Genomic DNA, 103,342 nt, shown 5'->3' with positions numbered 1-103,342 from the left:
CCTATCCCCTGTGTGCCTTGGCAGTCCTGCCGGTTTACCCGCTCCTCAATCCCTGCGTTCGGCCTCGGGCTTATTGGGGCAGTCAGAGCCAGATCAAGATCAAAATCTACAGCACAGCGGCCTACAGGCCGGCTTGAGTGGTAGAAGCCAGATCAAAAGCGAAAGCCAAAGCGAAAACCAAATCTGAAACTGCTGCGGCTCTGCTTTTCTGTAGGAGCTGGCTTGCCTGCGATGCAGACAACTTGGTCTCTCAGGTACACCGAGGCGAGGCCATCGCAGGCAAGCCAGCTCCCACATTTGACCGTGCTCGCTCTGGCTTTAGATTTTGATTTTGCCTTTGCTTCACACCACTCAAGCCGGCCTGTAGGCCGCTGTGTTCTTGATCTGCTTTTGATCTTGATCTTAGGCGCCCCGTTAAACCACGCTGGCCGAACGCAGGTAGTACGGAGCGGGTAAACCGGCAGGACGCCGGTTTAGCCGCGACGGGGCAGGGACGCCCCGTCGCGGCGGCCCGCGGAGTAATGCCGGAGTGAGGGCACACCGAGCCTAGGCGAGGTGCCGAGTGGTGGGGCAAGAGCGTTTTGCTTACTTTTGCGCTTTTCAAAAGTGAGCCGCTGTAAGAGCGGAACCCTAAGTGGCCGTTACCTAAATAACGGATATACACGCTAAGGCGCGCTCAGTTCTGTGATGGCTTTGATCAACACGTGGATGTCCGCCGCTGACGTCAGAAAGCCCGGCGTCACCCGAATACAACTGCCGAACGACGCGCCGCTGCGGGTCGTGGTAAACAGGTCATATTCCTTGAGCAACCGATCCGCCATCACCTGTTGATCCGGCTGATCAGTGAACTTGAACGAGGTGATCGCGCAATACAGCCGTGGATCGTCCGGCGTCAGCACTTCAATTCCCGGCAACTGCCGCACCTCGCTCACCCATAAATCCCGCAGGTAGTTGAGCCGGGCGCCTTTGGCCTTCGAGCCGCCCAATGCCCGATGCTCTTCGAACACCAGCGGCAACGTCATCAGTGCCGGGAAATTCGGCGTGCTGTACGGCGTACGCGCACGTACATCGGTGACCGGGTAGTGAAACTCGCCCATGTCGGGATCAATATCCGCCAGCCGCTGCGGGTCGATATAGATAAAGCCCAGGGTCAGCGGCGCGCCAATCCACTTGTGCAGGTTGAAGCCGGCAAACGCGATGCCCAACTGCGCCAGGTTGAACTCGATCTGCCCCAACGCATGGGCGCCATCCAGGATTACATCAATCCCGTGTTCTTTGGCGGCAGTGGCAATCGCCTCCACCGGCATTACCAGTCCGGTGCGGTGGGTCACGTAAGTCAGTGCAAGCAATTTCAGACGCGGGTAGCGCATGAACGCATCGCGATACGTCTGCACCAGGCTGTCGAAACTGGCCGGGTGTTCGTGGGCAATCTCGATGACCTCCACCCCACGGTTCTGCGCCAACCAGCGCATGGCGCCCTTGACGGTGTCGTATTCCAGGTCGCTGATCAGCACCTGGTCGCCCGGCTGCAGGCGGTTGTAGTTGCGGATCAGCGACTGCAAGGCATCCGAGGCGCAGCGGGTGAGGGCGACGGCTTCAGGGGCGGCGTCCATTAACTGCGCCAACTGGTTACGAATCTCGAGGTTTTCGCCCTGCTCGAAACGCTGGCGCACATGGATCGAATTGCTGCGATTGATGAAGGCTACGTGGTCCTGATACTGCTGCAGCACTGCGCGGCTCATGCGCCCGAAGTACCCGTTTTCGAGGTTGATCGGGCCGGGCTCAAGGTCGTAGCGCTGGGCGATTTGGTGCCAGTGTTGTTCGTCGCGGGTACTGTCCATGTGCGTGCTCTATTAATGACGAGGGGCTGGCTTGCCGTGTTTGGCGCGCAGCGGTTCCAGCAGTTCGGACAAGCCGTTGTGGTCGATTTCCTGCATCAGTGCCAGTAACCCCCCCAACTCGCCGTGAGGGAAACCTTCACGGGCAAACCAGTTCAGGTAGGGCCCAGGCAGGTCGGCAATGATCCGGCCCTTGTACTTGCCGAAGGGCATTTCGCGGGTGATCAGCAGTTCAAGTTTTTCAGGGTTCATTGGGGCTTCAAGTGTTTGAGTCGATGCGTTGGAAAATACAGGCATTCTGCATGGAGGCCAAATGACAGATCATGCAAATAAAGCGGATACAGATTTTTGGTTAATATTTAACTTGTTGAAATGTAAGGATTAATTTGTTTTTCAAAAGCTGGCACGGGCGCTGCAATTACTAAAGCACGTTACTTAACCCGCGAAGGAATTGAAAAATGACTGATATCAACAAAGAATCGATCTCCGTACTCAATGACCTGATCGAGACCAGCAAGGACGGCCAGGAAGGCTTCAAGACCTGCGCAGAAGACATCAAGCATCCAGAACTCAAAGCCCTGTTTGCCAAACGTTCCGTTGATTGCGCCACCGCCGCTGCCGAACTGCAGACCGCCGTTAAAGCACTGGGTGGCGATCCGGAAAAATCCGGCAGCGTCGCTGGCGCCCTGCACCGTGGCTGGGTCGACGTGAAGTCGCTGGTCACCGGTAAAGATGAAGAGGCTGTGCTGAACGAAGCCGAGCGCGGTGAAGACCACGCGTTGAAGGCTTACAAAGAAGCGATCGAGAAGATCAACAAGCACAACCTGCTGGGTATCCGGGACCTGGTGGAGCGTCAGTTCCACGGCGCGCAACGCAACCACGACCAGGTGAAAGCCCTGCGTAACCAGGCACGCGCTCAGTCTTGAGCCCGGCCTGAATAGAAAAAGCCCCGCAGATGCGGGGCTTTTTTATGCGTGGTGGTTTAACCGATGCTGATGGCCGGCAGCTCGGTCAGGGTCACGGTCTGCTGCTTGCGCGGCGCGAGGATCTCGGCTTCACCATCCACCACCAGCTCATCGCGCTGGTTGAATACGCGGGTGGCGATGCGCACGCGAAACTTCGGCAGCTTCTCCAGGATTTCCAGACGCACGGTCAGGGTGTCGCCGATTTTTACCGGCTTCTGGAAAGTCATTTGCTGGCCGATGTAGATGGTGCCGGGCCCAGGCAACTCACACGCGACTGCCGCGCTGATCAGGGCGCCGCTGAACATACCGTGGGCAATGCGTTCCTTGAATATGGTCGCCTTGGCGAATTCGGCGTCCAGGTGCACCGGGTTGTGGTCGCCGGACATCGCCGCGAACAGCTGGATATCGCGCTCTTCGACGGTCTTGCTGTAGCTGGCGGTCTGGCCGACTTCGAGGGCTTCGTAAGGCGTGTTGGTAACCTGGGTCATCAGATGGTGCATCCTGTGGCTAATCGATAATCTTAATGTATTGATTTTAAACGAAATATCATTCGCAGCGAGCGGGGCGGCGCAGTATTGCAGCCTGGTCCAGCCACGTCAGCACATCGGCTGTGACCGCATCACGGTTGGTTTCGTTGAATAATTCGTGGCGCGCCTGCGGGTAAATGCTCAGCTCCAGGTTCTGGCAGCCGGCTTCACGCAAAGCGTTGGCCAGACTTTTGAGACGCTTGCCTTCACTGACCGGATCACATTCTCCGCCCATTATCAGGATCGGCAGGCCCGGATCGATCTGAGCGAGATTGGACGCTTTGCTGATTTGCTGCAAGCCGCTCAGCAGGTCGATCCACAGCTGGTTGGTGCAGCGAAAGCCGCAGAGCGGGTCGCTGACGTACTTGTCGACCTCGGCCGGGTCGCGGCTGAGCCAGTCGAAAGCGGTGCGATTGGGTTTAAATGCCTTGTTGAACGATCCAAATGACAGGAAATCAATCAGCGCACTGCGCCCGCGCAAGCCCTGGCGCAAGCGCTCGATGTGGGCGATCACCTTGGCTGCGCCGTACAGCGCCACCGGCTGGAAATTCGAGCCGCTGAGAATCGCCCCGTTGAGGCTCGCGCTGTGGTGCAGCAGATACGCCTGGGCAATGTAGCTGCCCATGCTGTGGCCCAGCAGAATGATCGGCACCCCCGGCGCCTGCTGGCCGATGTGCTGATTGAGGCTCGCCAGGTCGCCCACCACTTTGTTCCAGCCATCTTTCTCGGCAAACAGCCCCAGGGTGCCTTCGTCGGCGGTGCGCCCGTGGCCGCGCTGGTCAGGGGCGTACAGGCCGTAACCGGCGTCACACAACGCCTGGGCCAGGCGCCCATAGCGGCCACTGTGCTCGGCCATGCCGTGGGCCAGCATGATCAACGCCTTGGGCGGCCCGTCCGGCAGCCATTGGTTGACGTACACCCGACTGCGGTCATTCGCGGTCAGCCAGAAAGTGGTGTGGTTCATGGCGCTTCCTTTGCTCAGGGTCGTTGCAGTGTATAGCTCATCTGCCCGCGGCTGCTGGATCAGCGCTGGCCTTGGCAGGGAGATTCACACAATCAATGACGCATCTTGTTGTATTTGCCTGATTGACCATAGCTGCTAACGTCCCCAAAGCTCCGCTTTCATCGCAGCATCAAAAGCGGCCGGACCACTCAGGTAAGAGGACAAGAATAATGCAACCTGATTTCTGGAATGACAAACGCGCGGCCGGGGTTCCCAACGAGATCGACCTCACGGCCTACAAGTCGGTGATCGAAGTCTTCGAGCGGTCCTGCAAGACCTTTGCCGATCGTCCGGCGTTCAGCAACATGGGGATCACCCTGACCTACGCCGAGCTGGATCGCCGCAGTGCAGCGTTCGCCGGTTACCTGCAATGGCACACCGACCTCAAGCCGGGTGACCGCATTGCGGTGCAGATGCCCAACGTCCTGCATTATCCGATTGCCGTGTTCGGCGCCCTGCGCGCGGGGCTGATCGTGGTCAACACCAACCCGCTGTACACCCCGCGGGAAATGCGCCACCAGTTCAAGGACGCCGGCATTCGGGCGCTGGTGTACCTGAACCTGTTTGGCTCGCGGGTAGAAGAAGTCAGTAAAGACACCGAGATCGAATACCTGATCGAAGCGAAGATGGGCGACTTCATGCCCGCCGCCAAGGGCTGGCTGATCAACACCGTAGTCGACAAGGTCAAGAAGATGGTCCCGGCGTACAACCTGCCGCAGGCCATTTCCTTCAAGCGCGCCCTGAGCATGGGCGCGGGCCAGGCGCTCAACCGCCACCCGGTGACCCTCGATGACATCGCGGTGCTGCAATACACCGGGGGCACCACCGGGCTGGCCAAGGGCGCCATGCTCACCCATGGCAACCTGGTGGCCAACATGCAGCAGGTGCGGGCGTGCATGTCGCAACTGGGCGACGACGGCCATCCGCTGATCAAGGAAGGGCAGGAGGTGATGGTCGCGCCGCTGCCGCTGTACCACATCTATGCCTTCACCGCGAATTGCATGTGCATGATGGTGTCGGGCAACCACAACGTGCTGATCACCAATCCCCGGGACATTGGCGGCTTTATCAAGGAGCTGAAAAAGTGGCGCTTTACCGGGCTGCTGGGGCTCAACACGCTGTTTGTGGCGTTAATGGACCACCCGGATTTCAAGACCCTGGATTTCTCCCACCTCAAGCTCACCAATTCCGGCGGCACTGCGCTGGTCAAGGCGACGGCCGAGCGCTGGCAGCAACTGACCGGCTGCGCGATTGGCGAAGGCTACGGCCTGACCGAAACCTCACCGGTGGCCAGCACCAACCCGTATGGCGGCAAATCGAAGCTGGGCACCGTGGGCATTCCGGTGCCGGGCACGGCAATGAAGGTCGTCGACGACAGCGGCGTGGAGTTGCCGCTGGGCGAGCGGGGCGAGCTGTGCATCAAGGGCCCGCAAGTGATGAAGGGCTACTGGCAGCAACCGGTGGCGACCGCCGAGACCCTGGACGCCGAAGGCTGGCTCAAGACCGGCGATATCGCCGTGATCGACCCGGACGGCTTTGTGCGCATCGTGGACCGCAAGAAGGATCTGATCATCGTCTCGGGCTTCAACGTGTACCCCAACGAGATCGAAGACGTGGTGATGGCGCACCCGGCAGTGGCCAGTTGCGCGGTGATCGGCGTGCCCGACGAGCGCACCGGCGAGGCGGTGAAGCTGTTTGTGGTGGCCCGTGCGCAGGGCGTGAGCCTTGAAGAGCTGAAGACCTACTGCAAGGCCAACTTCACCGGCTACAAGGTGCCCAAGCACATTGTGTTGCGTGAGTCGTTGCCGATGACGCCGGTGGGCAAGATCCTGCGCAGGGAATTGCGCGACATAGCCTGATTTGAAATAAGGTCAAAAATGTGGGAGCGGGCGGGCTTGCTGTGGTGAGCGGGCTTGCCCCGCGCTGGGCTGCGAAGCAGCCCCATCAATCTGTAGTGAACCCGATGGGGGGGCAAGCCCCCTCACCACAGCAAGCCCGCTCCCACATCTGGTTTTATTCATTCAGTTTAATCGTGCTAAAGCCCATGCCAGAGCCTTTTCTCGGCTTATAGAATCTTTGCTCTAAAAATGACTATTAGATATTCTTGAGTCATGTTTATGACCGTAGGGGCCTCTTTTGGCTCTAGGCGGCCCTTGGCAAAGCTGCTACTCTCGGCGCGCTTTGTGACCTCTTGGCCTGCTTTTAACCGCCAGACTCACCCAAAAACAAACAAATAATAATCGCATCAAATGCGATGAATGAATTCGCGTCGCTGAGGAGTGGGCTTCCATGATCGAAGACTTTTGGAAGGATAAGTACCCCGCCGGGATTGCTGCAGAAATCAATCCAGACGAGTATCCGAATATTCAGGCGGTACTGAAGCAGTCCTGCCAACGCTTCGCCAACAAACCGGCTTTCAGCAACCTGGGCAAGACAATCACCTACGGTGAACTGTACGAACTGTCCGGCGCCTTTGCCGCGTACCTGCAACAGCATACCGACTTGCAGCCCGGTGATCGAATCGCCGTGCAACTGCCCAACGTCCTGCAATACCCGGTCGCCGTGTTCGGCGCCATCCGTGCTGGCCTGATCGTGGTCAACACCAACCCGCTGTACACCGCGCGGGAAATGGAACACCAATTCAACGACTCCGGTGCCAAGGCCCTGGTCTGCCTGGCCAACATGGCGCACCTGGCTGAAAAAGTCGTGCCCAAGACCTCCGTCAAGCACGTGATCGTCACCGAAGTCGCCGACCTGTTGCCGCCGCTCAAGCGCCTGCTGATCAACAGCGTCATCAAGTACGTGAAGAAGATGGTCCCGGCGTACCACTTGCCCAAGGCGATCAAGTTCAACGACGTATTGGCCAAGGGCCACGGCCAGCCGATCAACGAAGTCAGCCCCGCCAGTGACGAAGTCGCCGTGTTGCAATACACCGGCGGCACCACCGGCGTGGCCAAGGGCGCGATGCTGACCCACCGCAACCTCGTCGCCAACATGCTGCAGTGCAAGGCGCTGATGGGCTCCAACCTCAATGAAGGCTGCGAGATCCTCATCACCCCGCTGCCGCTGTACCACATCTATGCCTTCACCTTTCATTGCATGGCGATGATGCTGATCGGCAACCACAACATCCTGATCAGCAACCCTCGCGACCTGTCGGCGATGGTCAAGGAACTGTCGAAGTGGAAGTTCAGCGGCTTTGTCGGCCTGAACACCCTGTTTGTTGCCCTGTGCAACAACGACGCCTTCCGCAAGCTGGATTTTTCGGCGCTGAAAGTCACCCTGTCCGGCGGCATGGCCCTGCAATTGGCGGCGGCCGAGCGTTGGAAAGCGGTCACCGGTTGTTCCATCTGCGAAGGTTACGGCATGACCGAGACCAGCCCGGTGGCCACCGTGAACCCGATCCAGCACATCCAGATCGGCACCATCGGCATTCCGGTGCCGTCGACCCTGTGCAAGGTCATCACCGATGACGGCGTGGAGCTGGCGCTGGGTGAAGTGGGCGAGCTGTGCGTCAAGGGCCCGCAAGTGATGAAGGGCTACTGGCAGCGCGAAGAAGCCACTGCCGAGATCCTCGACAGCGAAGGCTGGCTGAAGACCGGTGACATCGCGATCATCCAGCCGGATGGCTACATGCGCATTGTCGACCGCAAGAAGGACATGATTCTGGTCTCCGGTTTCAACGTGTACCCCAACGAGCTGGAGGACGTGCTGGCGGGCTTGCCAGGCGTGCTGCAATGCGCAGCCATTGGCGTGCCGGACGAGAAGTCCGGGGAACACATCAAGATCTTCATCGTGGTCAAGCCGGGTGCCACCCTGACCAAAGACCAGGTGATGGAGCACATGCGTGCCAACGTCACCGGCTACAAGGTGCCCAAGGCCGTGGAATTCCGCGACGCACTGCCGACCACCAACGTGGGCAAGATCTTGCGCCGTGAACTGCGGGATGAAGAGCTGAAGAAGGCCGGCTTGAAGAAGTAACCGGTCTAAAACAAAAAGCCCCGCAGATGCGGGGCTTTTTATTGAACGCTGATCCCGCCACTTGAAATGCAATCCAAATGTGGGAGCTGGCTTGCCTGCGATAGCGGTGGGCCAGTCAAAGCAGTGTTAGCTGACCCACCGCTATAGCTCCCACAGGTTACAGTGCGAACTGCGCAAAGCTCACACCAGCACCCGCCGGGCGTACATCCTTGAGGAACGAATCCTTGTCGGCGCTCAGCTCCAGGGTAATCTCCGGCTTGCGCTTGCCGGCATTGCGCACCACCAGGCCTTCAAGCTTCTCGCGCAAAAACACGGTCGGCACTTTCAAGTGCAGCAACTGGTCGCTTTCGGCGTTGTGCATCAACAAGTGAATCCACTCGTACTGGCCTACGGCAATCCGGCCCACCGGCAGGTCGAACCACCAGATGTTGCGTTTGCGGTCCAGGTCGGTGAAGTGGCAGTTGTTGACGCCGAGTACGGCACCGCCCAGTTCCTGGTTTCTGCGGGCAATGGCCTGTGCTTTATTGAGTTTCATAACCTTCCTACGGGATCTGTTATCCAGCGCTTGCGCCTGGATGTGCCCGGCATTCTCGTGGGTTGGCCGCAAAACATAAAGCCCAACCTGCTGCCGATGAGCAAATGCGCGATGAAATGCCCGCAAAAAATAATTGAAACTCTCTGGAAAGGCCAAGGGTCAACGATTACGTAGTGACCAAAATCCTTGATTGTTCCCAGGAGAAATACCATGAGTAGCACATCGGATAAGGCAAAAGGTTTGGCGAACGAAGCCGTCGGCAACATCAAGCAAGGTGTTGGCAAAGTCACCGGCAACGACAAGTTGCGGGCTGAAGGCGTGGTTCAGGAAAAGAAAGGCGAAGTGCAAAAAGCAGTCGGCGACACCAAGGACGCGGTAAAGAAAGCGGTCAAATAGTCCCGACCTGGCTGCGTGCATTCCAGCAGCCCGACGGCCATCCACGGATGGCCGTTTTTGTGTCACCTGCAGTGATTAAAGTTTGGAAATTGTTTCAAGGTCGCCAAATGGGCTACCTTGATGTAGAAAACGGCCCCTGAGTCGCCCACGAACTCAACCTTTTTGCGGCGAAAGGAGACGCTATGATTTTTCCGGTATTACAAGGCTTGCCCTTGCACAAAGTGCTGGTGCGCACCGTCACAGAGTTCCTCGATGACGAAATGCCTACGTACGCCTCGGCACTGGCCTACCAGATGCTGTTCTCACTGTTTCCCTTCCTGCTGTTCCTGATTGCCCTGATCGGTTTCCTGCACCTGCCGGACTTCTTCACCTGGCTGCGCATGCAGTCGGAACTGGTGTTGCCGCCCCAGGCCCTGGAGCAGGTCAACCCGGTAATCGACCAGTTGCAGCAATCCAAAGGCGGCCTGTTGTCGGTGGGTATCGTGATTGCGCTGTACACCGCCTCGGCGGGTGTGCGTCTGATGATGAGCGCGATGAACGCCGCCTACGACGTGGTGGAAGGCCGGCCGATCTGGAAACGTTTCCCGCTGTCGATTTTCTACACCGTTGGCATCGCCGGCATGTTGTTGGCCGCCGCAGCGTTGATGGTGCTCGGGCCGCAGGTGATGGAATGGCTGGCGGGGCAGATCGGCATGCAGGAATTCGTGGTCACGCTGTGGACCATCCTGCGTTGGCCACTGATCGTGATCCTGCTGATGTTCGCCGTGGCCTTGATGTACTACTTGATGCCTGACGTGAAGCAGAAATTTCGCTTTATCACCCCGGGTTCGGTCCTGGCGGTGGTGGTGTGGATCATCGCTTCCCTGGGTTTTGGCTACTACGTCAAAACCTTTGCCGACTACAACGCCATGTATGGCAGTATCGGCGCGATTATTGTGTTGCTGCTGTACTTCTACATTTCCGCCGCTGTGCTGTTGCTGGGGGCGGAGATGAACGCGGTGATCGAGCACATGTCGGCCGAAGGCAAGGACCCTGGTGAAAAGGACTTTGGCGAGCACGACGACAAACAACATGTCTCAGGCCTTGGCCGGGACCACTCACTCAAGCCCACTACCGACGAAGTCTGATCGATGATCCGTGAAATCCTGAAAATGGGCGATGAGCGCCTGCTGCGTATTGCCCCGCCGGTTCCGCCGGAGATGTTCGACAGCCCCGAGTTGTGGCAGTTGATTGATGACATGTTCCAGACCATGGAGCACGTGGGGGGTGTTGGCTTGGCCGCGCCGCAGATCGGAGTGGACCTGCAACTGGTGATCTTCGGTTTCGAGAGCAGCGAACGCTACCCGGACGCGCCCGCCGTGCCCCAGACCATCCTGATCAACCCGTTGATCACGCCCCTCAGCCCGGTGCTGGAAGAGGGCTATGAAGGTTGCCTGTCGGTGCCGGGCTTGCGCGGGGCGGTGGACCGTTATCAGCAGATTCGCTACGAAGGGTTTGACCCCAAGGGCGAGCCGATTGTGCGGATTGCCGAAGGCTTCCACGCGCGGGTGGTACAGCACGAATGCGATCACCTGATCGGTCGGCTGTACCCGTCGCGGATTACCGATTTCAGCAAGTTCGGGTTTATCGAAGTGATGTTCCCGGACATGGATCCCACAGCAGACGAGTGACCTTCAGGTAAAACACAAATCAAAATGTGGGAGCTGGCTTGCCTGCGATAGCATCACCGCGGTGTAACTGATACACCGAGGTGCCTGCATCGCAGGCAAGCCAGCTCCCACATTTAGGCCATGTTCATTCAGCTTATTTAGCCGGCTTCACAAACCGCAACGTCATCCGGTCCGACTCACCAATCGCCACATACTTCGCCTTGTCCTTCTCCCCCAACGTCAACGCCGGCGGCAAGGTCCAGACCCCGTCCGGGTAGTCCTTGGTGTCTTTCGGGTTGGCATTCACCTCGCTCTGCCCCTCAAGCTTGAACCCCGCGTCGGTCGCCAGTTTCACCACATAGGCCGTGGTCAGGTAACCGCTGTGCTTGATGTCTTCCAGCGAAGCCCCGTCCTTGGCCCGGTGATCCACCACACCCAGCACGCCGCCCGGTTTCAACACCTTGAAGAATGCGTCGAACATCGCCGGCGCGGTATCCGCCATCACCCAGTTATGCACGTTGCGAAAGGTCAGCACCGTGTCCGCCGAGCCAGGCTTGCCCAGCACCGGTGCCTTGGGATCGAACTCGGTAAAGCCGGCCTTTGAGTAATGCACCGGGTCTGCGGCGAATTTCTTTTTCAGGTTTTCTTCTGAGGTACGCGCATAAGCACTGCTGCTTGGCGCCTGCACCGCAGCGATGTAATGGCCGTTGTCCTTGAGCAGCGGGGCCAGCACTTCGCTGTACCAGCCGCCACCCGGGGTGATTTCGATCAGGGTCTGGTTGGCCCGCAGGCCAAAGAATTCGAGGGTCTGTTGCGGGTGACGATACACATCCCGTGCGCTGTTGGCCGGTACCCGCCAACTGCCGGCAAGCACGGTTGCATACTGCTCGGCGGAAACCGGGGCTTCGGCTGCCTGGCTCAAGGCCGGGGCGAGGAGGGCTGCAAGGGATAAAGCTGCAAGGGTCGCTTTCATGATCATCCTGGTAATGGGCCGCTAGTGCAGCCGAGGCTAGCATGGTGCCCAAGACCGCTGATCACACTTTATTGAAGGTCGACCTCACCAACGGTTCTAAGCCCATGGCGATCATGGGCTTGTTGCGTTTGTAGCGCACCAGGCGTTCGGACAGGGACTGCGGCAGCAACGTGTCCTGGGTAAAACCGAGGCGCTGGTAAAAGCCTTCCAGCTCCGGATGGCACAGCAGCCACACCGTGCCGTCGACGCGGGTGACCGATGCCCGAATCAGCCGCGCCGCCAGCCCCTGGCCACGCAACGCCGGGTCCACAAACAGCCCGGTCAGCCATTGCCCGCCCACCACCGGCGTCAGGCACAGGCCCGCGACAATCTCGCTGCCCTTGGCCACCCATAACTGGCCGCCCTTGAGGGCTTTCATCGGTGAGTGGTGGCTGCGGTAAAACTTGTTCAGCAGCGGCCACAAAGGCTCTGCCAGTCGATCGATGTGCAACTCGGGCATGGTTTTCAAACACACAGGTTCCGGGGCTGCGGATTATAAGTCGGGCAAAGCGCCTTCTGCTGGGCAATAGGTGTTATACCCAGTGTTACATCCCCTGTAAGTGGAGCACGCATCATGGCCAAAGGTCTGAATTCCAAGAAAGCTGACAAGAAGAAACCGGCAAAGACCGCCGACGAAAAACGCGCCGACAAAAAGGCCAAGAAAACCGACAGCAATCTGTTCGGTCATTAAGTTCTAAGCTAAGCACCAAACGATCTGCAAGATTTTCCCGCCTCATTGCACAGAGCAGGATGAAGCCGACTTTTTCGTCGGCCACGCCTGCCCTGAGCTGCCGATGTCCAACTACCTTGATGAAACCCAGCGCCGGGAAATCGAAGCCCTGGCGAATTCCTTTACCGTCCGCACCGAGTGGCCGACCTGGCTGCTGCTGATGGGCGTGTACGCCGGCTGGTTTGCCGTGATCCTTGGCAGCCATTGGCTCGGCCTGTGGCTGAGTACCGCGCTGCTGATCCCGATCGTGGCGTTGTGGATGTCCCTGCAACACGAACTCCTGCACGGCCATCCCACCCGTTTCACGGCCCTGAACAAAGTCCTCGGCTACGCCCCTTTTGCCGTCTGGTATCCCTACACCCTGTACCGCAACTGCCACCTTGTGCACCACAACGATGAAGACCTGACGGTGCCCGGCGTCGACCCGGAAAGCCGCTACCTGAATCAGCGGCAGTGGGACGCCAGTTCACTGTTCGAGCGCACCCTGCATTGGCTGACCAAAACCGTCCTCGGGCGCTTCCTGCTGGGTTCGCCCCTGGCGCTGTGGAAGCTGGCGCGCAACGAGTTCAGGCGCCTGCGCCAGGGCCAGCGCCAGGCATGGTTGATGTGGCTGAGCCATGGCACCGTGACCGTGCTGATGCTGACCTTCATCGCCCACTACAGCGCACTGCCGGTGTGGCACTACGTGGTGCTGGTCAGCGTGCCGGCCTTGTCGGTGGCGGCGATCCGTTCCTACTATGAGCATCGCCCGCACCCGCAACCGGAACAGCGCACGGTGCTTAACGAAGCCGCCTGGCCGTGGACCTGGCTGTTCCTCAACAACAACCTGCACCTGGTGCACCACGATTTGCCGAAGCTGCCGTGGTACCTGCTGCCCACTGTCTACCGCGCGCGCCGCGAACAATGGGTGGCGCGCAGCGGCGGGTTCCTGGTGCAGGGTTACGGCCAGTTGATCGGCCGTCACGGGCTCAAGGCCATCGACAGCCCACGGCACCCCTTTGCTTGAGAGACAACCATGAGTGATCGCTACGCCGAATTGCAGATGTACGTGGCGCCGCAGCCCGTACAACAGGCCAACGAGCGTTGGCTGTCGCGCATCCTGGAGCACCTGGGCGCGACTCGCCGCAACGCCGACCACCTCGACCTGCGCAGCCTGTGGCGCGCCCCCGAATTGCTGCTGACGCAAACCTGCGGCTACCCGCTGATGACCGAGTTGCGCGGGCAAGTCCAAGTGATCGGCCGCCCGCGCTACGAGCTGGCCCACAGCAGCGGCGGCGTCCATTGCAGCCTGCTGCTGACCCGCGACGACAATCCACGCGTTGCCTTGGCCGACTTTTATGACAGTCGCGGCGTGATCAACGGCCATGACTCCAACAGCGGCATGAACCTGCTGCGCGAACGCCTGGCGCCGTTGCAGCAGGGCGGTCGGTTCTTTGCCGACGTCGGCATCAGTGGCGCCCATCGCGAAAGCCTGCGCTGGCTGCGGGAAGACCGGGCGGACCTGGCCGCCATCGACAGCGTGACCTTCGACTACCTTGCACGCTTTGCGCCGGATGAAGTGGCCGGGCTGCGAATCGTCAGCCGCAGTGCGCCCAGCCCGACGTTGCCTTACATCAGCGCGTTGGGCGCCAGTGAAGCCCTGCGTGAAGCCATGAACCTGGCCTTGCAGGATCTGCCCGAGGTGGTGCAAACCCTCGGCGTACACGAAGTGCTGCCCGCCACTGAAGCCGATTACCAGGTGTTGCTGGATTACCGGCAACAGGCCGAAGCCTTGGGTTATCCAAAGCTCCAATGATCGTTCCCACGCTGAGCGTGGGAACGATCTGTTACGTAGAGGATAGGAACTATAGGTTATATAAAAATACCTTTTAAATATTATTAAAGAATAAGCAGCCTTGCTAGGATCGCTCCACCGGAACACCGGACATAACGCGCAACCTACTCAGATGGAGCCACTATGTCCGGCGCCGACACTTCTCACAGCGACTACGTGGGCGGATTATTCCGCAGTCATTACGACTGGCTGTGCAGCCGTTTGCACCGTCATCTCGATTCCCGTGCCCACGCCGAAGACATTGCCGCCGACACCTTCGTCCAGCTCTTGAGTTCCCCGGGCGTGGCGCCGATTCGCCAGCCTCGCGCCTTGCTCACCACCATCGCCCAGCGCCTGATGTACCAGCTGTGGCGCCGCCGTGACCTGGAGCGCGCTTATCTCGACGCCCTCGACCAGGACGAAACCTCGCCCGCGCCATCCCCTGAGGACCTGGCGCAAATGCTCGAAGCCCTGCAGGCCATCGACGAGTTGCTCGACGGCTTGCCGGCCAAGGTCAAGGCGACCTTTCTGCTGTCGCAACTCAATGGCCTGACCTACCCGGAAATCGCGGCGGAGCTGGGCATCTCCCAACGCTCGGTCAGCGACTACATGACCCGCGCCGTCAACCGCTGCCTGCGGCTGTGCCTGGAATGACCGACGAACTGATCGACAGCGCCACCCGCTGGGTGGTGTTGCTACGCTCCGGCGAGGCGAGTGCCGCCGACTGGCAGCGCTACCACCAATGGCGCGCCGAAGACCCGCGCCACGAAGCGTTGTGCCAACAACTGGAAACCCGCCTCGGCGTGTTTCAAATTCCGCAGGCCCAAGGCGTCAGCGGCAAGGTATTGCAGCAGGCACTGGACGCGCCCTCCAGCCGCCGCAGCGTGTTGCGTGGCGCCCTGGTCGGCGCTGGCCTGATGCTGGGCGCCGGTTGGCTGGCCCGGCCAATGGTGGAGGATTTGACCGCCGACATTCGCACCGGCACCGGCGAGCGGCGCACCGTGGAGTTGGCCGATGGCAGTGAGTTACTGCTCAACGCTCGCAGTGCCGCCGACATCCAATTCGACCCGCAACGCCGCGTGGTGCGCCTGCGCGACGGCGAGCTGCTGGCGAAGATTGCCAAGGACAGCAACCGACCGTTTTTCATCCAGACCGACCAGGCCCGGCTGCGAGCCTATGGCAACCGCCTGTTGCTGCGCGAGCGTGAAGGGCAGGGCCACGTGGTGGCGCTCAACGGCGCGCTGGAGATCGACGGCCAGAACGGTGAGCGCCTGCAACTGGAGGCCGGGCACGAGGTCACTTACGACCGCTTCGGCTTCGGCCCGGTGCTGGCCAGTTCTTCAGGGGCGACCGCGTGGGTCGACGGCTTCCTGCAAGTGCGCGACCGCCCGCTGGTGGAGGTGATCGATGCCCTGCGGCCGTACCACAACGGTGTACTGCGCCTTGATCCGGCGGTGGCGGGTTTGCGGGTCAGCGGCTTGTACCGTCTCGACAATCCCGACCAGATTCTCGACACCCTGGCCCGCACGCTGCCGATCCATATCACCCGCCGGACCGGGTTGTGGGTGACAGTCAGTGCCACATAAAAACGGTTCGCCCCGGTCAATGTGGGAGCTGGCTTGCCTGCGATGCAGACACCTCGGTGCCGCAGTTGCACCGAGTCGATCCCATCGCAGCCTCGCTAAAGCTCGACAGCTCCCACATTTGATCGAGTCGCGTCCCAAGGTCGGTTCTAACGACATAACCAAACGATCTGCAAGTTTTGCCCCGGCCATCCCACATCACTCCCGTAAGCGCTGCGGGGAGCAGCGCTCAGGAGTTTCCTTGGGGGGAGCCAACATGAACCCATTCAACCGTACACCGCTTCGAACCTTTGCCCTGGTGCCGCTGGCCAGTCTGTTCCTGTCGTTCGCAGCCAGCGCTGAAGACGCGCGGCAGGTCTACCACATCGCGCCTGGCCCGCTGGATGAGGTGCTGCTGAACATCAGCCGCCAGAGCGGCCAGGTGATTTCGTTCACGCCGCAGTTGGGTAACTATTCCTCGGCCCGTGTCGACGGTTCGCTGTCGGCGCAACAGGCGGTAGACGCCGCGCTCAAGGGCACCGGCCTGCAAGTCCAGGTCAGCCCGGACGGTGCATTCATCATCAAGGAAGGCGCCAAAGCGCTGCCTGCCAGCAACAGCATCAAGGCGCAAACCGCCGAGGCCCAGGCGCCGACCCTCGACCGCGTGGTCGCCATCGGCACCCGTCGCAGCGACGCCACGGCCCTGACCAGCAGCGCCCCGGTAGATGTGATCAACGCCGAAGAACTCAAGCAAACCGGCGCCACCAGCCTTAACCAGGCGCTGTTCCAACTGCTGCCCTCATTCAACTTTCCACAGAACAACAGTGCGACCCGCGGGCAAGACCCCAAAGGCGCCTCCCTGCGCGGCCTGTCGCCTGACCAGACCCTGGTGCTGATCAACGGCAAGCGCCGGCATACCTCGGCGGTGGTGAATATTTCCGGCGGCGTGCCGTTCATTGGCGCGCAGCCGGTGGACCTGGACATGATCCCCATCAGCGCCATCGACCATGTCGAAGTGCTGCGCGATGGTGCCTCGGCGCAGTACGGGTCTGACGCGGTGGCCGGTGTGGTCAACATCGTGCTCAAGGAGCGCGATAGCGGTGGCGGCATCAACACTCAACTGGGCAAGTACGCCCAGGGCGACGGTTTCAGCAAAACCACCGACGGCTGGTACGGCATCGGCTTGCCGGGGGACGGTTTCCTGACCCTGAGCTTCAACACCCTGAACAACAAACCCGATGACATCGGCGACAAATACGTCGCCGACGGCCAGGTACAAGACCCGCGCTGGGGCGGTGCCGGGCGTGACAAATACAACCTGGCGGCCAACGCCGAAATCGGCCTGAACGACCAGTGGCGCCTCTACAGTTTCGCCACGTTCGGCCAGGACACTTCGGTGAACAACACGCCGCCACTGCTGGCCAGCAGTCCGAACAACGTTGCCGGGATTTACCCCAACGGCACCATCCCGAAATACCGCTATCGCTATGAGGACGGCGCAATCACCGTCGGCACCCGCTACGAAGACGAGAGCATCGGCCGCTTCGATTTGAGCGCCACCTATGGCCGCGACGAGCACGATGAGCTGGCCTTCAACACCGTCAACCCGAGCTATGGCCTGAACAGCCCGACCAAGTTCAACGTCGCCACCCTGGTCAACGACCAGACCAACATCACCCTGGATTACGCCAAGGATCTGGACGTCGACTGGTCGAGCCATCCGCTCACCGTGTCGGCGGGCGTGGCCTACCGGCATGAACAATATCGGCTGGAGGCGGGCGACTACGACTCCTACTCCTATGGCGGCATCGATGGTGTGCAGGTGGGCGCCGTGCAGGCTTCGGGCCTGACCCCGGACGACGCCGGTACCTTCAAGCGTGACGTGGGCGGCGTGTACTTCGGCCTGGAAAACCAGGTGACCGACAAGCTCCAGGTCGGTATTGCCGGGCGTACCGAGCACTACTCGGACTTCGGGTCGGCCACCACCGGCAAGCTCTCGGCGCGCTATGACTTCACCCCGAAAGTCGGCTTGCGGGCCACGGTCAACAACGCCTACCACGCCCCAAGCCTGGGCCAGATCGGCACCTCCTGGACCACCACCACCAACCTCGACGCCAACGGCAACCCGGTGCTGACCCGTATGCTGCCGGCCGACAACCCGGCTGCCCGCGCCCTGGGTGCCCAGCCGCTGAAGCCCGAGAAGTCCACCAACTACTCCCTGGGCCTGGTGCTGCGCCCAACCGACCAGGCCTCGCTGACCATCGACGCCTATCAGATTTCGATTCGTGACCGCCTGCTGTTCAGCGGCGGCATTTCCGGGCCGCTGGCCGAGCAGATCCTCAAGGATGCCGGCTACGGCCAATACTCCTGGGCGCAGTTCATGACCAACGCCGCCGACACCCGCACCCGTGGCGTCGACATCGTGGGCAAGTACAACCTGGACCTTGAGCAGTTCGGCAACCTGAACCTGTCGGCGGGCTACACCAAGGCCCGCACCACCATCGAAAAAGTTCACGAAAACCCCAACGGTTTCGAAGTGCTGACCCGCGAATCCCGAGGCTTCCTGGAGCACGGTTACCCGGAAGACAAGCTGGTGTTTGGCGCGGTCCACAAACTCAACCAATGGACCATCGCCCTCAACGAAACCCGTTACGGCAAGTACCGCAAATATGCGTCCAGCGAAGCCAACGCCCAGTACGACCAGACCTTCAGCGCGCAATGGACCACCGACCTGGACGTGAACTACGCCTTTACCAAACAACTGCGGGTGTCGGTGGGCGTCAACAACCTGTTCGACAGCAAGCCTGACGACTACAACACCCGTTTGCGCCAGACCCCGGGCCAGCAATACAGCTACCTGTCGCCGACGGCGCCGGAAGGGGCGTTTTACTACACGCGGCTCAGTTATGACTTTTAACCCACACCAAACTTAGGTGGAAAAGCTTTTTTGTGGTGAGCGGGCTTGCCCCGCGCCGGGCTGCGAAGCAGCCCTAAAACCGGCTGCCGAGTTCTGTCTGTAGGAACACGGTGACTTGATTGGGGCTGCTCCGCAGCCCGGCGCGGGGCAAGCCCGCTCACCACATTAGGCCCGTTCACCCCATTGGAATCACCTTCTTTCACCGAACAACTACGAGGTTGACGATGAACCACTTGAAAAAAATACTGAGCAGCAGCCTCCTGGCACTGAGCTTGTTGGCCCAACACACCCCGGCCGCCGAACCCGTCAAACCGATCCACTTCGGTGACATCACCTGGGAAAGCGGCAGCCTGATTACCGAAGTGCTGCGCCTGATTGTCGAGAAAGGCTACGGCCTGCCCACCGACACCTTACCCGGCAGCACCGTGAGCCTGGAAGCCGCCCTGGCCAAGGACGATATCCAGGTGATCGGCGAAGAATGGGCCGGGCGCAGTCCGGCGTGGGTCAAGGCCGAAAGCGAAGGCAAGGTGTTCGGCCTGGGCGACACCGTCAAAGGCGCCACCGAAGGTTGGTGGGTGCCGGAATACGTGATCAAGGGCGACGCCGAACGCGGCATCAAACCCCTGGCCCCGGAGCTTAAATCCGTCGCCGACCTGGCCCGCTACAAAGACGTGTTCCGCGACCCCGAAGACCCGACCCGTGGGCGCTTCCTAAACAGCCCCACCGGCTGGACCTCGGAAATCGTCAACAGCCAGAAGATCAAGGCCTACGGCCTGACCGACAGCTTCGTCAACTTCCGCACCGGCTCCGGCGCGGCGCTGGATGCGGAGGTGGCTTCGTCGATCCGTCGCGGCAAACCGGTGCTGTTCTACTATTGGTCGCCGACGCCCCTGCTGGGTCGCTTCAAGTTGATCAAACTGGAAGAACCACCGTTCAACGCCGAAGCCTGGAAGACCCTGGCCGACGCCAACAACCCGCACCCCATCGGTACCCGTTCGATGCCGGCGCACTTGGCGATTGGCGTGTCGGCGCCATTCAAGGCGCAGTACCCGCAACTGGTGACGTTCTTTGAAAAGGTCGACCTGCCAATTGACCTGCTCAACGGCATCCTCGCGCAAATGGCCGAGAAGCGCACCGCGCCGCGCCTGGTGGCTGAAGCGTTCCTGAAAGAACAACCGCAGGTCTGGCAGCAATGGGTGCCGGCGGACGTCGCGGCCAAGGTCAAGGGGAGTCTGTGATGCACAAGCTCATCGCGGCCACACTGTTGGCGCTGTGCGCCGGGCCCCTGCTGGCGGCAGAGCCGGCCACCCTGCGCGTCGGCTACCAGAAAAGCTCGGTGAGCATGGTGCTCGCCCGTGAGCATCACCTGTTCGAAGAAGGGCTGCCGGGCACCAAGGTCGAGTGGATCGAATTCCTCGGCGGCCCGCCGCTGATCGAAGCCTTGAACGGCGGCAGCATCGACATCGGCAACATCGGTGACATCCCGCCGATCTTCGCCCAGGCCGCCGGCATCGACATTCGCTATATCGGCGTCGAACCCAATGACGGGCGCACCGAAGCCATCCTGCTGCCCAAAGACAGCACCGTGCAGAGCGTGGCCGAACTCAAGGGCAAACGCGTGGCGCTGCTCAAGGGCTCCAGCGCCCACAACCTGTTCCTCAAAAGCCTGCTGCGGGCCGGCTTGCAGTGGAAGGACGTGAACGTGGTGTACCTGTCGCCCTCCGACGGCCGTGCGGCGTTTGAACAAGGCAAGGTCGACGCCTGGGTGGTGTGGGACCCGTACTACTCGGCGGCCGTGGTGGACGGCTCGGCAAAAGTATTGGGGGATGGCCAGGGGTTGAATCCGGCGGGCAGTTTTTTCATTGCCAGCGGCCCGTTCGCCAAGCAACACCCGCAGGCGATTGCGGCGATTCTCAAGGTGTTTGCCCAGGCGCAGCGATTGTCCCTGGACCAGCATGACGAAAGCGTCGCGCTGATGGCCAAGACCCTGGGCCTGCAGCCGGCGGTGGTGGAAAGCTACTTCCAGCATCGGTCGCCGACGCCGAGCCGGCCACTGGAAGCCGTGGACATTGCCAACCAGCAACGCACGGCCGACGCGTTTTTTGCCAACGGCCTGATCCCGAAAAAGGTCGATGTGCAGCAAGTCGTGTTCAAGGCCCCGTAACGTTTCCGGTATGCGAGTACCCCTGTGGCGAGGAAGCTTCTGTGGCGAGGGGGCTTGTCCCCCGTTGGGCTGCGAAGCAGCCCTGAAAGCTGCCAACCCGCTCTGTCTGAAAAAGTTCGGCGATCTTATTGGGGCCGCTTCGCGGCCCAACGGGGGACAAGCCCCCTCGCCACAATGAGCCTTCCGGCCACAAAAAACTCTCAAAGTCCCTTCGTAACCCATCAGTGAGCAGACCATGCAACCGATCTACATCGACTTTCTCAACGGCCTGGACATCGACGAACTGGCCCTCACCAACGACGAAATCCTCAACGCCATCGAATCCAGCCTCGCCATCCAGGGTCGCCGTGAGGCGGTGATCGAGCCGCGCATGCACCTGATTCCCGGTGGCGACATCAACGGCCACTTCAACGTGCTGCGCGGCGTATTGGGCGGCGCGATCGGCTACGCCGGGGTCAAGGTGGTGGGAGATTTTGTCGACAACTACCGCAAGGGCCTACCCTCGGAACTGGCGATTCTCAACCTGCTGGACCCGGCCACCGGCATCCCCAAAGCCATCCTCGACGCCTCGGCGATCACCGACATGCGCACCGGCGCCGTCACCGCCATCGGCGCCAAATACCTGGCCCGGCCTGACAGTAAAATCCTCGCGCACATCGGCGCCCGTGGCACCGCCTATTGGAACGTGCGCTTGCTGGATCACCTGTTCGACTTCGACGAGATCCGCGTGCATTCACGCCGCAGCGAAAGCCGCGAAGCCTTCGCCGAACGCCTGCGCCGCGACCTCGGCAAGCCGGTGATTGTCACCGACGATTGGGAGTCCACGGTGCGCGGCGCCGACATCGTGGTCGAGGCGTCACGCCTGGATCAGCCCCAACCCTTGCTGCATACCGAGTGGATCAAGCCCGGTGCGTTCGTTGTGCCCTACGGCACCATGAGCGCGGTGGAACTGTCGTTGACCGACATCATGCACAAGCTGGTGGTGGACGATTGGGGCCAGTGCAAAGGCGGCATGTTTGGCGCATTGCGCGCCCATGTCGATGCCGGAAAACTCAGCGCCGAGACCCTGCATGCCGAGTTGGGGCAGATCGTGGCCGGCTTGAAAACCGGTCGGGAATCACCTGAGGAAACCATCTTGTTCTGGCACCGTGGGTTGAGCCTCAGCGATATCGCCTTGGGCCATGCGCTGCTGGAAAAATCCAGACGCCTCGGGATCGGCCAGCGGCTGCGCTGGGCATGATTCACTTCGATCCCGATGGCCTGGCAATTGAGGATTTGCTGTCGATTGCCCGGCAAGACGCACCGGCTGATTTCAGTAGTGCCGGCCGCCAGCGTATCGACGAAGGGCATCAACTGTTGCAGCGCCTGGTGGCTGAAGGTACGCCGATTTACGGCGTGACCACCGGCCTCGGTGCAGCGGTGGATACGCCCGTGGCGCCGGTGCAGGCCAGCATTCCACTGGGGCGTGCGGTGGGCGTGGGGCGCCTGGCCAATCGGCCGGAACTACGGGCGATTACCGCTGCTCGCCTGGCCGGGTTGGCCCAGGGGCGCTCGGGTATTTCGCCGGGGGCGGCGCAGGCGCTGCTGGACTTGCTCAATAGCGGCGTCGAGCCCGAGGTGCCGTTGCTCGGGTCGTTGGGCGAGAGCGACCTGGCGCCGTTGGCGCATTTGAGCCTGGCGCTGAATGTGCCGCTGACCGGTAAGGATGGCCTGGCGCTGGTGTCGGCCAACTCCGCGAGTATCGGCCTTGGCGCCTTGCTGGTGGCCGAGGCTGAGGGAGCCTTGCAGGCGCTGTTGGCGGCGCTGGCGTTGTCGTGTGAAGGCTATCGGGCCAACCTCAGTCCGTTCCAGCCATGGGCTTCGCGGTTGCGTCCGGCGCCGGGTCAGAGTGAGCAGTCAGCGGCGTTGCTGCAGTGGGTGGACGGCGGCGAATTGGCCGACAACCCACGCCGTCTGCAAGATCCGTTGAGCTTTCGCTGTGCCACGGTGGTTCAGGGCGCGGCGCATCAAGCAGTGCAGCAACTGCGTGAGCTGGTTGAGCTGGAACTGGCCAGCGGTGCGGACAATCCGGCGTTGATCAGCGAAGAGGCCTTGGTGCTGGCCACGGCGAATTTCGACAGCACGCACCTGGCGCTGGCGGCAGAAGGATTGGGCCTGGCATTGAGCCGTGTGGCAGCGTGCAGCGCCGAGCGGATAGCCAAACTGTTGTCGCCGGCGTCCAGTGAGCTGCCGCGCTTTCTGATCAATCAGCCGGGGCAGGTGGGCATGGCCGCGTTGCAGCGCACCAGTTCGGCGTTGGTGGCGGAGATCGGGCATTTGGCCAATCCAATCCCGGCGGTAAGCGTGCCGGTGGCAGATCGCGTGGAAGATTACGCGGGCCAGGCGCTGGCAGTGATCGAGAAAACCCGGCAGTTGGTGCAGCGGGTGGTGTGGCTGGGCAGTATTGAACTGATCGTGGCCGCGCAGGCGGTAGACCTGCGCGGCACGGTTCAACTGGGGCAGGGCTCCCGGCGTATTCATCAGGCGGTGCGCCGCCAGGTGGCGCACCTGGATCAGGATCGCTCGGGGTCGGTGGATGTGTTGGCCTTGGCTACATTCATCGAAAACGATGGCTTGAAACCCATTCTCTAAAACAATGAAGATCAACTGTAGGAGCTGGCTTGCCTGCGATAGCGGTGTTGGATTCACCATCGCTATCGCAGGCAAGCCAGCTCCCACATTTTTGATCGCATTTCAGGTCATGGATTTTCGGCGGCCAACGCGGCAATTACTGCCGGGCGTTCACCGACCCGCTGCTGAAATTTCGCCAGCGCCGGCCACTGCTGCAAATCGATATCAAAAAATGCTGCCCAGCGCAGCACCACAAACAGGTACGCATCCGCCACCGAGTACTGCGCGCCCAGCAGGTAATCCTGACGCTCCAGGGTCTGCACCAGAATCGCAAACCGCTTGAACAGCGTGGCCTTGAACAGCGCCTTCACGTCATCTGGAATCGCGTCCTTGAACAGCACCCCCAGCCCGCCATGAATCTCGCTGGAGACAAAGTTCAGCCACTCCTGCAAACGCACCCGCTCCCAACTGCCATTGACCGGTGCCAGGCCCGCCGCCGGCACTTGGTCGGCCAGGTATTGCAGGATGGCGGCGCCTTCGGTCAGCACCTCGCCGTTGTCCAGTTGCAGTGCCGCCACGTAGCCCTTGGGGTTGATCTGCAAGAAATCATCACCCTCAGCCGTGAGCTTTTTCTGGTTGTCGACGCGAATCAATTCAAACGGCAGGGCCAATTCCCGCAGCACGATATGGGAGGCGAGGGAACAGGCATTCGGGGAAAAATACAGCTTCATCGGGGCAACTCCGCAGGACAGTTGCCTTCAGTCTCCTGGGCATGGCACCTTGCGTAAAATTAATCTTTCAGAATCCTGCCATAAGGACAGCTACTGCCATGATGAACCTGATGCACTGGCGCCTGTTGGTGGCTGTGGCGGACAACGGCAGTATCACCGCCGCCTCCGAACGCGTCGGCATGACCCAGTCTGCGGCCAGCCAGGCGATGGCGGCCATGGAGGCCAACCTGGGTGCGCAACTGTTTGTGCGCGAGGCGCGCCAGACTGTGCCCACCGCCCTGGGCCTGCAAGTGATCGAGCAGGCGCGGGTGATGCTCGGGGCCTTGCAGGCGATTCGCACCACAGTGGACGAAGCGCGGCCCATGCTGCGTGGGACGATTCGCATCGCGAGTTTCCCCATGGTGCTGGCGGTGTTCCTGCCGCCGCTGTTGCGGCGGTTCAACCAGCTTTACCCGGGCATCGAGGTCACGGCCCTGGAAGTCACCGACGATGAAGTGAACACCTTGCTCGACGCGAACCTGATCGACCTGGGCGTGGTGCTCAACCCGCCGTCGGAGCGCAATGCCGCAGTGCTGGGGCGCGATAACTGGGTGGCTGTGTTGCCGATGGCGCACGTGTTATCCCGGCGCGCGGCGCAGGCAACGGTCACGCTGGAAGAGTTGGTGGAGCAACCGTTCGTGCTCGCCACCGGCGGCTGCACCGTCAACGCTCGCAGCCTGGCGCAGGAAGCCGGGCTGGTGTTGCGCGAGGTGCGGGTGGAAGTGCGGGAGTGGAACAGTGCTTTCAGCCTGGTGCGCGAAGGCGTGGGTGTGACGCTGGTGCCCGAGATGACCCTGCCGGCCCAGCGCCACGGCTTGCGCATCATGCCGCTGGCGGAGCCGGTGCACCGCGAGTTTGCGTTGGTGACTTCACGCCATCAATCGCCCTCCGCAGCGGTAAATGCTTTGTTGCAAATGCTGGCTGACTAGTGGCCTTGCATAGCGCCAACGCCTGTCTATGCTCACCCAGAACCGTTGATGACGCTCGGCATATAAAGCGTTTCGGATAGGTTTCCCCATAAAGGTCTGTGGGCAAGATTCAAACCGTGAATGGAATGCGCCCGCGTGGGCGTCGGGAAAATAAAGGGTGATCTGACATGTTCAACCGCCAACACAAATCCGACCTGCTGGAAATCGAACGCTTCTCCTGTGCCCTCTCCGAAGCCAAAGCCAAATTGGCCGCCATCAGCCGCTCCATGGCGATGATCGAGTTTGATCGCAACGGCATCGTGCTGGATGCCAATGAAAACTTCTGCAAGACCATGGGCTACAGCGCTGAAGAAATCCGGGGCAAACATCACCGGATTTTCTGCGAAGAGGCCTACACCCACACTGATGCCTACGCCAAGCTCTGGCGCGACCTGGCGCGGGGCGAGGCCCTCAGCGGCACCTTCATGCGCTTGAACAAGCATGGCCAGGAAGTGTGGCTGGAAGCCAGCTACATGCCGGTGCTCGGTGCCGACAACCAGGTGCAGAGCGTGATCAAGGTCGCTTCGGACATCTCGGCGCGGATTCACCGCGAGCATGAAAACCAGAGCCTGATCGACGCCATCGGCCGCTCCATGGCGGTGATCGAATTCACCCCGCAAGGCCAGATCCTGAATGCCAACGACAACTTCCTGAAGACAGTCGGCTATTCCCTCAACGAAATCGTCGGCCAGCACCACAGCATGTTCTGCCATCGTCACGAAACCGAGTCGCCGACTTACAAGGCGTTCTGGGCTTCCCTCAATCGTGGCGAGTACCACTCCCATCGTTTCGAGCGCAAAAACAAATACGGTCAGACGCTGTTTCTGGAAGCCTCCTACAACCCGATCTTCGATGCCAACGGCCGCCTGTACAAAGTGGTGAAGTTCGCCAGCGACATCACTGATCAGGTCACCACCTTGCGCACCGCCGCCGACTCGGCCCACGCCACCTCGGTGCAGAACGACGCCTGTGCCCGCAAGGGGTCGGAAGTGGTGCAGCAGACCGTGCAGATCATCGAAGAAATTTCCCGCGACCTGAACGAAGCGGCTGTGAGCATTGATGCGGTGAGCAAACAGTCGGACATCATCGGCACCATCGTCCAGACCATTCGCGGCATCGCCGACCAGACCAACCTGCTGGCGCTGAACGCTGCGATCGAAGCGGCCCGGGCCGGTGAGCATGGGCGCGGGTTTGCGGTGGTGGCGGATGAGGTGCGCAGTCTGGCGGCGCGCACCAGCCAGGCGACGATCGAGATTGTGGACGTGGTACGCAAGAACCACGACCTGTCGATCAGCGCGGTGTCGAGCATGCAGTCGAGCTTGAGCCGTACGGGGCTTGGGGTGGCGCTGGCGAATGAGGCGGGGCAGGTGATCCTGGAGATTCAGGAAGGGTCACGGCATGTGGTGGATGCGATCAGTCAGTTCAACTCCACGCTACAACTGCAGTAAACGGTATTCATGACTGACACATGACCTGTGGCGAGGGAGCTTTTGTGGTGAGGGGGCTTGTCCCCCGTTGGGCTGCGCAGCAGCCCCAAAAGCGGCCACCTCATTCCATCAGAAGGAACGCGGCGAGCGGATTAGGGCTGCTTCGCAGCCCAACGGGGGACAAGCCCCCTCACCACAGGAAAGCCCTTCACCACAGGGTTTGTATTGTCAGGGCTTAAATCGCAGCCAGGGTTTCTTTCACGTTCTGCGCCTGCGGGTCGGCCGTTTTCGCCGCTACCTGCTGCGTCTGCTGCTCTTTCAGGCGTTCTGCCACTTCTTTGGAAATAGCGTCCTGCTGTTCCTGAGGCATGTTCTTCACATCATCCTCGGTCAAACCCTGTTCCTTGAGCAGTTGCTCGCGGATGCGCTCGGCCGGGCTTTTCTTCATGTAGTCGGTGAAGTCACTGCGGGCCGAAGTGGTGGAGTCAGTCTTGGCCGTATCGGTGGTCGAGGTGGTTGCGGTGGTGGCTTGCAACTGCACACGGGTCTTGGCGAAGGCGGCATTGATGTTGTCGGCAGTGGCGTCGGCCGCTGCCTGTGTGGTCGATACAGTGGTGGTGCCCTGTTGCACGTTTTGTGCGGCGCCGCTGTACAGCGCGCTGGCCGCGGCGTTGGCCGGGTCCATGTCGGCGCGTTTGATGCGTTGGATCGTTGACTGAGCCTGGGGATTGTTGTTGATCAGCATGATCAGGACACCTGTGGATGTGAGCGGTCCCACAGGTGGAGCAATTAGCGTGCCCAGTGATATGGCCCCGTGTTTACGGGGCTTTTGGCCGCCACCGTCGGCAAGCATTGGCGTGCCGACGGCCATTGTTTGCCGCTAGTGGGCAATGTTCTCCAGCGCCAGGTTGCGGGTGCGCGGGCCGAACCAGCTGATGGTGATCATCACGATCAACATGCTGCTGGCGATAAACGCCAACACGCCCGGTGTGCCGAGGTGTTCAAGGATCACACCGATCAGCAAGCTGCTGAACACCGTCGACAACCGGCTGAACGAATAGCAAAAGCCCACCGCCCGGGCGCGGATGTTGGTGGGGAACAGTTCGCTCTGGTAGGAGTGATAACTGAAGCTCAGCCAGGCGTTGCAGAAGGTGATCATCACCCCGCAGATCACCAGCCCCACGGCGGTGGTTTGCAGCGCGAACAAACTGCCGAAGATCACCGCGCCCAGGGCCGAGCCGACAATCTGCCATTTGTTTTCAAACCGGTTGGCCACCTTCACAAACAGCAGCGGTCCCAGCGGGTAGGCGAGGGTGATGATGAAGGCATAACCCAAACTGTGGGTCACGCTCACGCCCTGGCCCGACAGCAGCGCCGGCAACCAATTGCCAAAGCCGAAAAAGCCGATGGCCTGGAACACATGAAACACAATCAGCATCAACGCCCGGCGCCGGTAGGGCGGTTGCCAGATATCGGCAAACCGCCCGTGGCCCTGCACGCTGACGGCTTCCGGCTCCGGTTCATCCAGTGGCTTGCCGTGGTCCTTCTGGCAACGTGCCTCAAGGCTGTCCATGATCTGCCCGGCCTCGTCGAAGCGGCCTTTTTGCGCGAGCCAGCGCGGTGACTCCGGCAGGCGTTTGCGCAGTTGCCAGATAAACAGCGCAAACACCGCACTGCTCAGCACCACCCAGCGCCAGCCAGAGATCCCGAACGGCGCCTGGGGCACCAGCCACCACGACATCAAGGCCACCGCCGGCACCGACAGGAACTGGATGAAAAACGCAAAGGCAAACGCCGAGCTGCGCATGCGCTTGGGCACCAGTTCCGAAAGATAGGCATCGATGGTCACCAGCTCGATTCCCAGGCCGATGCCCACCAGGAAGCGCATGCAGATAATCCCCAAGGCAGAGGTCTGAATACCCATCAGCACAGTGGCCACGGTGTACCAGATCAGCGCAAAGGTGAAGATCGCCCGGCGCCCGTAGCGGTCGGCAATCGGGCTCAGCAGGCTGGCACCGAGGAACAGGCCGAGGAAGGTGGCCGAGGCAAAGGCCGCCTGGTCGGAGAAGCCGAATACGCCCTGGCTGCCGGTGTGGAAAATCCCGTCACTGATCAAGCCCGGGCTGATGTAGGCGGTCTGGAACAGGTCATACAGCTCGAAAAAGCCGCCAATCGACAGCAACGCCACCAGGCGCCACACGGTGGCGACGGCGGGCAACCGGTCGATGCGTGCGCTGATGTGGGCGGCGCGTATCGGGTCGATGCCGTCTGCGGTAGAGGGTGAAGACATGGGCAGAAGACTCAGTAAGTGATCGGGATCTCGAATTCCTGGAACGCATCATCCACCGGTTGGTAACCCAGCACACGGGTTGTTTCGCTGAGGTCCAGGCGTTTGAAGCGGTTGTTGGAAATGCCGTGGGCGATCAGGTGTTTCACCCCGATGGTTTCCACCGAACGTTGCAGCAACTGCACGGCGTCCCGCGGGCTGAGCCAGGCGCTGAGGTCGCGGGCGTTGTTCAGGTCGTGGGTTTCGGGGAATTCAAACGCACCGATGCGCAGGGCGATGGTGGAGAGCGGGGTTTTGGCGGCGTAAAAACCGCACAAGGCCTCGCCGTAGCATTTGCTCACGCCGTACAGGTTGGCGGGCAGTACGGGCATGCCGGGGGTGATCTGGCGGTCGACCGGGTAGCCTTCGATGGTCTGGGCGCTGCTGGCGAACACCAGGCGTTTTACCCCGGCGGCCACGGCGGCTTCGAACAGGTACGTGGTGGCCAGGATGTTGTTGGGCAGCAACTCGTCGAAGGTGGCGCTGGCGTGGGGGATGCCCGACAGGTGCACGATCACGTCAATCCCGTCGAGCAGCGCGGTGAGGCTGGTTTTGTCGCTCAGGTCGGCGTGCACGAAGCGGTGTTCGCCGAGGGCGAAATCCGGCTCGATGCGGTCGGTGAGGGTGAAGCGGTAGCGGTCTTTCGAGGCTTCGAAAAACGTCTTGCCGATGCGGCCGCAAGCGCCAGTGAGCAGTACGTTGAGTCCTTTCATGGTGTCGTCCTTGTTGTTAGTTGTGGCCGTCGAGGGCGAAGGCCTTGAAGCCAGGGCGCTGGCTGAGGGTTGCGTAGTAGGCGCTGACAGCCGGGTAGGAGGGATGCTCCATAGGCGTCATCCGCCAGCGGTGTACGGACAGGCCGATGAGGATGTCGGCCAGTGTGAACGCATTACCGGCCACGTAGGCATTGGTTTTGGTCAGTTGCTGTTCCAGCAGGCCCATCTTGTCGTTCCAGCCGCGCACACCGGCAGCGAGGCGTTGCGGGTCCTGGTAGTCCGGGTTTTTGCGCACCAGGGCGTGGAAGGCGTAGCCCCAGGACGGGTTGAGTTCGGTGGCTTGCCAATCCATCCATTGCTCCACTTTGGCACGGGCTGCCGGTTCGGCGGGTAGCAGGTCGTGGCGTTGGTGCAGGCCCACGAGGTAGCGGCAGATGGTATTGGATTCCCACAGCACGCCGTTGTCGTCGATGAGTACCGGGACTTGGGCGTTAGGGTTCAGGGCCAGGAATTCGGGGGATTGGGTGGGCGTGAAGCCGATGCCCCAGTCTTCGCGCTCGTAGGGAATAGCCAGCTCCTGGCAGGTCCACAGGACTTTTCGCACGTTGATAGAGGAGGTGCGACCCAAGATTTTCAGCGAATGGCCCATGGTGCTTTCCTGGCGACGGTGAGAAGGCAGGGAGGCAATTTAGCAGGGGCATGGGCCAACGACGACTAAAAATGTGGGAGCTGGCTTGCCTGCGATGCAGGCACCTCGGTGTATCAGGCATACCGAGGTGATGCTATCGCAGGCAAGCCAGCTCCCACATTGACCGCGTCTGGGCCCTTAGCAGAGCGGTGATTCCTGGTCCATCAACTTGCCCATCAGCAATACGCCCAACTCACTCAACTGATGAATCGCCAATGCCGTGTCGCGGTCTTTGCCGGTGAGTTCATCAGACAGGTCGAGCAATAACGTGCTGACCGAGGAAAACGTCTCGTAGCTGTTGGCGATCAGGCTTTCGCTGCTGACGTCGGGGCTGACGGTGAATAAGGTAGGGGGATTTGGAGTTGCTTTGAACATAGGTAGGATCTCTAACAAGGCCACCACCTGATCGCTACTAAACGAAAGGGTGGCGGCTGCACGCAGGTTAGTAGACCGGTAGACCCATACAAAAACCCGGCGCGCCACGAGGGCGCCCTGCGCACAGCCACCATCAAGCACAGACAGGTAAGTCCGAAAGATGAAGCTCATGCACATTTGTATGGGGCTGCTCAGGCTACTAAACCCGATCACCGAGAAATTCAGCGACCGGGCAACCTTAGAGAGCCCTATCCAGGCGCACAAGCCGGCGGATTCTGACGTACCTGTAGGCAACGGAGCAAGGCGCTGCCATCAACATCAGTCACTTCCTACAGCTACCGCCTAGGTGCTCTCGCGCACCTTCAACTCAAACCCCATGTCCACCACCGGCCGGGCGATCTTGTTACCGGCCATCACCGTCAGCAAATGCTCTGCCGCACGCCGGCCAATGGCTTCGCGGGGCGTACTGATGCTGCTCAAACGCGGCACCATGAACGAGGACGAGGGCAGGTCGTTGAAGCCCAGCACCGAGATCTGCTGCGGTATTTTGATGCCATGGCGCAGCGCTTCCAGCAACGCGCCCTGAGCCAGGTCGTCGTTACCAAAGAAGATCGCGTCCACATCCGGATGGCTGGCCAGCAGTTGCAGGAACAGCTCGCCGCCCAGGCCCAGCGACGATGGCCGTGGCGTCAGCACTTCAAGCGCCGGGTCGTACAACCCTGCCTGCTGCAACGCCCGGCGAAAGCCTTCACCGCGCAACAACGTGCGTTGGTCCAGTTGCGCACCGATGTAGGCCAGGCGCTTGCGACCCCGCGAGATGAGATGCGCGGCCGCCGTTTCCCCGGCGTTCAACTGCGAGAATCCTACGCAGTTCAATCCGGCGCCCGGGTCCAGGTCCATCATGTACACACACGGCACGTTGCTCGATTCCACCATGCGCCGGGCACTTTCCGTACGGTCAAACCCGGTCAGCAGCAACCCCCGTGGCTGGTAGGCCATGTAGTTGCGCAGCAGGTCTTCTTCTTCATCGCGGGAATAGTGGGTGTTGCCGATCAGCACTTCAAAGCCCTTGGGCCGCAGCACTTGGTGGATGGCTTCGAGGGTTTCGATAAACAGCAGGTTGGACAGTGACGGCACCAACACCACCACCGACTGGCTCTGGGCAGATGCCAGGGCACGGGCGGCCGGGTTGACCACGTAGCTCAGTTCGGCAGCGGCTTTTTGCACTTTTTCCACCAGTTCGGTGGCCACGGTGCTGATGCCGCGCAAGGCCCGGGAGGCGGTAATCGGGCTTACGCCGGCCAGGCGGGCTACTTCATTCAGGGTAGGGCGGCCCGTGGTGCGGGTATTTTTATCGTTCTTGGGAGTCATCAGGCGGCTTGCCAAACAAAAATCGAGGCACTAAGGTAGCGCTGTCTCCAAGACCCTGCAAATTCTTGAACGTCGGGATGCCTGTTCCCGTTCAAACCTTTGGAGCAGATGCACGCGTCACTCCATAAAAATGACAAGACGGCGCGGGAAAAGCCTGTTTTTGCACTAGCCTTACAGCGTGCAAAGGTAGCGCTATCTGCGTCTTGAGGTGTTTCATGAGTCAACCTGTTACTGCCCTCGTGATCATGGGTGTTTCCGGCTGTGGCAAGTCCAGCGTCAGCGAGGCCCTGTGCCTGCTGAACGGCGCCACGGCCATCGAAGGCGACAGCTTTCACCCCGCCGCGAACATCGAGAAGATGAGCGCAGGCCATCCCCTTAACGACGACGACCGCGCCGGCTGGCTCGACATCCTGTGCGATGAACTGCGCCGCTCGCTCAAAGCCGGCGAGCACCCGGTGCTCACCTGTTCGGCCCTGAAAAAGAAATACCGCGACCACCTGCGCGAAGCCGCGCCGGGCCTGGGGTTTGTGTTTCTGGAGCTGACCCGCGAAGTCGCCGCCGACCGTGTGTCCCATCGCCCCGGCCATTTCATGCCGGCCAGCCTCATAGACAGCCAGTTCGCCACCCTTGAATCGCCGGTGGGTGAGCCATTGACCCTGGCCCTCAACGCCAGCGAAGACAGCGTCGAAGAGCTGGCCGAGCAAACCAATGCCTGGTGGCTCGAACACGGCTTTGAACCAAACAAATAATTTTTTGCCGGACAAGATAGCGCTGTCCGCCTGCACTGAATTTTTTACCGGCTTTAATAACAACAACAAACAGGAGAGACCCCCATGTTTGGCTTGTCCCACGATACCTATCTGCTGCTCGATGCAGTGGTGACCATCATCGGCCTGATCGTGTTGATCACCCGGTTCAAAGTCCACCCGTTCATTGCGCTGATCATCGCCGCAGGCTTTCTCGGCCTGACCTCGGGCATGCCCGTGGACAAGATCATCAAGGCGTTCCAGGACGGCTTCGGCGGGGTGCTCGGCTTTGTCGGGATTATCCTGGCACTGGGTACGATGCTCGGCAAGATGATGGCCGATTCCGGCGGTGCCGATCAGATCGCCCAAACCCTGGTGCGCGCTTTCGGCAAGGAGAAGGTGCAGTGGGCAATGATGTTCGCCGCGTTCCTGGTGGGCATTCCGCTGTTCTTCGAGATCGGTTTTGTACTGCTGATTCCGCTGGTGTTTATCGTCGCGCGCCGCACTGGCGTGTCGCTGATCAAGATCGGCATCCCGCTGCTGGCGGGCCTGTCGGCAGTGCACGGCCTGGTGCCACCGCACCCGGGCCCGTTGCTGGCGATCGGCGTGTTCGGTGCCGACATCGGCAAGACCATTCTCTACGGCTTGATCGTCGCGCTGCCTACGGCCATCATCGCCGGCCCGCTCTACGGTTCGTTCATCGCCAAGTACATCCCGGGCAATCCGTCCCAGGAACTGGTGGACCAACTGGCCAGCGAGCAACCGGAATCCAAGACCCTGCCGAGCTTCAGCATCACCCTGATCACCGTGCTGTTGCCGGTGTTCCTGATGCTGCTGAAAACCTTCGCGGACGTTGCACTGCCGGACGGCCACGTGATCCGCAACTGGATGGACATGATCGGTCACCCGATCACCGCCTTACTGCTGGCCTTGCTGCTGTCGCTTTATACCTTTGGCCATCGCCAGGGCATCGGTTCCAAGCAAATCCTCAAGCTGCTCGACGCCAGCCTTGCGCCGACCGCAGCGATCATCCTGATCATCGGTGCCGGTGGTGGTTTCAAGCAGATGCTGGTGACCAGCGGCGTGGGTGATGTGATCGGCCATATGGCGGTGACCGCGCAGATCAACCCGATCCTGCTGGCCTGGCTGGTGGCGGCGGTGATTCGTGTGGCCACCGGTTCTGCCACCGTGGCGACCATTACCGGCGCAGGCATTGTGGTGCCGGTGGTGGGGATGATTCCGGGGGTGAACCGCGAGTTGCTGGTATTGGCGACGGGGGCGGGCTCGCTGGTGTTGTCTCACGTCAACGATGCGGGGTTCTGGCTGGTGAAGCAGTACTTCAACATGACCGTGGCCGAGACATTCAAGACCTGGACGGCGATGGAGACCATCCTGTCGGTGGTGGCGTTGGGCTTTATCCTGTTGCTGTCGCTGGTGGTCTGACAGGCGCACCGCAAAACAAATGTGGGAGCTGGCTTGCCTGCGATGGCGATGGTGAATTCAACACCGCTATCGCAGGCAAGCCAGCTCCCACATTGATTGGGTTCCGGCAGTTGGATCGGGTCAGGCGTCAGCTTTCTTGACCAGCCCATCCGCCCGGAACATCGCCCGGATGCCCCGCACCGCCTGGCGAATCCGGTCCTGGTTTTCGATCAGCGCAAAGCGCACGTGATCGTCGCCATACTCACCAAAGCCAATCCCCGGCGACACACACACCTTGGCCTCAAGCAGCAGCTTCTTGGCAAACTCCAGCGAACCCATCGCGGCATACGCCTCGGGGATTTTCGCCCAGACGTACATCGATGCCTTCGGGTTCTCGACCATCCAACCCAGCTCATGCAGGCCTTTGACCAGCACGTTACGGCGCTGGCGGTACTGCTCGGCGATGTCTTTCACGCACTGCTGATCGCCTTCCAGCGCCGCAATCGCCGCCACTTGCAGCGGGGTGAAGGTGCCGTAGTCGTGGTAACTCTTGATCCGCGCCAGGGCGTTGACCAGTTCCGGGTTACCCACCATGAAACCAATGCGCCAGCCGGCCATGTTGTAGCTCTTGGACAGGGTGAAAAACTCCACCGCGATGTCCTTGGCGCCCGGCACTTGCATGATCGACGGAGCCTTCCAGCCGTCGTAGACGATGTCGGCGTAGGCCAGGTCATGCACCACCAGCACGTCGTACTGTTTGGCCAGGGCGATCACACGTTCGAAGAAGTCCAGCTCCACGCACTGCGCGGTGGGGTTGGACGGGAAGCCGAGGATCATCATCTTCGGCTTGGGGATCGAGCCGCGAATCGCGCGCTCCAGTTCAGCGAAGAAATCCACTCCCGGAATCAGCGGCACCGAGCGCACCTGGGCGCCGGCAATCACGGCACCGTAGATGTGAATCGGGTAGCTGGGGTTGGGCACCAACACCGTGTCGCCCTGGTCCAGGGTGGCCAGCATCAAGTGCGCCAGCCCTTCCTTGGAACCGATGGTCACGATGGCTTCGGTTTCCGGGTCGATGTCCACTTCATAGCGGTCTTTGTACCAGTGCGAAATCGCCCGGCGCAGACGCGGAATGCCTTTGGAGGTGGAGTAACCGTGGGTGTCTTCGCGTTGGGCGACGGTGACCATTTTTTCCACGATGTGCGGTGGCGTGGCGCCGTCAGGGTTACCCATGCTCAAGTCGATGATGTCTTCGCCGCGCCGACGCGCAGCCATCTTCAGCTCGGCAGTGATATTGAAAACGTAAGGGGGGAGTCGATCTATGCGCGCAAAGCGGCGCGTCGAACCTTGGTCGGCCATTGTTGCCTCGAAATACGTAAGCGCCCGGAACCGTCCGAGCGACGTCGGCCACTGCGGTGGCCTGCGGGGCAGACAATACGGTCGATGATGGCCAATTGTCCAGATGCTGAGGCAAAAATTTCTGCTTGGAGTACGGCGGGGATATGCCCCTATACTCGACGCGGGTTTGTTCCCTCATAAGAAGGAGACTGTTCAGATGGATCAACAGACAAAACTGCCGTTACAGCCGCACATGGAAGAGGGCAAGGCCCTGGTGATCGCGGGTGTGCAAGGGCGTTATTCGAAAGCCACGCTGGGGGATATTCCCAAGTTGTGGGAGTTGTTCGACAGCTGCTTCAAAGAGATCAAGCAGCGCGTGGGCGGCGTGACCTACGGCGTGTGCTACAACGCCAAACACGATGAATTCGACTATCTGGCGGGCGTTGAAGTACCGACCAAGGGCGATGTGCCGAGCAACTTCGAGTCGATTGAAATTCCTGCCCATCGCTATGCAGTGTTCCCGCACTTTGGTCCGGTGCAGGCGCTGGCGCAGACCTATGAACGCATCATGTTCGAGTGGCTGCCGGGTTCCGGCTACAAGGTGATCGGGGCTGATTTTGAGCGTTACAGCGCCGACTTCGATGTGGGCAAGGGCACGGGCTCCGTGGAAATCTGGATTCCGATAGAAAAGCTCTGATGACTTGAGGTTCCGGGTGGGAGAACTCCCCACCCGGGTGCCGGTCACTCACGCGTCGTTGAGCAGGCGCGCGATATAGGTGTAGTAGGTTGCGTTGGGGCCGGATACCAGGAATTTTTCCCCCGGATGCTGCAACTCGACGGTGTCGACATAAGACCGCAGTGGACTGTCCTGCCTCGTATAGACCAGCGCAACGCCGGCATTACCAAATGCCGGGTCCTTGTGAGCGGCCCGAGTGTATCTCACCAGTTTTGTGGTTAAGCCCGTTGCTTGTTCCCGGGCCAATACCACGACTTTTCCGTCGCGCTGGACCACGTGGCTCACATACGAGCCATCTTCAACAGTGGTGTGCACGGGAACGCCCTGGTTGAACGTGGGGTCGGGTTGCCCGCTGGCGGTGAAACTGGCGACGAAGTTATGGGTTTGTCGCAGTTTTGCGTTGGACCCGGCTACGGTGATCCGATGTTGATCGTCCACCACAATGCTGAAGACGCTGAGCGGGTTGCCGGTATCTGCGGAGCCCAGCTCAACATGGCCGCCACTGCCAAAACCGGTCACCAGTGAACCCCTGTTGTCGTAGCAACTGATAATGGCTTTGTCTCTGGTGTTGCCTGCGACCAACAGGTGATCGTCGTCTGAAAATGCCAGGGCGCGCAGTTGTGTGTCGGGAACGTATATCCGCCCGGTTACGTCACCAAAAAGCGGGTCGATACCTCCGTTTTTATCGATCTTGATAATGATGCTGTCGTGTTCGTGAATTTCGAAAGCCACATAGACGGCGCCGTCTTTGTCTCGGACCTTCAAGCCTCGTTTTCCCAGCAGATCGTCCTCGACAGCGACATCAAGCCGTACGGTACCGTTGTTGCCCGGGTTGAACTGTGGGTCGGGATCGCCCTCTTTGGTGACGCGCGTGAGGTGGGCATCATAGTGGGACCCGTTGAGCAGGCCCCATAGCACCAGGTACTTATCGTCTGCCTGTACTGTCAGGGCCGCGAACAGGTTAAAACCGGCGATGGACGTTTCGGCCAGCGCTTTATCGTAATAGCCGTCGGCATGGTGTTTTACCGCCTCGACGACATATTCGGTTTGGGATTTTCGCTTGTTGCCTACGGTGAGCAGTGTCTGGTCCTTGAGCAACCGGGTGAACCCGGCCAGCAATTCCAGGCGAACGGTGCCGTTGCGGTCTGTGCCAAAGCTTGTATCAAAACTGCCGGCAATGTTTTGGGAGTTGGCCATGATGGGGCTCCTTGTGTGGGGAAGTCCTCCATACCTGCTTGTTCGACATCACGAAGCGACAACGTGGGAACAGCAGTACATCTCACAAACCATCGGGTGGATAGCTGTTAGAAATAACAGGTAGTGCGTGCCGGCCCACGAATTGGGCCAAGGGCCGGCAAGTCTTTTGCGACCGCCTCTCAATACAACGTGGCGTTGACCCGCTCCGGCATTTCCCGGTCATAGGCCTCCGCGTCAAATGCCCCGTCATTCAAGCGCTTGTGAAACGCCCCGGCGCTGGGCAGTGCCGAGCGATCCAGATGCTTTTCCGGGTTCCAGCAATCGGAGCGCACGAAGGCTTTGGAACAATGGAAATACGCTGCTTCCACCTGCACCAGAATCACCGAGCGGGCCGCTTTGCCATTCACCGCAAAGCTCTCCAGCAACTCGGGCTCGATGGAAATCTGCGCGCGACCATTGACCCTCAATGTCTCGCCAATCCCCGGAATGATGAACAGCAGCGCAATACGCGGATCCACCACCAGATTGCGTAAGGTATCGAGGCGGTTATTCCCTGGCCGATCCGGAATCGCCAACGTGCGCTCGTCGATGATTCGTACAAACCCTGGCACATCGCCGCGAGGCGAACCATCGATGCCGTCCGGGCCGGACGAACTCACCACCACTAAGGGTGACGCGCGGACCATCGCCTGGTAATCCTCGTTGAGAAACGGAATTTCCTTGCGCACGGCCCGCTCGTGGGGGAGGCCATAGAGGGATTCGAGTTGTTCCAGGGTTGTTAGCATTTCACCACCTCCTCGTTGTTCAAAACACCCACGCCAACCGGCGCTCATACCCAATCCGCCCCTTGTACGCCTCACCGCTGTCCACCCAGCCCTGCTGCAAATACAGCCCCATCGCCGCCACATTGTCCGTGTCCACCGACAGCTCCAGGGCCTTGATCTGCGGCCAGACCAGGCGCGCAGCCGCTGGCAGGGCCTGCAGGCAGGCTTTGCCAAACCCCTGGCCCTGTTGATGGCGGTCGACTTGCAGTGCATGCAGCGTGGCGCTGTGTTCATTCGCCCAATGGGGCAGGCAGGGCGGGCGTTTGAGCAGCAGGAACGCCACGGGGATCTCGTCTGCCAGCAGCGCAAAGCCCGCCACGCCGGGGCTCGGATTGACGAGCAGGGTGTTCAGCGCACAGTAGATATCGCCGGAAAACGCCAGTTGTTCGGGATGCACTTCCAGGGCGTTGAGTTGCTGTTGTTGCAGGGCAGTCAACGTCTCATAGGGAACGAGGCGGGTTTCCATCGGCGTAGCATCCGAAATCCTACAAAGAAGCGCGGATTCTAGCGGGTTTGCGGTATTCGCAATTATTTTTCGCGGGACTGTCGATTGGCCGATGGCCCAGTCGACTAAGGGTGTCTTCAGTGATTTTTCCCGCAAGGAGTATCGCCATGAGCACTGCAATCATCAGCTTGATCGAACAATGGAAACAGGCGGTCATCGCCAAGGACTTCGAGAAGATTGTCAGCTTTTACGACGACGATATCGTCGCGTTCGACGCCGTTAACGCCCTGCAGTTCAAGGGTAAGGCGGCCTACCAGGCGCACTGGAAGGCGTGCATGGAGTTCTGCCCGGGCCCCGGGGTCTTTGACTTCCACGAGCTGCATATCGTCGCCGCCGATAACAGCGCCTTTGCCCACTGGCTGGCGCACTGTGGCGGCACCGGGCCCGACGGTGTGCTCAAGACCTGCTGGATGCGCGTCAGCGCTGGTTACCAGCGCATTGGGAGCGAGTGGAAAGTGGTGCATGAACATTGGTCGGCACCCTTCGACATGGAAACCGGCGCCGGTCTGTTCGACCTGAAACCTTGAACGCCGCGAACTATAGTCAGTTGTCCGAAAACGGAGAATCCCATGAAATACCTCTGCCTGATCTATAGCAACGAGCAGGTGCTGCATGATTCGCCCGACAGCCCCAAGGACCCGGAATGTTTTGCCTATGGTGCCGCCGTGCAGGCCAGCGGGCGGTTGCTGGCCGCCGAACCGCTGGAGTCGGTGACCACCGCGACCACTGTGCGCATGCGCAACGGCAAGCTGTCGATCACCGACGGGCCGTTTGCCGAAACCAAGGAGCAACTCGCCGGGTTTTACCTGATCGAAGCCAAGGACCTGAATGAAGCGATCCAGGTGGCCAGCGGCATTCCGGCGGCCCGGGTCGGCAGTGTGGAAGTACGCCCGGTGCGTGAATTGAATCTCTGATCACAACAATAAAACTCAGGAGGTTTACCCATGACTCATCAACCCAAACCCGCCGAATTTGAACTGTCTATCAGTCGCTTGATCGATGCCCCGCGCAGCCGGGTGTTCCGCGCCTGGACCGAACCCGCCTTGTTGCAACAGTGGTGGGGCCCACACGGCATGACCACCCCCGAGTGCGAAATGGACCTGTGGGTCGGTGGGCAATTTCGCACGCTGATGCGCGCGCCCGACGGCAGCGAGTACCCGACCCAGGGCGTATTCCTCGAAATTACCGCCCCCAGTCGGCTGGTGTTTACCGATGCCTTCACCCCCGGCTGGATCCCTTCGGGCCAGCCGTTCATGACCGCCGAAGTCACCTTTGAAGACGTCGACGGGAAAACCCTATACACCGCCCGCGCCATGCACTGGAGCGCTGAAACCAGGCAGGCTCACGAAGCCATGGGCTTTCACGAAGGCTGGGGCCAGAGCCTGGACCGCCTGGTGACGCTGGTGACCGAAGGCATGCGCGATTGACGGTGCAGGCCCGGGTCGAAGCGGTTTATCGCAGCGAATCGCGGCGCATCCTGGCGACCCTGATTCGCCTGCTCGGCGATTTCGACCTGGCTGAGGAGGCCTTGCACGAGGCGTTCTTCGTCGCGGTGGAACGCTGGGAGCAGGACGGTGTGCCCGACAATCCCCGGGCCTGGCTGGTCTCGACCGGACGCTTCAAGGCCATCGACCGACTGCGCCGCCAGGCCCGTTTTGCCGCGCACCAGAACCAGTTGCTGGCTCAGGCCGATGAACTGGAAGACGCTGACTGGAGCGCCGAAGACGTGGAAGATGACCGCCTGCGCCTGATCTTCACCTGCTGCCACCCGGCGCTGGCGGCCGATGCCCAGGCGGCGCTGACCATGCGTGAGATCTGCGACCTCACCACCGAGGAAATCGCCCGGGCGTTTCTCGCCACACCGGCCACCATCGCCCAGCGCATCGTGCGGGCCAAGGGCAAGATTCGCGAGGCGAAAATCCCCTATCAAGTGCCATCCCTGGCGGAATTACCCGAGCGCCTGGAGAGTGTGCTGCGGGTGATTTACCTGGTGTTCAACGAAGGGTATTCGGCGTCCATGGGCGCCGATTTGACCCGGGAAGACCTGACCCGCGAAGCGATTCGACTGGGCCGCTTGCTGATGGAATTGTTGCCGGAGCCGGAAGTGATGGGCTTGCTGGCGCTGATGCTGCTCCACGAATCCCGGCGCCCGGCACGCACCTCGGCGGGTGGTGAGTTGGTGTTGCTGGATGAGCAGGACCGTTCGCTGTGGGACGCTTCGCTGATCGCTGAAGGATGCGCTCTGGTGGAGAAATCCCTGACCACACGACGCTTCGGGCCCTACAGCCTGCAGGCGGCGATTGCGGCGGTACACGCTGAAGCCGAGAGTGCCGATGCGACCGACTGGCCGCAGATCGTCGGGCTTTATGACGTGCTTCTAGGGGTGGTGCCGTCGCCGGTGATCGAGCTGAATCGCGCGGTGGCCGTTGCGATGCGTGATGGGGCGTTGGCGGGACTGGAGTTGGTGGACGGGATTCTGGCGCGGGGAGAGTTGGTCGACTATCACCTGGCGCACTCGGCGCGGGGCGAATTTTGCCGGCGATTGGGGCGAGTGGAGGACGCGCAGCGGGCGTTTGAACGGGCGCTGGCATTGACCCGGCAAGCGCCCGAACAACGGTTTATCGAGCGGCGCCTGGCCGAGTTCAAATAGCCTGTGAGACTGAAATGCGATCCACTGTAGGAGCTGGCTTGCCTGCGATAGCGGTGGGTCAGCCATACATCTGTTGCTGATACCCCGCTATCGGAGGCAAGCCAGCTCCCACAGTGGATGTGTGTTGTCTGCCTTGGCTTCTTACGGCTGCTGACGCGTCGCCGCCAACACGATTTCGCGAATGCACACATGCTGTGGCTGCTGGTATGCAAAGGCAATCGCCGAGGCCACGTCGTCGGCGCTCAGCACGGTGCCGCCCATGTCCTGTTTCCACGCCTGGTAGCCGGTCTTGATCGCTTCATCGGTGGTGTGGCTCAGCAGTTCGGTTTCCACCGCGCCCGGCGCAATGGTGATCACGCGCACATTGTGCGGCGACAATTCTTCCCGCAGGTTTTCCGAAATCCCGTGCACGGCAAACTTGGTGCCGACATACGCAACGTGGTTCGGGAAGGTCTTGCGCCCGGCCACCGAGCTGACGTTGATGATAGTGCCGCCCTTGCGCTCGACCATGCTGCCGGCCACCGCATGAATGCCGTTCAGCAGGCCTTTCACGTTGACGTCGAGCATCTGCTCCCACTGCGCCGGGTCCTGCTCGCTGACGGCGCCCAGCAGCATCACGCCGGCATTGTTGATCAGCGCGTCGGCCGGGCCGAACTGGGCTTCGGCTTCTTTCACCGCCGCCACCAGCGCGGCGCGGTCGGTGATGTCGACACCGCGGCTCAGGGTGTTCGGCAGGTCCAGGGCATTCAGCCGGTCGATGCGGCGGGCCAGCAGCAGCAGCGGGTGGCCGGCGGCCGACAGCAAGCGCGCAGTCGCTTCGCCAATGCCCGAACTGGCGCCGGTGATGATGATCAAGGGCTTGCTCATGGTGGAACTCCTGAGATAAGAAAAACAAATAACTGAACGTGGGGCGCAGTATATTTAGCCCTTGGGTGGCTGAAAAATGCCTTATTCCTCTGTCTGTCATCGGTAATAACTATGGATGTGCGTCATCTCAAGGCGTTTCTCGCGGTGTTCGAAGAGCGCAATATCACCGCCGCCGCCCAGCGCCTGTTCATCAGCCAGCCGACGTTGTCGGTGACCATCAAGCAACTGGAAGAAGAGTTGGGCGTGGCGCTGTTCCTGCGCCAGCCCCGTGGGGTCGAGGTCAGTGATGAAGCGCGGGTGCTGTACCCGCAGGCGCGGCGCATGGTGGCCGAGGCCGATGCGTTAAGCCGGCTGTTTCGCGGGCGCGAAAACCGCATCGCCCTGGAACTGGGGGTGGAGGGCGACATTGCCGACAGCCAGGTCGAAACCTTCCTGCGCATGGCGCACCAGGGCTTGCCGGGTTTGCTGCTGACCTTGCAGGAGGGCTGCGAAGGAGAAGGACGCCTGGCCGTGGAGGAAATGTGCTGTGAGGACGAATTGTTCCTGCCGCTTTGGGAAGAGTCCTACGTCATGGCGCTGCCGGCTGCGCACCCGATGGCGGCGGGTGGAAAAGAACAGGCCTGGGCGCCGATCGAAGACTGGATCACCTGCCCGCAGCATGATTCCCATCAACGGCTGATGGCCCTGTACGGGCGTTCGCCCCAGGCGGTGGCCGGGCATGCCAGTTCGTTGACCCAGGCCTTGCACATGGTGGCGGCGGGAGTGGGTGTAGCGATGTTGCCGCAGTCGCTGGCGGCGGAGCGCGCCGGGGTAGTGATTCGCCCGTGGCACCTGCCGGCACCGACACGCCGGGTGGGGTTGTGCTTTGCCGCCCAGGCCCTGGAGTTGCCGGCGTTGCGGGCGCTGCATGAATACTTCCAGAACAACCGCCCGCCGCAGATTGAAGCGGCCTGACTGCGCCTTTGAGTGCACCGCCAATCCAATGTGGGAGCAGGCAAGCCAGCTCCCACATTGGATCTTCATTGTTCCGAATATTGTGTTCCGGCGTTATTCCAGCATCTTGCCCAGCAGCCAACTGCCTGCCGGGCCGGGCGGATGCTGGCGTGACCACAACGCATCCACCGCTACCGAGCGCGGCCAACCCCGGGCCTTGATTTCACACAGGTGGTCACCGCCAAACCGCTCCACCAGCCAGCGCGGCAGAGGCGCCCATCCGAAACCCAGCTGCGCCATTTCCATCAGCATCAGGTAGCTGGGCGCCGACCACACCCGGCCCAGGCCACGGGTTTCATTCGGGTTGATGATGCTCGCAAGGCGCAGTTCGCGGTGTTGTTCCAGGGTTTGCTGGTCGATGTCCGCAAGGTTCGCCAGCGGATGTTTGGGGGCGACAAACAGCGCGATTTCCGTGCGCTCTTCCACGGCGGTACTGGTGAGGTCCGGCGGGTAGACCTCCTGCATTTCGATAAACGCAATCTGCGCCCGGCCGCTTTGCACCAGGGCGATCAAGTCTTCGCATTCGGCGATCAGGCATTCCAGTTCCAGGTCCGGGTAGCGTTGCTCAAAGGCGCTGAGGGCGGTTTCGAAACGGTCCGATTGATAGGTATCGGACATCGCGATACTCAGCTTGGGCTCCAGCCCCTGGGACAACTGGCTGGCCGCCAATTCCAGGCGGCTGCTGGCTTCCAGCACCTGCTCGGCGCGTTGCAGCAGTACATGCCCGGCCGGGGTCAGCGTCGGCTTGCGGCTGCTGCGATCAAACAGCACCACGTCCAGGTCAATCTCCAGGCTCGCCACTGCGGCGCTGACGGTGGACTGGCTCTTGCCCAGCTTGCGCGCCGCTGCGGAAAACGAACCCTGGGTCGCCGCCTGCACAAACGCCTGAAGCACTTCATGTGAGGCCATGACTATCGCCTTGATCGATGGTTATTGGTTATGAAGTATCGGGTTAAAGGGTAATGATGGCAACCATCGTCACTCACGGAGAACGGGTCATGACACCCACCAAGTCGATTACTGAACGCGTTTGGCAAGCCATTGGTTTTGAAGGCCTGGCCTTAATGATCTGTACGCCACTGCTGGCGTGGATCATGGATAAACCAGCCCTGGAGATGGGCATGGTGACCTTGGCCATCAGCCTGATGGCGCTGGCCTGGAACGTGATTTTCAATGGCCTGTTCGACCGTCTCAAGGCGCGCCTGCAACTGTCCGGCGGGGCCTGGACCCGCGTGTTGCATGCGTTGATGTTTGAAGGCGGCCTGGTGGCGATCTGCGTACCGTTGATTGCCTGGTGGCTGAACATCAGCCTGATGCAGGCGTTTATCCTCGACATCGGCGTGTTGCTGTTTTTCCTGCCGTACACCTATGTGTATCACTGGGCGTATGACGCGGTGAGGGAGCGGATCCTGCAGAAACGGATGCGCACCGCGTAGGAGTCCGGCTTGCCGGCGATGGCGATTTTGGATACGTCATCTCCGGCAAGCCAGCTCCTACAGGGGTTGTAGGGAGGCCACAAAATCGAGGAATGCCCGCACCTTGGCCGCCGGCAAATGCCGCGACGGGTAGAAGGCATACAACGGGAAATGCTCGTCGGGCCAGTCGGGAAACAGCTCCACCAGCGCGCCCGACTCCAGCGCCGGCGTCAGCCCAAGGTCGAGCATCTGCGCCACCGCATGCCCGTGTTCGCACACGCTGTATAAGGTCCCGGCATCGTTGACCACCAGCCGCCCGCGGGTGGCGACGTTGACTTGCTCGCCGGGGCGGTGGAATTCCCAGCCAAATGGCCGGCCGGTCTGGGAGTCGCGAAAGTCGATGCACACGTGCTGGCCGTCTTCCAGGTCCAGTGGATGGGCCGGGCGACCATGGCGCTGAAGATAAGCCGGCGAGGCCAGCGTCAGCACCCGCACCTCCATCAGCTTGCGGGCGATTAACGAGGAGGATTGCGGAATGCCAAAACGGATGGCCAGGTCAAAGCCATCCGCCACCAGGTCCCCGAGCTGATCCCGCGTGTGCAGGTCCAACTGCAGCTGCGGGTATTGGCCCATGAATTCACCGAGCACCGGCCCCAGCACCAGCCGCGAGAAGTACGGGTCGATATTCACCCGCAGCCGTCCGCGTACTGTCAGGGCGCTGTCGGCCGCCGAGCTGGCGGCCTCTTCCAGGCCGGCCAGCAGCGGGGCGATTTCCTGGTAGAAACGCCGGCCCTCGTCGGTCAATTGCACCGAGCGGGTCGTGCGGTCGAACAGGCGGATGCCCAAGCGTTTTTCCAACCGGGAAATCGCCCGGCTGACCCCCGAAGGCGTCATCTCCAGGCTGTCGGCGGCGCGGGCAAAACTGCCGCTGTCGACCACGGCGGCCAGTACGCCCATGCCGCCGGCCAGTCCTGGATCAAAACTCATGGGTGATTGCCTGTCAGTTATCCGAAAGCATTGATGCTAGCGGAGAATCAGACCGGGTTACAGAAACATCCCGCCCGACGCTTCGACCCGCTGCCCGGTGATCCAGTTGCTGCCATCGGCCAGCAGGGTGGAGATCGCCCCGCCAATGTCATCCGGCAAGCCCGCGCGACCGAGTGCGGTGTTGTTGGCGACCATGGCGTTCACGTCCGGGTTGTCCCGCACCACGCCGCCGCTGAAATCGGTGGCAATCGCGCCGGGAGCCAGGGTGTTGACGGTAATCCCACGGGCGCCCAGTTCCTTGGCCTGGTAGCGGGTCAGTACTTCCACCGCGCCTTTCATCGAGGCATAGGCCGAGTAACCCGGCAGGCTGAAGCGCGCCAGGCCGCTGGAGATGTTGATGATGCGGCCACCGTCGCTGATCAGCGGCAGCAGTTTCTGGGTCAGGAAAAACGGACCCTTGAAGTGAATCGCCACCAGTTGGTCGAACTGCGCTTCGGTGGTTTCAGCGAAGCTGGCATGGGCGCCGATCCCGGCATTGTTGATCAGGAAGTTGAAGTGCGTCTGACCGAACACGTCTTTCAATACTGCGCCGACCTGGGCGGTGAACGCCTCAAAGGTAGAACTCTGGCTGACGTCCAGTTGCAGCATGGCCGCCTTGCCGCCCAGCGCTTCGACTTGGGCGACCACGGCTTGGGCTTCGTCCGCCGCGCGGTTGTAGGTGCCGATGATGTCGACGCCCTGTGCCGCCAGGTGCAGCGCAGCGCTTTTGCCCAGGCCGCGGCTGGCGCCGGTGATCAATGCGATTTTACGGGTCATGGTGTAGTCCTCGGAGCGTGTGAATATTCGTGGGATTGAGTGTATTTGTCCGCCCATAACGTGATAAACAGCGCTATACCGGAATAACTGGCCGGATAAGGCGAACAATCCATGAACAAACTTGAGCTGCTGCGCACCTTCGTGCGCGTCACCGAACTGTCGAGTTTCACCCGGGCGGGCGAGAGCCTGGGCCTGCCGCGCTCTACGGTTTCCGAGCATGTGCAGGCGCTGGAAGAACTGCTGGGCGCGCGCCTGTTGCAGCGCACCACGCGCAAGGTGCAGGCCACCCAGGACGGCCGCGTGTTGTACGAGCGCAGCAAGGACTTGCTGTCTCACATGGAGGAACTGGAAGGCTTGTTTCGTCAGGATGAGGCGCAGTTGGCGGGACGGGTTCGCGTGGACATGCCCAACGTGATGGCCCGCGAACTGATCCTGCCGCGCCTGCCGGAATTCATGGACCAGCACCCGCTGATCGAGATGGAGATCAGCAGCACCGACCGCCAGGTTGACCTGTTGGCCGAGGGCTTTGACTGCGTATTGCGGGTGGGCGCACAGCCGGACCAGTCGGTGGTGGCCCGGTTGCTGTTCAGCATGCCGATGATCAACTGCGCGAGTCGCACCTACCTGGAACGCTACGGCGTCCCTCAGACGCTGGACGATTTGGCCGACCATCATCTGGTGCATTACGTACGCCCGCTGGGTTCGCGCTCGCCAGGGTTTGAGTACGTGCAAGGCAACAAGGTGCACCGGATCCCCATGGCCGGGCGCGTCACGGTCAACAGCACCGACGCTTACAGGGCCGCGTGCGTGGGTGGCTTCGGCCTGACCCAAGTGCCAGCCCTGGGCATTCTCGATCTATTGGCCAGCGGCGAGTTGGTTTCGGTGCTGCCGGACTATCCGGCCCCCGCGCTGGACGTGTCCCTGCTGTACGCCGGCCAACGGCATTTGCCGCTGCGGGTGCGGGTGTTCATGGACTGGCTGGCTGCTACCTTGCAATTCGCGTTTAACGCCGGGCTGACAACTGCTGCGGCGCAAGGAACGCATCGTGGAAGTAATCACGGAATGCCTGCATCGCCGGAGTGAACTCACGCTCGCGGTGCCAGGCCAGGCCGACGCTCATGGGGGTGACCTTGTCCGTCACGCTCACGGTTTCGATGCGCTTGCCTTCCAGTGACCACGGGCGATGCACCAGGTCCGACAAAATCGCCACGCCGCTGCCATTGGCAACCATGCTGCGCACCGCCTCCACCGAGCTGGTGCGCAGCCGCACCTTGGGTGTTTGCCCGGCCTGCTCCCAGTAGCGCATGGCGCTTTGTTCGGCTTCGTCGACAGTGAGGAAAATGTACGGCTCCCTGGCCACGTCCGCGAGGCTGACGGCGGGGCGTTCGCACAACGGGTGATGGCTGGGCAGCCACAGGCGGCGTTCGGAGTTGAAGAGGATTTCCGAGACGATATCCGGGTGGGTGAGGTTGGCGGTGAGCACCACGGCCATGTCGAACTGGCCGTTGAGCAGGCCGTGTTCGATCGCCTGGCGTTCCTGTTCGAACACCTCGATGGTCACGTCCGGGTGCCAGTGTTCCATGCGCTGCAAATGGTGCGGCAGGAAGTAGCCGAGCACGGTGTAGCTGGCCGCCACCCGTAATACGCCGCTGGCGCGGTAGTCCGGCAGCGGGCTGTTCAGGGCATCGTCGACGCTGCGCACAATCACGTAGGCCCGGTTGAGAAAATGCCGCCCGGCGTCGGTCAGGCTCATGCCCTGGGCCGAGCGCACAAACAGCTGGGCGCCGAGCATCGCTTCCAGCTCCTTGATCGCGGTGGTCACCGCGGACTGCGAGATGTTCAGGTGAATCGCCGCCTGGGAGATCTGGCCGATTTCGGCGGTGGCGACGAAGTAGCGGATTTGGCGCAGGGTCAGGGACATGTCGGATATCTGATTTTCAGAAGATGGGCCATCTGATAATAGATCTTCCCAAGGGGTCAAGCCGCAGCCTAATTTCCATGGCATGAACTTCAACGGAGCGACCCCGATGCAGGCAGTGGATTTCAATTCGGACATGGGCGAAGGCTTTGGCCCCTGGACCATCGGCGACGGCGTCGACAGTGAACTGATGGCGTACATCAGCTCGGCCAACATCGCCACCGGCTTCCACGCCGGCGACCCGGGCACTATGCGTCGCACGGTCGAGCGCGCCAAGCAACTGGGCGTGGCGATTGGGGCGCACCCGGGCTTTCGTGACCTGGTGGGTTTCGGCCGTCGCCACATCAATGCCCCGGCCCAGGAGCTGGTGGACGACATGCTCTATCAGCTTGGCGCCTTGCGGGAAATCGCCCGGGCGCAGGGCCTGACGCTGCAACACATCAAACCCCACGGCGCGCTCTACATGCACCTGGCCCGGGACGAAGAAGCGGCACGCTTGCTGGTGGAAAACCTGCAACGGCTGGAGCCCACGTTGTTGCTGTATTGCATGCCCAACTCGGTGATCTGGCGTATTGCCAAGGAACTGGGCCAGCCGGTGGTGCGGGAGTTTTACGCCGACCGTGAGTACGATCTCACGGGCTCCATCGTGTTTACCCGCAATGTGCGCGCGCTGGATCCTGCGACGGTGGCGGCGCGGGTGCTGCGGGCGTGTCAGACCGGGCTGGTGCGTACCGTCGAAGGGGAAGACCTGTTTATCGAATTCGATTCCATCTGCCTGCACAGCGACACCCCCGGTGCCCTTGAACTGGTGGAAGCCACCCGTGAAGCCTTGGATAAGGCGGGGATCGTTGTGGTGAGCGGGCTTGCCCCGCGTTGGGCTGCGCAGCAGCCCCTATAAGCCCACGGAGTTTCCCCAGGCAGCATTCAAGGTCAGGTTTTGGGGCTGCTACGCAGCCCAACGGGGGACAAGCCCCCTCGCCACAATGACTACTTCTGCCAACACTCATGATTTTTTGCCTGCCTTTCTACAATGATTCCAAGAGGAACAGACATGGCCGAATCTTCCCCGATCCGCTACAGCTTTGGCGGTGATGAACACCTGTTTGCCGAGGTCAGCGAGAGCATGTCCCTGGAGGCCTTCTTCAAGGGCATGGCCGTCACCCGCGCCGTGGAGCGCCTGGCCCTGGACGGTGTACTGGACGTTTGCCTGGCGAATGCCTCGTTCCAGATTCGCTTCGACCCGGACCGCATCGCGCCTCACGTGCTGCTCGACGCCGTGCAAAGCGCCGAAGCGCTGGCGGTGGCCGAACGCACCTTGCACACCCGCATCATCGAAATCCCGGTGCTGTACAACGACCCCTGGACCCATGAAACCTTGATGCGTTTTCGCGACCGCCACCAGGACCCGACCGGTACCGACCTGGAGTACGCCGCCCGGATCAATGGCCTGGCGGATGTGGAGGCGTTTATCGCCGCTCACAGTGGCGCGCCGTGGTTTGTCTCGATGGTGGGGTTTGTGGCGGGCCTGCCGTTCATGTTCCAGATGGTCGAGCGCGAGCGGCAGTTGCAGGTGCCCAAGTACCTGCGCCCACGCACCGACACGCCAAAATTGACCCTCGGCCACGGCGGCTGCTTCGGCTGTATCTACTCGGTGCGCGGCGCCGGCGGTTACCAGATGTTCGGCGTCACCCCGGCACCGATCTACGACCCGCAACAGCAACTGGCTTACCTGAAAGAGCACATGGTGTTCTTCCGCCCCGGCGACATCGTGCAGTTCAAACCTATGGACCGCGACGCCTATGACCTGGCCGTGGCTGAAGTGGACGCAGGGCGTTTTGACCTGCGCATCCGCCCGGTGGAATTTTCCCTCGATGCCTTTCTTGCCGACCCTATTGGCTACCCGAAAACCCTGCAGGAGGCGCTGGCATGATCAAGGTACTCAAACCCGGCCTCGCCACCTCGGTGCAGGACCTTGGCCGCGAAGGTTATTACCACCTGGGCATCCCGCCGTCCGGCGCGCTGGACCAATACGCCTTGAGCGCGGCCAACCATCTGGTGGGCAACCCGGCCGGTGCTGCCGGGTTGGAATGCACGTTGATCGGGCCGGAGCTGGAGTTTCAACAGGATGCATTGGTGGCGCTGTGCGGGGCGCTGATGTCGCCGCGCCTGGACGGTGTGGTGGTGCATCAGGACACCGCGTTTCAAGTGCGTGCCGGGCAAGTGCTGCGCTTCGAGTTCCCCAAGGCCGGTGCGCGGACTTACCTGGCGGTGGCCGGTGGCATCGACGTGCCGCTGGTACTCGGCAGTCGTTCCACTTACACACTCGGCGCCTTGGGCGGGTTTCAGGGGCGGCGGTTGGTGGAGGGTGATGAACTGCCGGTCGGCGAGGCCAGTGGCAAAGGCCGGGCGGGGAACAGTTTGCCCATGGCGTTGCGCCAATCGGTAGGCGGCGACGTGACCCTGCGGGTGGTACCGGGGCTGTATTACGAGCGACTCACACCCGGCGCAAAAAGCAGCTTTTTTGCCGAACCCTGGACGGTCGGTTCGGAAGCGGACCGCATCGGCTATCGCTTCAAGGGCGGCAGCGCCTTGAGCTTTCAGCCACGGGAACAGCCGTTTGGTGCCGGCTCTGACCCATCGAACATCGTCGACAGTTGCTACCCCATCGGCTCGATCCAGGTACCGGCCGGGCTGGAGCCGATCGTGCTGCATCGGGATGCGGTATCGGGTGGCGGCTACGCGATGATTGGCACGGTGATCAGTGCCGACCTGGATCTGATCGGGCAGATGCAGCCGAACCAGCGGGCGGGGTTCGTGGCGGTGACGCTGGAGGAAGCGCTGGAGGCGCGGCGGGTGTACAAGAAGCGGTTGAAGGTGATGGGCGGGCTCTTCAGCAACTGATGAGCCTGTTGTCCTGAAGATGCTTTTTTGTGGCGAGGGAGCTTGCTCCCGCTGGGCTGCGTAGCGGCCCCAAAATCCTGGGAGCGCTGCGCACTCCAGCGGGAGCAAGCTCCCTCGCCACAACAGCAAATCAATCCGGTTTTAGAACAACTGGGTAAACAGCCAATACAGGCTGCCCGACAACAGAATCGCCGCCGGCAAGGTCAGCACCCAGGCCATCAGCAAGTTGCGGATGGTCTTCATCTGCAAGCCACCCCCATTCGCCACCATGGTCCCGGCCACACCCGAGGACAGCACATGGGTGGTGGACACCGGCAAGCCGTAGATGTCCGCCGCGCCGATGGTCAGCATCGTCACCATCTCGGCCGAGGCGCCCTGGGCGTAGGTCAGGTGGGTCTTGCCGATCTTCTCGCCCACCGTCACCACGATGCGCTTCCAGCCGACCATGGTCCCCAGCCCCAGGGCGATGGCCACCGCGATCTTGACCCACAGCGGAATAAACCGCGTGGCGCTGTCGATCTGTTGCTTGAACAGTTGCAGCTTGTTCTGGGTGTCGGCGTCGAAGTTGCCGACCTTGCCCTTGTCCATCAGGCGGATGGTTTCGCTGGTCAGGTACATGTCGTTACGCACGTTGCCCACGGCTTCCACCGGTACGGCCGCGAGGGAGCCGTAGCCCTTCACTTCTTCACCGATATGGCCGGTGATGGCGGCGAGGGCGGGCACCAGTTCCGGCGTGGCTTCCTTGGTGCGCACATAGGTCGACAAGGTGGCGCGGGAGTCGGCAGGTGCCAGTTGCGGGGCACTTTTCACCAGGGCGGCCTGGGTCACTTCGGCCACGGCAGCGAACTGCAACGACTCACCCGCCGGCATGGTGCGGTTCAACGCGTAGGCCATCGGCAGGGTGCCCACCAGGATCAACATGATCAGGCCCATGCCTTTCTGGCCGTCGTTGGAACCGTGGGCAAACGACACGCCGGTGCAGGTGGCGATCAGCATGCCGCGAATCCACCATGGCGGCGGGGTGTCGCCTTTGGGTGCCTTGTACAGCGAACGGTTTTTCACAAAGGCCCGCAGCGCCAGCAACAGCAGCGCGGCGAAGGCGAAGCCGATCAGCGGCGACAGCAGCAGCGCATAACCGATCTTGATCGCCTGGCCCCAATCCACACCGCTGGTACCGTCGCGGCCGTGCATCAGCGCGTTGGCCACGCCCACGCCGATGATCGAGCCGATCAGCGTGTGGGACGACGACGCCGGCAAGCCCAGCCACCAGGTGCCGAGGTTCCACAGGATCGCGGCGATCAACAGCGCGAAGATCATCGCAAAGCCGGCGGAGGAGCCGACCTGCAAAATCAGCTCAACCGGCAGCAGGGCGATGATGCCGAACGCCACCGCGCCGCTGGACAGCAGCACACCGAGGAAGTTGAAAAAGCCCGACCACACCACCGCGAAATGCGGCGGCAGCGAGTTGGTGTAGATCACCGTGGCCACGGCGTTGGCGGTGTCGTGGAAGCCGTTGACGAACTCAAAGCCCAGGGCGATCAACAGCGCCACACCCAACAGCAGGAACGGCGTCCAGGTGGTGACCACCGTGCCCAGTTCGTGCATGTCGTGCATCAGGCTGTAGGCGGTGAACAACAGGCCCATGGCGAGCACGGCGAAGAAAATGATCACCGTGAGCAGGCCGGGTTTCTTGTCCAGGCGCGGTTTGGGATCGGTTGTAGCGGAGGAGGTGGAGGCGGTCAGCGAAGGGGTTGCCATGCCGGAACATCCAGTGTTGGGGAGGATGTCGGTCATGATCATTGCAAAATGTTACAGAGATGCTGCGGTAAGTCAGTGTTTAGGTGAAAGGGGCTGCCACTGGTCTGCAACCCCCTGAATTTCAATAGTCCTTGCGCTTGCGAAACGCCCAGCGCCCGGCAATCAGGGTGAACGTGGCCACCAGGGCCACCAGGATCCAGAAGCCCTCGGGGTCCGTAGAAAGCGGTACGCCCCCGACGTTCATGCCAAAAAAACCGGCAATGATATTGATCGGCAGCGCCAGCACCGTGACCACGGTCAGGGTGAACAGCGTGCGGTTGCTCTGCTCGTTGAGGTTGGCGGCGATCTCTTCCTGCAGCAGCTTGATCCGTTCACCCAACGCCATCAGGTCGTTGATGATCAGCGCAAACTCCTCGGTGGATTTGCGCAACTCCTTCACGTCCTCCTTCTGCAACCATTGCGGCGGGCGATTGAGCAACCGCAGCAACGAGCCGGGCTCCAGCGCCAGCAGCCGTTGCAGGCGCACCAGCACCCGGCGTGCGGCGCCCAGTTCGGCCCGGTTGGTGGACAGGCGTGACGACAGCAACTGGTCTTCGATCTGGTCGACGCTGAGGCTGGTCTTGCGCACGATCTGCGTCAGCACCTCGCCCTGGTCCCGCAGCAAATGCACCAGCAGTTCCAGCGGCGAGCGAAAGTGCTCACCGGCCTTCACCGACGACCGCAGCTTGTCCACCGAGTGCAGCGGTTGCAGACGCGCACTGACCAGCAGCCGGCTGCGGGCGCAGACCCACAACGTGGAAATGTCTGAAGACACCATGCTGCTGAAGTTGAACACCACGTCGTTGACCACCGCCAGCAAGGCCGAGTCCACGTGTTCGATGCGGGTGGAGCGTGAGCCTTCGTGCAAGGCTTCGAAGAATTCTTCTGGCAGGTTCAGGTGCCCCTGCATCCAGCGCTCGCAGGCAGCGTGGGCCAGGTTCAGGTGCAGCCAGAGGAATTCCTCGGGGTCACCGGGTTGCTGCAAGGCCGCCAGGGCGGTGGCTGAGTCGATCTGTTCGCCCTTTTCACCGGGGCGAAAACGAAAACCGTAAAGCAAGCCAAACAGGTCGGAGTCCTGGTGGCTGTGGTCGATGCTGTGGTTCATGGAGGCTCGCAGGGAAAGTGCCTGTAGGAGATTTCACAGGTTCACTTGAGCGCATCATGGCAACTGGATTTGACGGTTTTGTGACAATTTGAGGTGGGCGTCAATTGCCTGTGGGCAAACTGAAGCTGAACACCGTGCCGTCCTGCTCGTGGGACGACACCTCCAGCCGCCCGCCATGGGCGTCGGCAATCTGTTTGACGATGTACAAACCCAGGCCCAGCCCGGCCTGGGGTAGGGCGCCGGTCGGTCGGGAGTAGGGCTGGAACAGCAGCGGCATGGCTTGATCGCTGATCACCCCACGGTTTTTCACCGTCAGCTCGAACGTACCGTCGTTGACTTGCGCACTGACCTCAACCGGCCCTTCGGGGTTGCCGTGGCTGATGGCATTGCCCACCAGGTTGGAGAGCAATTGCGCCAGCCGTTCGCGGTCGCCTTGCACCCCCTTGAGGTTGCCGATGCGCGCGTGAATCTGGCGTGTCGGGTGAACGTGCTGCACCTCGTCCACCACGTGCTGCAAGGTGTCTTCCAGCCCGGAGCATTCACCGATGTGCACCGGGATGCCGCTGCCCATGCGCCCTCGGGCAAAATCCAGTACATCTTCCACCAACTGCGAAGCGCGGCGGCCGCTGGCGAGCATGTGCCGCACGAGGGTGTCGGTGGCCGGGTCAGGGTGTTTGCGCAACAGGCGCTCGGCGCCCACGTTGATTGCGAACAGCGGGTTGCGCAGGTCATGGCCGAGCACGGCGATGAACTGTTCCCGCAGTTCGGCGGTTTCCCGTTCTTGCTGCAAGTCGGCCTCGGTTTGCTGCAGGCTTTCTTCGGCTTCGATTTGCAGCGACAGCACCCGGGCAAACGACTCCATGGTCGACTGGATGGTGCTGCTGCGCAGCTGTGCCGGGTTCGGGTCCAGGGCGCAGATGGTGCCGAAAAAACGCCCGTCGGTGCGGAACACCGGCACCGAGATGTAGCTTTCAAAGTGGTAGATGCGTGGGGTGTGGTGGTCGCGGTACAGCGGGTCTTCGCTGGCTTTGTCGATCACGATCGAGACGTGGGAGCCCCGGATTTCGTGGCACAGGGTGGTGGTCAGGTCCAGTTCGCCGCCGACGGGCAGGCCGAAGTCCAGGCGGTCGAGCACGGCGCAGGCCGTCCATGAATCATCGGTCACCCGGGCCACGGCGGCAAATCGCAGGCCTGTCATTTCGCTGACCACCTGGAGAATGGCGGGTACAGCACTGATTCGGCCAATGGTGGCAATGTCTGCGGCTCTTTGCCCCATGGCGAACGGTCTCGATCCTGATGCTGCTGGCGTTGTGCCTTGGCTGATAACTGGGATTCTAGCGGCCTTGAAGGTTGAAGGTACAACTTCGTGTAAGGGAATTAGACTATTTACTCTTCTGGGCGACGAGCGCGCATAAAAAAGCCGCGCGGCCCGAAGGCGGCGCGGCGTTTTTGTGGTTCAACTCAGGTGTCTTGCTTGTTTTCCAGGACTTCGCCGGTCTTGGCGTCCAGCTTCACGTCCCACTTCACATTGCTGGTGTCACGCAGTTCGGTCTCGTAGACCAGGCGACCGGCTTCGTTTTCCAACTCGGTGTCAGCGATGGTGGCGCCTTTGTGCTGGGCCAGGGCCTTGGCGTTGAGTTTTTCAAAATCCATCACGGCACCGGACTTGAGCAGGCTCGGAATGTGGTCCGGGCGAACATCGGCCTGGGCGAAACCGGCGGTCATGGTCAGGGCGGCGGCAGCGAACAGAGCGGTCAGGTTTTTCATGGTGTGATCCTTTGGGGTGAGCTGTTTAAGTGGGATCAGGTTAACCAGCGCAACTTAACTCACCCTTAAAATTGCGCCGTTTGTTCAATCGGCGAGGAGTGCGGGGTTTCATGCTGGCGTCTCACTTATGGGAGACACAGATGAAACGGTTGATGACCTGGGTCTATGCGCCCGTGTTCTGGGCGGGATTTATCGGTTGGGCGTTGTGGCTGGTAGAGGTGGGTGCGCTGCCCTGGCTGGGGCTGGTGTTTGTAACGGCGGTGGCGGTGTCGTTTATCGCTGAGGCGTGGTTGCCTTACGAGCCCCAATGGAATCGAAACCAGGGCGATCGCAGGCGGGACATTCTTCATGCATTGGTCAATGAAGGCCTCAATGCATTGGGCTTGTTGATCCTGCCGGGGTTGACCGCACTGTTGGCCATCGACGGTCTATGGCCGCGGGCATGGCCGCTGTGGGAGCAATTGCTGCTGGCGATTTTCATTGCCGATGCGGGCATCACCCTGATGCATTACGCCAGTCACCGGGTCGGGGCGTTGTGGCGCCTGCATGCGGTGCATCACAGCGTGCAGCGGCTGTACGGTTTCAATGGCTTGATGAAGCACCCGCTGCACCAGATGCTGGAAGCCACGGCCGGGCTGCTGCCGTTGATCCTGCTGGGCATTCCCACGGATGTGGCGCTGCTGCTGGCGCTGGCGATTGCCATTCAGCTGTTGTTGCAGCATTCCAACGTCGACATGCGCCTGGGGCCGCTGCGCTGGGTGTTCGCCTGGGCGCCGGTGCATCGGTTTCACCACATGAAATATGGCCGGGCGGGGGATGTGAATTTCGGGCTGTTTTTCAATCTGTGGGATTGGCTGTTGGGGACGGCGTTTTACTGCCAGGACTATCGAATGGGGCAGGGCGATCTGGGGATTGGCAGCCGGCCGGACTTTCCGCGGGATTATGTGGCGCAGTTGCGCGATCCGTTCAGGGCCGTGCGATTGAGCAAGGAGCCGCCGGTTCCGGCCGGTCTATTCCAGGATTCGCACGTGCAGGTTGCGCAACGACGCCCCGGCCGTGACGCCAAATAGCTGCTTCATGGTCCTGGAAAAATGCGCCGAATCGGCGAACCCCGCGCCATGGGCCGCCTCGGTCAAGGTGTTACCGCCGAGCGCCAGCCCCAGCGCTACCCGCAAGCGCCGCCACAGCACCAGGCGGCGCACCGGCAACCCCAACTGATGGGCGAACAAGCGCTCCAACTGGCTCAACGAAACGTGCGCTGCCTGCGCGAGAGCCTGGGCCGAGACCTTGCCGCTCAGTTGCTGATCCAGCGCCAGCAGCGCGCGCTCCACACGGGTGTCTTCCAGTGCGCGTCGCGGCAACTGCCGCAGCGTGCGGTCGAGTGCCTCAAGGGACAGTTGGCTATCGGCGAGGGCGGCCAGCAAAAGGTCGAGATCAAACGCGCCGGGCTCGGCATACACCATCAACACCTCACCCTCGGTGTGGAGGATGGCGTGGGGCATTCTTGAGGGGATAAACAGGCGATGGGCCGTGGTGACACGGCCATCGAGGCTGGCCGTGATCGGCTCGCCCGGGGAGAACATCAACTGATGGGCATAGTGCGCATGGGGCGCGGTGCGCCCCGGTATGCCCTGGATCAGCCCGTAGTCAGGCCCCAGCCACAGGCGACCTGACCATTCGGAACTCACTCAGTAACCGTTGTCCTGCAGCAGGTCGGCCACGCTCGAGGACGGCCAGCGCTTGTAGTACTTCAGCAGTTCGGCGGCGCGGTTGGTGAAGATGCCATCGACGCCGGCCTTCATCACCTTGTCGAAGTCCACCGGCTCATCCACGGTGTACACGTGCACCAGCAGGCCCTTGTCGTGGGTCAACTGGTTCATCTCGGGTTTGACCAGGTCGGAGTAGCTCTGGTCGCCCAGGTTGGTCAGCTGTGCCGAAGGGCCGGTACCGATGGCGCCCAGGCTCTTGGCCTCGTCGATCCATTTTTCGAATTCGGCGGCGTCCTTGGGTTCCTGCTTGGCGTAGTAGGCGGCTTTGGTCGGCTCGCCGGACTCGGCGAAGGTCACCTTGGATTTCGGTTCGATGCTGCCTTCACCCACCCACAGCAGCAGGATTTTCGGGGTGTTGGGCATCTCTTTTTGCAGCTCTTTCAGGCTGTCCTTCTCAAAGGTTTGCAGCACTACGCGGCCCTTGCCCTGGCCGACGCCGATGTTTTTCTGGGCCTGGTTGGAGCCGGTGGAGCTCAGCCAGCCTTTATCCAGCAGCTTGTTCTTCAGGTCAGCTTCGATACCCGGGAATTGCTTCGGCTCTTTGGTTTCGATGTACAGGCCGGGTTTGTGCTGCGGGTTGCCTTCGGCGATCTTGATGATTTCGTCCAGGCTCAGGATTTTCAGGCCGACGAAGCCAGGGCGGGCGCGGTCCGGGTAGGCGGCGTTGAACCAGCTGCCGGCGTCCAGGGTTTTAAGCTCGGCCCAGGTGAATTCGTTGGCCGGGCTGTCTTTGCGCTCGGGGAACTTGGTGGCGACGTCGGTGGTGCGTTGCAGGTTGTTGTCATGGAGGGCGAACAGTACGCCGTCCTTGCTGCGTTGCAGGTCCATTTCCAGGTAGTCGGCACCCAGGTCGCGCGCCACTTTGTAGGCCGCGGCGGTGGATTCCGGTGCATCGTAGGACGCGCCACGGTGGGCAATCACCGCAGGGTGCGGAATGCCTTCGTTGGTGGCCAATTCGGTAGGGCTGATCGGGCTTGCCGCCTGTGCGTGGCCAAGGCCCAACATCAGGGCCAGCAGCAGGGCACTCTTGGTAAACGTGACAGGCATATGCGAAGTCCTTTCGTGGAGGTAACTTTGAGAAGGGCTCCTTTTTAACAATTGAATGCGAATGGCGCTATCACCAAACCGACATTAACGTGTTCACGGGCCATTTTTCTGCGCTTTTGTGCTGTGCTATGCAGTACTCTTGCCCTTAGCTGCCCCATCAGAGGGCAGATTTTTTTGCCACGCGTGTAAACCATCTTTCCAGTCCAAGTAGGACTTTTCAGTGAGGTTTACCATGCGCATCACCTCCGAGCTTATCTGCCAGGCCGCCGACCAACTCCACGGTTTTGTCGGCCTGAACCGCAAGACCGGCCAGTACATCGTACGTTTCAGCGAAGATTCCTTCGGCATGGACGTGGCCGATGACGGCATTATCCCTACCTCCGAGTTTGTCTGGCTGCCGGTGGACGGGCAGGCCATGACCTTGTCCCGCGAGCGGATCCAGTTGTTGCTGGACCAGAATATCGACGATCGCATCAACATTACCGAACCGCTGCGGGTGTACATGCGCCGGGTGGAGATTCCACAGATCAGTGCGGTGCGTCATTTGGTCAGTTGAGCGCCACATTGCCCCTGCGGCGAAAGAGCTTTTTGTGGCGAGGGAGCTTGCTCCCGCTGGGCTGCGCAGCAGACCCAAAAGCTTGGGAGCGCTGCGCACTCCAGCGGGAGCAAGCTCCCTCGCTACAGAAGCCCCTTGCCCACATTGAGTGTTTTGCACAGGTTGATGTTTCAGCGTTCGAACGCGTAAGACCGCTCCACCTTGCACACCCGTGTATGGCACGCCGAGTACCAGGTGGCGCGCCCTTGCTCGCGCACCTCAGTGTGTTCGGCGTGCTGCTTCCAGGCCAGGATCGCGGCTTCGCTGCTCCAGTAGGACACGGTGATGCCCAGCCCGTCGTCCCCTCGTGCCGATTCCACGCCGAGAAACCCGGGTTGTTGCCGGGCCAGTTCCAGCATGCGCTCGGCGGCTTGTCCGTAGCCGTTGTCACCTTCAGTGCGCAACGAACTGAACACCACGGCGTAATACGGCGGCTTGGGTGTCTTGGCGATCATGCGCAGGCCTTCAGCAGCGCAATGGCCAGCGGCGGGGTGATGCCTTTAAGCGCCGCACGTTCCGGCTGGAACAGGGTGGCGACAAAAAACGGGTGGTCCAGCAACTCCACCGCCCGCAGGTCGCCCGCCGAGTCGTGGCCGCTGGCGATCAGGTCGGCCTCCAGCAGTGCGCTTTCGAAGTCTGGGTTGATGCCATAGCGGCAGCGGTAGCCTTCGTGGAGATCGAGGGTGCCGTAGGCCTCGGCGATGCGGGTAAAGGCCATCAGGCGGATGCTGTCTGTCGCCTCCACCAGGGCGCAGGTCAGGGGTGTCAGTACCGCGCGCGGCGAGTCGGGGGCCAGTTCACCATGCTCGGCGTCGGCCCAGCCCAGCACGTTGCGGGCATATTCCAGCACCGCGTGTTGAAAACCGCCGCAGGTGCCGAGGAAAGGACGCCGCTGTTCGCGGGCATAACGGATGGCCAGCAGGGCGCCGTCGAGGTCGCGGTAGGGGCTGGCGGGGACGCACCAGAAGCCATCGTAGTGCTGCAGTTGTTCGGTGGATTTGATCGTGTCGGTGGCCAGCCAGTCGAACCGCACCGTCAGGCCCAACGCCTCGCCGGCCTGTTGCAACGCCAAGGGAATGGCCTGGTGTGCGGTGACTTGCGCATCGTAGTCGCCGATCAGGGCCAGGTGCAGGGTGGTTTTATTCATCGAGGGTATCCGTGGCTTGTTGAGTCCTGGCGCTCACTATAGATTGGCGTCCACGCAATCAATATTGGCGTTAGCACATATGTTCAATGCAGTGGCGCACTATCAAATCGACTATCCCGACCTGTCCCTGATCCTCGCACTGGTGCGTGGCGGCACGCTTGCACGGGCGGCGGGGTTGCTGCGGGTGGATGTGTCTACGGTGTTCCGAGCCGTGCGGCGGCTGGAGACGGCGCTGGGCCAGACGCTGTTCGAAAAGAGCCGCGCTGGCTACCTGCCCACCACCTTGGCCACCACCCTCGCCGAGCAGGCCGAACGTGCCGAACAGGCGCTGGAGGCGGCGCGTGTGGGGGTGGAGCAGGGCGGTGAAGTGATCAGCGGCACGGTACGCCTGACCTGTACCGATTCGGTGCTGCAAGCGCTGTTATTGCCGGCCCTGGCGCAGTTCATGCCCGGCTACCCGGCGCTGACCCTGGAACTGAGCACCTCCAATGACTTTGCCAACCTCAGCCGCCGCGACGCGGATATCGCCTTGCGCCTGACCAAGGCACCGCCCGAGCATCTGGTAGGACGTTGCCTGGGCACGGTGTCGTATCGGGTGTGTGCCAGTGCCGACTATGCCCGCCAGCACGCGGGCGCGGAGCTGGCCGCCCTGAACTGGATCGCGCCGGATGACTTCCTGCCGGACCACCCCACCGTCACCTGGCGGCGCCAGCACTTGCCGGGGGTAATGCCGGCCTATCGCTGCAACAGCATGGTCTCGGTGACCGAACTGGTGCGCGCGGGGCTTGGCGTGGCAGCGTTGCCGGATTACCTGCTGGGCGCGGACTTGCACCCGCTGAGCCCGCCGCTGGTAGGGCACGACACCGCCCTGTGGCTGCTGACACGCCCCGATTGCCGGGCCTTGCGCTCGGTGGTGACGTTATTTGATCAGTTGGGCCAGCATGTGCGCTTGCCGGTGAACTGACTGTGGGAGCTGGCTTGCCTGCGATACAGGCGCTGCGGTGCATCAGGCATACCGCAGTGATGCAATCGCAGGCAAGCCAGCTCCCACATTGGAGGTGTGGCAGGGTCAGGTCTTGCGGACGAAGTGGTCATGCATTTCGCTGGTCAGCCCTTCAATGCGTTCGGTCAGCTGTTTGGTCATCTCGGTGAGCTTGGTGTTCTGTTCCAGCAGTTCCAGCAACTGCTTGGTGGTGTGCGCCGCCTGGGCCTGGCGTTCGGTGTTGGCCACGGCCAGGGCTTCGCGGTGCTGGGCGTCGGCGTCGGACTGGGCTTTGTCCCGCGCGGCCTGGCGGGTTTGGGCCAGCAAGATCAACGGCGCGGCATAGGCCGATTGCAGGCTGAACGCCAGGTTCAAGAGGATGAACGGGTACACGTCAAAGTGCGTGACGCCGGTTATGTTGAGCACGACCCAGAGCACCACAATCGCGGTTTGCGCCCCAAGGAAAGTCGGCGTGCCGAAGAACCGCGCAAAGGCTTCGGCTTTCAGCGCAAACGTGTCGTTGCCAAAGGTCGGCGCGAGATGGGCGTGTTTACGGTGAAAACGCAGATGATCAACGTTGGCTTCAGGTTTATCCGGGGTCATGGCGGGCTCGAATCCGTGGCGTAAGACAGGCACCACTATAGACCGAGCCCTTGACCGGGCACATGAAGAAGCCTGTTGCTTACCGGTTGCCCTGATCATTGGCAAACGCACTGACGGCTTGCACCGCCTCGCTGGCGCCTTCGCGAATCTGCAGGATCACCGTACCGGCCTGGTTGGCCAGGTCCACGCCCAGGGCCGCGCGGTCGCGGGTGCCGTCCATGCTGTCGATGGCCTGGCGGGTTTCGTTCTGGATCATCTCGATCATCGAGGAAATCTCTGCCGTTGAACCGCTGGTGCGCGCCGCCAATTGCCGTACTTCATCGGCCACCACTGCGAAACCACGGCCTTGCTCACCGGCCCGTGCCGCTTCGATGGCGGCGTTCAAGGCCAGCAGGTTGGTCTGGTCGGCAATCCCGCGAATGGTGTTGACGATGGCGGTGATCTGCTGAGAACGCTCGCCCAGCTTGGCGATCAGCGCGGAAGAGCCGTCGATGTTGGCGGCAATCTCGCGCATGCCCGTGGCGGTCTGCTGGATCACCTCGGCGCCTTTTTCGGCGATGTCCCGGGTTTGCAGCGAGATGTGATAGGCCTGGGTCGCGCTTTGCGCGTCGGCGGCGTGTTTCTCCACCATGGCCGTGACGTCGGAGGCGTACTTCACCACCTTGCACAGGCGCCCGCTGGCGTCGTACACCGGGTTGTAATTGGCTTCCAGCCACACGATCTGGCCGTTTTTGTCGATGCGCTCGAACTGGCCGTTGAACAGTTCGCCCTGGTTCAGCCGACGCCAGAAATCGCTGTAGGCGCTGCTGTTGCCCAGCTCCGGTGTGCAGAAGATGCGGTGATGTTTGCCCTGCACCTGCGCCAGGCTGTAACCCATGCGGTGCAAAAAATTCTGGTTGGCGCTGATGATGGTGCCGTCGAGGTTGAACTCGATCACCGCCATGGCGCGGTCGATGGCCTGCAGCTTGGCGTTGGCTTCGCTCTCGGCCTGCATTTTCGGGGTGACGTCCATGGCGTATTTCACCACCTTCACCACGCTGCCGGACTCATCGCGCACCGGGTTGTAGCTGGCCTCCAGCCATATCGGCTGGCCGCTGCGGGTCACCCGTTCGAAGGTGCCCGACTGGAACTGGCCGTTGCGCAGTTGCGTCCACAACTGGCCGTACTCGGCGCTGCGGGCAAAGGCCGGGGTGCAGAACAGGCGATGGGATTGGCCCAGGACTTGGTCGGCGGTGTAGTCCATGGCCTTGAGAAAATTCTCGTTGGCCCGCAGGACGGTGCCTTGCAGGTCGAATTCGATCACTGCCATGGAGCGGTCGATGGCGTCGAGAAGGCTGGCCTGCTGGGCGATTGTGGCTTGCAGGGTGCTGATGGTTTTTTTGTGGGTGTTGAATAGCATGGTCGTGTGCTCGGGGGAAGCAAGCGTCAGGGGTATCCATGGGGGCGCCTGCCACCGTAAGGCTTCAGCCTACGGCGAGCGTGCTCATTGCCAGCTTCCTTGTGCTGACAGAGGGGTGGAACAGCGGGTTCTGAGTGGTACTGCCAGCAAGAAGTTCTACGACCGCCGACCAATGGCGGCATTATGCTATCGGTCGGTGACGGCTGCGTTTAATTCAGACGAGGTGCAGTGCGCGGGTTTCAGGCGGTATGGGCGACCGCGTAGTCGCTGATATTGACCCGGTTACGGCCGGTGTCTTTGGCGGCATACAACGCTCGGTCTGCTGCGTTGAGCCACATGGCCGCGTCGGTGAAGGCGGGTTGGAACGAGGCCAGGCCAATGCTCAGGCTGACCCTGAGCTCGGGAATTTCCGGGTTGCGATAATTACTGAACACTTCGCGCATGCGCTCCATCACCTGCGCGGCTTGTTCCAGGGGCATGTCCGGAAGAATCACACAGAATTCGTCGCCGCCGTAGCGCCCGGCCAGGTCGTTTTCCCGCAGGTTGCGCCGCAGTTCCAGGCTCAGTTGGCGCAGTACCTGGTCACCGATGATGTGCCCATAGCTGTCGTTGATCTGCTTGAAGTGGTCGATGTCGATCAGCGCGATGGTGGCGTGCACGTGTTGTTGCTGGCACTTGTGAAACTTCAGGTGCAGCAGGTCTTTCCACGAACCGTGGTTGAGCAGGCCGGTGAGGCTGTCAGTGCGGCTCAGGGCACTCAGGGCACGCTTGTGTTCCGACAATTTGATCGCCAGGCGGTAGCAGACCATGCCCAGAGCCATGGGATACAGCGTGAGCATCGGCAGGCAGGCGTAGACCTGGATCAGGCTGACGTCGGGATTGAAGGTCATCCCGAACAGCAGCCATGACACGCCGATGCCCGCCAATTGCGCCACGATGCCGTGCAGGAATAGGCGTTTGCCGCCGGCGGCGACGTTGTTCATGGTCATCATCGACAGGATGGTCACCGCCGTCAGGGGCGTGAACTGTGTGGTGGCCGCCCAGAACCCGCCGAGCAGCGAGTCGTACAGCAGGTTTCGTCGTTCAGCCTTGTAGGGGAAGTCGGAGCGAGAGGAAAGTTGAAACGCCAGGTGCGCCCAGCCAAAACCATTGAACAGCAGCAACGCCCAGACCCAGCCTGGCATGTGCAGTGGGTAAAGCGCAGCGATGACGCTGATGCAGCCGATGCCCAGGCCGATGATCCTTGGCCTGTAGATACGTCTGGCAAATGACAGCCCTTTGCCTCGTTGGTTTTCCATAGATTCCTGGGTCGATTCTTTTTTTGCAGGTACGACGGCACACGTGATCGGGAAAACCACTGGTCGGATAATACGTGTGAATATTGTCAGTTATTCGCGTGGGAATAATCAGTGTCCTTCGGGGCCATTTGCAAAGGACATGAGACGAATAAGTCAAAAAACGACCTTGGGTGTCGTTCCTGCAACAGGTCAGTGCCGTGGCACGACCTCATAGCCGGCCAGGAACAGGTCGATGGCGGACTCAATGACGCTTGCCTGGGCATCGGCGTCCAGCGTGGGCTGGCCCAGGGTGATCTGCGGCCAGAAGGCGAAAGCCTTGAGCAGGCTTTGTACCTGGTGGGCGGCGAAGCACGGGTCGGTGCAGCTCAACCGGCCATCTTCCTGAGCGGCACGCACCCATTGGGTAAACCCTTCTTCGCGTTTGCTCAGGCGGTTGACCATGTCCTGGGCGCGTTCCGGCGAATGGATGGTGGCGGCAATCGCCACGCGAGCCAGGTCGAGGAAGTTGGCGTCCGACATCATCGTCATCTTGGCTTGCAGCAGCCCGCGCAGTTGCTCGCGCAGCGGCCGGTCACTGGCGTAGCTGACGTCCAGTTGGGCAACGCTGCTGGCCCACAGCTGGTGGAGGATTTCGGCGAACAGCTCTTCCTTGCTCGGGAAGTGGTTGTACACCGTGCGCTTGGAAACCCCCGCGGTGGCGGCAATCTTGTCCATGCTGGTGACCTCGAACCCGTTGTCGCGAAACTCGGCGATGGCGGCTGCCACGATGGCTTCGCGTTTACGGTCGGTGAGGCGCTGGGGTGCAGTCATGGGGGGATTTCGGCTCTGAAGGGAAACTTACACTCGGTAGTTTACTTGCTCCCGGTTTTGTTGCAATCTAGAAACTACACTGTGCAGTGTAATTTTTTGAGCAGTCTGCAGGAGTTCCTCGGTAATGGCCACGATCTCAACCCGTCTCGACAGTTCTTCTTCAGCGCCCAAGTCTTCCGAACAGCATCAAGGTCACTTCACCAATCAGAAGCCCATCCAGCATGGTGGCTTGGGCAAAACCCTGGGCATCATGTGGAAGATGCTCTTCCAGAAGCCTCGCAGTACACGGCCGGTGGGTGAGATCCCGGTGCAGCCGCTGACCCGCGAGCAACTATTTGCCGCCCCCGACCACAGCGTTTTCCGCCTCGGGCACTCCACTGTGCTGCTGAAAATGCGCGGCAAGTTCTGGCTGACCGACCCGGTGTTCGCCGAGCGTGCGTCGCCCTTCAGTTGGGCCGGCCCCAAGCGCTTCCACCAGCCGCCGATCAGCCTTGAGGACCTGCCGCCGATCGAGGCGGTGATTCTTTCCCACAATCACTACGACCACCTGGACCACAAGGCAGTGGTGCAACTGGCGGACAAGACCCGCTTCTTCCTCGCGCCGCTGGGTGTGGGCGATACGCTGGTCAAGTGGGGCGTGGACGCCAGCAAGGTACGGCAACTGGACTGGTGGCAGGGCACCGAAGTCGACGGGATCCGTTTTGTTTCGACCCCGGCCCAGCATTTTTCCGGGCGTGGCCTGTTCGATGGTAACCAGACGCTGTGGTGCTCGTGGGTGATGATCGACGGTCCACGACGGATTTTCTTCAGCGGTGATACCGGCTATTTCGACGGCTTCAAGCGCATCGGCGAGCAGTATGGTCCGTTCGATTTGACCCTGATGGAAACCGGCGCCTACAACGTCGACTGGCCACACGTTCACATGCAGCCGGAAGAAACCCTGCAGGCGCACATCGACTTGAAGGGCCGCTGGCTGCTGCCGATCCACAACGGCACGTTCGACCTGGCGTTTCACGCGTGGCACGAACCCTTCGACCGCATCATGGCGCTGGCGTGGGAGCGTAATGTGTCCATCACCACGCCGCCGATGGGGCAGGCCTTCATGCTCAATCAGCCGGAGCGCGGGCAGGCCTGGTGGCTGGAGGTTGAGCATCAAGGCAGCGAAGAGCACGTCATCGGGTAAGGGCTTGGCAGCCGGCGCTGCAAGCCATTTCCGACATACGCCCCTCCCGGCAAAAGGGTGCAATCGCTCCTCGTGAGAACCCTCGAGGAGTGGGATGTATGGACGATAACAGCAGCAAAGGCATAGGGCCGGGCGTGTCACTGACGATCCGGCCGTTGTTGCCCGGGAAAGGATCCGGCCCCGCACCTGACGTTCCGGTGACGGACAAGGTTGAGGGAGTGCCGTCGAAGCATCGCAACATCAGGCCCCCCGTGCTTGGAGAAACTGCCGTTGTCGGGCCCGGTATTGCTGCGGCAGAAAAGGGCCACGAGCCTGGCTCGACGCCACTGGTGTTCGGCAGCCACGGCGGTGGTGCGATTGTCGATAAAAGTACGCACCAGGGCGGGCTCGAGTTTGGCGCCAGTCTTCACGCCGGGAGTCCTCTGGGCGTTGATCCAGGCCCCAGGTTCGATATCCCGGGCCCCATGATGCGTACCGTGCGCGACCCCGCGCTGTCACTGATCGCCTTGAGCGGCGTCGACCCCGAAGGGAAGGTGATGGTGGAGATTCCTCCGGTCGCCGATGCCGGGCATTTGAGGAATACTCCGTCGCTCGCCGGCAGCCGTATCGGTTTTGCCGGTGAATACAGGTGCGGTGAGCGTCGGGAAGCCGTCTCCCACAGCGAGTATTTTTCCCGGGTATTGAGCCTGCTGCGCACTGCCGGTGCCCAGTTGGTGCCCGTGCCTGCCCTGATCGCGGATGACACGCGGTATTTCAGCCTTGCCCACAGTAATGAGATCGACGAGCGGGTCACTGAGTATCAGTTGGACGCGCTGATATCCGACGCACAAACCCCCGCTTTCCATCGTGCCTCCACCACGGGTCATCCGCGTTTCTGCCTACCGGTGGGCGCTGACGTCGAGGGTGTATCGGCCGGGGTCTGGTTCTATGGCGCGCGGTGGGCCGGAGATCGCCTGGCGACGCTGGTGCACGGTTTCCGGCAGGTGCTGTTGGCGGACAAGAGCAGTCCTGACGGGCCTACTTCGCGGAGCGAGTGATCGCACAAATTTGGAAGATTTGCCCCAACGCCATTGAGTGATTCTCTTCTTAGACTGAGCCAGGGTTATCAAGTGATACCCCTCACCTTCAGACAGCCGGGGAGTCATCAATGATTGGGCCAAGCTTGGGCGCGGGATGGAGTACAGGTTTTTTCGACGCGATAACGCATGCGCCGCAGGGCTTCCGGAGTGCGCAGGCGTTGGCGGCCGACATGGCCAGCACCAACGGAGCCAGTTCGGAGGCGGTGGTGAGGGATTCGCTCAGACAAATAGCCAACCTGGACAAGGGCCTGCAGGGCGGCAACGCGTTTATTGAAATCAATCCGGATGCCCGTGAGAACGCCCGCGCACTGGACAGGGAGCGCGCCGACGGCAAGCTGCGCGGCCCTTTGCATGGTGTGCCGATCGCACTCAAAGACGTCTTCGACACCAGCGACAAGATGCAGACCAGCGCGGGCTCATCGGCGCTGGTGGGTACACCTGCCGCAAAAAATGCCCGGGTGGTGGATAACCTGTTGAAGGCGGGCGTGGTCATCGTCGGAAAAACCAACATGAGCGAGTTGTCCAATTTTCGCTCTGACACGCCGGTCAACGGCTGGAGTTCCCGGGGCGGTCAAACGCTCAACCCTCACCGATTAAATGGCCAGCCGGCGGGTTCGAGTACAGGCTCGGCCGTAGCGGTGGCCCAGGGGTTGGTGCCATTGGCACTGGGGGTCGAAACCAATGGATCGATCATTGCGCCGGCGGCCTATAACGGTGTGATTGGCTTCAAACCCACCGTGGGCCTGGTGAGTACCGAAGGGGTGATGACCAGCTCGCGCCTGGACACGGTGGGCACCTTCACCCGCACCGTGCGAGATGCTGCGCAAGCACTGGATGCGATGACCGAAACAAACCATCACACCACCGGGCTCACGCCTGACTCGCTGGTGGGCAAACGCACAGGCTACACGCCATTGCCTGAGTTATCGGCGGATGACGCCGAAGACCCTGACATCAGAGCCGACAGGCAGCATTTTGCAGACGCTCTCACCTTGCTGCAGGCCAAGGGCGCGACATTGGTACCGGTGGGAAAGCTGGCCGAAGGTGTGTCGGACGATACCTACGACAGTTATAGCCTCGCCCTGTACGCCGACGTTAAGCAAAAGCTTGAGGCGTACCTGGCCGGGCGGGAAGGGTTGCCGGTGAAATCGTTGTCAGAGCTGGTTGAGTTCAACGAGCGCAACACCGGGCCGGGCGTTCCCGACCAAGGGCTACTCACCATGATCAAGGACCTGGACGTGAGCGATGACGTGCGGGAAGGGCTGTGGGCCGCTATCAGCCCGATTTTCAAGGACACCGTCAACAAACCACTGACCGAGCACAAGCTGGATGCAATCGTGTCGAACTTCCTTTCAGGCAGCTACTACTTCGCAGCGGCGGCCGGTTACCCGGGAATCTCCGTGCCGTCCGGCATGGACGACGACGGTATGCCGACGGCGCTTCATTTCTACGGTGCGAGTTTGAACGAACCCACGCTGCTTTCGGTTGCCTACGGGTATGAGCAGGCCTCCCTGGCAATCAGGGAGCCTGCATTCATTCCCGGGCCGGGTTAATCCGGTTCAGTTCAACCCGTAGCGTGCGGCAGGATTACGGTGCGACAGGTTCGGACCGAGTGCCAGCCGCGCGCTTTCGTACGCCTCCCAATCTGCACTGTCCGCCAACGAAGGGATCGTCACGCGTTCACCTTGGGCAAGGCCGGCGAGGGCAGCGTCCACCAGATTTTCGGTGGTCATCACCATGGTTTCCGGCAGGTTGTTCACTGGCAGCCCTGCAATGTCCCAGAACTCCGTGGCGGTGGCGCCCGGCAGCACCACCTGAACCACCACACCCTTGTCGGCAAGTTCATGCTGCAACGATTCGCTGAAGGCCTGCACGAAGGCCTTGGTACCGCCATAGACGCCGTTCAGCAGCTTGGGGGCGAGGGCGACAATCGAACCGATGTTGATAATCGTGCCGCGACCCTGGGCGACAAAATTGGTCGCTGCAGCCTTGGCCAGGCGGGTCAGCGCCAGCACGTTCAGCAGGATCATTGCGTCCATTTTGTCGGCGTCCGACTCCAGCAGCGAAGCGGTGGCTCCTACGCCGGCGTTATTCACCAGCAGGCTGATACGGCCGTCGTCGTGGGCAACCTGGGCGATCCGCGCCAGGTCGGCCGGCAGATTGAGGTCGGCGGCTATCACCTCGACGTTACGTTGAGTGCTGGCCTTCAAGCGGGTTGCCAGTTGCTCCAGGCGTTGCTGGTTGCGGGCCACCAGAATCAGGTCGTAGCCGGCACGAGCCAGGCGGTCGGCATACACCGCGCCTATTCCAGACGAAGCACCGGTGATCAGGGCATAACCTTTGTGTTGTGACATGGCAGTTGCTCCAAATGGCCGGGGAGAGGATCGGCCTTGTTGGAACCAAGATTATGGGTGTAATGTGATGGCTGCAATGTCATATATCCCACCTTTAGAGACATGAGGGTTTGGCCATGGTGTCCGTCGGTATCGTGCTGTTTCCCGGTTTTCAGGTGCTCAGCCTGTCCACCAGCAGCGTGTTCGAATTTGCCAACTTCGTGGTGGGGCGACCGTTCTATCGCGTCGACTTGCTGTCGGAGCACGGTGGGCCGATCAAAAGCTCCATGGGCTTTGCCATCGATAGCCTGGCCTTTGGGCAGCAGGACTACGACACGATCGTGGTGCTGGGGGACAACGAATTACTGGAGCCCACCCCTGGCATGGTGGGCTATTTGCAGGCGTCATTGACGGCGTCGCGCCGGGTCACGTCGGCCTGTACCGGTTCTTTCCACCTGGCCGCGGCCGGGCTGTTGGAGGGGCGCAAGGCAACCACCCACTGGTACCACGCCATGACGTTTCGCCAGCGCTACCCCAACGTGAGGCTGGAGGAAGACCGTATCTTCACCGTAGACGGCCCTTTATGGACGTCCGCCGGGATGACTGCCTGCATCGACCTGGCCCTGGCCCTCGTAGAGCACGACCTGGGCGTGGAAGTGGCCCGCGACGTCGCGAAGAAACTGGTGGTCTACCATCGCCGTGCCGGTGGCCAGTCGCAGTTTTCCGCGTTGCTGGAACTGGACCCCAAATCCGACCGAGTACAAACCGCTCTGGCCTGGGCCAAAGGACACCTGCAGGAGGATCTCTCGGTAGAGCAACTGGCCGAAGCGGCGCACCTCAGCCCGCGCCAGTTCAGCCGACTGTTTCGCGCCGAAACCGGCCAGTCCCCGGCCAAGGCGGTCGAACACCTGCGCATTGAAGCGGCGCGGCTGATGCTCGAATCCGGCAGCCATTCCATCGATGTCGTCGCGCGGGAGACGGGCTTCGGTGACCCGGAGCGCATGCGTCGGGCTTTTTTGCGGGCGTTTGGCCAGCCGCCACAAATGATCCGCCGGGCGTTGCAGTTGCAGGCATAGACGTCAATTTACGGTGGCCAGAACCTTGGGCAGCTCAGGCGAATAGCACTTCAATACGCCCTTGAGTACGCGAAGCGGGCGCAGCCGTAATGACGATTTGCACATCTCGCCCCAGGCGGGACAAGCACTCAAGCATCTTGGCTTCACTGATACCCCGGAACCTGCCACGCAGCATTTCAGACACCTTGGGCTGCGATAAACCAAGGATGACGGACGCTTGTGCCTGAGTGAGGTTTCGTGTCTTGAGAATCTCCCCGATCTTCGCCGCCAGTTGAGCCTTGACCTGCATTTCACTGGCGTCGGGTTGCCCGATGTCTTCATAGACATTGCCGCTGCTTTCTTCGATCTCAATCGCGTTGTAATGCTTGTGCATGATCCTGTGCCGCCTTGAGTCGCTGTTTGATCAGTTGTATGTCGTGCTGTGCCGTAGCGATGCCTTTTGTCGACTTCTTCTGGAAGCAATGGAGGACGTAAACAGCTGAGTCAAAACGGACGGTATATACCCCTCGATAAGTGTTGCCGTCGCAATCCTCGACGACCTCAAGCACCGCATTACCGCCAAACCCTTTCAGTGCCTTGGTTTGTGAATGTTTGCTTCCTCCCTGAGCAAGGTGGAGCGCAAAGCCAAACACATCTTGAACAGCCCCAGGCATTTGCTGCAGATCTTTCTTGCTACCGCCCACCCACAGGAGTGGCTTCCATGAACTCATGAGAGGATATACCTAAATAGGGATAAACGTCAGTGCAAAGAGAAATCTCAATCAGCCGTTTCAACCGCTGAATGCTCTGACGACAAGGGCAAAGAGCCCCTCACACTCATCCCCCACCCCGGCGCAAACCCCGGGAAAAACACCAACCCTTCAGCCTCCAGGCGAAACGCCACACTCAGGCGGACGGCATCATCCACATCGCCATGGCTTTCAAAACGCTGGAGGGCGTCCACGTCCACCTCTGCTTCCCGGGCCAGGTCTTCCCGGCTCCAGCCCAGCATCAGGCGGGCCTGTACGCTGTGCCGTGGGGTAAATTGGTGAAGGACGATCTGCTGTTCTACGGTGCTGCTCATTGCCAGAGAGGACATGGGCTTTCTCCAGGTTCGACGGGGGAGGGCAAACTATACTGTGTTTTTGTACAGTTGTTTTGACCGCTCATCAACTGGATTTTTTCGATAGCGCAACCGCCGCTCTATTTCGCCCCTTCCAGGTAAGTACTCGGTGAGTGGCCGAGCACCCGCCGGAACATGCTGGAAAAAGCCGCCGGGTTTTCGTAGCCCAGGTCCAAAGCGATGCGGGTGATGCTTTCGCCACTGGCCAGCCGCGCCAGGGCCTGCACCACACAGGCGCGCTGGCGCCACTGCACGAAGCTCAAGCCGGTTTGCTGGCGAAAATGCCGGCTGAAGGTGCGCAGGCTCAGGTGCGAGTGTTCGGCCCATTGAGCAGGTGACTGGTGCACGTCCGGGCGCTGCACAAACGTCAGGCACAAGGTCAGCAAGCGTGGGTCTTGCGGCAGCGGGATATGCAGCGGCAAGTGCGTGGCGCGGGCCAGTTCGTGCAGCAGCAGGCAGACCAGCGCACCGTCGCGCCCGGCCTCGTCGTACTCAAGGGGCATCTCCACCGCGTCCATCAGCAGCTGGCGCATCAGTGGCGAAATGCTGATGACGTGGCAACTGGAACCCAAATCGGTGACGGCGTGCGGTTCGATGTACAGGCTACGGGTCGACACGCCGAGCATCAGTACTTCATGGGGCACCTGGGCGGGAATCCACACGGCGCGCTGGGGCGGCACCACCCAATTGCCTTTCTGGGTGCTGACTTGCATCACGCCTGTGGCGCCATACAACAACTGCCCGCGCCGATGGCTGTGGCGCTTGAGCAGATAGCCGTCGGGATAGTCGGTGCCGATCGCCACTACCGTTCGGGGCGTCAGGTCCAGTTGTGCGATGGAAACGTTGCGCATGTGGCGGATTCCGAGAGTGGCAATATCTCGCACATTATTGGCCGACTTGCGCAAGCGGGCCAAGCCTTGAATCTCTATCGTCCAAGGCTCCTCCTGATGCTTAAGGCGATACTCGATGTTCTATCTATTACTGGCGCTGTTCGGCTGCATGACCGGCGTAACGGCGGTGCTGTTCGGGTTCGGCGGCGGGTTCGTGGTGGTGCCGTTGCTGTACGGCATGTTGACGCTCAGCCACGACATGGGCGTAAGTGAGTCGGCGATGCATATCGCGGTCGCTACCTCCACCTGCGTGATGATTGTCAACGCGCTGATCGCCACCGGAAAACACCGGCGCAAAGGTAATCTGATTCGCCATTACCTGTGGCCGTTGGGCGGGTTTATCGGGATTGGCGCGGTGCTTGGGGCCGGTGCAGCGATGTTCGCCAGTGGTAGCTTTATCCGCTACGCCTTTATCGCTTACCTGGCCGTCACCATCGTCGATTGCCTGTTGCGCAGGGGCTTTCTCAGCCAGGACGACACGCACCCACCACGGCGCCTGGGCAGCACGGAAGTGACGGGCGGCGGCATTGCCATTGGGTTGATCGCGACCTTCCTGGGGGTGGGCGGCAGCGTGATGACCGTGCCGCTGTTGCGCCGGTGCGGCTTGAGCATGTCCCAGGCCACGTCCATGGCCAACCCGTTGAGTGTGCCGGTGGCGCTGGCCGGTACCTTTACCTACATGGTCATGGCGGGATTCGCCAAGGTGGAATTGGGCGTGTGGTTTGTCGGCTATGTCGACTTGCTGGCGTTTGCCATCCTCACCCTGGGCTCGCTGCTGGGCATTCGCTTGGCCACGCTGTGGATCGGTCGCATCCCGGACGCGCTGCATGCGCGGGTGTATATCGGGTTGTTGGGCGCGGTGATGGTGAGCATGCTGCTCTAGCTTTCCAACCCCGGCGCCTCGCGAATAATCAGGTGGTCCAGGTTCTCGATATTGGCACTGAACACGCCGAACGTTTGCTCGGGGTTCTTCTTGCTCGGTACCTGTTTCAGCTCCGGCGTCACCCCGTAGAAGAAGCAATACAACGCCCGCTCACTGTCCACCGCCGCCTTGATCTGTTCCAGGAACGCTTTGCGCTTGCGGTAGTTCTCGATCAGTTTTTTGCTCAGGTAAACGTTGATGGAGTAGGGCTTCTTGTCGAGCCAGGCCTTCTTTTCGAAGTCGATGCGAAAGCTGCTGGTGTAGTCCTTGATCGCCTTGATCTTGCCCCAGTAGATCAGGCCTTTGTTGTCTTGCAGGTATTCGATCTTCTTGAAAAACGTCCAATAGGTCGCGGTGTGATCGCCGATCTTCAAGGGCATGCTTTTAAGCTTGTCCTTGTCGCCGATATTGGACACATAGCATTCCACCGGGTGGGCGAAGACGCTGGTTTTGTCCGGGGTGGTGTCGCTTGAGCTGTAAGACACGGCGCTGCGGGTTGTGGGCGTTTTCGGTGGTGCTTGTGGGGTGCCGCCTTCGGCACCGATCACCGTTGTCTTGCGTTCGTACTGGCGTCGCGTCAGGACAAATTCCGACGGGAAGTTTTCCTCCGGCCCATCCTCAGCTTCACCTTTTCCGGCGTGGCGGCTGGCGTAGCGGCAACCGTCGATATGCCGGGTGCTGGGGATATTTTTGAAATGCGGTGTGCGCAGGTAATTGACGTTTTTCGCGTTGAACGTGCCCAGCACATTGCTTGCCGCAAATGCCGCCCGGCATTCATCGTTGGGGCACAGGAAGCTGTCCTTGTCGGAATCGAAGGCGGCGGTTTCGTCGAAATTCAGGTCGCGCACGTCATAGATCGACAGCTTGTCGTCGAGACTCAGGCTGTAGGCCGTGTCGAATTTCATGGGGGGCTCGGGTCCGTGAGAGATTTCGCTTTTACAAGCGAGACAGTGCGCCAACAATACCCGTAGTCACGCCTTGCTCGCCACCCTGCGTCCAGCCAGAAAGCACAACGTCCCGCCCACTGCCGTCAGCCCGCTCAGCGCGTAGAACATTGCCGTCGGCGCTGCATTGATCAACAGGTACCCACAAATGACCGGGCTCAATGCCCCGCCAAACGCCGCCAGGTTCTGCGCGCCGTAGTAACTGCCGCGCAGCGACTCGGGAGCGAGGGTGTCGATAAACAGGAACTCAGACGGGAAGATAATCATCTCGCCCAACGTAAACACGAACATCGCCACACACCACGACAGCAGGCTGTCAGCCTGGCTGAAGCCAATCAGGCCACAGATGAACAGCGAAGTGCCCAGCAGGATCCAGTAGCGTAATTGTTCGCGCTTGAGGAACCGACCGATCTGGTATTGCAGCAACATAACCGTAATGGCGTTGCACGCCAGGATGGCGGAAAGGATCTTCAGCGCGTCATCCGGGTTGTGAATCACCAGTAGGAATTGCGATAGGTACAAGGTGTAGCGGCCATACACGATGGTGCTCAACAGGCTGCCGCCGGTAAATAGCACCAGGCTGCGGTCGTTACGCAGGGTTTTAAGTGTGGTGAGAAAACTCAAGGGCTTGCTGCTTTCCTCCCGTTGAGTGGGCGGGATGCCGATCATCAGGAACACGCTGACAAACGCAATGGCGCTGGACAGCATGAATGGCAACAGCGGCATTTGCCCGGCAATCACCACGCCCACCATGGGGCCTGTGGCGTAGCCGATATTGGTGAGGGTGTAGCGCAGGGAAAACACCTTGGCGCGCTGCTCCACCGGCAGGTTCTCGCTGATGATCGCCTTGGAGCCGATCAGGAACAGCGCCGACGCCGACTCCGTGATCACCAGGGTCAAGGTGGTGAGGTAGAGGTTGGTGGCAAAGGTCAGTAACAGAAAACCGATGGAGCTGGAGAGCATAGCCAGGATCAGCAATTTGCGCTTTTCCATGCGGTCGATGACGTAGCCGCCGTACAGGCCCATCAACGTGGCGGTAAATACCGCGATGCCCATCAGCAAGCCGATGTCTTGCTGGTTGAGGCCCAGGCGTTTGCTCAGCAACAGGGTCATCAGCGGGCTGGTCATGGCTCGGCTGATCACGATGGTCAGCGAGCAGATCATCAAGCGGCGGATTACCAGGGAGTAGGTGGCCACGGTGGAACAGACGTCCTTATTCTTTTTTCAAGGCGATGAAGATCAAGTGTGGGAGCGGGCTTGCTCGCGAATACGGTGTGTCAGTACCACATGTACCAGCTGATCCACCGCATTCGCGAGCAAGCCCGCTCCCACATTCAGATCGAGTTACTGGCCGGCATTGATGCTGATTTTTTCCACCGCACCCTGCTCCAGGTCCCACTTCTTCAGGATCTTGCCGTACGTTCCGTCATCAATCATGCCCTGCAGTGCTTCGCTGATGGCCGTGACCAATTCGGTATTGCTTTTCTCAATCCCCAACCCGGTGAACTGCTTGGAAATCGCCAGGCCCACCGGCTTGTACTTACCCTTGTCCAGCGACATCAGGTAAGGAATGGTTTCACTGCCCTGCATCGCCGCATCCAGACGGTTTTGCTGCAACTGCGCCCGGGCATCCGCCGAACCTTCAGTGCCAATCACCACGATCGCTGGCTTACCGGCTTTTTCGCAGTTTTCCTTGCTCCACGCGGCAATTTCCGACGGCCAGGTGGTACGTCGGCTGGTGCCGACTTTCTTACCGCACAGGTCGGTCAATTCCGTGAGGTCTTCACGCTTGGCCAGGGTGTAGAACTGCGGGCCGCTGGTGAAGTAGTCGATAAAGGTCACCGCCTTCTGGCGCTCGGCGGTGTCGCTCATGCCCGACAGCACAATGTCAACGCGCTTGGTGGTCAGGCCGCTGAGCATCTGTTCGAAGCCGGTTTCCTGCCACTTGATCTTCACCCCCAAACGTTCGGCCAGGGCGTTGCCCAGGTCAAAGTCCAGGCCGGTGAGTTTGTTGGTGGCGGTGTCCTTGAAATCCATCGGCGGGTAGTTCGGCACGATGGCCGCGCTGATCTCACCCTTGTCCTTGATCGCTGCCGGCAATGCCGCCAAAACCGAAGTGGAGGCCATCAGGCCTACGAGCAAACTTGGAAGAAACAGATTTTTCATGGGGGCGTTCTCGTTAGTTTTTTAGTTAAGTGCGAACGGCAGAAATAAAGCTTTGGGTACGCGGGTTTTGTGGGCTTATTAGAATTTCTTCAGGGCTGCCGGCTTCCACAATCTGGCCGGCATCCATAAACACCATGCGGTTGGATACTTCGCGGGCAAAGCCCAACTCATGGGTGACCACAATCATGGTCATGCCGGTGGTGGCCAAATCGCGCATCACCGACAGCACTTCTCCTACCAGCTCCGGGTCGAGGGCTGACGTGGGTTCGTCAAACAACATCAGTTTGGGGCGCATCGCCAACGCGCGGGCAATCGCCACACGCTGTTGCTGGCCGCCGGACAATTCCACCGGGTAGGCATTGCGCTTGTCCGCCAGGCCAACCCGGGCCAGCAACTCCAGCGCGTCCTCGGTGGCTTCCTTGGGCGAGCGCTTGAGCACCTGGCACGGGCCTTCGATGATGTTCTGCAACACGGTCATGTGCGGGAACAAATTGAAGCGCTGGAACACCATGCCGGTGGCCAGGCGCTGACGGGCGATCTGCGATTCATTCAACTCATGCAGCTTGTTGCCGACGACCCGGTAACCCACCAGTTCGCCGTCGACCCACAGGCCGCCCTTGTCGATTTTTTCCAGCTGATTGACGCAGCGCAGCAGGGTGCTTTTGCCGGAACCGGACGGGCCGATGATGCACAGCACTTCGCCTTGTTCGACTTCCAGGTTGATGTCCTGCAACGCGTGATACTGGTCGTAATACTTGTTCAGGTTCACGGCCTTGACGATGCTTCTCATGGGGCAAATCTCCTCAGTCAGGGCTTACGAACGCTTGCCGGCGCCGCGGGCAAAACGACGCTCAAGGCGGCTCTGACCGAATGAAAGAACAGTCACCACCGCCAGGTACCAGATGCCGGCAACAATCAGCAGCTCCATGACCCGGGCGTTGGCGTAGTAGATGTTTTGCGCGTTGTGCAGCAGCTCCGAGTACTGGATCACACTCGCCAGGCTGGTCATTTTCACCATGCTGATGAACTCGTTGCCTACAGGCGGAATGATCACCCGCATCGCTTGGGGCAGAATCACCCTACGCAGCGCCTGAAGGCTCGGCATGCCGATGGACTTGGCGGCTTCGTACTGGCCGGTGTCCACCGACAACAGGCCGGCGCGCACCACTTCAGCGGTGTAGGCACCCTGGTTGATACTCAGGCCGAGGAGGGCGGCCACGAATGGCGTCATCAGGTCCACGGTGTCGATGCTGAACAGCCCGGGAATCGCGATCACCGGGAAAATCAGCGCCAGGTTGAACCACAACAGCAGTTGCAGAATCAGCGGCGTGCCACGAAACAGCCAGGTGTAGGTGATGGCCACGTAACGCAGGATCGGGTTCGCCGACATGCGCATGATGGCGGTGATCACCCCGATCACCACGCCCAGCGCCATGGCCAGGATCGACATGATGATGGTGTTCACCAAGCCCCAGATAATCGCCTCGGACGTGAGGAACTGACCGATGTAGGACCATTCGATCTGACCATTGGCGAATGCACGCAGCAAGGCGGCCAGGGCGATCACGATCAACGTAGCGAAAAACATCCGCCCGTAATAGCGACGGGGCACGTGCTCGTACTGGGTGATATCGAACTGGTTCTCGGTCTGCTGGCGCTCGGCTTGCAAGCGCTCTGCCGGGGTTTGTTTCATGGTGACTCTCCAAAACAACGATCTAACTGGATACCAAGATCCCTGTAGGAGCCCGGCTTGCCGGCGATTGCGCTCTCAAGAACGCTATCGCCGGCAAGCCGGACTCCTACAAGGTGGGCGCTAAATTCGAAAGCCGGTGTAACGCTCAGCCCACTGCTGCTGAGCTGCCAACGCCACCTTCAACCGCCCAATCTGCTCCCTTACCCGCTCCGGCGCCGTCCCACCCCAACCACTGCGCGCCGCAATCGCCGCTTCCAGGGTCAAGCACTCGCGCACCTCAGGTGTCAGGCGTGTATCCACCTCCGCCAACAGCGCCGGCGAGGCTTCCCACAACTCAATCTCATGCTTCTCACAGGCTTGTACCAAGGCGCCGGTAATCTCATGCGCCTCCTTGAACGGCACACCACGGGTGGCCAACCAATCCGCCACCTCAGTCGCCAGGGTGAACCCCATCGGCGCCTGACGACGAAGCTCTTCCACCTGTACCTTCATCGTCGCGACCATCCCGGCCATCGCCGGCAGCACCAGCAGCAACGTATCTACACTGTCCAACACGCTGTGCTTGTCTTCACTCAAATCGCGGTTGTACGACAGCGGCAAGGACTTGAGCGTGGACATCAACCCGGTCAGGTTGCCAATCAAACGCCCAGCCTTACCCCGCGCCAGTTCGGCAATGTCCGGGTTCTTCTTCTGCGGCATGATCGAGCTACCGGTGGCGTAGGCATCGTCCAACTGCACCCAGCGAAACTGCCGCGACGACCACAGGCAAAACTCCTCCGACAGCCGCGAAATATTCACCCCGAGCATGCCCGCCACAAACAGAAACTCCGCCACATGGTCACGGCTGGCTACAGCGTCGATAGAGTTTTCGCACGGCCCGGTGTAACCCATCTCCTTGGCCGAATGCTCCGGCTGACGAGCAATCGCCGAACCTGCCATTGCTGCTGCACCCAACGGCGACAACGCCGTACGCGCATCCCAGTCCACCAAACGCTGCACATCCCGCAGCATCGATTGCGCGTGAGCCAGCAAGTGATGGGCGAACACGATCGGTTGCGCCTGCTGCAAATGGGTGAAGCCCGGGCAGATGCTCTCGATATGCTGCTCAGCCTGGTCCACCAGCGCCTGCTGCAAACCCAGCACCTCGGTGGTGATGGTGCGCGCGTGGTCCCGCAGGAACAGGCGCAAATCGTTGGCGGTCTGGTCGTTACGCGAACGCCCGGCGCGCAGCTTGCCGCCCAGGGCGCCCAAACGCTCGGTCAACACCCGCTCGATGAAGGTGTGCACATCCTCGTCATCCAGCGTCGGGTGCAGACGGCCAGCGGCAAAGTCCTCACCGATCCGGTCCAGCGCTTCCAGGGTGCGCAAGGTTTCCGACTCATCCAGCAACCCGGCGCGCTGCAACTCACGGGCATGGGCCCGGGAGCCGGCCAGGTCGTAGGGCGTCAGGCGAAAATAGCGCTCGGGGCAACGCGACAGCGCGGCCAAAGCAGCGGATGGGCCGGACTTGAAACGAGCACCCCAGAGGCGATCGGTGGGCTGAGACATGGTGTTCCTCACGCTTGTTTTTAGAAGTGACAAGCCCGGTGGACGAGGCTTGGCCTTATGGATTCGGAGGGCAGTAGCAAAACGAAAAGTCCTGATCGACGTGTCAGGTTTTTATGGGCGTTAAATCAGCCGGTAAAAGCCGTTCAACCCGCTATATTCAAGGTTGCCAAGGGCGGTTAAGTATGTTCATTATTGCCGCCCGGCGATGTTCATGGAGTAGGTCAAAGCCTGTTGAATATGGCACTTGAGGTCAACACGTATTATGGAAACCCCACTTTCCAATTCTGGAAACATACCGCCAAAACCCGGCACAAGACCGCCCCTGCAACTCAGCGGCCTGGACTTCAAATTGCTGCGGGTGTTCAAGGCTGTGGTCGAAGCGGGCGGCTTCAGCGCGGCGCAGAATGAGCTGAATGTGGGCCTGGCGGCGATCAGCAAGCAGATTTCCGACCTGGAAATCCGCATCGGCATGCGCCTGTGTACGCGGGGGCGGGAAGGGTTTGGCCTGACCGAAGAAGGCAAATTAGTCTATCAAGCGTCCATAGAGCTATTTGCCTCGGTGGACAGTTTCAGAGACAAGCTTAGTTCGGCGCAGAATGAACTGATTGGCGACCTTAGTGTGGGCGTTATTGATAACACCGTATCGGACGTTAATTCACCGCTGATTAAAGCGCTGGGAAAACTACATACAGAATCGCCAAAAATAAGATTACGCCTACATGCCTCGCAACTGGACGAAGTTGAACGAGGCGTGGTGGAAGGGCGGCTGATTGTCGGTATCGTGCCGGTGTACCAGCGCCGGGAAGAATTCGATTATTTCCCGCTCTACGAAGAAAGGTCCCACGCGTACTGCGCCGTCGGGCATCCGCTGTTCGACGCGAGCAACATCAACGCAGATGTGTTGCGCCAGCATGAAGTGGTCAATCATCGGTACGCGATCCACAGCGACAAGGCCAACTTCGTCAGCTACGACAGCCAGTCCGCGTCGGCCTCACAAGTTGAAGCCGTGGCCATCCTCATCCTCACCGGCCGCTTCCTGGGCTTCCTCCCGGAACACTACGCCGCGCCGCTGGTGAGGGAAGGGCGCCTGCGCGTGTTATGCCCGGAGCAGATCCACCTGAGCACGCCGTTCAACGTCATCCTCAAACACAACACCCCGCGCAGCCCGCTGGTAAAAGCCTTCGCAACGGCACTGGGCGTGGATCTCAAAGCGCCCATCCAGTGAATTCACACCACCCTTAGAGCCTACAGAGATCCCCTGTGGGAGCTTGCGCGATCACCGCAGTTGTTTGCGCTTCTTCTTCGCATGAAAATGCCGAAAATGCGCATCCTGCGCCGCCGCCAACAACTCCCGATCCCCGCGCGTATCACCCCAGGCCCTGAGCCGATACTCCCCCAGATCCCCATAAACCGCCTCAAGCCGAAGCACCTTATTCTCACACCGGCAATTATTCCCTGTGAGCTTGCCGGTCAACACCCCGTCAACCACCTCAAGCTCAGTGCCAATCAACCTGATCCCAAGCCGATCCGCAAACGGCTGCAACACCAACGCCGGCGACGCCGAACACAGCGTCACCACCGCCCCGGATTTCACCTCATCGGCCACCGATTGCAGTCCGGTTGGGCGCATCAACTTGTTCCAATACGCCTGGCAGTATTCCTCAGCTTTCTGCTGAACCCACGCCTTGTCCACGCCGGTCATAAAGGTGCGGATCAACTGCGCCTTTAGCTCATCACGGCTGATGACGCGCAGCAGAAACTGCGCGCCAGGCACCGCCAGCTTCACCATCCTGCGCACGAATTCGCCTTTACCAAAGGCGAACTTCAGGAACGGCACGAAACTGTCGTGGTGGGTCAGGGTGCCGTCGAAGTCAAAGACGGAAAGTACTTTGGCATCCAAGGGGCCGGATTCGAGCATGTCTGGGTTCACGGGCGGGTCTCGGTCCTATCTACTATTTTTTGGAAGGTGCATCTGCTCTGACAGCAGGAGTTTACTCCGGTATCAATCTGTTGATTTTGGAGTAAAGCCCTTTGGTGAAAACATCCCGGTCGCTCGACCGGTGACACCGCTGATGGCAATTGGGGCACAAGGCTACAGCATTGGTGATGCGATCCGAACCCTTCTGGGCGAGGTGCTTGACGTGATGTACTTCAAGAAATGGCTGACCGTCGACCTCGAAAGGCGCGTTCGAGCCGCAACCTTCGCAGATGCCATCGACCTCATTCAATACCCAAGCGCGTACTTTGGGATCGCGAACATAAGCGGTACCGACAACGGACACTTTCTGTGGCTTCGCAATTCCTTCCGGCACCTTATCGATTGGCCGCTGCAGTAGCTTGGAGGCTCGGCGGACGAGGGTTTGCTCATCTGCAGTTTGGGCTGTTTCATCTGATTCAAATATACGAAGCGCGGTGAGAACTTTGCGAATCTGTTGTTCTACTCCCGAGCCCACGTTCTTTGCAGGTTTGTATCCCTTGATCCGGTCCAGGCCCATTTGGACCAGAACCGCAGAAATATTCTGCATACGAAATTCGATAGAGCCTTCTGTGCGGCCTGCGATTGGTCCCTGACGTAGCAAGCGGTTCTCATAGGCTTTGTTAAAACGTTGGCCGCTTTTTTCCCAGGCCAACATTTTCAAGTAAGCCTCTACCGCTGCGGCTAACTCCGCGTCGTCCCAGTCCGTTTTATCTTTTGTGATATCCATGCAGTCGCCAAAGGTAGAAAACCTTCGGACGATACTGAGTGGCCACTAACGCGTCCACGAAATTTCCTACCTGCCTGTCGGATTTGGCCTTCTGCAAATACAAAAAAGCCCTGATCAAGTCAGGGCTTTTTAGTTAGCTTAGGAATCAATCCCAGCTCAGCGCACCACCAGTCTGGTACTCGATCACACGGGTCTCGAAGAAGTTCTTCTCTTTCTTCAAGTCCATGATCTCGCTCATCCACGGGAACGGATTCGTCGTCCCTGGATACTCTTCCTTCAACCCAATCTGCGACAAACGACGGTTCGCGATGAACTTGAGGTAGTCCTCCATCATCGCCGCATTCATGCCGAGTACACCGCGTGGCATGGTATCGCGAGCATATTCAATCTCCAGCTGAGTCCCTTGCAAGATCATCTGGGTCGCTTCTTCCTTCATTTCAGCATCCCACAGATGCGGGTTTTCGATTTTGATCTGGTTGATCACATCGATACCGAAGTTCAGGTGCATCGACTCATCGCGCAGGATGTACTGGAACTGCTCGGCCACGCCGGTCATTTTGTTGCGACGGCCCATGGACAGAATCTGGGTGAAGCCGCAGTAGAAGAAGATGCCTTCCAGGACGCAGTAGTAGGCGACCAGGTTACGCAGCAGCTCTTTGTCGGTCTCGACGGTGCCGGTTTCGAACTTCGGATCGGAGATCGAGCGGGTGTACTTCAAGCCCCAGGCGGCCTTTTTGGCGACCGACGGAATCTCGTGGTACATGTTGAAGATCTCGCCTTCATCCATGGCCAACGATTCGATGCAGTACTGGTAGGCGTGGGTGTGGATCGCTTCTTCGAAGGCCTGGCGCAGGATGTACTGGCGGCACTCCGGGTTGGTGATCAGGCGGTACACGGCCAGGACCAGGTTGTTCGCGACCAACGAATCCGCAGTGGAGAAGAAGCCGAGGTTGCGCATCACGATGCGGCGTTCGTCGTCGGTCAGGCCTTCGGGGTTTTTCCACAGGGCGATGTCGGCGGTCATGTTGACCTCTTGCGGCATCCAGTGGTTGGCGCAGCCGTCGAGGTATTTCTGCCAGGCCCAGTCGTACTTGAACGGCACGAGTTGGTTGAGGTCGGCGCGGCAGTTGATCATGCGCTTTTCGTCAACGGCGACACGGGCGGCGGAGCCTTCGAGCTCAGCGAGGCCTTCGGCGACGTCGAGTTTGTCGAGGGCGGCCTTGGCGCGGATGATCGCGGCGGAGTCGCTGGCGGTCACGTTGCGGGCTTCAAGGGCGGCGGCAGCGCCGGCGCCGTCGAGGCGGTCCATGTTGGCTTCGGTGGCGTGGCCGGCGTTGGCGCCTCGAATGACTACGTCACCGGTGTCTGGTTGATCTGCTTCATCCCAACTCAGCATTGAATTGCTCCTTCCTGGTCCGTTTGACGGCGTGACCGCGTTCAAAAATGTGCGTTTTGCAGGCTTCAAGGCATTGAAATACTGCGCATAGTGTGGTCGAGATACTGCGTTCCTGCACACTATGTAGTGGTTGTCTGTGTTTGTGGGCACACTATATGGTGTGTGTTAACGATGGTCAACGCGTAGGAAGGGTCTGATGGTCGCAGGGCCATGACCAAAACTCACACCCCCATGACTTTTAATGGTTACGGCCGCCGCCTGCGCCAGTGCTAAAAATTCGCCAACCAGCTCCCCATAACAAAAAAGAGCGTTTGCGAAATGAAAGCACTTGATCTGTACATCGGCGAAGGCTTCGAAGGCCCAGGCGTCAATGCTGCCCACATCAACATCCTCATCGGCCCGCGCAACGGCCCGGCCGGCCAGGCGTTCGCCACCAGCCTGGCATCCCCAAGCCAGGGCCATTGCCCGTTCATGGTGATTGCCCAGCCGAACATCCCGGTCAAACCCATGACCCTCTACGTCAACAAGGCCGCCATTGGCAGCGACCTGCACGGCAATGCCACCTGGGGCGCGTCCCAGGCCGGGATCGCCAAGGCGGTGCTCGAAGCCTTGCTCGACGGCACCCTGCCGCCGGAAGCCGAAGACGAGTGGGCCATCGTCACCGCCAACTGGGTCAACCCGGCCTGCGATGACCTGGATGCGGTCTACCTCAACAACTACAACGCCTGCCGCACGGCGATCCGTGCCGCCCTGACCGGCCTGCCGCAGACCGCGCAACTGGCGGACGTGGTCAACCACATCAGCAACCCTTTCTACACGCCAAAAGCCTGAGGACATCCCCATGCAATACATTCGTTTGGGCAACTCCGGCCTGCAAGTCTCCCGCCTGTGCCTGGGCACCATGAACATGGGCACCCCGGACTGGAAACCGTGGATCTTCGATGAGAAACAAAGCGAGCCCATCGTCGCCCACGCCCTGGCCAACGGCGTCAACTTCATTGACCTGGCCGACTTCTACTCTGCCGGTGTCGGCGAGGAAGTGGTGGGGCGCATCCTCAAGCGCGTTGCGCGCCGTGAAGACATTGTGGTCACCACCAAGGTCGGCTATGGCACCCGCAGCGGCATCAATGCCAGCGGCCATTCACGCAAACACATCATGGACAGCATCGACGCGTCCCTGAGCCGCCTGGGCATGGATTACGTCGATGTGTTCATGCTGCATTACTTCGACGTGCACACCCCGGTGGAAGAAACCATGGGCGCCCTCAACGACATCGTGCGTTCCGGCAAGGCCCGCTACATCGGCGTGTCTACCATGCTCACCGGGCAACTGGCGAAAATTCTCATGGCCTGCGAGCGCAATGGCTGGGTCAAGCCGATCAACATGCAGCTGCAACTGAACTGCGCCTACCGCGAAGAAGAGCGCGAGATGATCCCGTTCTGCCGCGACCAGGGCCTGGGCGTCTCGGTGTTCAGCCCGCTGGCCCGTGGCCTGCTCACCGGTGAAGTGCAGTCGACCCGCAACCAGACCGACTTCTTCACCCAACAGATGTACAGCGACCAGGCGTCCTTCGACATCGCCCACTCGGTACAACGTGTGGCCCGTGCCCGTGGCGTGTCGAATGCGCAGATCGCCCAGGCGTGGGTGGCCAATCACCCGGGTGTGGACGTGATGCTGGTGGGCGCCGACACCACCGAACAGTTTGACAGCGCGCTCGCCGCCCTCGACACCCAACTCGACGCCGAAGAACTGCACGAACTGGAACGCAACTACACACCGTGCGACGTGATCAACGACTACACCGCCGGCAAACGCATTTTGCGCAGCGCCCGTCCGGGCCTGGATCGCTTTAACCTGATAGAGGCCGTGGCATGAACCCGCTGATTCGCACAGGCAATTTCATCGATGGCCAATGGTCCAGCGGTGGGCCGGTTTACCCGGTGCTCAACCCGGCCAATGGCGCGCAGATCGTCGAGGTACAACGCGCTGGAGCCGAAGAAACCAACCTGGCCATTGCCGCCGCCAACCGTGCGTTGCCGGCCTGGCGCAAGCTCACTGCCAAGGAACGCAGCCAACGCCTCAAGCGCTGGAGCGACTTGATGCTGAGTAACCAGAAGGACCTGGCGCACCTGCTCAGCCTGGAGCAGGGCAAGCCACTGGCCGAAGCCATGGGCGAAGTGGTCTACGCGGCGAGCTTCCTGGAGTGGTTCGCCGAAGAAGCCAAGCGTGCCTATGGCGACGTGATCCCGAGCCACAAGGCTGATGCACGGATCATCGTGACCAAGGAAGCCATCGGCGTGGTCGCGGCGATCACCCCGTGGAACTTCCCGCTGGCCATGGTCACCCGCAAGGTTGGTCCGGCGCTGGCGGCGGGGTGCACGATGATCCTCAAACCGTCGGAAGAAACCCCGTTGTCGGCCTTCGCCCTGGCGGTGTTGGCGGAGCAGGCCGGAATTCCCGCCGGCGTGTTCAACATCGTCTCCGGCGATGCCGTGGCCATCGGCGGCGCGTTGCAAGCCTCCAGCGTGGTACGCAAGTTGTCGTTCACCGGCTCCACCCGCACCGGCAAACTGCTGATGCGCCAGGCTGCGGACACCTTGAAAAAGGTCTCGCTGGAACTGGGGGGCAATGCGCCCTTTATCGTGTTTGACGACGCCGACCTGGACGCCGCCGTCAAAGGCGCCATGGCCTCCAAGTTCCGCAACACGGGCCAGACTTGCGTCTGCGTCAACCGCTTCTTTATCCAGGACGGTGTGTACGACGCGTTCACCCGCAAACTGGCTGAAGCGGTGTCCGCGATGCGCGTCGGCAGCGCCCTGGACGGCGAAACCGAACAGGGCCCGCTGATCAACGCTGCCGCGTTGGCCAAGGTTGAAGCCCACGTGGGTGACGCCCTGGAGAAAGGCGCCAAGCTGCTGTGCGGCGGCCGTCGACACGCCTTGGGCGGCACGTTCTTTGAACCGACCATCCTCACCGAAGCCCACGGCGAGATGCTGATCGCCCAGGAAGAAACCTTCGGCCCGGTGGCGGCCTGCTTCCGCTTCACCGATGAAGCCGAAGTGCTGCAGAGGGCCAATGACACGCCGTTCGGTTTGTCTGCCTACTTCTATAGCCGCGACATCGGCCGGGTATGGCGGATGGCCGAAGGTCTGGAAGCGGGCATGGTGGGGATCAACGAAGGGATCATCTCCACTGAAGTCGCACCCTTTGGCGGGATCAAGGAATCGGGCCTGGGCCGAGAAGGTTCCAGGTACGGGCTGGAGGATTACCTGGAGATCAAGTACCTGTTGATGGGCGGCCTCTAAATACGGTCAACCAAACAACACAGATTCCTGTGGGAGCTGGCTTGCCTGCGATAGCGGTCTGTCAGACTCCCATGATCAACCTGAGCCACCGCTATCGCAGGCAAGCCAGCTCCCACAAAAAAAGCCCACACACCATCACCCTCGGCTTGCCCGCTGTTACTCCGTCAAAAACAAAAAAATGGAGAACACCATGTCCACTCAATCCATCAAAATCGACGATCTGCCGATCGGTCGCTTCCACCTTAAAATCGCCGGCCTGACCTTCGGCGCGCACTTCACCGACGGCTATATCCTTGGCCTGATCGGCATCGCCTTCACCTTGCTCAGCCCCCAGATGCAGCTGGACGCCTTCTGGCAAGGCCTGATCGGCGCCTCGGCCCTGATCGGGTTGTTTATGGGCAGCCTGTTTTTCGGCTGGATCTCCGACACCCTCGGCCGGCAGAAAATCTTTCTGGTCAGCTTCGTCCTGATTACCGTCGCCTCGGTGATGCAGTTCTATGCCGAAACCGCCATGGGCCTGTTCCTCTGTCGGGTGCTGATCGGCATCGGCCTGGGCGGCGATTTCAGCGTCGGCCACGCCATGCTCGCCGAGTTCTCCCCGAAGAAACATCGTGGCGTGCTGCTCGGCTCGTTCAGCGTGGTGTGGACCGTTGGCTACGTGGCCGCCACCTTCGTCGGCACCGCCATGCTCAGCCTCGGTGATGACGCCTGGCGCTGGATGCTGGCGTCGTCGGCGATTCCCGCCGGGCTGATCCTGATCGCCCGCATCGGCACCCCCGAATCGCCGCGCTGGCTGGTCAATCAAGGCCGGATTGCCGAGGCCCGGGCCATCGTCAAAAAGCACCTCGGCGAACATGTGGTACTCGACGAAGAACCCTCGACGCAAACCCGCTCGGGCTACGGCGTGCTGTTCAGCCGCGAATACCGCAAGCGCACCGCGTTCAATTGCCTGTTCTTCGTGTGCATCGTGATGCCGTACTTCGCGATCTACACCTTCCTGCCGTCGATCCTGCAGAAAATGGGCCTGGCCGAAGGCTTTGGTACGGAGCTGATGCTCAACCTGCTGCTGATCATCGGCGCCCTGATCGGTATCTGGTGCACCGTGAAATTCTCCCGGCGCGGGTTCCTGATCAACTCGTTCATCATCCTTGCGGCGGCGCTGTTCCTGCTGGCGGTGTTGCCGGGCAGCATGGCGTGGCTGATGGTGCTGACGTTTGGAGTATTCACCCTGGTGCTGTCGGCGGTGAGCAACCTGGTGGGCGTCTTCCCGGCGGAGAGCTTTCCGACTGAAGTGCGGGCCAGCGGGATTGGCCTGGCCACGGCCGTCAGCCGCCTGGGTTCAGCGGTGAGCACCTTCCTGCTGCCGGTGAGCGTGGCCGGGATCGGCCTGAGCCCGACCATGGGCATCCTCGCTGCAATCCTGGTGTTGGGCGCGATCATCTCCTGGGCCTGGGCGCCGGAAACCAAGGCGCTGACGTTGAGCCAGGCGTGCAAGGCCGAAGCCCCGGTGTCAGGGATTACTCACCCGGTTCAACCACTGCGTAAACAGGCACACCTTGGATAAGCCCTGCTTGTCACTCGCCACATCCAGCCAATAGCCATACGGGCCGATCACCTCCACCGGGGTGATCGGCAGCAGGCTGCCATTCGCCAGTTCGCGCTCGATCATCTGCCGGTCGATCACCGCCAGCCCACCGCCTGCCAGGGCGGTGTGGATCACCTGGTCCAGGGTGCTGAATTCCAGGCCCTGGTCCGCATCGATATCCTCACGGCCCATGGCCGCCAGCCAGTTTTCCCAGACCTTCAAGCGCTTGCCGTCGTGCAGGATGTGCAGCAGCGGAAAGCGCCGCAGGTCAGGCGGCTGACCGTCGCTGAACAGTTCCGGGCTGGCGACGGCGATGTGGCGCTCCATCACCAACAACTCACTGCTGCAATGGGGCGCCGGTTCCAGGCCGAAGCGGATCTGGCAGTCGATTTCCGCGAGGCTCGCGTGGCTGTTCTGGTGGGTGACGCTGAGGTTGATGTCGGGGTAACGCTCGCAAAACCGGCGCAGGTGGGCGGACAGCCAGCGGGTGGCCCAGGTCGGCGGCGCAACGATACGCAGGCGCTGGCGCAGGTTGGGCACGCGCACGGCTTGCAAGGCGCGTTCGATATGGTCGAAGGCGTCGCTCAGGTGCGGGGAAAGGGCGAAGCCGGCTTCGGTCAGGGACAGGCCCTGGGGCGTACGGATGAAGAGGGCGACGCCGAGGTAGTCTTCCAGTTGCTTGATCTGGCGGCTGACGGCGCCCTGGGTGACGTTGAGGCCCACCGCCGCCTGGCTGAAGCTGCGGTGGCGGGCGACTTCTTCGAAGACCCGGAGCATGTTGAGGGCGGGCAGTTGGCGCATGAAAGGGATTCCACACCTGTTGTTTTTAGGGTGTTGGTACTGACGCTATCGCAGGCAAGCCAGCTCCCACATTTTGACCGCGGCGCCGATCAAATGTGGGAGCTGGCTTGCCTGCGATGAGGCCAGTTAAAGCGCTACAGAGCTTAAGTCAGAAGTAGTAGCCAATGTTCATATACAACTGATTCTCCCACTGGTTACTCCCCCCGGCCCCCAGACTCTCGGTATAGCTGCTCCCACCAATATACGGATCGTTCTTGCCGATCAACCACTCTGTCGCTACCCACAATTTGCTGACGGAAAACGACGTCCCCAGGATCACCCGCTGCGAGGTCTTGAACTGATCCTCGGACTTGTCAAACGCACTGTAGTTGGCATACAGCTTCACGCCGCTGATCTGGTCAAACAGGTACTTGCCGCCCACGTCATAGCTCAGGTCTGCCACATACAAATTACCCCGGCTGGCCACGTTGAACGTGCCGTCGTAACCGCCCAGCGTCACCACGCTGTCGGTGCCCGGGTTACGCGGTGACATCTGCTGCCGTGCCGCCTGCAATTGCACACCCCAAGGGCCGTTCTTGCCCAGGTAGTGGATAGCCACCGCGTTGCGCCGGCCATCGTTGTTGGTGTCCTTGTTTTCCAGGGTGGAGGTCAGGCCGGACAGCCCGACTTCCGACTTCCAGTTACCCAGGTCCATGGCCTTGGCCACACGCACCACCACGGTGTTGCGTTCCTGGTTGTTGCTGCCGTCGCCCACATAGCTGTCGGCTTCGGAGATCACGCTGGAATAGGTCACGCCCTTGCTCGTACCTTTGCCTTGCCACGCCGGGCGCAGGTAGTAACCGGCCTGGATGTTCCAGTCGCCGCTCTGCTGGATGTACTTGGCGCCGACCTGCTGCACATCTTCCAGGCCAATGACGTTGCCCAGGGTTTCGTAGAAGGTGCTGCCGAAGTACGGCTGCAAGCCAAACGGCACGGTGTTCAGACCCACCTGCACCTGCTGGTCGGGGTTGAACTTGTAGCCGACCCAGGCGAACTTGGCGAACTGGATATCGCCGTAGTTCTTGGTGTACTGGTACGGGTACGAGCGCCCGTAGAACCGGTACTGCGCCTCGCCGATCCAGGTGTCGGAGTTGTACTTGGCGCTGAGGAACGCGGTGTCGAGGCCGAACTTCTGGATGCCGCGATCCGGGTCGTAGTCCCAACGGGCGCGCACGGCACCACCGAGGTCCAGGTTGTCGGTGACTTGAATGGCCATGGCCGGTGCCGCAAGGGCGCCGAGCACAGGGACCAGAGCGATGTATCGAAGGGTTGGTCGCATGGTTTTGCTCTCGTTATTGGTTATTTTTTGGCAACAGCAGCCCCTTGCCGCAACGAACGCTGCGACGCGGGGTAAAGGGTTGACTCACTGGGCCTGGGGGCGAATCAGCCGCAGCGGCGGGCCGGCGGCGGGCAGCTCCGAGGCGCCGGGGGCGGCGGCCAGCAAGGTCTGGGTGTAGGTGTTTTGGGGCCGCAGCAGTACCTGTTCGGCGGTGCCGTACTCCACGACTTCGCCCTGGCGCATCACCGCGATGTAGTCGCTGATCTGCGCCGCCACCCGCAGGTCGTGGGTGATAAACAGGATGCTCAGGTTCAGCCGCTGCTGCAGTTCGGCCAACAGTTCCAGCACCTGTTTTTGCACCGACACATCCAGGGCCGATACGCTCTCATCGGCGATCAACACTTCCGGGCGCATCGCCAGGGCGCGGGCGATGCCGATGCGCTGGCGCTGGCCGCCGGAGAACTGCCGGGGCTTGCGCTTGAGGGCGTCGCGCTTGAGACCCACCTGTTCCAGCAGGTCACCGGCTTCGGCCCACGCATCCTTGGCCGACAACCCGCGCAGTTGCGCAGCACGGGCGATGATGTCGCCTACCCTGTGCCGGGGATTGAGGGAACCGTAGGGGTCCTGGAAAATCATCTGGATACGCCGCCGATTGGCCGCCAGCGCCGAGCCGCGCAGGGCCAGGAAATCGGTGTCGCCGACCCACACATGGCCGCTGTCGCTGTCCACCAGGCGGATCGCGGCTTTGACCAAGGTGCTTTTGCCCGAGCCCGACTCACCGACAATCGCCAGGGTCTTGCCCCGTGGCAGCTGCAGCGAGACATTGCGCAAGGCCGCCACCGAGCTGCCACCAACGGTGTAGGTCTTGGTCAGGTGCTCGATGCGCAGTGCCATCTCGCCGTCGGCACTCGGCGTGTGCAACTCCGGATGCAGCGCCGGCACGGCGGCGATCAGCTTGCGGGTGTAGGCGTGGGCCGGTGTATTCAGCACCTGGTCGCGCTCGCCGATTTCCACCAGCCGGCCGCCTTCCATCACCGCGATACGGTCGGCGATCTGCGCGACCACGCCGAAGTCATGGGTGATAAACAGAATGCCGTGCTGCCCGCGACCGCGCAGCTCACGCACCAGTTTCAGCACCTGGGCCTGAGTGGTCACGTCCAGCGCGGTGGTGGGTTCGTCGGCGATCAGCAAATCCGGGTTCATCGCCAGCGCCATGGCAATCACCACCCGCTGGCATTGGCCACCGGACAACTGGTGGGGAAAGCTGTTGGCGATGCGCGGCGGGTCCGGCAGCTGGGTCGATTCCAGCAACGCCAACATGCGCTCGCGGCGTTCGGCTGCCGGCATCTGCGGCGCGTGAATATCGAAGATTTCCTCAACTTGCTTGCCGATGCGGATCGCCGGGTTCAGCGCGGCCATGGGCTCCTGGAAAATCATCGCGATGCGGTTGCCCCGCAACTGGCGCAACCGTTCCTCATCGAGGGTACAAATATCATCGCCAAGAAAGTCGATCACGCCTTCGGTATGCCGCAAGCCCTTGGCGTAGTCGCCCATGATTGCCGCCGACAGCACCGATTTACCGGAGCCGGACTCACCGATCACGCAGAGGATTTCGCCCTTGCGCACCTCCAGGCTGATGCCCTGCACCGCATGGCTGCGGTCGGCGCCGGCGGGCAGTTCGATGGACAGGTTCTCTACCCGCAGCACTTGTGTGTGGTTCATGCTCAAGTCCTTGCGCCTTTCTGGGCGTGTTCATCCAGGCCGTCCGCCAACAGGCTCAGGCCCAGCATCAGGGTGGAGATGGCGATGCACGGAAAGATCACCAGGTGCGGGAAGGCGATAGCCATGGCGCGGCCATCGTTGATCATGCCGCCCCAGTCCGGGGTCGGTGGCGGCAGGCCCAGGCCGAGGAAGCCCAGGGCGCCGATCATGATCGCGGTGTAGCCGATGCGCAGGCAGAAATCGACGATCAGCGGCCCGCCGCAGTTGGGCAGGATTTCCACCAGCATGATCCGCAGCGACCCTTCGCCCTGGGTGATGGCGCTGAGCACGTAGTCTCGGGAACGAATGTCGATGGTCAGGGCGCGCATGATCCGGAAGATCGCCGGCGCGCTGGTGAAGGTCACCGCAATCAGGATATTCAGGGCCGAAGCACCGAGGGCGATGATGATCACGATGTACAACACCAGCACCGGGAACGACAGCACCGTGTCCGCGACATACGACAGCACGCTGTCGACCCAGCCGTTGAAGTAACCGGCGCACAGGCCCATGGCGATGCCGACGGCAAAGGCGGTGAGGGTGGCAAGGATCGACCAGAACAACACGGTGCGGGTGCCCCAGATCAGCCGCGAGAGAATGTCGCGGCCAATCATGTCGGTGCCCAGCAGAAAGCTCTGGCCGTTGTCGCCGGCAGTCATTGGGGTGAGCAAGGGCGTGAAGCTTTCCAGCGGGTCATGGGGCGCGATCCACGGGGCGAACAGCGCGATCAGCACCCAGCCGCCCACCAGCAGCAAACCCAGCAAGGCCAACGGATGTTTGAAGGAATGCAGCAGGTTCATTGGGCGCCTCCGCCGAGACTGCGCAGGGTGATGCGCGGGTTGAGCCAGGTGTAGGCCAGGTCCGAGAAGATCTTGGTGATGCCCACCACCACCGCACTGACCATCGCGCAGGCTTCGATCAGGTACACGTCATGGTTCAGCGAGGCGGTGTAGAGCAGCGAGCCGAAGCCCTTGTAGGCGAAGAACACCTCCACCACGATCACGTTGGACAGCAACCACGGGATGTACAGCATGATCACCGTGACCGGCGCGATCAGCACATTGCGCAGGGCGTGACGCAGCACGATGCGTGAGGTCGACGCACCCTTGAGCCGCGCGGTGCGGATGTACGGCGCCTGCATCACTTCCACCATCGAGGCCCGGGTAATCCGCGCCAGATAGCCGATGCCGAACAGGCACAGCACCATCAGTGGCAGCACCAATTGCACGGCGCTGAAGCCTTCGCTCATGCTGCTCACACCGGGCAGCCAGTTGAGCCAGAACACAAAGATCGCCGAGACGAATACCGCGCTGGCAAAGTCGGGAATCGAGGTGGTGACGATCGACAGGAACGACACCAGGCGGTCCAGCGCCGAGCCCTGGCGAATCCCGGCAAGCACGCCCAGGGTCAACGCCACCGGCACCATCACCAGCAAGGCCAGGCCGGCCAGGGTCAGGGTTTGCGCGAGGTTCGGCAGCAGCAGCTTGATCACCGATTCGCGAAAGTACACCGAGGTGCCCCAGTCACCGCTGACAAAGTCCTTGAGCCACACCAGGTAGCGCCACACAAAGGGTTGGTTGTAGCCATGTTCCACCAGCCACGCCGCACGCTGGTCGGCGGCGGAGTAGGGGCCGAGGACGTTGATGGCGACGTCTTCGATATTCAGTTCCAGGGCCAGGAACACGATCAGTGACACCGACAGCAGGGTCGCCACCAGCGCCAATAACTTGCGCATAAGAAAATGAGCCATGGGTGCATGCTCCGACTGTTCAAGGGATGCCTGCCCGCGTACGGGCAGGGAGGAGGGCGCGGCTAACTCAAGCGCTCATCCACACACTGTCCATGGGGTAGAAGTCGGACGGGTGCACCTGGAAGCCCTGGACCTTTTTGCTCACGGCGGTGAACTTGTCGCCCCAGAACGGCTGCACGATCACGCACGCGTCCTGCAGGATGCGCTCGACGTTTTCCATCGCCAGCGCACGCTGTTTCGGGTCGATAATGCCCATGGCCTTGTCCAGCGCGGCATCGAACGCCGGGTCGCTGTAATGGCTTTCGTTCCAGGCACCACCGCCACGGTAGGCCAGCTCCAGGGACATCACACCGAGCGGGCGATGGGCCCAGTAGGTGAGGCTGAAGGCGGCCTTGTCCCAGATCGGCCAGTACTGCGCGGCGGGGATCACTTTGAGGTTGATGCGGATCCCGGCTTCCAGGCAGTTCTGCTGCAGGATCTGCGCGCAGTCCTGCTCATAACGGCCCTGGGTGTTGCCGACGATCAGGTCGATGTCGATGCCGTTCGGGAAACCGGCCTCGGCCAGCAGCTTCTTCGCCGCCGCCACGTCGCGGTTGCGCTTGGGCAGCGGGAAATATTCGGGGTGGGAGGGCGCCACGTGATGGTCTTCACCGAGGGTGCCCATGCCGCGATAGGCGATCTTCAGCATCTGCGCGTTGTCGGCGCACAGCACCACGGCCTTGCGGATGCGCAGGTCGGTGAACGGCTTCTGGTCGCAGGCCATGCGCATCACCACGGTTTGCGCGGATTTGCAGGTGAGCAACTGCGCGCCGGGCAAACGCTTGGCCAGGTCCAGTTCGGCCACGGTCACGCGGTACAGCACGTCCACTTGCCCGGCTTGCAGGGCAGCGAGGTGGGTGGACACGTCGGTGCCCATGTCCACGTAGCGCAGCTCGTCGAGATTCGCCGGCTTGCCCCAGTAGTCGGCGCGCTTGGCGAAGGTTGCCTGCTTGTTGACGGCAAACGACACCAGCTTGAACGGCCCGGTGCCCAGCGGGTTTTTTGCCCAGTCGTCACCGGCCTTGAAGCTGCGGTGCACGATGGCGCAGGTGAAGGCGTTGAGCATTTCCGGGATCGCCAGGATCGGCCGCTTGAGCACCAGGCGGAACTGGAACTCGCTGACTTTCTCGAAGGCCTTGATGTCCTGGAACGCGGTGCGGTTCACCGACTTGGAGTCGGCGGCAATCCAGCGTTCGATGTTGTGCTGCACGTCGTCGACGTTGAAGGTGTCGCCGTTGCTCCACTTCACGTTCTGGCGCAGGTTGAAGGTCCAGGTGGCGAGGTCTTCCGACGGGCTCCAGCTCTCGGCGAGGTACGGGTGGGTGATGTTCTCGGCGTCGACCCAGGTCAGGTATTCCACCGAGTTGCGCAACAGGTTCGAGGCTTCGATCCAGGTGATCAGCATCGGGTCCTGGATTTCCTGGATGGCGCAGGCAAACCGCAGGCTGCCGCCCTGGCGCGGCTCGGCGGCCTGGGCGTTGTTACCCAACAGTGCGGAGCCGAGAAAGGTGCTGGCACTGGCGACGGTAATGCCCAGCAGCGCGGCCGTGCGCAAGAATTGGCGGCGATTGATTTCGCCGCTTTGGACTTGGGCACACAGATCATTTACGGCTGGATGCGGCGCGGCGCCGTCCAGGGTAGTCAACTCTTTCATAAGCCTCTCCGGTACTTGCGAATATGCGTTTTTGTTGAACCGCAAGGGTCAGTGGCAAGCGCCGCGAAGGCGCAGCCGGGACCTCTGTGAAGCCGGCAGAAGAACAAGGCGCAACGAAGTCGGGAGGGTGGCAATGGGATAGGACATAGGGCAGCTCTCATGTTGTTTTTATTAGAGATGCCCGCAGTTTTGTCATTTGCGCAAAGATCGACAAACGACAAATTCTGCGTTGGAACGTTCTATAAATGCATGTTACATGTCCTGATCGTTCCCACGCTCAGCGTGGGAATGCCGCCCCGGACGCTCCGCGTCCCCTTGCGCAACGGTGACGCAGAGCGTCACGGGATGCGTTCCCACGCTGAGCGTGGGAACGATCATCTAGCGCGACAACAGGCGCGGGTCGAACGGGTAATCGGAGAGCAGCTCGATGCCGTGTTCGTGGATGTAGATCTGTTCTTCCAGCTTCACCCCTTCGCCGCCGTCGTCATGGCCGATGTAGCTTTCCACGCAGATGGTCATGCCGGCTTCGAACACGCCGTCGTAGCCCAGGGCATCAATGTCTTCGCGGTGCACCACGTAGGGGTATTCACCGGTCATGCCCACCCCGTGCACGAGGGCGAAGTAACGGTTGTTTTTGTAATGCTCGGGAATCTTCCAGGCCAGTTCCGCGTACTCCTTGAAACTGCGCCCGGCCTTGAGCATTTCCATGTTGGTTTGCACCTGCTCGTAGGCCAGCTTGTACAGCTCCTGCTGCTTGGTGGTGGCGGCCTGTTCGCCACAGAGAAAGGTCCGCGAGAAGTCCGCGTAGTAGCCGAAACGCCCGACCACGTCGGTGTCCAGCGCCACCAGGTCACCGGCTTCGATGGGCCGGGTGCTGCATTCCTGGAACCACGGGTTGGTGCGTGGTCCGGAGGACAACAGACGGGTCTCGACGTAGTCCCCGTCGGTGGCGATCACATGCTGGTGCAGGTGCGACCACAGTTCGTTCTCGCTGATGCCGGGGGTGAGTTTGCTTTCCATCAGGCGCACGCCGGCTTCGGTGGCACGCAGGCTGGCGCGGATCATCTTGAGTTCGTTCGGCACCTTGATGCAGCGCGCGCGTTCCAGGGGTTCCTGGGCATCGAAAATCTGATAGCCGAGCTTTTGCAATTCGAAGGCCGCAGCCGAGGTCGCGCTTTCAATGGCGATGCGTTTGCCACCGCCGCATTGGCGCACCAGCTCATCGATTTCGGCGGCCCAGTCGGCGGTGACGTTGCCCAGGAAACTTTCGCAGAAGTAATAGGAGATGGCCTTGGCCGGGCGCACTTCGTCGACGGTGTTGAGGGTTTCGGCCAGGTGCAGGCAGCCACCGAATTCAAACACCACCACCGGGCCTTCTGCCGGGATAAACGCATAGCGGGCGGGGTTGCGCGCCGAGTACACCTGCATGTTGCGCGAGCCGGTGGCGTAGCGCATGTGGGTGGGGTCGAACAGCACGCAGGCGGCGTAGTCGCGTTTTTTCAGTTCGTTGCGTACCCGTTGCAGGCGGTCCAGCTGGATCTGCTGGATCTCGTCATAGGTAGGTTCGCAATCGGCGGGGTTGCGGTTGGGGCCGGACAGACTCATGGGGTGTTCCTCGCAGGGCAAATACGGTTTTTAGTTTTTTTGAGGGGGTGAATCAGTCGAGCAACTGGTCGCTGCGGACCAGGTTGCGTTCGGCTTGCAGATGGGCTTCGGACAGGCGTCCGTAAAGCTGCTTTGTGCGCTGGGCACGGCCGATGATTCCGGGCTTTTCGGAGTAGGCGAAAATCGCCGTGTTGCGCTCGGTGGTGCCTTCGACGCGGGTCACGCGGTGCACCGAGAAACGCCCTTTGAAGATCTGCAGGTCGCCGGGGTTGAGCTCCAGTTCCTGCACCCGCGAACGGTCTTCGCCACGTACTACTTTGCCCACGGCGCCGAGGTTTTCCTGGGTGCGCGAGCGAATCATCGGCGCGTACTCGAACAGGCCGCCGGCCTCGGGCTTCTGGGTCATCATGCTGACGATGAATTCGTTGGTATCGAAGTGCCAGGGCTGCTCGGTGCCTTCGGGCATCACGTTGATCACCAGCCCGGCGAACGGGTCGGCGTACTCGAAGATTTCCGGCTCATTGAGGCACGCACCGATAAAGCGTTTCATCATCGGCGATACGTACAGCCGGTGAATGATGGCGTCCGGGGCAATCATGTCGCGGGTCACAAAGCCGCTGGTGCGCTCCATGAACGTGCGGCGCGGGTCATCCTGGGGCAGGGAGGTGTCGTCTTCGGTGAAGTAGGCGTTGACCTTGCGCACCGAATAAAACGTCTTGCCCGACAGCGCCAAACCTTCCAGACGGGCCTGTTCCAGTGCCTCGGGGCGCAGGAAGTTCTTCAGCAGGCAGCAACCGTCTTCGGCCAGTTCGGCCCGCGCGTGTTCGATCAGGGCCTGTAATTGAACATGGCCCGAATCATGTATGGGGTACAGCTCGGTATTAATAATGTCGCTGATATCGCCCACTTCAGCGTCAGCAAGTTGAAGGCTCATGCAAGACTCCCGGAACTATCAGTTGGTGTTTTCTGGCTGAACCGATAGTTGCTGAACGAGGTGCAAAGTGGAAATTACAAGTTGTGATCGAATCCATCGGGGAGGGCGATAGTTATGTCGGGCGAACTGGATGGCACGCTGCTTAAAGTGTTTGTGGCAATTATTGAATGCCAGGGTTTCTCGGCCGCCGCCGAGCGCCTGCACAAAACCCAATCCACGGTCAGCCAGAGCCTGCAACGCCTGGAAGACATCGTTGGCACGCCGCTGATCCGCCGCACCAGCCGCTCGGTGGGCCTGACCCCCAGTGGTGAAACCTTTTTGATCTACGCCCGGCAGATCCTCAAGCTGCACAGCGAGGCCGTCAGCGCCGCGCAATTGCCCAACGAGCAGGTCTGCATCCACCTTGGCATGCCCGAGGACTACGCCGAATATTGCCTGGGCGGGATGCTCAAGGACTTCCAGGCGCAATTCGCCCAAGTACGCCCGGACGTGTGCTGCGAGATGTCCACGGCCCTGGTGGGGCGTTTGCAACGGGGTGAACTGGACCTGGTGCTGGGGGTGGAACACGCCGGTTTGCAAGCCGGGGAATACCTGTGCGACGAGCCGCTGGTGTGGGTGGCGGCGCCCAGCTGGAGCTGTGTGGGGCGCCAGTCGGTGCCGTTGGCGGTGTACGCCGAGGGCTGTGCGTTTCGTGCGAATGCGGTGCAGGCGCTGGCCCAGTCCGGGCGCTCGTGGCAGGTGGTGTACACCAGCCAGAGCCCTCGGGGCATTGCAATCGCGATTGAGCAGGGGTTGTCGGTGGGCGTAATGGCGCGGCGCCTGGTGCCGCCTGACTGGCAGATTCTGGACGAGCGCCAGGGGTTCCCGCCGATCGCCCCGGCGCGCCTGATGTTCTGGCGCTCAGCCGGTTGCCAGGTGCCGGAGGTGGATGCACTGGTGGAGATACTACGCCGGCAATTGGGCCACTCAGGGCACCTGGGCAGCCAGCGCCTCGGCGGTTTGTCGATGGGCCATGCGCTTCAGCAATAACAGGCTGGCCAGCACCCAGGCCACGATCCAGCAGTGGACCACGGCAAACTCGCCGGTCACTTGCAGCAGCCATCCGCACAGCGCATTGCCGGTGGCACTGGCCAGGCCGTAGCTGACCATGCTCAGGCTCACCACCTGCAGGCTCTGCACCGGGGTGAGTCGGGCGCCGACGTAGGCCGCCATCAAGCCCCAGCAGGGGAAATAAAACAGCGCGAACAGCCCGGCCGCCAGCCAGCTCAGCACCAGGCTGGGATGCCCCAGCAAACCGAGCATGCTGAGGCCAAACGCGCCGATACTCAGGGCCATCACCCGCAACGCGCCCCAGCGGTCTGCCAGCGTGCCCAGCAGCAGGCCGCCGACGACACCGCCAATGCCGATCAGCGTCCACATCGAACCGGTGACGGAGGCGCTGGCCTGTAGCTGCTCGCTGACGAACGCCGAGAGAAAATTCAGAAACGGCCCGCTGATCGCCCCGATAAACGCGCTGAGCAACACGATCTGCATCGCCACCGGTTGCGCCACACACAATTTCAGCCATTGGCGTAGCACCTGACTCAGCTTGGATGCCTTGGTATCGCGCGGTGCTGGCTCCTTGACCGGGGCCAGTGCCCACAGGGTCAGCAGCGTGACCAGCAACGTCAAGCCGGCGCAGATCAACCAGAACTGCCGCAGGGACAACCCTTGCAACAGTGCGATCAACAGCCCGTTCAAGCACAGTGCAAACGCCGACCCCGACGACGCCAGCCCCAGTACACGGCTGCGGTGCGTGGCCGGGATAACGTCCTGGGCCAGCGCCGAAATCGCGTTCCAGTTCGACACTGCACAGGCCGACACCAGCGCCAGGCACAGGGCGAAGGGCAGCACCCACGGCGTGGCAACGGCCAGGGCCAGCAGGGCGGGACTGAGGACGATGGTCAGGCGCACCATATTGCGCGGGCTGATCCACGCCGCCGCCAGGCCGCTGGCAATCGAGGCGCCCATGTAGAACAACTGCAACAGCGCGGCAATCAGTGCGGCCTGGCTGTAACTGAGGTCAAACCCCAGGCGGATCTGCGGCAACAACGCCGAGTACAGGAACACACTGAAACCGTGGGTAGTGGCGTTGCACGCGGTAAACACCAGTGCCAGCAAGCCAATACTTCGCCGGGGTGAAACGGGTGCGTTCGACATGGCGATGACTCGATAAGTTAATCGCGAAAGAGAAGGGCGAAGTAATAAGAAGTGCATCGGCAGACTAGCGTTTATAGCGCGGCGGAGACCAATGCTTAATTGTCTTAGTGTGCATGCGTTATACGCAGGCTATTTATGCGTGAGCGACGGTCTGCGTCGATAAACGACACCTTCAGTGCGTGGAGCGATTAATCGTCTGTCGGCGCGGGGCGCTACCGCTGACCCAATACAAAAAGGTATGTTGTGCAGGTTATTTCCCCTGTGCTCCCGAGTGTCGTCCATGAAACGCAAAATGCCCGGTCTCAACGCCCTTAAAGCTTTCGAAGTCGCCGGCAGTACCGGCAGTTTTACCCGGGCTGCCGAGCTGTTGAACGTGACGCAGAGTGCGGTCAGCCGGCAGGTGCGTCAGCTGGAAGAACAGTTGGGCGAGGCCCTGCTGGAGCGTCGGCATCATCACCTGGAATTGACCAGCGCCGGGCGGGTGTTGCTGCGGGCGTTGCATCAGTCGTTCGACAAAATCGAGCTGACGGTGCGCAGTATTCAGCAGAAGTCCCATGCCAATCGGCTGCATATCAATGCGCCGCCGACGTTTACCAATCGCTGGTTGATGCCGCGTTTGGGGCGGTTGCGTGAGCAGCATCCGGAGTTGGAGTTGAGCATCACCACGCGGTTGCAGGACAGCCTGGCGGAGACCAGCACGCTGGATTGTGCGATTCGGTTTGGGGATGGGGAGTGGGATGGGTTGGACAGTTCGTTGTTGATTCAGGAGCGGCATATCGCGGTGTGTGCACCGTCGTTGTATGCCCGGGAGTGGAGTGACGGGATTGACCTGAATCGCATGACGTTGCTGCATGTGTTGGCGCGGGAGGATCAGCGGTATCTGACGTGGAAGCATTGGCTGGATGCGGCGCGGATCAGTGGGGTTGATATCGAGGGTGGGTATGAGTTTGACCTGCTGGATCTGGCGATCCGGGCGGCTATCGATGGGTTGGGGATTACCATTGCGGATTGGCATATGGTGGCTTCGGAGTTGGCCAGTGGGCAGTTGACGCAGGTGTTGAATGTGCATGTGGAGGGGCACCAGTCGTATTGGTTGGTGACCCGGCCGGAGCAGACTGACTCGCCGCAGTTGCAGGTGTTTGCGCAGTGGTTGCAGGAGGAGATCTGGTTGGCTCAGCGGCAGTTGGAGCCTTCTTTGGCGGCTGTTTGATTGTGTACATATCCGTTGTTCAGGTAACGGCGGCTTATGGTTTCGCTCTTACAGCGACTCACTTTGGAAAAGCCCCAAAGTAAGCAAAGGGCTCTGCCCCGCCTGTCGGCACCTCGCCTAGGCTCGGTGTTCCCTCACTCCGGCGAGACTGCCAAGGCACACAGGGGTA

General features: G+C 61.1%; 103 protein-coding genes and 1 pseudogene. 46 read left to right on the top strand and 58 right to left on the bottom strand.

All coding sequences use genetic code 11. From position 1 onward, the window contains the following. Positions 1–665: 665 nt before the first annotated feature. Together MUM_RS0111475 and MUM_RS0111470 are read right to left on the bottom strand one after the other, a co-directional pair. Positions 666–1,841: an aminotransferase class V-fold PLP-dependent enzyme gene (locus MUM_RS0111475; protein ID WP_010169857.1), complete on the bottom strand. Its 1,176-nt coding sequence runs from the start codon at positions 1,839–1,841 to the stop codon at positions 666–668. 12 nt (positions 1,842–1,853) lie between these two features. Next, positions 1,854–2,090, bottom strand: coding sequence for a DUF3820 family protein (locus MUM_RS0111470; protein ID WP_003213031.1), 237 nt, complete (start codon positions 2,088–2,090; stop codon positions 1,854–1,856). A 206-nt stretch (positions 2,091–2,296) separates the two neighbouring features. Here MUM_RS0111470 and MUM_RS0111465 point away from each other — a divergent pair, with 206 nt between their 5' ends. Beyond that, positions 2,297–2,764 carry a ferritin-like domain-containing protein gene (locus MUM_RS0111465; RefSeq protein ID WP_010169856.1) on the top strand — a complete coding sequence of 156 codons (468 nt, stop codon included), beginning with the start codon at positions 2,297–2,299 and terminating at the stop codon, positions 2,762–2,764. Positions 2,765–2,820: 56 nt separating this feature from the next. Here MUM_RS0111465 and MUM_RS0111460 read toward each other — a convergent pair whose 3' ends face one another. Both MUM_RS0111460 and MUM_RS0111455 read right to left on the bottom strand, forming a co-directional pair. After that, entirely contained in the window at positions 2,821–3,291 is a 471-nt protein-coding gene (locus MUM_RS0111460) for a MaoC family dehydratase (protein WP_010169855.1), read from the bottom strand. A 58-nt stretch (positions 3,292–3,349) separates the two neighbouring features. After that, positions 3,350–4,294: an alpha/beta hydrolase gene (locus tag MUM_RS0111455; protein ID WP_010169854.1), complete on the bottom strand. Its 945-nt coding sequence runs from the start codon at positions 4,292–4,294 to the stop codon at positions 3,350–3,352. A 209-nt stretch (positions 4,295–4,503) separates the two neighbouring features. On the opposite strand from MUM_RS0111455, the gene fadD2 reads away from it, so the two are divergent. Then, entirely contained in the window at positions 4,504–6,192 is a 1,689-nt protein-coding gene (gene fadD2, locus MUM_RS0111450; protein ID WP_010169853.1) for a long-chain-fatty-acid--CoA ligase FadD2, read from the top strand. A 430-nt stretch (positions 6,193–6,622) separates the two neighbouring features. After that, positions 6,623–8,314 (top strand): long-chain-fatty-acid--CoA ligase FadD1, encoded by a 1,692-nt coding sequence (fadD1, locus tag MUM_RS0111445; protein WP_010169852.1) that lies wholly within the window; start codon positions 6,623–6,625, stop codon positions 8,312–8,314. Between the two features lie 157 nt (positions 8,315–8,471). Here fadD1 and MUM_RS0111440 read toward each other — a convergent pair whose 3' ends face one another. Further along, positions 8,472–8,849, bottom strand: a complete 378-nt coding sequence (locus tag MUM_RS0111440; RefSeq protein ID WP_003213043.1) for a hypothetical protein — start codon at positions 8,847–8,849, stop codon at positions 8,472–8,474. Positions 8,850–9,059: 210 nt separating this feature from the next. On the opposite strand from MUM_RS0111440, the gene MUM_RS0111435 reads away from it, so the two are divergent. The 3 genes from MUM_RS0111435 (at position 9,060) to def (ending at position 10,915) form a co-directional block, all read left to right on the top strand. Beyond that, the gene (locus MUM_RS0111435; protein WP_003213044.1) at positions 9,060–9,245 is read left to right on the top strand and encodes a CsbD family protein; all 186 of its coding nucleotides are present in this window, start codon (positions 9,060–9,062) and stop codon (positions 9,243–9,245) included. A gap of 182 nt (positions 9,246–9,427) precedes the next feature. Continuing rightward, the gene (locus MUM_RS0111430) at positions 9,428–10,372 is read left to right on the top strand and encodes a YihY/virulence factor BrkB family protein (protein WP_010169851.1); all 945 of its coding nucleotides are present in this window, start codon (positions 9,428–9,430) and stop codon (positions 10,370–10,372) included. A 3-nt stretch (positions 10,373–10,375) separates the two neighbouring features. Further along, positions 10,376–10,915 (top strand): peptide deformylase, encoded by a 540-nt coding sequence (gene def, locus MUM_RS0111425; protein WP_003213049.1) that lies wholly within the window; start codon positions 10,376–10,378, stop codon positions 10,913–10,915. Positions 10,916–11,048: 133 nt separating this feature from the next. Here the strand turns inward: def and MUM_RS0111420 are convergent, their stop codons facing one another. Both MUM_RS0111420 and MUM_RS0111415 read right to left on the bottom strand, forming a co-directional pair. Beyond that, positions 11,049–11,867, bottom strand: a complete 819-nt coding sequence (locus MUM_RS0111420) for a class I SAM-dependent methyltransferase (protein WP_010169850.1) — start codon at positions 11,865–11,867, stop codon at positions 11,049–11,051. Positions 11,868–11,928: 61 nt separating this feature from the next. Further along, a complete protein-coding gene (locus tag MUM_RS0111415; RefSeq protein WP_029615854.1) occupies positions 11,929–12,366 on the bottom strand; it encodes a GNAT family N-acetyltransferase in 438 nt (145 codons plus the stop codon). Between the two features lie 334 nt (positions 12,367–12,700). Between MUM_RS0111415 and MUM_RS0111405 the strand changes: the two genes are divergently transcribed. The 9 genes from MUM_RS0111405 to MUM_RS0111365 all read left to right on the top strand — a co-directional run bounded on the left by MUM_RS0111405 (position 12,701) and on the right by MUM_RS0111365 (position 23,723). Further along, complete coding sequence (locus MUM_RS0111405; RefSeq protein ID WP_010169848.1) at positions 12,701–13,642, top strand: fatty acid desaturase; 942 nt, start codon at positions 12,701–12,703, stop codon at positions 13,640–13,642. A gap of 9 nt (positions 13,643–13,651) precedes the next feature. Beyond that, positions 13,652–14,431: a phosphate/phosphite/phosphonate ABC transporter substrate-binding protein gene (locus MUM_RS0111400; protein WP_010169847.1), complete on the top strand. Its 780-nt coding sequence runs from the start codon at positions 13,652–13,654 to the stop codon at positions 14,429–14,431. Between the two features lie 162 nt (positions 14,432–14,593). Further along, positions 14,594–15,103 (top strand): sigma-70 family RNA polymerase sigma factor, encoded by a 510-nt coding sequence (locus tag MUM_RS0111395; protein WP_010169846.1) that lies wholly within the window; start codon positions 14,594–14,596, stop codon positions 15,101–15,103. Beyond that, a complete protein-coding gene (locus MUM_RS0111390; RefSeq protein ID WP_010169845.1) occupies positions 15,100–16,035 on the top strand; it encodes a FecR domain-containing protein in 936 nt (311 codons plus the stop codon). The genes MUM_RS0111395 and MUM_RS0111390 overlap by 4 nt, the downstream gene beginning before the upstream one ends. Positions 16,036–16,288: 253 nt before the next feature. Further along, positions 16,289–18,928, top strand: a complete 2,640-nt coding sequence (locus MUM_RS0111385; protein WP_010169844.1) for a TonB-dependent receptor — start codon at positions 16,289–16,291, stop codon at positions 18,926–18,928. Between the two features lie 224 nt (positions 18,929–19,152). After that, the gene (locus MUM_RS0111380) at positions 19,153–20,166 is read left to right on the top strand and encodes an ABC transporter substrate-binding protein (protein WP_010169843.1); all 1,014 of its coding nucleotides are present in this window, start codon (positions 19,153–19,155) and stop codon (positions 20,164–20,166) included. Continuing rightward, the gene (locus tag MUM_RS0111375) at positions 20,166–21,092 is read left to right on the top strand and encodes an aliphatic sulfonate ABC transporter substrate-binding protein (protein ID WP_010169842.1); all 927 of its coding nucleotides are present in this window, start codon (positions 20,166–20,168) and stop codon (positions 21,090–21,092) included. The genes MUM_RS0111380 and MUM_RS0111375 overlap by 1 nt, the downstream gene beginning before the upstream one ends. 235 nt (positions 21,093–21,327) lie before the next feature. After that, positions 21,328–22,332, top strand: a complete 1,005-nt coding sequence (locus MUM_RS0111370) for an ornithine cyclodeaminase family protein (RefSeq protein WP_010169841.1) — start codon at positions 21,328–21,330, stop codon at positions 22,330–22,332. Then, the gene (locus MUM_RS0111365; protein ID WP_010169840.1) at positions 22,329–23,723 is read left to right on the top strand and encodes an aromatic amino acid lyase; all 1,395 of its coding nucleotides are present in this window, start codon (positions 22,329–22,331) and stop codon (positions 23,721–23,723) included. Before MUM_RS0111370 ends, MUM_RS0111365 begins: the two co-directional genes overlap by 4 nt. Positions 23,724–23,830: 107 nt before the next feature. Here the strand turns inward: MUM_RS0111365 and gstA are convergent, their stop codons facing one another. Further along, positions 23,831–24,433, bottom strand: coding sequence for a glutathione transferase GstA (gene gstA / locus MUM_RS0111360; RefSeq protein WP_010169839.1), 603 nt, complete (start codon positions 24,431–24,433; stop codon positions 23,831–23,833). 98 nt (positions 24,434–24,531) lie between these two features. Here gstA and MUM_RS0111355 point away from each other — a divergent pair, with 98 nt between their 5' ends. From MUM_RS0111355 to MUM_RS1000000134970, 3 genes and pseudogenes are all read left to right on the top strand, one after another. Beyond that, positions 24,532–25,401, top strand: coding sequence for a LysR family transcriptional regulator (locus tag MUM_RS0111355; RefSeq protein ID WP_010169838.1), 870 nt, complete (start codon positions 24,532–24,534; stop codon positions 25,399–25,401). A 167-nt stretch (positions 25,402–25,568) separates the two neighbouring features. Beyond that, positions 25,569–26,297 (top strand): annotated as a pseudogene (locus tag MUM_RS1000000134975) (PAS domain-containing protein); the annotation flags it as partial. 18 nt (positions 26,298–26,315) lie between these two features. Then, positions 26,316–26,888, top strand: coding sequence for a methyl-accepting chemotaxis protein (locus tag MUM_RS1000000134970; protein ID WP_443216231.1), 573 nt, complete (start codon positions 26,316–26,318; stop codon positions 26,886–26,888). Positions 26,889–27,102: 214 nt separating this feature from the next. Here MUM_RS1000000134970 and MUM_RS0111345 read toward each other — a convergent pair whose 3' ends face one another. From MUM_RS0111345 to MUM_RS0111320, 6 genes are all read right to left on the bottom strand, one after another. Then, positions 27,103–27,612, bottom strand: coding sequence for a hypothetical protein (locus MUM_RS0111345; protein ID WP_010169836.1), 510 nt, complete (start codon positions 27,610–27,612; stop codon positions 27,103–27,105). 135 nt (positions 27,613–27,747) lie between these two features. After that, positions 27,748–29,157: an MFS transporter gene (locus MUM_RS0111340; protein WP_010169835.1), complete on the bottom strand. Its 1,410-nt coding sequence runs from the start codon at positions 29,155–29,157 to the stop codon at positions 27,748–27,750. Between the two features lie 11 nt (positions 29,158–29,168). Further along, positions 29,169–29,906 carry an NAD-dependent epimerase/dehydratase family protein gene (locus MUM_RS0111335; RefSeq protein WP_010169834.1) on the bottom strand — a complete coding sequence of 246 codons (738 nt, stop codon included), beginning with the start codon at positions 29,904–29,906 and terminating at the stop codon, positions 29,169–29,171. A gap of 16 nt (positions 29,907–29,922) precedes the next feature. After that, on the bottom strand, positions 29,923–30,555 hold the full coding sequence (locus MUM_RS0111330; protein ID WP_010169833.1) for a glutathione S-transferase family protein: 633 nt from the start codon (positions 30,553–30,555) through the stop codon (positions 29,923–29,925). Positions 30,556–30,732: 177 nt separating this feature from the next. Then, positions 30,733–30,969 carry a DUF6124 family protein gene (locus MUM_RS0111325; RefSeq protein ID WP_010169832.1) on the bottom strand — a complete coding sequence of 79 codons (237 nt, stop codon included), beginning with the start codon at positions 30,967–30,969 and terminating at the stop codon, positions 30,733–30,735. Between the two features lie 342 nt (positions 30,970–31,311). Beyond that, positions 31,312–32,343: a LacI family DNA-binding transcriptional regulator gene (locus MUM_RS0111320; RefSeq protein WP_169389235.1), complete on the bottom strand. Its 1,032-nt coding sequence runs from the start codon at positions 32,341–32,343 to the stop codon at positions 31,312–31,314. A gap of 212 nt (positions 32,344–32,555) precedes the next feature. Here MUM_RS0111320 and MUM_RS0111315 point away from each other — a divergent pair, with 212 nt between their 5' ends. Both MUM_RS0111315 and MUM_RS0111310 read left to right on the top strand, forming a co-directional pair. Continuing rightward, positions 32,556–33,089 carry a gluconokinase gene (locus MUM_RS0111315; protein ID WP_010169830.1) on the top strand — a complete coding sequence of 178 codons (534 nt, stop codon included), beginning with the start codon at positions 32,556–32,558 and terminating at the stop codon, positions 33,087–33,089. Between the two features lie 84 nt (positions 33,090–33,173). Beyond that, positions 33,174–34,529, top strand: coding sequence for a GntP family permease (locus MUM_RS0111310; RefSeq protein WP_010169829.1), 1,356 nt, complete (start codon positions 33,174–33,176; stop codon positions 34,527–34,529). 120 nt (positions 34,530–34,649) lie between these two features. Here the strand turns inward: MUM_RS0111310 and alaC are convergent, their stop codons facing one another. Further along, positions 34,650–35,867: an alanine transaminase gene (alaC, locus tag MUM_RS0111305; RefSeq protein ID WP_010169828.1), complete on the bottom strand. Its 1,218-nt coding sequence runs from the start codon at positions 35,865–35,867 to the stop codon at positions 34,650–34,652. A gap of 196 nt (positions 35,868–36,063) precedes the next feature. Here alaC and MUM_RS0111300 point away from each other — a divergent pair, with 196 nt between their 5' ends. Then, the gene (locus MUM_RS0111300; RefSeq protein WP_010169827.1) at positions 36,064–36,543 is read left to right on the top strand and encodes a GyrI-like domain-containing protein; all 480 of its coding nucleotides are present in this window, start codon (positions 36,064–36,066) and stop codon (positions 36,541–36,543) included. Between the two features lie 48 nt (positions 36,544–36,591). Here MUM_RS0111300 and MUM_RS0111295 read toward each other — a convergent pair whose 3' ends face one another. From MUM_RS0111295 to MUM_RS0111285, 3 genes are all read right to left on the bottom strand, one after another. Then, on the bottom strand, positions 36,592–37,779 hold the full coding sequence (locus MUM_RS0111295) for a hypothetical protein (RefSeq protein WP_010169826.1): 1,188 nt from the start codon (positions 37,777–37,779) through the stop codon (positions 36,592–36,594). 179 nt (positions 37,780–37,958) lie between these two features. Then, entirely contained in the window at positions 37,959–38,564 is a 606-nt protein-coding gene (locus MUM_RS0111290) for a pyridoxamine 5'-phosphate oxidase family protein (RefSeq protein ID WP_010169825.1), read from the bottom strand. A 19-nt stretch (positions 38,565–38,583) separates the two neighbouring features. Continuing rightward, positions 38,584–39,069, bottom strand: coding sequence for a GNAT family N-acetyltransferase (locus MUM_RS0111285; RefSeq protein ID WP_010169824.1), 486 nt, complete (start codon positions 39,067–39,069; stop codon positions 38,584–38,586). A gap of 146 nt (positions 39,070–39,215) precedes the next feature. On the opposite strand from MUM_RS0111285, the gene MUM_RS0111280 reads away from it, so the two are divergent. Genes MUM_RS0111280 through MUM_RS0111265 form a run of 4 tightly spaced genes read left to right on the top strand, consistent with a single transcriptional unit; the run spans position 39,216 to position 41,758 of the window. Further along, a complete protein-coding gene (locus MUM_RS0111280; RefSeq protein ID WP_010169823.1) occupies positions 39,216–39,635 on the top strand; it encodes a YybH family protein in 420 nt (139 codons plus the stop codon). A 42-nt stretch (positions 39,636–39,677) separates the two neighbouring features. Next, positions 39,678–40,022, top strand: a complete 345-nt coding sequence (locus tag MUM_RS0111275; protein WP_010169822.1) for a YciI family protein — start codon at positions 39,678–39,680, stop codon at positions 40,020–40,022. 30 nt (positions 40,023–40,052) lie between these two features. After that, positions 40,053–40,535 (top strand): SRPBCC family protein, encoded by a 483-nt coding sequence (locus MUM_RS0111270; protein WP_010169821.1) that lies wholly within the window; start codon positions 40,053–40,055, stop codon positions 40,533–40,535. Further along, positions 40,532–41,758, top strand: a complete 1,227-nt coding sequence (locus tag MUM_RS0111265) for an RNA polymerase sigma factor (protein WP_010169820.1) — start codon at positions 40,532–40,534, stop codon at positions 41,756–41,758. The genes MUM_RS0111270 and MUM_RS0111265 overlap by 4 nt, the downstream gene beginning before the upstream one ends. Positions 41,759–41,899: 141 nt before the next feature. On the opposite strand, the gene MUM_RS0111260 is transcribed toward MUM_RS0111265, so the two are convergent. Continuing rightward, complete coding sequence (locus tag MUM_RS0111260) at positions 41,900–42,625, bottom strand: SDR family oxidoreductase (RefSeq protein WP_010169819.1); 726 nt, start codon at positions 42,623–42,625, stop codon at positions 41,900–41,902. Positions 42,626–42,736: 111 nt separating this feature from the next. On the opposite strand from MUM_RS0111260, the gene MUM_RS0111255 reads away from it, so the two are divergent. Next, entirely contained in the window at positions 42,737–43,579 is an 843-nt protein-coding gene (locus tag MUM_RS0111255; RefSeq protein ID WP_010169818.1) for a LysR family transcriptional regulator, read from the top strand. 93 nt (positions 43,580–43,672) lie between these two features. Here MUM_RS0111255 and MUM_RS0111250 read toward each other — a convergent pair whose 3' ends face one another. Beyond that, a complete protein-coding gene (locus tag MUM_RS0111250) occupies positions 43,673–44,527 on the bottom strand; it encodes a LysR family transcriptional regulator (RefSeq protein ID WP_010169817.1) in 855 nt (284 codons plus the stop codon). Positions 44,528–44,616: 89 nt separating this feature from the next. Here MUM_RS0111250 and MUM_RS0111245 point away from each other — a divergent pair, with 89 nt between their 5' ends. Further along, positions 44,617–45,054, top strand: a complete 438-nt coding sequence (locus MUM_RS0111245) for a multidrug/biocide efflux PACE transporter (RefSeq protein ID WP_010169816.1) — start codon at positions 44,617–44,619, stop codon at positions 45,052–45,054. 57 nt (positions 45,055–45,111) lie between these two features. Here MUM_RS0111245 and MUM_RS0111240 read toward each other — a convergent pair whose 3' ends face one another. Beyond that, positions 45,112–46,020, bottom strand: coding sequence for a LysR family transcriptional regulator (locus tag MUM_RS0111240; RefSeq protein ID WP_010169815.1), 909 nt, complete (start codon positions 46,018–46,020; stop codon positions 45,112–45,114). A 57-nt stretch (positions 46,021–46,077) separates the two neighbouring features. After that, positions 46,078–46,836: an SDR family NAD(P)-dependent oxidoreductase gene (locus tag MUM_RS0111235; RefSeq protein ID WP_010169814.1), complete on the bottom strand. Its 759-nt coding sequence runs from the start codon at positions 46,834–46,836 to the stop codon at positions 46,078–46,080. 111 nt (positions 46,837–46,947) lie between these two features. On the opposite strand from MUM_RS0111235, the gene MUM_RS0111230 reads away from it, so the two are divergent. Then, positions 46,948–47,919, top strand: coding sequence for a LysR family transcriptional regulator (locus tag MUM_RS0111230; protein WP_010169813.1), 972 nt, complete (start codon positions 46,948–46,950; stop codon positions 47,917–47,919). Here MUM_RS0111230 and MUM_RS0111225 read toward each other — a convergent pair. Continuing rightward, on the bottom strand, positions 47,840–48,757 hold the full coding sequence (locus tag MUM_RS0111225; protein ID WP_010169812.1) for a LysR family transcriptional regulator: 918 nt from the start codon (positions 48,755–48,757) through the stop codon (positions 47,840–47,842). The genes MUM_RS0111230 and MUM_RS0111225 overlap by 80 nt on opposite strands. A gap of 106 nt (positions 48,758–48,863) precedes the next feature. Between MUM_RS0111225 and MUM_RS0111220 the strand changes: the two genes are divergently transcribed. The 3 genes from MUM_RS0111220 to MUM_RS0111210 all read left to right on the top strand — a co-directional run bounded on the left by MUM_RS0111220 (position 48,864) and on the right by MUM_RS0111210 (position 51,655). Continuing rightward, positions 48,864–49,652, top strand: a complete 789-nt coding sequence (locus MUM_RS0111220; RefSeq protein WP_010169811.1) for a 5-oxoprolinase subunit PxpA — start codon at positions 48,864–48,866, stop codon at positions 49,650–49,652. Between the two features lie 153 nt (positions 49,653–49,805). Then, positions 49,806–50,684: a 5-oxoprolinase subunit B family protein gene (locus tag MUM_RS0111215; RefSeq protein ID WP_010169810.1), complete on the top strand. Its 879-nt coding sequence runs from the start codon at positions 49,806–49,808 to the stop codon at positions 50,682–50,684. Then, positions 50,681–51,655, top strand: coding sequence for a biotin-dependent carboxyltransferase family protein (locus MUM_RS0111210; protein ID WP_010169809.1), 975 nt, complete (start codon positions 50,681–50,683; stop codon positions 51,653–51,655). Before MUM_RS0111215 ends, MUM_RS0111210 begins: the two co-directional genes overlap by 4 nt. A 141-nt stretch (positions 51,656–51,796) precedes the next feature. Here MUM_RS0111210 and MUM_RS0111205 read toward each other — a convergent pair whose 3' ends face one another. The 4 genes from MUM_RS0111205 to MUM_RS0111190 form a co-directional block, all read right to left on the bottom strand. Next, positions 51,797–53,413, bottom strand: coding sequence for an inorganic phosphate transporter (locus MUM_RS0111205; RefSeq protein WP_010169808.1), 1,617 nt, complete (start codon positions 53,411–53,413; stop codon positions 51,797–51,799). Between the two features lie 121 nt (positions 53,414–53,534). Then, the gene (locus tag MUM_RS0111200; RefSeq protein ID WP_010169807.1) at positions 53,535–54,557 is read right to left on the bottom strand and encodes a transporter; all 1,023 of its coding nucleotides are present in this window, start codon (positions 54,555–54,557) and stop codon (positions 53,535–53,537) included. A gap of 100 nt (positions 54,558–54,657) precedes the next feature. Further along, a complete protein-coding gene (locus MUM_RS0111195; protein WP_029615853.1) occupies positions 54,658–55,833 on the bottom strand; it encodes a GAF domain-containing sensor histidine kinase in 1,176 nt (391 codons plus the stop codon). 185 nt (positions 55,834–56,018) lie between these two features. Continuing rightward, entirely contained in the window at positions 56,019–56,324 is a 306-nt protein-coding gene (locus MUM_RS0111190) for a PepSY domain-containing protein (protein WP_010169805.1), read from the bottom strand. 140 nt (positions 56,325–56,464) lie between these two features. Between MUM_RS0111190 and MUM_RS0111185 the strand changes: the two genes are divergently transcribed. Beyond that, on the top strand, positions 56,465–57,394 hold the full coding sequence (locus tag MUM_RS0111185) for a sterol desaturase family protein (protein WP_010169804.1): 930 nt from the start codon (positions 56,465–56,467) through the stop codon (positions 57,392–57,394). On the opposite strand, the gene MUM_RS0111180 is transcribed toward MUM_RS0111185, so the two are convergent. After that, positions 57,335–58,012 (bottom strand): helix-turn-helix domain-containing protein, encoded by a 678-nt coding sequence (locus MUM_RS0111180; protein WP_029615852.1) that lies wholly within the window; start codon positions 58,010–58,012, stop codon positions 57,335–57,337. The two genes, MUM_RS0111185 and MUM_RS0111180, sit on opposite strands and share 60 nt — an antisense overlap. Further along, positions 58,013–59,140, bottom strand: a complete 1,128-nt coding sequence (locus MUM_RS0111175; protein WP_010169802.1) for a glycerophosphodiester phosphodiesterase — start codon at positions 59,138–59,140, stop codon at positions 58,013–58,015. A 232-nt stretch (positions 59,141–59,372) separates the two neighbouring features. On the opposite strand from MUM_RS0111175, the gene MUM_RS0111170 reads away from it, so the two are divergent. Beyond that, on the top strand, positions 59,373–59,696 hold the full coding sequence (locus tag MUM_RS0111170) for a DUF2025 family protein (RefSeq protein WP_010169801.1): 324 nt from the start codon (positions 59,373–59,375) through the stop codon (positions 59,694–59,696). A 170-nt stretch (positions 59,697–59,866) separates the two neighbouring features. Here MUM_RS0111170 and MUM_RS0111165 read toward each other — a convergent pair whose 3' ends face one another. Together MUM_RS0111165 and MUM_RS0111160 are read right to left on the bottom strand one after the other, a co-directional pair. Next, entirely contained in the window at positions 59,867–60,190 is a 324-nt protein-coding gene (locus tag MUM_RS0111165; protein WP_010169800.1) for an antibiotic biosynthesis monooxygenase family protein, read from the bottom strand. Further along, on the bottom strand, positions 60,187–60,882 hold the full coding sequence (locus tag MUM_RS0111160; protein WP_010169799.1) for a CTP synthase C-terminal region-related (seleno)protein: 696 nt from the start codon (positions 60,880–60,882) through the stop codon (positions 60,187–60,189). The genes MUM_RS0111165 and MUM_RS0111160 overlap by 4 nt, the downstream gene beginning before the upstream one ends. Before the next feature lie 79 nt (positions 60,883–60,961). Here MUM_RS0111160 and MUM_RS0111155 point away from each other — a divergent pair, with 79 nt between their 5' ends. Then, positions 60,962–61,846, top strand: coding sequence for a LysR family transcriptional regulator (locus MUM_RS0111155; RefSeq protein ID WP_010169798.1), 885 nt, complete (start codon positions 60,962–60,964; stop codon positions 61,844–61,846). 105 nt (positions 61,847–61,951) lie between these two features. Here the strand turns inward: MUM_RS0111155 and MUM_RS0111150 are convergent, their stop codons facing one another. The 4 genes from MUM_RS0111150 to MUM_RS0111135 all read right to left on the bottom strand — a co-directional run bounded on the left by MUM_RS0111150 (position 61,952) and on the right by MUM_RS0111135 (position 65,974). Beyond that, positions 61,952–62,467, bottom strand: a complete 516-nt coding sequence (locus tag MUM_RS0111150; protein WP_010169797.1) for a DUF1003 domain-containing protein — start codon at positions 62,465–62,467, stop codon at positions 61,952–61,954. Positions 62,468–62,546: 79 nt separating this feature from the next. Next, positions 62,547–63,866, bottom strand: coding sequence for a methyl-accepting chemotaxis protein (locus MUM_RS0111145; RefSeq protein WP_010169796.1), 1,320 nt, complete (start codon positions 63,864–63,866; stop codon positions 62,547–62,549). 239 nt (positions 63,867–64,105) lie between these two features. After that, complete coding sequence (locus tag MUM_RS0111140) at positions 64,106–65,164, bottom strand: diguanylate cyclase (protein WP_010169795.1); 1,059 nt, start codon at positions 65,162–65,164, stop codon at positions 64,106–64,108. Between the two features lie 189 nt (positions 65,165–65,353). Continuing rightward, positions 65,354–65,974 carry a TetR/AcrR family transcriptional regulator gene (locus tag MUM_RS0111135; RefSeq protein ID WP_010169794.1) on the bottom strand — a complete coding sequence of 207 codons (621 nt, stop codon included), beginning with the start codon at positions 65,972–65,974 and terminating at the stop codon, positions 65,354–65,356. A gap of 124 nt (positions 65,975–66,098) precedes the next feature. On the opposite strand from MUM_RS0111135, the gene MUM_RS0111130 reads away from it, so the two are divergent. From MUM_RS0111130 to MUM_RS0111120, 3 genes are all read left to right on the top strand, one after another. Further along, positions 66,099–67,157 carry an MBL fold metallo-hydrolase gene (locus MUM_RS0111130; RefSeq protein WP_010169793.1) on the top strand — a complete coding sequence of 353 codons (1,059 nt, stop codon included), beginning with the start codon at positions 66,099–66,101 and terminating at the stop codon, positions 67,155–67,157. A 251-nt stretch (positions 67,158–67,408) separates the two neighbouring features. Continuing rightward, entirely contained in the window at positions 67,409–68,194 is a 786-nt protein-coding gene (locus MUM_RS01000000132495) for a hypothetical protein (RefSeq protein ID WP_141629484.1), read from the top strand. Positions 68,195–68,406: 212 nt separating this feature from the next. Then, the gene (locus tag MUM_RS0111120; protein WP_238535528.1) at positions 68,407–69,789 is read left to right on the top strand and encodes an amidase family protein; all 1,383 of its coding nucleotides are present in this window, start codon (positions 68,407–68,409) and stop codon (positions 69,787–69,789) included. Positions 69,790–69,795: 6 nt separating this feature from the next. Here the strand turns inward: MUM_RS0111120 and MUM_RS0111115 are convergent, their stop codons facing one another. After that, positions 69,796–70,590, bottom strand: a complete 795-nt coding sequence (locus tag MUM_RS0111115; RefSeq protein WP_010169790.1) for an SDR family NAD(P)-dependent oxidoreductase — start codon at positions 70,588–70,590, stop codon at positions 69,796–69,798. 116 nt (positions 70,591–70,706) lie between these two features. Between MUM_RS0111115 and MUM_RS0111110 the strand changes: the two genes are divergently transcribed. Next, positions 70,707–71,645 (top strand): GlxA family transcriptional regulator, encoded by a 939-nt coding sequence (locus tag MUM_RS0111110; protein ID WP_010169789.1) that lies wholly within the window; start codon positions 70,707–70,709, stop codon positions 71,643–71,645. Positions 71,646–71,679: 34 nt separating this feature from the next. Here MUM_RS0111110 and MUM_RS0111105 read toward each other — a convergent pair whose 3' ends face one another. The 4 genes from MUM_RS0111105 to MUM_RS0111090 all read right to left on the bottom strand — a co-directional run bounded on the left by MUM_RS0111105 (position 71,680) and on the right by MUM_RS0111090 (position 73,598). After that, positions 71,680–72,018, bottom strand: coding sequence for a helix-turn-helix domain-containing protein (locus tag MUM_RS0111105; RefSeq protein ID WP_010169788.1), 339 nt, complete (start codon positions 72,016–72,018; stop codon positions 71,680–71,682). Next, a complete protein-coding gene (locus tag MUM_RS0111100; protein ID WP_010169787.1) occupies positions 71,993–72,355 on the bottom strand; it encodes a type II toxin-antitoxin system RelE/ParE family toxin in 363 nt (120 codons plus the stop codon). The genes MUM_RS0111105 and MUM_RS0111100 overlap by 26 nt, the downstream gene beginning before the upstream one ends. Before the next feature lie 47 nt (positions 72,356–72,402). Further along, positions 72,403–72,723 (bottom strand): helix-turn-helix domain-containing protein, encoded by a 321-nt coding sequence (locus tag MUM_RS0111095; protein WP_010169786.1) that lies wholly within the window; start codon positions 72,721–72,723, stop codon positions 72,403–72,405. A 104-nt stretch (positions 72,724–72,827) separates the two neighbouring features. Next, positions 72,828–73,598 (bottom strand): AraC family transcriptional regulator, encoded by a 771-nt coding sequence (locus MUM_RS0111090; protein ID WP_010169785.1) that lies wholly within the window; start codon positions 73,596–73,598, stop codon positions 72,828–72,830. A 115-nt stretch (positions 73,599–73,713) separates the two neighbouring features. On the opposite strand from MUM_RS0111090, the gene MUM_RS0111085 reads away from it, so the two are divergent. After that, positions 73,714–74,520, top strand: a complete 807-nt coding sequence (locus MUM_RS0111085; RefSeq protein ID WP_010169784.1) for a sulfite exporter TauE/SafE family protein — start codon at positions 73,714–73,716, stop codon at positions 74,518–74,520. Here MUM_RS0111085 and MUM_RS0111080 read toward each other — a convergent pair. From MUM_RS0111080 to argH, 6 genes are all read right to left on the bottom strand, one after another. Next, on the bottom strand, positions 74,517–75,464 hold the full coding sequence (locus MUM_RS0111080; RefSeq protein ID WP_010169783.1) for a hypothetical protein: 948 nt from the start codon (positions 75,462–75,464) through the stop codon (positions 74,517–74,519). The genes MUM_RS0111085 and MUM_RS0111080 overlap by 4 nt on opposite strands. Before the next feature lie 66 nt (positions 75,465–75,530). Continuing rightward, positions 75,531–76,700 (bottom strand): MFS transporter, encoded by a 1,170-nt coding sequence (locus tag MUM_RS0111075; RefSeq protein WP_010169782.1) that lies wholly within the window; start codon positions 76,698–76,700, stop codon positions 75,531–75,533. Positions 76,701–76,847: 147 nt separating this feature from the next. Further along, entirely contained in the window at positions 76,848–77,669 is an 822-nt protein-coding gene (locus tag MUM_RS0111070) for an ABC transporter substrate-binding protein (protein WP_010169781.1), read from the bottom strand. Between the two features lie 25 nt (positions 77,670–77,694). Further along, positions 77,695–78,459: an amino acid ABC transporter ATP-binding protein gene (locus MUM_RS0111065; RefSeq protein ID WP_003211502.1), complete on the bottom strand. Its 765-nt coding sequence runs from the start codon at positions 78,457–78,459 to the stop codon at positions 77,695–77,697. A gap of 24 nt (positions 78,460–78,483) precedes the next feature. Further along, the gene (locus tag MUM_RS0111060) at positions 78,484–79,362 is read right to left on the bottom strand and encodes an amino acid ABC transporter permease (RefSeq protein ID WP_003211504.1); all 879 of its coding nucleotides are present in this window, start codon (positions 79,360–79,362) and stop codon (positions 78,484–78,486) included. A 120-nt stretch (positions 79,363–79,482) separates the two neighbouring features. Beyond that, positions 79,483–80,910: an argininosuccinate lyase gene (argH, locus tag MUM_RS0111055; RefSeq protein WP_010169780.1), complete on the bottom strand. Its 1,428-nt coding sequence runs from the start codon at positions 80,908–80,910 to the stop codon at positions 79,483–79,485. A gap of 262 nt (positions 80,911–81,172) precedes the next feature. On the opposite strand from argH, the gene MUM_RS0111050 reads away from it, so the two are divergent. Then, complete coding sequence (locus tag MUM_RS0111050) at positions 81,173–82,135, top strand: LysR family transcriptional regulator (RefSeq protein WP_029615851.1); 963 nt, start codon at positions 81,173–81,175, stop codon at positions 82,133–82,135. Positions 82,136–82,186: 51 nt separating this feature from the next. On the opposite strand, the gene MUM_RS0111045 is transcribed toward MUM_RS0111050, so the two are convergent. From MUM_RS0111045 to MUM_RS0111035, 3 genes are all read right to left on the bottom strand, one after another. Further along, on the bottom strand, positions 82,187–82,828 hold the full coding sequence (locus MUM_RS0111045; protein ID WP_010169778.1) for an HAD-IB family hydrolase: 642 nt from the start codon (positions 82,826–82,828) through the stop codon (positions 82,187–82,189). Between the two features lie 73 nt (positions 82,829–82,901). Then, positions 82,902–83,615 (bottom strand): HNH endonuclease, encoded by a 714-nt coding sequence (locus tag MUM_RS0111040; protein WP_010169777.1) that lies wholly within the window; start codon positions 83,613–83,615, stop codon positions 82,902–82,904. Between the two features lie 145 nt (positions 83,616–83,760). Continuing rightward, positions 83,761–85,011: a ribonucleotide-diphosphate reductase subunit beta gene (locus MUM_RS0111035; RefSeq protein WP_008432895.1), complete on the bottom strand. Its 1,251-nt coding sequence runs from the start codon at positions 85,009–85,011 to the stop codon at positions 83,761–83,763. A 318-nt stretch (positions 85,012–85,329) separates the two neighbouring features. Between MUM_RS0111035 and fae the strand changes: the two genes are divergently transcribed. The 4 genes from fae (at position 85,330) to MUM_RS0111015 (ending at position 89,881) form a co-directional block, all read left to right on the top strand. Beyond that, complete coding sequence (gene fae, locus MUM_RS0111030; protein WP_010169776.1) at positions 85,330–85,842, top strand: formaldehyde-activating enzyme; 513 nt, start codon at positions 85,330–85,332, stop codon at positions 85,840–85,842. A gap of 10 nt (positions 85,843–85,852) precedes the next feature. After that, positions 85,853–86,887 (top strand): aldo/keto reductase, encoded by a 1,035-nt coding sequence (locus MUM_RS0111025; RefSeq protein ID WP_010169775.1) that lies wholly within the window; start codon positions 85,853–85,855, stop codon positions 86,885–86,887. After that, positions 86,884–88,317 carry an NAD-dependent succinate-semialdehyde dehydrogenase gene (locus MUM_RS0111020; RefSeq protein WP_010169774.1) on the top strand — a complete coding sequence of 478 codons (1,434 nt, stop codon included), beginning with the start codon at positions 86,884–86,886 and terminating at the stop codon, positions 88,315–88,317. Before MUM_RS0111025 ends, MUM_RS0111020 begins: the two co-directional genes overlap by 4 nt. 190 nt (positions 88,318–88,507) lie before the next feature. After that, positions 88,508–89,881: an MFS transporter gene (locus tag MUM_RS0111015; RefSeq protein ID WP_010169773.1), complete on the top strand. Its 1,374-nt coding sequence runs from the start codon at positions 88,508–88,510 to the stop codon at positions 89,879–89,881. On the opposite strand, the gene MUM_RS0111010 is transcribed toward MUM_RS0111015, so the two are convergent. The 8 genes from MUM_RS0111010 to MUM_RS0110975 form a co-directional block, all read right to left on the bottom strand. Beyond that, the gene (locus tag MUM_RS0111010) at positions 89,828–90,703 is read right to left on the bottom strand and encodes a LysR substrate-binding domain-containing protein (RefSeq protein ID WP_010169772.1); all 876 of its coding nucleotides are present in this window, start codon (positions 90,701–90,703) and stop codon (positions 89,828–89,830) included. The two genes, MUM_RS0111015 and MUM_RS0111010, sit on opposite strands and share 54 nt — an antisense overlap. A 148-nt stretch (positions 90,704–90,851) precedes the next feature. Further along, on the bottom strand, positions 90,852–92,021 hold the full coding sequence (locus tag MUM_RS0111005; RefSeq protein WP_029615849.1) for a hypothetical protein: 1,170 nt from the start codon (positions 92,019–92,021) through the stop codon (positions 90,852–90,854). Positions 92,022–92,105: 84 nt separating this feature from the next. Then, entirely contained in the window at positions 92,106–93,743 is a 1,638-nt protein-coding gene (locus MUM_RS0111000) for a dipeptide ABC transporter ATP-binding protein (RefSeq protein WP_010169770.1), read from the bottom strand. Between the two features lie 2 nt (positions 93,744–93,745). Beyond that, positions 93,746–94,582 (bottom strand): ABC transporter permease, encoded by an 837-nt coding sequence (locus tag MUM_RS0110995; RefSeq protein WP_010169769.1) that lies wholly within the window; start codon positions 94,580–94,582, stop codon positions 93,746–93,748. Continuing rightward, a complete protein-coding gene (locus MUM_RS0110990; RefSeq protein ID WP_029615848.1) occupies positions 94,579–95,532 on the bottom strand; it encodes an ABC transporter permease in 954 nt (317 codons plus the stop codon). Before MUM_RS0110990 ends, MUM_RS0110995 begins: the two co-directional genes overlap by 4 nt. A 67-nt stretch (positions 95,533–95,599) precedes the next feature. Further along, complete coding sequence (locus MUM_RS0110985) at positions 95,600–97,225, bottom strand: ABC transporter substrate-binding protein (RefSeq protein ID WP_010169767.1); 1,626 nt, start codon at positions 97,223–97,225, stop codon at positions 95,600–95,602. A gap of 378 nt (positions 97,226–97,603) precedes the next feature. Next, positions 97,604–98,830: a M24 family metallopeptidase gene (locus MUM_RS0110980; RefSeq protein ID WP_010169766.1), complete on the bottom strand. Its 1,227-nt coding sequence runs from the start codon at positions 98,828–98,830 to the stop codon at positions 97,604–97,606. A gap of 52 nt (positions 98,831–98,882) precedes the next feature. Further along, entirely contained in the window at positions 98,883–99,764 is an 882-nt protein-coding gene (locus MUM_RS0110975; RefSeq protein WP_010169765.1) for a HalD/BesD family halogenase, read from the bottom strand. Between the two features lie 114 nt (positions 99,765–99,878). Here MUM_RS0110975 and MUM_RS0110970 point away from each other — a divergent pair, with 114 nt between their 5' ends. Next, positions 99,879–100,793: a LysR family transcriptional regulator gene (locus MUM_RS0110970; protein ID WP_010169764.1), complete on the top strand. Its 915-nt coding sequence runs from the start codon at positions 99,879–99,881 to the stop codon at positions 100,791–100,793. On the opposite strand, the gene MUM_RS0110965 is transcribed toward MUM_RS0110970, so the two are convergent. After that, positions 100,731–101,963 carry an MFS transporter gene (locus MUM_RS0110965; RefSeq protein ID WP_050543204.1) on the bottom strand — a complete coding sequence of 411 codons (1,233 nt, stop codon included), beginning with the start codon at positions 101,961–101,963 and terminating at the stop codon, positions 100,731–100,733. The two genes, MUM_RS0110970 and MUM_RS0110965, sit on opposite strands and share 63 nt — an antisense overlap. A 280-nt stretch (positions 101,964–102,243) precedes the next feature. Between MUM_RS0110965 and MUM_RS0110960 the strand changes: the two genes are divergently transcribed. Beyond that, a complete protein-coding gene (locus tag MUM_RS0110960; protein ID WP_010169762.1) occupies positions 102,244–103,173 on the top strand; it encodes a LysR substrate-binding domain-containing protein in 930 nt (309 codons plus the stop codon). The last annotated feature ends 169 nt before the right edge of the window (positions 103,174–103,342 follow it).

It is taken from the genome of Pseudomonas sp. PAMC 25886 (assembly GCF_000242655.1).
GTDB lineage: Bacteria > Pseudomonadota > Gammaproteobacteria > Pseudomonadales > Pseudomonadaceae > Aquipseudomonas.
The sequence above is the reverse complement of the archived record's forward strand: the minus strand, read 5'-3'. Positions and strand labels throughout refer to the sequence as shown.

Excerpts from the sequence above, each read along its gene's own strand:
- MUM_RS0111475 (WP_010169857.1), bottom strand. The coding sequence starts at position 1,841 with ATGGACAGTACCCGCGACGAACAACACTGGCACCAAATCGCCCAGCGC.
- MUM_RS0111470 (WP_003213031.1), bottom strand. The coding sequence starts at position 2,090 with ATGAACCCTGAAAAACTTGAACTGCTGATCACCCGCGAAATGCCCTTC.
- MUM_RS0111465 (WP_010169856.1), top strand. The coding sequence starts at position 2,297 with ATGACTGATATCAACAAAGAATCGATCTCCGTACTCAATGACCTGATC.
- MUM_RS0111460 (WP_010169855.1), bottom strand. The coding sequence starts at position 3,291 with ATGACCCAGGTTACCAACACGCCTTACGAAGCCCTCGAAGTCGGCCAG.
- MUM_RS0111455 (WP_010169854.1), bottom strand. The coding sequence starts at position 4,294 with ATGAACCACACCACTTTCTGGCTGACCGCGAATGACCGCAGTCGGGTG.
- fadD2 (WP_010169853.1), top strand. The coding sequence starts at position 4,504 with ATGCAACCTGATTTCTGGAATGACAAACGCGCGGCCGGGGTTCCCAAC.
- fadD1 (WP_010169852.1), top strand. The coding sequence starts at position 6,623 with ATGATCGAAGACTTTTGGAAGGATAAGTACCCCGCCGGGATTGCTGCA.
- MUM_RS0111440 (WP_003213043.1), bottom strand. The coding sequence starts at position 8,849 with ATGAAACTCAATAAAGCACAGGCCATTGCCCGCAGAAACCAGGAACTG.
- MUM_RS0111435 (WP_003213044.1), top strand. The coding sequence starts at position 9,060 with ATGAGTAGCACATCGGATAAGGCAAAAGGTTTGGCGAACGAAGCCGTC.
- MUM_RS0111430 (WP_010169851.1), top strand. The coding sequence starts at position 9,428 with ATGATTTTTCCGGTATTACAAGGCTTGCCCTTGCACAAAGTGCTGGTG.
- def (WP_003213049.1), top strand. The coding sequence starts at position 10,376 with ATGATCCGTGAAATCCTGAAAATGGGCGATGAGCGCCTGCTGCGTATT.
- MUM_RS0111420 (WP_010169850.1), bottom strand. The coding sequence starts at position 11,867 with ATGAAAGCGACCCTTGCAGCTTTATCCCTTGCAGCCCTCCTCGCCCCG.
- MUM_RS0111415 (WP_029615854.1), bottom strand. The coding sequence starts at position 12,366 with ATGCCCGAGTTGCACATCGATCGACTGGCAGAGCCTTTGTGGCCGCTG.
- MUM_RS0111405 (WP_010169848.1), top strand. The coding sequence starts at position 12,701 with ATGTCCAACTACCTTGATGAAACCCAGCGCCGGGAAATCGAAGCCCTG.
- MUM_RS0111400 (WP_010169847.1), top strand. The coding sequence starts at position 13,652 with ATGAGTGATCGCTACGCCGAATTGCAGATGTACGTGGCGCCGCAGCCC.
- MUM_RS0111395 (WP_010169846.1), top strand. The coding sequence starts at position 14,594 with ATGTCCGGCGCCGACACTTCTCACAGCGACTACGTGGGCGGATTATTC.
- MUM_RS0111390 (WP_010169845.1), top strand. The coding sequence starts at position 15,100 with ATGACCGACGAACTGATCGACAGCGCCACCCGCTGGGTGGTGTTGCTA.
- MUM_RS0111385 (WP_010169844.1), top strand. The coding sequence starts at position 16,289 with ATGAACCCATTCAACCGTACACCGCTTCGAACCTTTGCCCTGGTGCCG.
- MUM_RS0111380 (WP_010169843.1), top strand. The coding sequence starts at position 19,153 with ATGAACCACTTGAAAAAAATACTGAGCAGCAGCCTCCTGGCACTGAGC.
- MUM_RS0111375 (WP_010169842.1), top strand. The coding sequence starts at position 20,166 with ATGCACAAGCTCATCGCGGCCACACTGTTGGCGCTGTGCGCCGGGCCC.
- MUM_RS0111370 (WP_010169841.1), top strand. The coding sequence starts at position 21,328 with ATGCAACCGATCTACATCGACTTTCTCAACGGCCTGGACATCGACGAA.
- MUM_RS0111365 (WP_010169840.1), top strand. The coding sequence starts at position 22,329 with ATGATTCACTTCGATCCCGATGGCCTGGCAATTGAGGATTTGCTGTCG.
- gstA (WP_010169839.1), bottom strand. The coding sequence starts at position 24,433 with ATGAAGCTGTATTTTTCCCCGAATGCCTGTTCCCTCGCCTCCCATATC.
- MUM_RS0111355 (WP_010169838.1), top strand. The coding sequence starts at position 24,532 with ATGATGAACCTGATGCACTGGCGCCTGTTGGTGGCTGTGGCGGACAAC.
- MUM_RS0111345 (WP_010169836.1), bottom strand. The coding sequence starts at position 27,612 with ATGCTGATCAACAACAATCCCCAGGCTCAGTCAACGATCCAACGCATC.
- MUM_RS0111340 (WP_010169835.1), bottom strand. The coding sequence starts at position 29,157 with ATGTCTTCACCCTCTACCGCAGACGGCATCGACCCGATACGCGCCGCC.
- MUM_RS0111335 (WP_010169834.1), bottom strand. The coding sequence starts at position 29,906 with ATGAAAGGACTCAACGTACTGCTCACTGGCGCTTGCGGCCGCATCGGC.
- MUM_RS0111330 (WP_010169833.1), bottom strand. The coding sequence starts at position 30,555 with ATGGGCCATTCGCTGAAAATCTTGGGTCGCACCTCCTCTATCAACGTG.
- MUM_RS0111325 (WP_010169832.1), bottom strand. The coding sequence starts at position 30,969 with ATGTTCAAAGCAACTCCAAATCCCCCTACCTTATTCACCGTCAGCCCC.
- MUM_RS0111315 (WP_010169830.1), top strand. The coding sequence starts at position 32,556 with ATGAGTCAACCTGTTACTGCCCTCGTGATCATGGGTGTTTCCGGCTGT.
- MUM_RS0111310 (WP_010169829.1), top strand. The coding sequence starts at position 33,174 with ATGTTTGGCTTGTCCCACGATACCTATCTGCTGCTCGATGCAGTGGTG.
- alaC (WP_010169828.1), bottom strand. The coding sequence starts at position 35,867 with ATGGCCGACCAAGGTTCGACGCGCCGCTTTGCGCGCATAGATCGACTC.
- MUM_RS0111300 (WP_010169827.1), top strand. The coding sequence starts at position 36,064 with ATGGATCAACAGACAAAACTGCCGTTACAGCCGCACATGGAAGAGGGC.
- MUM_RS0111295 (WP_010169826.1), bottom strand. The coding sequence starts at position 37,779 with ATGGCCAACTCCCAAAACATTGCCGGCAGTTTTGATACAAGCTTTGGC.
- MUM_RS0111290 (WP_010169825.1), bottom strand. The coding sequence starts at position 38,564 with ATGCTAACAACCCTGGAACAACTCGAATCCCTCTATGGCCTCCCCCAC.
- MUM_RS0111285 (WP_010169824.1), bottom strand. The coding sequence starts at position 39,069 with ATGGAAACCCGCCTCGTTCCCTATGAGACGTTGACTGCCCTGCAACAA.
- MUM_RS0111280 (WP_010169823.1), top strand. The coding sequence starts at position 39,216 with ATGAGCACTGCAATCATCAGCTTGATCGAACAATGGAAACAGGCGGTC.
- MUM_RS0111275 (WP_010169822.1), top strand. The coding sequence starts at position 39,678 with ATGAAATACCTCTGCCTGATCTATAGCAACGAGCAGGTGCTGCATGAT.
- MUM_RS0111270 (WP_010169821.1), top strand. The coding sequence starts at position 40,053 with ATGACTCATCAACCCAAACCCGCCGAATTTGAACTGTCTATCAGTCGC.
- MUM_RS0111260 (WP_010169819.1), bottom strand. The coding sequence starts at position 42,625 with ATGAGCAAGCCCTTGATCATCATCACCGGCGCCAGTTCGGGCATTGGC.
- MUM_RS0111255 (WP_010169818.1), top strand. The coding sequence starts at position 42,737 with ATGGATGTGCGTCATCTCAAGGCGTTTCTCGCGGTGTTCGAAGAGCGC.
- MUM_RS0111250 (WP_010169817.1), bottom strand. The coding sequence starts at position 44,527 with ATGGCCTCACATGAAGTGCTTCAGGCGTTTGTGCAGGCGGCGACCCAG.
- MUM_RS0111245 (WP_010169816.1), top strand. The coding sequence starts at position 44,617 with ATGACACCCACCAAGTCGATTACTGAACGCGTTTGGCAAGCCATTGGT.
- MUM_RS0111240 (WP_010169815.1), bottom strand. The coding sequence starts at position 46,020 with ATGAGTTTTGATCCAGGACTGGCCGGCGGCATGGGCGTACTGGCCGCC.
- MUM_RS0111235 (WP_010169814.1), bottom strand. The coding sequence starts at position 46,836 with ATGACCCGTAAAATCGCATTGATCACCGGCGCCAGCCGCGGCCTGGGC.
- MUM_RS0111230 (WP_010169813.1), top strand. The coding sequence starts at position 46,948 with ATGAACAAACTTGAGCTGCTGCGCACCTTCGTGCGCGTCACCGAACTG.
- MUM_RS0111225 (WP_010169812.1), bottom strand. The coding sequence starts at position 48,757 with ATGTCCCTGACCCTGCGCCAAATCCGCTACTTCGTCGCCACCGCCGAA.
- MUM_RS0111220 (WP_010169811.1), top strand. The coding sequence starts at position 48,864 with ATGCAGGCAGTGGATTTCAATTCGGACATGGGCGAAGGCTTTGGCCCC.
- MUM_RS0111215 (WP_010169810.1), top strand. The coding sequence starts at position 49,806 with ATGGCCGAATCTTCCCCGATCCGCTACAGCTTTGGCGGTGATGAACAC.
- MUM_RS0111210 (WP_010169809.1), top strand. The coding sequence starts at position 50,681 with ATGATCAAGGTACTCAAACCCGGCCTCGCCACCTCGGTGCAGGACCTT.
- MUM_RS0111205 (WP_010169808.1), bottom strand. The coding sequence starts at position 53,413 with ATGGCAACCCCTTCGCTGACCGCCTCCACCTCCTCCGCTACAACCGAT.
- MUM_RS0111200 (WP_010169807.1), bottom strand. The coding sequence starts at position 54,557 with ATGAACCACAGCATCGACCACAGCCACCAGGACTCCGACCTGTTTGGC.
- MUM_RS0111195 (WP_029615853.1), bottom strand. The coding sequence starts at position 55,833 with ATGGGGCAAAGAGCCGCAGACATTGCCACCATTGGCCGAATCAGTGCT.
- MUM_RS0111190 (WP_010169805.1), bottom strand. The coding sequence starts at position 56,324 with ATGAAAAACCTGACCGCTCTGTTCGCTGCCGCCGCCCTGACCATGACC.
- MUM_RS0111185 (WP_010169804.1), top strand. The coding sequence starts at position 56,465 with ATGAAACGGTTGATGACCTGGGTCTATGCGCCCGTGTTCTGGGCGGGA.
- MUM_RS0111175 (WP_010169802.1), bottom strand. The coding sequence starts at position 59,140 with ATGCCTGTCACGTTTACCAAGAGTGCCCTGCTGCTGGCCCTGATGTTG.
- MUM_RS0111170 (WP_010169801.1), top strand. The coding sequence starts at position 59,373 with ATGCGCATCACCTCCGAGCTTATCTGCCAGGCCGCCGACCAACTCCAC.
- MUM_RS0111165 (WP_010169800.1), bottom strand. The coding sequence starts at position 60,190 with ATGATCGCCAAGACACCCAAGCCGCCGTATTACGCCGTGGTGTTCAGT.
- MUM_RS0111160 (WP_010169799.1), bottom strand. The coding sequence starts at position 60,882 with ATGAATAAAACCACCCTGCACCTGGCCCTGATCGGCGACTACGATGCG.
- MUM_RS0111155 (WP_010169798.1), top strand. The coding sequence starts at position 60,962 with ATGTTCAATGCAGTGGCGCACTATCAAATCGACTATCCCGACCTGTCC.
- MUM_RS0111150 (WP_010169797.1), bottom strand. The coding sequence starts at position 62,467 with ATGACCCCGGATAAACCTGAAGCCAACGTTGATCATCTGCGTTTTCAC.
- MUM_RS0111145 (WP_010169796.1), bottom strand. The coding sequence starts at position 63,866 with ATGCTATTCAACACCCACAAAAAAACCATCAGCACCCTGCAAGCCACA.
- MUM_RS0111140 (WP_010169795.1), bottom strand. The coding sequence starts at position 65,164 with ATGGAAAACCAACGAGGCAAAGGGCTGTCATTTGCCAGACGTATCTAC.
- MUM_RS0111135 (WP_010169794.1), bottom strand. The coding sequence starts at position 65,974 with ATGACTGCACCCCAGCGCCTCACCGACCGTAAACGCGAAGCCATCGTG.
- MUM_RS0111130 (WP_010169793.1), top strand. The coding sequence starts at position 66,099 with ATGGCCACGATCTCAACCCGTCTCGACAGTTCTTCTTCAGCGCCCAAG.
- MUM_RS0111120 (WP_238535528.1), top strand. The coding sequence starts at position 68,407 with ATGGCCAGCACCAACGGAGCCAGTTCGGAGGCGGTGGTGAGGGATTCG.
- MUM_RS0111115 (WP_010169790.1), bottom strand. The coding sequence starts at position 70,590 with ATGTCACAACACAAAGGTTATGCCCTGATCACCGGTGCTTCGTCTGGA.
- MUM_RS0111110 (WP_010169789.1), top strand. The coding sequence starts at position 70,707 with ATGGTGTCCGTCGGTATCGTGCTGTTTCCCGGTTTTCAGGTGCTCAGC.
- MUM_RS0111105 (WP_010169788.1), bottom strand. The coding sequence starts at position 72,018 with ATGCACAAGCATTACAACGCGATTGAGATCGAAGAAAGCAGCGGCAAT.
- MUM_RS0111100 (WP_010169787.1), bottom strand. The coding sequence starts at position 72,355 with ATGAGTTCATGGAAGCCACTCCTGTGGGTGGGCGGTAGCAAGAAAGAT.
- MUM_RS0111095 (WP_010169786.1), bottom strand. The coding sequence starts at position 72,723 with ATGTCCTCTCTGGCAATGAGCAGCACCGTAGAACAGCAGATCGTCCTT.
- MUM_RS0111090 (WP_010169785.1), bottom strand. The coding sequence starts at position 73,598 with ATGCGCAACGTTTCCATCGCACAACTGGACCTGACGCCCCGAACGGTA.
- MUM_RS0111085 (WP_010169784.1), top strand. The coding sequence starts at position 73,714 with ATGTTCTATCTATTACTGGCGCTGTTCGGCTGCATGACCGGCGTAACG.
- MUM_RS0111080 (WP_010169783.1), bottom strand. The coding sequence starts at position 75,464 with ATGAAATTCGACACGGCCTACAGCCTGAGTCTCGACGACAAGCTGTCG.
- MUM_RS0111070 (WP_010169781.1), bottom strand. The coding sequence starts at position 77,669 with ATGAAAAATCTGTTTCTTCCAAGTTTGCTCGTAGGCCTGATGGCCTCC.
- MUM_RS0111065 (WP_003211502.1), bottom strand. The coding sequence starts at position 78,459 with ATGAGAAGCATCGTCAAGGCCGTGAACCTGAACAAGTATTACGACCAG.
- MUM_RS0111060 (WP_003211504.1), bottom strand. The coding sequence starts at position 79,362 with ATGAAACAAACCCCGGCAGAGCGCTTGCAAGCCGAGCGCCAGCAGACC.
- argH (WP_010169780.1), bottom strand. The coding sequence starts at position 80,910 with ATGTCTCAGCCCACCGATCGCCTCTGGGGTGCTCGTTTCAAGTCCGGC.
- MUM_RS0111050 (WP_029615851.1), top strand. The coding sequence starts at position 81,173 with ATGGAAACCCCACTTTCCAATTCTGGAAACATACCGCCAAAACCCGGC.
- MUM_RS0111045 (WP_010169778.1), bottom strand. The coding sequence starts at position 82,828 with ATGCTCGAATCCGGCCCCTTGGATGCCAAAGTACTTTCCGTCTTTGAC.
- MUM_RS0111040 (WP_010169777.1), bottom strand. The coding sequence starts at position 83,615 with ATGGATATCACAAAAGATAAAACGGACTGGGACGACGCGGAGTTAGCC.
- MUM_RS0111035 (WP_008432895.1), bottom strand. The coding sequence starts at position 85,011 with ATGCTGAGTTGGGATGAAGCAGATCAACCAGACACCGGTGACGTAGTC.
- fae (WP_010169776.1), top strand. The coding sequence starts at position 85,330 with ATGAAAGCACTTGATCTGTACATCGGCGAAGGCTTCGAAGGCCCAGGC.
- MUM_RS0111025 (WP_010169775.1), top strand. The coding sequence starts at position 85,853 with ATGCAATACATTCGTTTGGGCAACTCCGGCCTGCAAGTCTCCCGCCTG.
- MUM_RS0111020 (WP_010169774.1), top strand. The coding sequence starts at position 86,884 with ATGAACCCGCTGATTCGCACAGGCAATTTCATCGATGGCCAATGGTCC.
- MUM_RS0111015 (WP_010169773.1), top strand. The coding sequence starts at position 88,508 with ATGTCCACTCAATCCATCAAAATCGACGATCTGCCGATCGGTCGCTTC.
- MUM_RS0111010 (WP_010169772.1), bottom strand. The coding sequence starts at position 90,703 with ATGCGCCAACTGCCCGCCCTCAACATGCTCCGGGTCTTCGAAGAAGTC.
- MUM_RS0111005 (WP_029615849.1), bottom strand. The coding sequence starts at position 92,021 with ATGCGACCAACCCTTCGATACATCGCTCTGGTCCCTGTGCTCGGCGCC.
- MUM_RS0111000 (WP_010169770.1), bottom strand. The coding sequence starts at position 93,743 with ATGAACCACACACAAGTGCTGCGGGTAGAGAACCTGTCCATCGAACTG.
- MUM_RS0110995 (WP_010169769.1), bottom strand. The coding sequence starts at position 94,582 with ATGAACCTGCTGCATTCCTTCAAACATCCGTTGGCCTTGCTGGGTTTG.
- MUM_RS0110990 (WP_029615848.1), bottom strand. The coding sequence starts at position 95,532 with ATGGCTCATTTTCTTATGCGCAAGTTATTGGCGCTGGTGGCGACCCTG.
- MUM_RS0110985 (WP_010169767.1), bottom strand. The coding sequence starts at position 97,225 with ATGAAAGAGTTGACTACCCTGGACGGCGCCGCGCCGCATCCAGCCGTA.
- MUM_RS0110980 (WP_010169766.1), bottom strand. The coding sequence starts at position 98,830 with ATGAGTCTGTCCGGCCCCAACCGCAACCCCGCCGATTGCGAACCTACC.
- MUM_RS0110975 (WP_010169765.1), bottom strand. The coding sequence starts at position 99,764 with ATGAGCCTTCAACTTGCTGACGCTGAAGTGGGCGATATCAGCGACATT.
- MUM_RS0110970 (WP_010169764.1), top strand. The coding sequence starts at position 99,879 with ATGTCGGGCGAACTGGATGGCACGCTGCTTAAAGTGTTTGTGGCAATT.
- MUM_RS0110965 (WP_050543204.1), bottom strand. The coding sequence starts at position 101,963 with ATGTCGAACGCACCCGTTTCACCCCGGCGAAGTATTGGCTTGCTGGCA.
- MUM_RS0110960 (WP_010169762.1), top strand. The coding sequence starts at position 102,244 with ATGAAACGCAAAATGCCCGGTCTCAACGCCCTTAAAGCTTTCGAAGTC.